The following is a 111,577-nucleotide window of genomic DNA, read 5'->3' on the forward strand; positions in this document are numbered from 1 at the left end:
CGAACCCCACGCCCAAGCGAAACCCGGAGAATAGATGTGCCCCCCAAACCAGAGCCAACCGAAGAGCCGCCAGTGGATGCGCCGACGTGGACGCCGGACATACGCGAGCCTGAGCCGGATCTTCTTCCCGACGAAGTGCCAGTTCCTAATCCGGACGAGAACCGTGATCCGCCAAAGCGAGGCGTGGTGACAGACTGAACAACGAGTTTGGTCCGGCATCCTCCTGCAAAGGCGTTTATCTCGCCGCCGGGTTCAAGATCGCCAGTGAAATGCGACTGGATTTGGCTGCGCCGAATGCTTGACGGATTTGGTCTCGATGGTGTGGACCTGTCGACGCCTCGCCAAGCCTCATTTTCCAAGTATCTGTTCGAACGTGCATTGCTTCGGGCTTTTGTCAGGACGCCATCGCAGAAATTTGGTGCCATGACGGAAACGATCGCCGGTGACATGATCGAACCGCACCTCCGCCACCAGTTCGGGCCGCAATGGCTCCCATTGTCCGCTTCTTTCCGTGCTCCACCGACTGGGACCGCCCGGCGCTTTTCCCGTGAAGCCAGGAGCCGATCGCAAAGCTTCAAGTTGTCGCGTAAGCTTGGCCCTGTCCTCCCGGGCGATCGTCGAAGTGAACCCGACATGGTCGAGTTGCCCCTGGTCATTGTACAGGCCAAGCAACAGGGAGCCGACTTCACGCGAATTCGCCAGGTAGCGGAACCCTCCGACGACACAATCGGCCGTGCGCAGGCGCTTGACTTTGACCATGGCGCGCTCGCCGGGTCGATATTCGTCATCGAGAAGCTTGGCAACGACCCCGTCGGTCGAACCTTGTCCGGATTGGCCAAGCCATCTGCCTGCCGCCGCCAAATCACGCGTCGCCCGAGACAGTTCGAGATCCTTTCGCGCGGCCGACTTTACGAACAGTTCGAGTGCAGCGCGCCGAACCGAGAGCGGCTGCTGCATCAAGGCGCCCTCGGAGGTCGCCAACATGTCAAAGAGGATCAGCTTTGCCGGCGTCGCGACCGACAGTTTCCGGATCCTGCTTTCCGCCGGATGCAGCCGCATCTGCAAGGCGTCGAAAGAAAGAGAGCCTGCAATTTCGATGACGATCTCACCATCGACCACGAACTCTTTTGTTTTCAGTTCATGCAACATCGCGACGACTTCCGGGAAATACCGCCCTAACGGCTTGCCGGATTTTGCACGCAACTCCACGGCCGCGCCGGATTTAAAGGCCAGGCAGCGGAACCCGTCCCATTTGGGTTCGTATTGCCATCGGCCAGCATCGGCCGGCAACGTGTCGGCAGCCTTTGCTTCCATCGGCGCCGTGCTCAACGCCACGCCGAAAGACGATTTTACACTCGTCGGCAGATCGCGAGAGATGGCAGATTCGCCCGTCATGAAAGTTCCGTGGACAACGATGGAGATCGACTCAACGCAGCACTGGTGCCGGCTTTGGAAAAAATCATGCTCCAACAGGGTTAGGTCATGATGAGATTTCAACCAATCTCATCATGACCTGGGACGGTCTACTCGGCAGCCTGCATGTTGATCTTGCTTTCCGCCATTTCGGTGAGCTTGCGATCGGTCGCCTGCTCTTCTTTCAGGTTCTTGGCCAATACGTTGGCGCAGTCACTGCGGCCAAGCTGCTTGGCCCAGGCGATGAGCGTGCCATATCTGGTCATCTCATAGTGTTCGACCGCCTGCGCCGACGCTATCAGCGCCGCGTCTAGAACCTCCTTGTCGTCGACGTCGCCGCTCACATCGTCGGCTTCCTCCAGAATGCCGTCTATCGCCGGGCAGTTGACCTCCTTGGCCTTGACGCCATGCAATTCGAACACCTGTTCGACGCGCTCGATATGGCCTTTGGTCTGCTCGAGGTGTTTTTCGAATCCGGCCTTCAATTGCGGATCGGTTGCCTTGCCGATCATCTTCGGCAGCGCTTTCTCGATCTGCTTTTCGGCGTAATAGATGTCGCGCAGCGTGTGCACGAAGAGATCGTCGAGTGTCTTGATGTCCTTCGAAAAGAAGCCCATGGCCTTACCTTTCATTGTGCAGAAGTTCGGGTTCGGCGGCGGCTTGCCCGCCACCCGCGGAGGCCGGGAACTCGTCCCGGCTTGCTGGTCAACGCACCGGTGCTGGAGGAGTTCCTGATTCCGAGCCGGCCGTTACTCCTTTTGGAGACGCTGCGGTCCATCTCCGGAGGAGCTTTGACCCGATCACACGTTCCATGGTCCAGCGAGGACCCTCAGGCGCACGCCGGCGCGGAAAAACTGACGGCCAGGAGAGCCGAAACGTGCTGTGCGCCGCAAGCTCTCGCAGGCGATGGCTGCCTCGGCAGATGCAATGCCAGCGTCGGGCGCGCACTATTGTCGGGAGAACTCTTGGTCAAGCATGCGAAGGCCCTCTTCATATTTGGCCGCCGACGCTCCGACCTGCCTCGACTGCCAGATGTTGTCCTCCAGATCGGCGCGTTTTACGGGGAGCGCCACTGGGTTCGACGCAGCCCGCCGGACAAAGGCGAAATACTCCTCATCCGGCCTGCGCGACATGGCATCGACCGCCGCGGCAATTGTCGGTCCGAAGCCTGCTTCTTCGAGCTTGGCGCGGGTCCAGCCTTCGCCTTTCTCCAGAACGTCATGAAGGTAGGCAACAGTCTTCTGATCGATTGTCTCGACGGCGTCGACGATACGGCGGCAATGCTCGATGTAGGGCCGCCCGGTCTTATCACGCTGAGACGCGTGAACCTCCTCCGCAATCTTTGCCGCCTGGTAGAAAATGCTCATCGCGCCTGTCGTTACCGTGATTGTCTCTGCCTGATGAAACCTATTCGACGATATGTGGCGTGTGTCGCTTGTCCTCGGCAGGATCGACATCGATACGGGCCTTTTCCGGATCGAAAGCGCCGTGACCTGCAATAGCCAGAGCAGCCGCATCGGGCGTTTCGTAGGCCCACATGAAATCATCGGAAGAACTGCCGACGGCGTGGACACGCCAGTAGCTTGCGGTGCCTTTGAGCGGGCACCGGGTGGTGGTGTCGGTCTTTTCGAAAAGATCGAAATAGATGTCCTCGAACGGGATATAGAAAACGGGCTCGTGCCCGTCTTCACGCAGGACCTTCGCCCGCTCCGTAGCTGCGACGATGGCGTCGGAAAACCGCACCGTCACCGTGCCGGAAAACGGTTCTATGGCCAATCGGCCAAGGTTTTGCTGTGAAGTTGCGCCTGAAGTTTGCATCTGAATTTCTCCCTGGCGATTACCGCAAGATCGGTCATGCCTGGAGACGAAATGCGCGGCGGCGCTTCAGGTTCCGGCATGTCCGATGAAGCTGAATGGCAGCCGGCCTTAAAGCGCCTACCGCCTGCCGTATCCAGCAGTACTCGTCAGTAAGGCGCGGTAAAATGCACGTCCAACCCATTCGAAGATTTTGGAAGGACGACACGGTCGTCGCTTCCGTGGAGCGTCAGGGCTGGCACCGAAATGATCTTCGCCGCCACTTGCCGGCGGGCGAGTTCGTGGCTGGAGATGCTCCAGCTGTTTGGCCGTCGTCAGCTGCCGCCTCATGTACGGGCTCCGGGGCGGCCTCAGTTGCTGCCAAGTGGGCCGCAAGGTCCCTATAGACCTTGTCCCTGCCGCCATCGTGTTTAGCGATCAGGCCAAGTAGGTCATGACGGCTTAGCTTTGCAATCTTCATTAGGAATTCGAATTCGTGCTTCGGAATCGAGGCGGCTAAGCGATCGAGTTTGGCCCGCCGGGTCTCTTTGGACACATGTGCTCCTATGTATCCAGGCAGCACGCGAGGCACGTATTCGGAGGCCCGCCATTGTCTTGATGGCGGGCCTTCGGGCGGCCGAAGCCGCTAGGTCCATCGGCTACTTGTTGCAATTTTGCACGGTCGAGGTCGTTGCGCCACTTGCAGTGTTGTTATCGATGTCATTGCCTGCGGCGTCCTTGCAACGGTCGGTCATGCCGTTCGATTTTGTAGTCGAGTTTGTGGAATTCGGATCGGTTGGCACGGCCGCATTCCCGCTGCCAGTGCCATTGCCAGCGGCGCCGCCGCTGCCAACAGTTCCAGTACCAGTTCCATTACCCGTGCCAGCCGTGCCGCCAGCACCCGTTCCATTTGTCTGCGCCAGGGCGGAACCGGCCAAGGCAATAGTTAGCACCGACGCGGCTAGAATTTTCTTCAACATTGGAGTCTCCGTGTTTGAATCGCCGAATTGCGATCGCTTTCCCAACGACAGGTTTTTCTCATTGTTCCCGGCGTAATGGATTGTGATCCGCAGCAGCCTTCGTCGAGGTGGACACTCTTGACGGCGCACGAATTGTGATGAGACCTGACAAGGGCAGGATGGGCTTTGTTCAACACCAAAGCGATATGTTGGGCGCGGCTGCATGCATCCGACGCGGATCGCGATGCGGAATGTGGGCAAGACGGGTTACAACAGAAGCGGCGGCGATCAGAGCTGCGAGCGAACCGGCCGCCTTGATGTTAATCTGACGGTTGAATCTCAAGACCATTCCGACGCAGGAGCAGAACGCATGCCGGCTTGATCCGAAGGATTTACAATCGCTCTGGCTCACAACGGGGATGGACGAACGCAGGCGGCCGCTGCGCTCTATCGACACAACATCGAACAAACCGGAATCGATGACCGGGCAGTGATCGGCGCGGAGCTTACCGACCCCTCCGGAAAGATCTGGGGTGGAATTTGGGGCAGAACGGAACTGGGGCTCCTGTTTCTCGACATGTTCTTCTTGCCTGAAAAATTGCGTGGCCGATCCTATGGATCACAGCTTCTTATGGCGATCGAGGAGGAAGCCGTTAGGCGTGGATGCAAGAGAGCCGTCGTCGAGACGAGCAGTTTCCAGGCGCCTCAATTTTACCGGCATCATGGGTTTGAGGAATTCGGCAAGGTCGAATTCGTTTTTCCAGGACACGCCCGCATCTTCCTTCGCAAGAACCTGCAGTGATCTTTGCGGAGGCGCCATCTGCACGAACGGCTGTTCGCCGGCCAAACGCCGGCGCCTTAGCCCTCCCAGCCGTAGCCATCTACTCCCGAAGGTCCTTTTGCCCTTTCCATCCAGGAAGCTCGGTCATCGGGCATAGCAGCCGCGGTCGCGCCGGATCGGAGATATCGAGTTTATCCCAGGGAATGCGGTACAGGCCGTCGCGGCGGCGCAGCCGAAGCAGGTCGAGCATCGCGATGCCGATGGTCGAGGCCGACAGACGCTCGAACGCGGCGTAGATGCCAACGTGGAATTCAGTAACGACGAGCTCGTCGCCACGCTGTTCGGCGAGAATCTCTTCGATGTGACCGATGCTCTTTCCGCGCTGCGAGAGCACGCGTCGCCCGGCAAGATGTTCGAGGTTGACTGTCCTCATCATCACGCTCCTGGGATGCGCCCGATGACATGATCGCGCAACCAGTCCTGCCAGGCGAAAATCGACGTCTCGCCCACCTCGATGTCACATTCGATGTCGAGCCCGTTGTCCTGCACCTTTTTCCACGCAATCCTGTGTGGCACGGCGTGGCGTTTGCCACCCACCCTCGTCGCCAGTTGCGCCATCCATTCCCCGGGCCGCGCGCCAAGGCGGCGCGCCAAAGTGATGGAGCCGAGTTCTATCGCGACAATCCTTGGTGGTTTGCCCCGCCGCAACTCGGCCACCACTCCGTCGACCTTGCCGATCTTGACCCGCCGGCGGTCGAACACCTGCTTGTCCAGGAGATCACGCATCAATTCCATCATGTGCCTCCGAATATCTGCAGCGGAATCGTCACCACGGCGAGCACGAAGGCAAGCGCGATAATGAAGACAACGGCGGCATTCGAAATGATGCCGTTGCGATGTTCGCCGACATAGCGTTCGTCATTCAGCAGGAAGAGAAATGGAACTACCGTCAGCGGAAGGCTTGCCGCTGTTACCGCCATGGAAAAGATGGTCAGCCTCAGTGGGTCGAGGCCAAGCATGATCGGAATGGCGGCCAAAAACAATGATGCCGTATAGACGGCACTGAAGCCCGGATCATCGCGCGGCTTGCGATCCTCGCCCCACGTCCAGCCAAAGCCCTGTGCCACCAGATATGCCTGTTGCAACCCGACTTCGAGTGCGGCGCCGAAACAGGCAATGGCTAGCGAGGCAACGAATAGAACGAACCCCCAGAAGCCGAATATAGGGATCAGCATCAACGGCAGTTGGTGATAGTCGTCCACCTGGTCGATGCCGTGCGTCGCGAGAACGAGAGCAGCGACGATCAACACGCCGATCGAAATGGTCCCACCGAAGGTCATGCCCAGCCCGGCGATGGCACGATTGGCCCCAAGGTGGCTTTCATCCCACTTGTCCTCGATAGCTCCCGAGGAATAAAACATGAAAAGATAAGGCGATATCGAGGCGCCGAGAATGCTGGCCGCCATGAACCAGTAATTGATGGCATCGTGAGCCGGCAGCGAAGGCACGGCGCTGCCAGCGACCGCTGTCCAGTCGGGCTTTAACATCACCGCACCAACCACGAAGCACAGCGTCACGAGGCCGAGGACCGAAACGCCTTTCTCGATAAAGCCAAACGTGCCTTTCCACAGCAGCAACCATGCCAGCAACGCCACCGGCAGTGCCCACCACTGGAAGCCTATGCCGGTGGCAAGTTCGAGTGCGATGGCCACACCGCCGATCTCAGCGGACAGCACCATGAAATTGACGAGAAGGACGACGAGCAACGGCCATAGGAAGACGTTGAACCCAAATCTTTCACGAATGCCCTCTGAGATCGTGTGATGGCTAATCGCGGCGAACCGACCGGCCATTTCAACCAAAAAGATGATGCATATGGTGCCGAGAACTATGGCCCAGATTAGCTGGAATCCGAAGGCGGCACCCGCCTGCGCCGCCGTAGCCATCGACCCGACTTCGAGGAAACCTCCGACACTGGTGACGACGCCAAGCGATATTTCCAGAAGCTTCTTCACGGCTTTGGTCCGAAAGCGCTGGTGTAAGCGGCGGCGAGCGAGCGCATGGCCGCCCGAAGATCCTGTTGTGCGCTTTTCACCTCAGTGCGATTGTTCACCCGCAATCCCGCCTCGGCATGCGCCACCGCCACCGACAAACTGTTGACTGCTGCCGTCAGTCCTGCTCGCTCGGCTAGTTCAGCGGTCTCGGCCGATCGAATTTGCGCCTCGACATCGGCCAGCGTTTTTCCGACCGAGTGCAGTGCGGCCGTGGCATAGGCGGACGGTGCCGCTCCCTCCACCCAGGCATCCAGTACCATCGATACGGTCTGTGCCGCGGAGGCCGCTGTTCGTGATTGCTGCGCCACCTGATTGGAAGACGAGCATCCGGCCAACCCGGCTAGCATCAGAAGCAAGCACAGCCAGCCAACCGGAAAATGACGGTCGTTATGAGGTACAGCGCGCGTTGGATGCGCCACGCGGATTTCCTCCCCTGCCCGAACCAACTGCGTCCGGCATCAATGATCTAGAGCGCTCGGAGAGCTCGTCAAACGAAACCGACGACGAGCCTGTGAGGTCGGCTAGTCCAACGTAACAAAACGCTCCATCCCGGACAGCCGTTAAAAGAGGGGGGCCCGCGCTTCTCTTTGGCGCGGAGAAGCGCGGGCAGATCGGGCTGAGGGGATGACCCGATCGCGCAGCATCAACATGGGAGGGCAACAACGCTGCACGGTTCGAACTTCCAACTGGGCCACTTGTTCCAACTTCAACTGATCCGTTCTGAGTACTCAATCCATGCGTTCGGGGGGCCTTTTTTTGAAGGTAGGCCATCGCGAGTTCTCATGGCGTAGAACGGTTTTTGTCGCAACGGCTCTCTATGAATGCGCGCAAGGACCGCGACGACGACCGTCGCCTGACCGTCATGACAGCGCACGATCAATCCAGCCCAAACGCCGCGGAACAATTGTGCCCGCTCGTGGTTCCGATGGCACGAAGATGGAGGATATGATGACGGACGCCAAACTCGCTGTGGTGACCGGCGCCTCGAGTGGCATCGGAAGGGAACTCGCAAAGCTGTGCGCTAAAGACGGTTACGACCTGATCATCGCCGCCGACGAGCCGGCTATCCGGCAGGCGGCAGAGGCACTTGAGACCCACAATGTAACGGTCGAAGCCATTGAGGCCGATCTGGCGACCGTCGAGGGCGCCGATCGGTTGATCTCCCAGATCGGCGATCGCGATATCGACCTGTTGTTTCTCAATGCGGGACGCGGGCTCGGCAACGGCTTCGTCGACCAGGACTGGCGAAAAGTCCGCCGGATCATCGACACCAATGTCACCGGAACGGTCTATCTGGCGCATGAACTCGGCGCCAAGATGGCCCGGCGAGGTCGCGGACGCATCCTGTTCACCGGGTCGATCGCCGGCTTCATGCCCGGAACATTCCAGGCCGTCTACAACGGCACGAAGGCGTTCATCGATTCCTTCTCGATCGCGCTCCGCCATGAGCTGAAAGATAGCGGCGTGACGGTCACCGTGCTGATGCCCGGCCCCACGCAGACGCGATTCTTCGAGCGCGCTGAAATGATGGATACCAAGGTCGGCTCCGATGAAAAGGACAATCCGGCCGATGTCGCCAAGACGGGTTACGAGGCGATGATGGCCGGTGATGAACAGGTCGTCAGCGGTTGGAAAAACAAGCTGCAGGTCGCCGCCGCGCATGTCACGCCGGCAGGCACCTTGGCCGAACAGCACCGTAGGATGGCCGAGCCGGGGTCGGCGTCCAGCGACTGAGCCAATATTCGCGTCATCAAAAGGGCTGGCATTCCCAAGGCCGCATGTGCTGCGCGAGGCAATCTATCGCTGCCGCAGGGGCGGCACCATCTCGGTTCCCGGCGTCTATGTTGGTCTGGTCGATCACATCCCGTTTGGCGGCAATGAATAAGGGACCAGCTTTCCGGATGGGCCAGACCCATACGCAACGCTACCTGGAACCTTTATTGGCCATGGTCCAGAACGGCGCAATCGATCGCTCCTTGTGATTACCCACCGGACCGATCTGAAAGCAGGGCCGGATCTCTACAAGACGTTCCGCGACAATCAGGAGGTTGTGTCAAAGTGGTGATGCGGCCTCACGGCCGAGACGGGCAAGGCGACCCACACCTCACTGCAATCACAAGGGAACATTCGCGTCGACGGCCGGTTAGGTGCCACTTCCGTAATGGTCACCTGCCGTCAAAGCGAGCCCATGATGAACCATGACCAGCATGACAATGTACCAGACGCAGCGCGTAGACTTGTCGTCGGAAGCATGGCGGGAGGAATTCTCGCCGCTTATGCTTCCACGGCGTCAGCCGATACGGGAACAGTGCCTGCTAAAGCAGGCCCTGCGAGCCCGATGCTCAAACAGAATCCGGTGACGCAATATCACCAGCCGTCTTTCAAGCCACAGGAACAGAAGTGGCCGGGTTTGGCCAGCAAGATGGTGCCGCGCCCGGACCACGGCGAAACGACCTACAAAGGATCAGGCAGGCTTGCCGGCCGCAAAGCGCTGATAACCGGCGGCGATTCCGGTATTGGTCGTGCGGCGGCGATTGCATTCGCGCGCGAGCGTGCGGACGTTGCTTTCGGCTACCTCCCCGAAGAACAGGAAGACGCCGACGAACTGGTGGACCTAATAAAAGCGGCAGGTCAAAAGGCTTGCCGGCGATATCCGCAATGAGGCCTTTTGCAGAAAGCTGGCCGATGAAGCAGCAACGCCCCTCGGCGGTCTCGACATCCTGGTCAGCAACGCTGCCCGCCTCACTAGAGTCCACGGTCCTCAAAAAGGGCCGCCAAGCCCACCGCTCCTTAGGCGTGGTGGGCTTTCAGACTGTCTACAGGAGGAACCAATGGCTGGCGATGAAATAGAAAGAAGGCGACTGCAGATGTTGATCGAACAATATCTGGAGACCCGTAAGCGACGGCACGATTTCGTGTCGATCGCGAATGCCGAACTCGCGATCAAGGCAGTCATGCCGCATTGCCCGGTGTCGAGCGCAGCGTTGGCAGAGATGATTGCCGCTGGCGCCGTCACTTACGGCCTTGGCGTCCTATTCGACGCGAGGCAAACCGAGGGCGAACTGCCCGTTGTTTGATAGGCTCATCGCCTGACCAATCGTCGCGCGGTCGCCAAGTTTCGCCCAGCGCTGGAATACGCCAGACCGGGAGCATGTCAATCGTGCCGGCCGGATCGCAGGCACCTGCCGGCGACGCCGTCTCGGGCCTGGACCCGAATGTCGTCGCATCTCTGGTGAAAAACCAGTGTCTTTGTGCAGTTATCGGGCTTCTCGTTGGGTTGGCACCGTTCCGCTGTCCTGGTGTCTTGCCAAAGCTGTCGGTTGAACACCGAGCATATTTCGCACGGCCTCGACCAGCGCGGCAGCCCACACGGGTTTTGACAGCATCTTGTGATGACGCAAATCTTGCGGGATGTCGGATGCCGTGTACCCACTGACGAAAACAAACGGAATTCCGCGTTGCGCTAGAAGAGGGACAAGGGCAGCGCTGGTCTCGCCGCCGAGACCAATGTCCAGGACCGCAGCAGATATGACTTCACTCTCGATCAGCTTTTTCGCGCGAGCAACGGACGGCACTGGCCCGGCGATGGCGAAGCCGGCCTCTTCCAGGATTGCGCGGTGCTCCTCCGCGACCAGCCATTCATCTTCGACGACAAGGATACGAGATGCAGTCACGTTTCGCTCTCCCGATGATCAAACGGAAACTCAATCCGCAAGCTCAAACCATCGGAACCGAAAGATGTTTCAAAATTTCCGCCAAGCCGATACTCAATTTCGCCTTTTACCAGCGAAAGACCAAATCCCGTCTTCTCAGGTGGAGTGACAGCGGGACCGCCGCTTTCTAACCATTCGAGCTGAAAACCGTGATCCGACGCCGACCAAGTCACGGACACCACGCCGTTTGGCACGGACAAGGCGCCATATTTTCCAGCATTCGTGGCAAGTTCATGGATCACCATGCCAAGCGACAGGCCCTGCTGAGGCTTGAGCCGAATGTCCTCGCCTGTGGTGTTGATGCGTTCCAGCCCGAACGGCTCGACTTCCTGCCGCACGATTTCCTCTACCGAGACCTCTTTCCAGCTTTCGCGCGAGAGCACTCCGTAGGCCCGCGCCATGGCGCGCAGGCGACCGATGAGCGCTTCGGCGAAAGCCTCCGAAGAGGGAGCATTTTTCAGGGTCTGACTGGCAATGCTGACCGTAACGGCCAGCATGTTCTTGACCCGATGATTGAGTTCCGAGATCAATACCCGCTGGTGGGCTTCGGCTTCAGCCATGGTCGTCACATCGACAAAGGTCACCACCACACCTTGGATTTTCCGCACGCTGTCGCGGTAGGGGATCAGCCGCACGAGATAGTGGATGCCGTCGCTATCGCGCGGTAGCTGGTGCTCGATCATCTCGCCGGCCCTGAAAACCTGCGCGATATGGTCGCGCAGGTGCGGATAATCGAGCCGGCTGGCAAGATCGGTAAGCGGTCTTCCGATGTCGGTCGGCAGCAAATTGAAGAACGAAGACGCCGCCGGCGTGAAGCTGCGGATAACCAGCTTGGTATCGAGAAAAACAGTCGCGATCTGTGTGCTCTCGAACAGGTTCTTCAGATCGCTGTTGGCCCGATCGAGATCCTCGATCTTGGAAACCAGTTCGGCATTGATGGTGTTCAATTCCTCATTGAGGGACTGCATTTCTTCCTTGGAGGCCTCAAGCTCCTCATTGGAGGACTGGGCTTCTTCGTTGACCGAGACGAGTTCCTCATTGGAAGATTTCAACTCCTCCAATGCGGTCTCATATTCTTCGATCGTCGATTGCAGGCGCTCGCGCGTATCGCGGAGTTCGCGCTCGAAATCAGCAATCCCGGATGGCTGACGAACCTTTAGAGCCTCCAGCCGCGGCTGCGGCTGGCCCACCGGTTCGAACAGGACGAGAAACAGCGGCTCGCCGCTGCCGCGATCAACCAAGGGCTCGATCGTCAATGTGACGAACTGGACCCGATCTTCATCTTCTTCAATGGCTATCGCTTCGCGCACAACCGTGCGCCGGCCTTCGGCCGCTTCCCGCAAAGCGCCGCGCAGTTCCAGACGCAGGCCGCTGCGTGCCATTGTGAGCAATTGTCTGCTCGGCACCCCTTGCGGCGGCTCGAGATATTTGCCGGTTCTGACCGAGTAATAGACGACATCTCCATCACCATTGATGACGACATGGGCCGGAGCGTAGCGTTCGAGAACATGGGCTTCAACGGTTTGCCTTAGGGAATAAGATAAGCCGCGGCGGGCATGAGTGTCATTGGCGCTGGAAAAGTTGCTTGCAGGCGCAGCATTCAACAAGATCGGCAGCCGCGGCGGCGCCGTATGTTCTCGTGCCTTGAATATCCGTTGTTTCTTGTCGACCGGTGCAAACAGATCGGCATGCTGGCTTATGCTCTCGGAGGTGCCAAGGAACAGATAGCCGCCGGGCTTCAGCGAATAATGGAAGGTCGGAATAACCTGCTTTTGCACATCGGGGCCGAAATAGATCAGCAGGTTCCGGCACGACACCATGTCCATGCGCGAGAAGGGTGGATCGCGGATGACGCTGTGCGCCGAGAAGATGCAGAGATCACGTACGCTCTTGCTCAAGATGAAACTTGTGCCGTCATTGCTGAAGAAGCGTTCGCGACGTTCAGGCGAAACGCCCGCAAGCAATGACTCCGGATAGCGCGCCGAACGTGCGATGCCCAACGCCGCGTCATCGATGTCCGTGGCGAAAATCTGGATGCGCGGCACAGCCGAAAGTGTATCCATATGCTCGCGCATCAGCATTCCGATCGAGAAGACTTCCTCGCCGGTTGCGCAGCCGGGCACCCAGACGCGGATCGTATCGTTGGCGTCCTTGCCTTCGAAAAGTTTGGGGATGACGGTTTCTTCCAGGGTCTTGAAAGCGTCCGTATCGCGGAAGAAATTTGTCACGTTGATCAGCAGGTCGCGAAACAGCGACCGCACTTCCTCCGCATTTGAACGAAGCAACTCTATATAGGCATCGATCGCGGTGTTCTGTGTTATTTGCATGCGTCGCCTGACGCGGCGCAAGAACGTCTTGGCCTTGTAGCCCGAGAAATCATGTCCCGAATGGCTGCGCAGGATCGCGTAGATTTCTTCCTGGCCCTTGCGGAGTTTCAAAGCACTGGCCTTGCCATCGTCAGCTTCAAGCTCGTCGAGCAGTTCAAAGCTGTGGGCAAATTCCATGAGTTTCGCACCCATCTCATCGGCCGGGATGGCGATATCGATCAGACCGGAACTGATCGCGCTGCGCGGCATGTCGGGATTGCTCGGACCCGACTCGTCGGAGAGTTGCGCCAGCGTCAGGCCGCCATGCTCCTTGATTGCCTTGATGCCCAACGTACCGTCGGAATCGCCGCCCGACAGGACGACGCCGACGGCGTATTCGCCCTGATCCTCGGCCAGCGCGCTGAAAAAGATATCGATGGGCTTGCGCTCCCTGGACACCGAATTCGGTTGGCGCAGCTTTAGGCTGGAATTTTCGATGGTGAGGATCGCGTTGTGCGGCATCACATAGACGGTGTCAGGATGGATATCCATTGCATCTTCAGCGACACGAACCGGAATTCCGGTGTAAAGCGCAATCACTTCGTGCAGCAGACTTTCCCGTTCCGGGCTGAGATGCGTGACGATCACGAACGCCATCCCGCTCGAAGACGGCATCCCGCGAAAAAATCCCTCCATGGCGGCAATGCCGCCCGCAGAGGCGCCAATACCGACTATGGGGAACCTCGGCAGCTTTTGCATCAATTGTCCTGCTTCAGTGAAATGCAACGCGGCAGCGCTGATTTCGATCCAATGTGTAAACCGTTCCTGGTCGAATTCCCATCCCGCACCGCCGATAGCCACGGAACCGATGGACGCGACCGCCGTTTAAAGCCCGGAGGGCTGCTATGTTATTAGGCATGCGAATTCTGCTCGTCGAGGACGAATTCTTGCTGGCAAGCGAACTTGCCTCTTATTTCAGCGATTGTGGGGCGACCGTTTTGGGGCCGGTGTCGTCAGTCAGCCGGGCTCGACGATATATCGATTCAGCGGACGGGGCGGTGCTGGACATCGATCTTAACGGTGAGACTGTTTTTCCCCTCGCCGATGAGCTGACGGACAGAGGCATCCCGTTCGTATTCTTCTCCGGAAACGATCAGATCACCCTACCGGAGCGGTTCCGGTACACCCAAAACCTCTCCAAGCCGGCCGGGTTCAGGACGGTTGCCGGGATCCTCGCCGCGCAATCAACAGCGCTTGGTGAAGACAATGTTTTCCGCGCTCTTCCAAAACTGAGGCTGTCCGCGCGGCTGCTGCTGGGCGACCCACAGGCGGCCGATCGCCTCGTGGAACGCACATTGAAGGCGGCGCTGGAGGAGCGGTTGTCGACGCGGCGTGACCTTCCCTTGAGCGAATGGCTCAATACACTCATGGAGGAGGTGCTCCGCAACGACAGGTCTGGCATCATGAATTAAGATTGTCCGATAGTTTGCCGCAGGCCGCCCTGTCGACCGCCCCCGCTACGGTACCCCTCCCCAAGAGCGCTTCGCTTCGTCTTGCAAATACGGCCGCATTCCTGCTAGAAATCCTCGTGGCCAAACCTCCGCAAACCAAACCTGACTCATTCCGCGATCCTGTTGAAGGCGACGCACTCGCAGCGCTGCTCGACGAAATCGCGGAAGAGGAAACACCTGAACGGCTGTTGAAGCTCGCCCTTGAGCTGCAGCAGCAACTGCTGTTGTCAAAGCAGCTGAAAAATCCCAACTGAACGGCCTGCAGCTAGGCATCTTGATTTGCCTCGAGTTCCACGATGGCGTCATCGCCTCGTTCGCCAGACCGATGCTGCTGCGGTAATCTTTCTGCGCTCGATGTGGGCGAAACCCCAGTCTCAATAGCTCAGCGGTTCCTGCGCCCAGAAGGCCCTGATCCCATCATGACGCCGATGAGACGACCAGGAAGATCAGGGCCAACTTGGGTCGCAGCCCAAGGTCGATCACTGCTGCCCTGGCATCTCGGTATTTTCTTGCGGGTTCTTTTTAACGCCGGGCGCGGGTGATGTCTCAGCGGGGGCATTACCGCCTTGGTTCTGTTCCGGGGTGCGCTTTACTGGCGATGTCTGCCACGATCCGCCTGAAAGGGGTATGAACACAAAGAAGGCTAGCAGGGCGACGAAGATCACAGCCGCAATGACGACGCCCCACCCGAGTACATTTCGGGTGCCACGCTGTTCTTCCTTCCGGGACACATGCTCCGTCATCACTGGACTCCTTTGTGTCATTCGACGAGGTACAAATTTATCGTGCAGATCGACCGCACGGTCTGCTCTTCCCCGACGCGTGCCGCCGGCACAGCCGAAGAAGCTGAAGCTAATCTTCTCCAGCTTTTCGGCTGCCTGGTTTGGCGGCCCGCTTTGGGGCTTTCGGCACTGCCGGTTTCCGCTCGGGTGCAGGCGGATTGATCGCCTCGTGCGCCAAACGGGCTTTGCGCAATCGCGCCGTTTTCTCTTCCCGCGCCTTGCGCTCGGCTTCCATTACGCCTTGTGCGTAGAGGGTGGCTCGTGCGTCTCTGTCGTTTGCGGATCCACTGGCCGCCATAGTCAGCCCTCCGCCTTGTAATTTCTTGCTTCCTTCTTGGCGCCGTCTTTGCCGTGCTCGGCTGCAAGCTCTTTGGCCTGCCCGGGTGACACGTCGGTGGCTTCGGCCAACTTGATTGCCTCTTGTTCAGAGAGATCTCTGTCCTTTCGCGTGGGGTTCTTTGTCATCGCAGATCTCCTATCAGAGCCCAAACGACCGGACCGGCGGTGTGTTCCCTGGAGCCTTCGATAGTCCACCGATTGAGGCGGGCTATCGCGCTTCCGTCAATGAGCGAAAAGTTTTGATGCGGACGACAAGATACATGATCAGCTTCAAGGCCTTTCGAACTGCTCCGGCCAGCCGGGTTATGGCCGGGCTATGGCCGCGTGGGACGCGTGACACACGGACGGATTCAGGCATCGATGCCAGGCGCTAGTTCTCGCCCGCGAGCGTGGCGAGAAATGACCGCCGCCATTCTGCTGCGTCATTGCGCGTGATGCGCTTGAGCAGTGCACTATGCCTTGCAATTCTTTCCTCAAGCGGCATCGCGAGCGCTTTTGCGATCGCGTCAGCAACCTCGTCGACCGCATACGGGTTCACGATCAAGGATTCGGCAAGTTCTTCGGCCGCACCCGCAAAACGCGACAATACCAGCACTCCGGGATCGGCTTCGTCCTGCGCGGCTATGTATTCCTTGGCGACGAGGTTCATTCCGTCACGCAGGGGCGTGACCAATCCGACCTGGCTAGCGCGCAACAGGCCAGCAAGCCGAGAGCGTGATACGGCACGGTGGATGTAGCGGATCGGGGTCCAAGCCAAATCCGCGTATCTTCCGTTGACCGCGCCGGCGGTTGCCTCAAGCTGGGCCCGGATGTCGGCATAGGCGCTGACCTCCTCGCGCGTCGGCGACGCAATCTGCAAATATGTTGCCGCCCGCTCGTGTTCCGGATGCTTTTCCAAAAGACGCGCGAAAGCCTGCATGCGGCCGGGGAGACCCTTGGAGTAGTCCAGCCGATCGACGCCGATGATTTGCTTGAGGCCCAGAATCTGGCGGCGCATGGAATCAATCTGCACATCCTCCGCCGCCTCATTGGCCATGCGTGCGATTGAATCGACGTCGATGCCTATCGGAAAACACCTCGATAACACCGTGCGGCCGTTCATCTCAGCCGAACCATTGATATCAAAAGTAATGGAGTTGGCCGCCTGCACTGAGCGCCGGAAATTCCCCACGTCCGTTTCGGTCTGGAATCCCACGACGTCATACTGAAGCAGATCATCGATGAGTTCTTCATGGTCGGGCGTGGCTACAAACAGGTCAGGCGGCGGGAAGGGTATGTGAAGAAAGAAACCGATCCGATTCCGGACTCCCAGCCGCCGCAACTGGGCGGCCAAGGGGATAAGGTGGTAGTCGTGAACCCACACCAAGTCGTCGTTGCCCGACAGCAGTCCTGCGAGCGCCTTCGCGAACCGCGCATTGATCTGCCGGTAGGCGTGTAGAAACTCTGCCCGGTGGTTCACCAGGTCGAGTCGGTAATGAAAAAGCGGCCACAGCGTGCTGTTGGCATAGCCATTGTAATAGAGCGAATACTCCTCATACGGCAGGGTAAGCGCAGCCGTCTCGATCTTTCCCACGCGTTCCAAGCGGATTAGCGGTTCGTCGCTCGCGGCGTAGTCCTGATACTCGGCGCTTGCTCCTAGCCACAGGCCTCCACGCTCGGCCAACGCATCCCCGATGCCTACAGCAAGTCCGCCGGCTTGCGACAGATCGCGAATGTTCCCCAGCCTGTTCGAGACGACAACCAGACGACGCGGGATGGCGCGATCGCCAGTTAGCTCAGCCTCCCCACCTAAGGCGTCGCGCTCAAGGGGATCACCAACCGTTTGCGAGGCCTCGTTGAAAATTTCATCCGGTCGCTGCAACAAGAGCAAATCCTGAGCGTGAAGATCGCTTGGGGAACGGTCCGCGCGTGCGATTGTTCCCGACGTAAGTGTCCAGCCGGACTCGCTGGATCACATTCTCGGCCCGCTCGGCGCCTTTTTCAGCGGCTCTCGCAGGATCGTCGTCGGACGCACCGGTGATGAGACCCCGATCCAGCACGCCGAGCAGCCGCTTTGGCGACGGCCGGACTTACCGCTTTGGTATTCATGCTGCCGGATCCCCTGCCCTGTCATATCAACTCCCCACCTTGGCAAAAGCCCCAACTGACCAAACCGTCAGTCCACCTCGATTACCTTGCGCGTCGGCTTTCGTTGGCGGGGCGGCTGCTTTGCGGCTACGGGCGCGGGCGGGGTCTGCGCTATCGATGCCTCCAACAACTGTCGCTGTTCTCTAAGCCGCGCCGTCTTGGCTTCCCTGGCATGCCGCTCCGCTTCCAACAGCAACTTGGCTTCTCGATCCGCCCTCTCGATCTTTTCCCTGTCGACGCGTCGTGTTTTCAAGGTCGCCTCCTTTGGTCAGACGGCGAACAAAGTGCGGACCTGAAAAAATGTTCCCAACAAATTAAGGCCTGATCTGCCTCAAATGATATTGACCAGCAGCCCGCCGGTTGCGCGCATCTGCGGCTCTGTGACGTCCAAAGGAACTGCTTGCCGTCCGCGGCGTTACGCCACCACGCTGGCCGGAAGATTACCATGGACGACAAACCCCGAACGACGATCAGAAAACCGGCCCGGATTGATCGAGGGCATTGCTTTTGCGGAGCCATCACAGCTGAATTCAGTGGCGATCCCTTTTGGATTTGTTTCGACCACGACGATGACTGCCGACGAGCGATCGGCAGCCCACTGACGATCTGGATTGGCTATCGTCCAGATCAGGTCGATTGGCTCGGCTCCAAACCAAAAACATTTTCGAAAACCAGGGGCGTCGTGCGCTCCTTCTGTTCGCAATGTGGCACCTCGATTGGGTACACCGATGAAGGCTTGCCAAATGAGTTCTACATCTCGATCGGATTCATGGACGCGCCCGAGAAGTTCCATCCCCAAGCCCAGGCCTATTGGGAAATGCGATTGCCGTTTATCAGGATGGATGACCGTTTGCCTCGCGTCGAGGGCTACACCCGAGCGCGCGACCCCGCCCTGGGCAATCCCAGAGACCGGTGAGGCAGGAGGCTGGATCTCGGGCCTCGTACCTGCAAGCCAGCGCCAGGGCTGGCGGAACGGCGGCCGAACCATTGGAATGAGAGAGATCTCCAAACGGACAAATGCCCGAAACCAATTTCACCGGCGTGGGTTGAAGATGGACATGCGGGACTTGTTTTCACAGTCTGACGACAAAGAAGCGGATGTTTGAAGGATTCAAGCTAGAGACCGTGGATCTGCCCGAGTCCTCACTGCGAGTCAGGTATGGAGGTTCAGGCCCGCCGCTTCTTTTGCTGCATGGCCATCCTCGGACGCACGTTACCTGGCACCGGGTAGCCCCACTTCTCGCCGCCGACCACACAGTTGTCTGCCCCGATCTGAGGGGCTTTGGCCAGTCCTCGGTACCGGCGGACGCCGTGGACCATGCTGGATCCTCCAAGCGTGCCAAGGCCAGGGACTGCATTGCTCTCATGGGACATCTCGGCTTTCGCCGGTTTGCCATCGCAGGCCATGACCGCGGCAGCTACACAGCGTTCCGAACAGCCATGGATCACCCGTCGGCGATCAGCCATCTGATCGTCATGGACAGCGTCCCTATCCTGGAAGCCCTCGAACGCTGCGACGCCCGCTTTGCGAAGCTCTGGTGGCATTGGTTCTTTTCGCACAGCCGGACAAGCCCGAACGCGCAATCATGGCCGATCCTGACGCATGGTATGGCGGCTCAGCCGAGTCCATGGGGGCTGAGGCCTATATCGACTACAAGGACGCAATCCACGATCCGAATGTTGTTCACGGCATGCTTGAAGACTATCGGGCAGGTCTGGCCATCGACCAATTGCACGATGCCGACGACAGGAAAGCTGGTCGCCGGGTCGCGTGCCCGACCTTGGCGCTCTGGTCCGCCCGCGATGATCTTGGGGCACTCTACGGCAACGTGCTCGATGTTTGGCGACCCTGGACCACCGAACTAAAGGGCCAACCGATCGATTGCGGACATCATATGGTCGAAGAAGCAGCCGACGCGGTAGCCGCAGCCGTCATGGCGTTCTTGCGCGAACCGAAGTCGTCATGCGGCGAGCTTTGCTGAACCAATCCGTTTGATGGCACTGCTGATCGACCGTTCGCCATCGTCGTAGTCGGCCCAGGCGACGGTCTTTTCCAGGTGGCCCGGGACCGTGCGAACGGTGTATTTTGTCGGATCGAGATCCGCCTTCACCTGACCCCATGTCAGCGGCATGGATACAGTCGCGCCTTCCCTGGCGCGAGGGGAGAGAGGGGCGACGGCTGTCGCCATGCGATCATTCCTGAGATAGTCGAGAAAAATCCGGGATGTCCGCAGCTTCTTGGCCATGTTGACGAGGTAGAGATCGGGGCTGTCTGCCGCCATCTGCATGCAGACGGCCTTTGCGAAGGCCTTGGCCTCGGCCCATGTCGTCTTGCTGCGTTGGGCCGTCAATGGCGTCACGACATGCAAGCCTTTGCCGCCCGTCGTTTTGCAGAAGCTCACCAAGCCCAGATCTTCGAGACGATCGCGCATTTCCTTGGCTGCCGCGACCACCTTCGCAAAAGGGACTTCCGGACCGGGGTCAAGGTCGAAGACAAGTCGGCCAGGTATTTCGGGATGACCCGGCTGGCAATTCCAGGGGTGAAGCTCAAGGCCGCCTATCTGGGCGATCGCGGCCAGACCCTCGACGCGGTCGATTTGCAGATACGGTTTGTGATCGCCGAAGACTTTTACCAGTTCCAGCAGATTGGATGTGCCTGGCATTGCGTGGCGCTGGAAAAACTGCTCGCCGGCGTAGCCATCCGGCGCGCGCACGAGTGAACAGGGACGACCTTTGATATGTCTGATCATCCAGGGGCCAACGGTCTCGAAATATTCTGCAAGATCGAGCTTGTCGACGGGCTGACCGTCGCCGGCATTCGGCCAAAGCGGCTTGTCCGGCTTGGAAATGATGACGCCCATGACAACCGGGCTTCTTCCTGTCTTGCCAGTCACCTTGGCAGGGTCGGCAATCGGCGTCTCTTGAGGATCAGCTGGACGCTCGGCCTCGACGTCTTTTGCGGGCTTGTCTTCACGCAGGCCTTTGAAGGCGGCCTGCCGGATATTGCCACCCCCGGTCCAGCCGGCGAACTCGATTTCCGCGACCAATTCCGGCTTCGTCCAGAAGACGGTTGAATTCCTTTTCGGTGCGCCATCGCCGGTAAACGGCGACGTCGCGGCTTTCATCTCCTGCAGCCTGGGCATCAGCTGCTTGACCTTTGCCTCGCTGAATCCGGTCCCCACACGGCCGATATAGGCGAAATGTTCACCGCGATTGACGCCGACGAGCAATGACCGGAATTTGCCGTTGGTCGTCGACCAGCCGCCGATGACCACCTCATGCCCGGCGCGGCATTTCGATTTTGCCCAGGTGTCGGTCCTCCCCGAAACATAGGTCGCATCGGCCTTTTTGGAGACAATCCCCTCAAGCGACAGGCGACAGGCAGAACGCAGCACCGCGTCGCCGCCATTGCTGAAGTGCTCGACATAGCGGATGAGATTTTGCGCGCCGCGATCGACTTCGCCGAGCATCTCGCTCAGACGTTCCTTCCGTTGTGAGAGAGGCATCTTTCGCAGATCGACGCCATTTGCGAAGAGCAGGTCAAAAGCAAAGTAGATCAGGTCCTTCGTCCGGCGCTCCGACAGCGCCGCCTGCAGTGCGGCAAAATCGGGCGCGCCGTTCTCGTCAAGCGCTACGATTTCGCCGTCGATGATGACGTTGGGGAGGCTGGCGGCCTCCTTTGCGATGGCGCCAAATTTCTCCGTCCAGTCAAGACCCTTGCGGGTCTTAAGGGCGATGTCCTTGTCTTCCACGCGCAACTGGACGCGATAACCGTCAAACTTGATTTCGTGAACCCAGTTCGTCCCGGCCGGCGGCCGGGAAAGCGTTGCGCAAAGCTGTGGTGGGATGAAGTCGGGCATCTTCGCCGCTGAGGCACCAGCGGCTCGCTTCGGCCGCGGAGCAGGCTTTGCCGACCTGGCGGCGCGCTTGTCGGCATGGCCGCGCTTGCTGTCCCAAACGGCATCCGCATCGGCCAACGATGAACCTTTCATCATGAACGGCTTCGGACCTGCCCCCTTCCCCGCTGCAATCCTCTCCATGCTCCGACCCGAGGCGACGGATCGATCCTGAGCCAGCACCGCATCGCCATTGCCCTCTGTCGCGTATTTGTCGCGGTGTTTGATCAGCAGCCAGTTGGTCCGCTTCCCGCCATTGCGGTCATGCTTCATGCGCACTAGGACGAAACTTCCATGCAGGCGCTTGCCCTGCAGCGTGAATTTCAGGTCGCCTTTTTCCAACGCCTTTTCGGGAGACATGGCGCCTTCCGGTTCCCAATATCCGCGATCCCACAACTGCACCGTGCCGCCACCATATTGTCCTTTGGGAATCGTGCCTTCGAAGTCGCCGTACTCCAGCGGGTGATCCTCAACCTCCACGGCAAGTCGTTTGTCGTGAGGATCCAGTGATGGACCTTTGGTCACAGCCCATGATTTGAAGACCCCGCCAAGCTCGAGGCGAAGATCATAGTGCAGCCGCGTGGCCGCGTGTTTTTGGATGACGAACCGGAGTCGGTTCGAACCCGCAATCGAGCTTTCGCCGCTGGGCTCTTTCGTCTTCGCGAAATCCCTTTTGGCCCGGTAGGTTGAAAGCTCGCCCGTTTTCATGGAAGTGCCCCGACTAATGACGCAACGCCGGGACTCAACGCAGTGGGTGAGATTTGGTTCGGTTCATAGCCGAGACGACGCCGATGCTGCTTTCCGCTTCAGAGTGGCATCGGCGTCAAATGAGGCCTTCACGGAGACTACAGGTGTCGTCACCGCTGACGTTAAGGTTCCTTGGTTTGCCCAACCATTTTTGCAAGCTCTGAAAATGGTGGGATGTCCAGTTCGCCTTGCGCGTTGTTTGCGATCTGCAGAAGCCGGATCGGGAAGCAGATCGCGTCACGGTTGGCCGGTGACATGTCTTCGTAGATCCGCTCGTCACCTGTCATGGACGCCTCTGCCTTTCGCAGGGCGGTATCGATCTCGTCAATTGACAGCAGACCTTTGTGAACGAGCAGGTTGTTGATTGACGCGACCGCCATCATCAACCCTTCAAGCTGAAGATTGGCAACGTTCATGGCTTGACCGTGTTTCCGCCGCCCGGCCTCGCCGGGGCGTTCTGGCCATCGGATTGGTGCGTCTTGTCATCCACCTCATTGACTGGCCGCGTCAGACCGACCCCACTCTTGGGTTTCTTGTTGCCGGCCGCATCCTGAGAGAACGCATCCGAAGGATCAGGACCTGTTCTAGCCGGGTACTTCGTTGCGCCGGTCTCGCGACGGTTTTCATTATCAGGCATTTTTGATCACTCCAATCGGATGACCGATAACCACTACGAGCCCGGCGAGTTCCGGCGCCGCATGGAACATTTCTGGCCGTTCGTGCAGAGACAAGCGGGCGTGTCTCGGCATCGCGCCTCGCGCACTGGCGGCAGGTCTCGCTTTCGTTGCCGACAGCACTAGGTTGCTCGTTGAGGCAAAAGGAATTCCCCATGCGGGTGGCACGCGAAGCCTGGGTTCTTGGCAAGGAGAGCATCCTCGGATTCATCAACGACAATGCCCTCAGCCACGGTGCGGCGATGGCGTTCTATGCCGTTACGTCCCTGGCCCCGATCTTGTTGATCGTTGTTGCGATTGCTGGACTTGTCTTTGGGCATGAAGCAGCTCAACTCGCTCTGTCGGCCGAAATCGCAGGCGTGATGGGATCGCAAACCGGCGACCTTCTGCGCAGCACCATCGAAAGCGCTTCTCACAGAACCGCCGGCACTGTTGCCACCTTGGTGGGCATCGTCACCCTCTTCGTGACAGCCTCCGGGGTGTTTGGCGAAATGCAGCTTTCGCTCAACACAATCTGGAAGATTGACCCACCACCCATGTCTGTGTCGCGATTGGTGCGGGCGCGGGCGGCCAGCCTGGGTCTGGTTGCAGCGTTGGGATTTCTACTGCTTGTGTCGTTGGCGGCGAGTGCCGCCATTTCCGCGCTTGGCGCTGTCATCAACGCCCATCTGCCGTTCGGCACGATCATTCTCGCGTCGATAAACGGCATTGTATCATTCGTGCTGATTTCCGCTCTGTTTGCCGCGATCTTCAAGATCCTGCCGGACCGGTCGCTCGCTTGGCGCGATGTCGCAATTGGCGCGGCAGTGACCGCTTTGCTCTTCACCATCGGCAAGTCGCTGATTGGCTGGTATATCGGAACCAGCGCGATTGCATCCTCCTATGGCGCGGCGGGTGCACTGCTGGTCGTGCTGCTTTGGGTTTACTATTCGTCTGAGATATTCCTGCTCGGCGCCGAGTTCACGCGGGCCTATTCCGTCCGTCTCGGCAGTCGGTCCGACCTTCAACCGATAGTGGAGGCAGAGAGCCCGTCGCGACAGACATCGAACCTTGGACCAACCATCCAACGCGAGGTGCAGGCCTGGATTGTGATCACGGGTTTGCTGACCTTCGTGGCGACACGGGTCTGGCCATCGCGGCGATCTTAGCTGCGTCCCACCAATTCTGTTTCTTTGGAACGCAACCCGGACACCGGAATTGCATAGGAACAGGAGGTTGCCCATGCCAAAATTCCGCTTTGAGACGACAGTATCCGGCCAGACTACCGCTCTCGAGGAAGAGCTAGCGAGTGCGGAGATGGCCAGTCCGAGAGCAATAGAGATGGCGCGCGTAGCGGTGGCGGCGGATCCTGGGTCAGGAACCAAGCAATCGGGATCGACTATCAAGGTCTACGATGAAGCCGGATACCTGGTCGCCACAGTCAATTTTTCCGACGTGTTGCCGAGTGATCCGGACGCCGGACAGCATGGGATTGGCGACGCGGTTGTCGAAGAACCGGGTGTGATGCGGTCTGGCTGACCCGTGGTAGATCAGGGTTTCACGTTTCGCTCACGCGATCCCCGGCAGGGCAATTCGCTGAGATCGCGAGGTCCTCGGCCATCATCAGATGCTAGAGCTGAGATTCGATCGGGAGGTGACGGACGAAGACCGCCAGGATACGGCGAAAAAATCCGGCTTCTGGTTCATGCGTATAGTCCTGAATCTTGCCTTCGCCGCATCCATGCCAATGCAGAACATTGTGCTTCAGTTCGAGCCGATAGCTTGTTTCCGGAGATATTTCCGATTGGAATCGATGCCGCAGCTCGGCGACCAATTTCGGATCCTCAAACAGCACGCCCATTTCCGAGTTCAAGGACACTGACCGTGGATCGAAATTGAAGGAACCGACGAAGCCGATATTGTCGTCGACGGTGAAAGCTTTCGTATGCAGACTGGCGCCCTTCGAGCCAAACACCGAGATTGCCGAGCGCCGGTTGAACGGCTGAAGCTCGAAAATTTTGACGCCATTCCTCAGCAGCCGCTTGCGATAGTTTGCGTAAGCGCCATGGACTGCGGCCACGTCGGTAGCGGCCAGGGAGTTGGTCAGAACCGAAACGTCAACACCGGCGCCGACAAGGTCCAGCAAGATCGCTGTGCCCCTTTTGCCGGGGATGAAATAGGGCGACACAATTTCCAGACACCCGCGCGTGGATTGGATGATCGGACGCAGCTCTTTCATAAGCCAGCTGCGACGTCTCCAACCACGAACCTTCTCCGGCGGATCGGAAATGACCCGCACGCCATCCACCCAATGAACGTCGTTGCTGGCCGCAATAAACTCTGTGATCGAGCCCCGGTTGCCGATGCCGTTCAGGAATTTGGGATCGGGGCCGGTATCGCTTCCTTCAAGCCATTTGGCGTGCTCATGCTCAGCCACTGATCCCAGGGTTTTGATTGGCTTGGCTTCATTGCAAGCCCAGAAGGCATCGAATATCGCCGCGGTTTGCCGTACCGCAGGCCCCAGGAGCAGCAGATCGAGGTCCCGGAAATTGGTTTCTGCCGCATCGAAATAGGCATCGCCAACATTCCGACCGCCGACAATGGCAAATTTGTCGTCGACGATCCAAGCCTTGTTGTGCATCCGTCGCGTCAATGCAAAGAGCCGCAACAGCACTTCCACACCACGCATGATCCGGCCGCGCCTGATACCGCTCGGATTGAACAACTTCAATTCGATGTTTGGATGGTTGTTCAGCGCCAGATATGCCGCATCATTTTTACGCGGATTGACGTCGTCAAGGAGCATGCGCACCCGAACACCGCGCTCAGCAGCTCGAAAAACCTCGCGAAGCAGCAAGCGGCCGGTGTGATCATCATGCCAAAGGTAGTACATCAGGTCGAGGCTGCGCTCAGCGCTCCTTGCGGCCAGCACGCGCAGAGCGAAAGCGTCATAATTGTCCGAGACAAGCAGCAAGCCGCTCTTGCCGGTTTTGATGTTGTCGTCTGCGGTTCGCGAAAGTGATACGTCCATAAAAATTGCCACCTTTGGACGGCGCTCGCTGCCATCCCGCTCAAATCATAGCTAGAACCATTCTGAGGTATTCTGGTTGCATACGCAGCGTCCAATCACCCAATTCCTGGATGCAAGCAGGGCCAGCAATCAAGCGGCTGCAGAGCGGTCAGGAGGCTTGAGAGGCGTTGCCCCGACTGCTCTGCTGCCGCTGCGGTACTTGCGTCTCCTGCAGTCCCAGGCCCTCAGACCGCACGACCGTTGGCGGGAGCCCGATGGCGTGCGCCCCGCCGCGGCTCTTCGACGAGAATGACGTGGTCGTTGTTCTCAGTGAAGCGCAGGACCCTTTAAATTTAGATATCTCCATTATCCCGGAACCGGGTTCGGGTTTCCGAGTTAAGAAAATGCTCGCGACGGGCAATTTTCAACAGAGGAGACGGCACAATGCCCACTGCCAAGAAAGCCAATGGCAACAACAAGGACCTGGAGGACCTTTTCCTCGATGGCCTCAAAGACATCTACTATGCCGAGAAGAAAATTCTGAAAGCCTTGCCGAAGATGGCCAAAGGCGCATCCGAACAGCAAGTTGCGGCGGCATTCGAGAAGCACCTCGCTGAAACCGAGGGGCAGGTCGAACGTCTGGAGGAGGTCTTCGAGATTCTCGGCGCGGCCGCGCGCGGCAAAACCTGCCCGGCGATCGACGGCATCCTGGAGGAAGGATCTGAAATCCTTCAGGAGTACAAGGGTTCGACTTCGCTCGATGCAGGGCTCGTCGGTGCCGCGCAAGCCGTGGAGCACTATGAGATTGCCAGGTATGGAACCCTGATTGCCTGGGCTACGACGCTCGGCAAGGATGACGTGGTTGCGCTCCTCAATGCGACACTTGAGGAGGAGAAGGCCACCGACGAGGCGCTGACTGCCCTCGGTGAAGCCGGCGTCAACGAACGAGCGGCAGAACGGAAAGCGGCTTGATTGATCGCCTACCCAACCGCCTCGGCGACCCATGTGCCGAGGCGGTCGCGGGAGATGAAGGACATGGTCACGCATATCTGCAAAGGACTGGAATGTTTCCTGCTTGAGTGTTCGGCCGCGCTGGTCAGGCGCCGCGCCCTTGGTGGTTCGCGCAGCGATCCTCGGCAGTTGCGAGAACAGCGCAGAGATGAGTTCAGGGCCCGCAAAGGCGCCGAATGAGCGCCAAGATGGAGAGTCGGATGGGCTTCTTTGGAAAATATTTCTCAGGACTGTTGAGCAAGAAATCGACTGACGGCAAGGGGAGCGGCGATATGCGTAAAGCTACCGGCGCGGGTCCGGCGATTGCCGCGCATTCCAAAGATGCAAAGACATCCGCTGCTTCCGGTCAAAGCACCAATGCTTCGAGCAAAAATGCAGATGGACGATGACAAAAGGCAAGATTTGGCTACCGACCCTATGTCGCATCGAAGCGGCGCAAAGACGTTAAATCGTCGAGATGACCCGCATCGCAACCTTCAACGTCAATGGCGTCAACGGCCGACTGCCAGTGCTTCTCAAGTGGCTTGGCGAAACCGGCTATGACATCGTCTGCCTTCAAGAACTGAAGACCTCTGACGAAAAATATCCCGTCGATGCGATTAGAAACGCCGGCTATGGCGCAATCTGGCACGGACAGAAGTCCTACAATGGCGTGGCAATCCTCGCTCGCGGGATTGAGCCGCTGGAACGTCGTCGAGGTCTGCCGGGCGATCCCGACGATTCGCACAGCCGCTACATCGAGGCAGATGTGAATGGGCTTGTTGTCGGCTGCCTGTATTTGCCCAATGGCAATCCAGCGCCGGGGCCGAAGTTCGACTACAAACTTCGCTGGTTCCAACGTTTGATCACCTATGGCCAGGTGCTGCTCGGCGATAGCTCACCGACCATCCTGTGCGGCGACTATAACGTCGTTCCAGGCTCGATCGACGCGGCGGTGCCGGGGCGCTGGGTTGGCGATGCCGTTTACTTCCCCGAGAGCCGGAGCGCGTACGCCGAAATGCTTGCTCAGGGCTGGATCGATGCCGTCCGTCGCATTCATCCAGAAAAGGGAATTTACACCTATTGGAACTTCTCCTACCGCGGCGGGTACGATCGGAGTTCCGGGCTCCGGATGGACCATCTCTTGCTGAGTTCATCCCTATTGGATCGCCTGAAGAATGCCGGAGTAGATGCCGAAACGCGTGCATGGGACAAGCCGAGCGATCATGCGCCAGCCTGGATAGAACTTGATTGAACTTCCTCGGCAAGGAGCCTGAAGACCTGGTGGCGCTCCTTCGTGATTAGATTTGGCCGCATGTCTATCGCCAACAATGAGGACTGCCGGCGCCAAGCGATTCAAAGGACGCAATGATGACAAACACTCAAAAGGAAGCTGAACTGATTGCGCGCCTTGCACGCCAGCATGGCGTCACTGATGGCGCTGTCATGGCTGTCCTTGAGGCGTTGCGGCGTGGTGGTGGAACCATGGCCCAGTTCAGCCACGTCGACTTCGGAGGAATGTCACAATGGTCCTCCGGCATGACGATGGTCGGCGACATGTTCGATGACAGCCTCAAGGCGAAGCTCAACACTATCGCGGCGGAGCTCTCGGCCTACCTGCGCGATCATCCCGCCAAGCCACAACGCGACGACACGAGCTATCGTTCTGCAGCTATGGCCCACGCCGGCTCATGGTGGCCTGAGGAGTTTGGGAGCCCATCTGCCGCTGGTTCTCAAAACAATATGCGCTACGCAGCGTTTCCTGAGCAAAGCCGCCTGGTCATCGACGATCATGGAAAGATGGAGATTTATGACACAGGCGACCATCGCATATCCGGTGTTTCGCAGAGCCAGAGCACGGACTCCACCCTGACCTTTGTCAGCCAGCACGGCGTGGTCCGCGTATCTGATCTCAAGCGCGTATCTGCGACGTAGGTCAGGGCCGCTTCAATGCAGACAGTCACGCTCATCGGCTATCTCGCGACCGTCTGCTCGATGAGCAGTTTCACCCCGCAAGCCTGGAAAATCATCAGGACACGAGAGACAAGCGGCATCTCCGCACCGATGTATGCCATCACTGTGTTGGGCTTCGCCTTGTGGCTGGCCTTCGGCATCATGAAGGCAGAGTGGCCGATCATAATCACGAATGGCGTCTGTCTCCTGCTGTCAGCCTTCATTCTCACAATGACAGTCCTGCCGCAGGCTGAGAAAGACGCAGTTGCCAAGGCTTTCGACCCCGACGACTAAAGCGCGTCGCGTTTGAACGGACTCAGAAAACGCGCGCTTTGGGTCTTTGTTTTATGCATCTCGTCGTCTCAAAACCGGAGCCACTTTTGAGCGACATGCATTAGAGCTTCCAACTTTTCAGAAGCGGACCTTGGCTACCATATGCAGGATCCTTGCGCGGACGCCCCACCTTGGGGATGGTTGCGAGCGCATCGCTATGCTGATCCTTGCTCCTACATTCGTCATAAGTCCCAAACGGAGGATACGCGCCGACAACCAAAAAATCATCGGATGCCGAGAGGCATTGGTGCCCGGTGCCTGCCGGGAGGACCGCGACGTCGCCAGCCTTCAGCGACAGCGTTCGTCCTTTCTTGCCCCCAAACCGGACTTCAGCATTTCCGCGGGCAATGCCCAGAACCTCGTGTATTTGCGAATGATAGTGAACGTAATCATAGATGCCGTTTCGCCAGCTATCGTCCCATCCGTTTGCATCGAAAAGCACCTCCATGACGGCTGCTGGATCAAGTCCTTCGGGCAATTCGACGGCGCCTCGATAAACGACGAGCGGCCATGCTGGATTATTGGGTACAAGTCCATCATCCTTGAACCAGAACTCATTCGACTTTCGCTGCCTCACAAATCCGGCGACAGCTTGCTTGCGCGGTCTTGCGAAACCGGTGACGTTCTCGATCACTTTCTTGCTGGTTTCCAAAATGCTCATCGACGCTGCCTCTAAAGCAGAGGTTAGTTTAGCCGCTCGCTCAGAGCTCGACCTTTGCGTTGTCGCCCACATTCGGCTTGGCGCCGGTAACGGCCGCAAACACCATCGTTGCGGTAGCCATCATTAGCCCCGGGCTGTCCCACAATTCGCCTTCCTCGGGTTTCACCGTTATCAGACGAATCTCGGGATCATCGGCATTATCCCACCAGGCTGAGTCAGTTTTCTCCCAGAGCTCGGCGATCTTTTCCCTGTCATTTGTCACTGTGGCCGGGCCTGACATCGTGACGTATTTGTAGTGGCTGTTGTCACTCCAGGCCAATGTGACCTTTGGATAGGTCGACAGCTGCTTGCTCTTGGCGCTGTCGTCATTGACGAGGAAGTATATGGCGTTTTCCTCACGGACCACACGCGCAGATAGCGGACGGGCTCGATTGTACTCGCCGTCCCAGGTCACGAACATGCAGACGTCGATGTTTTCGGCGAGTTCCCAGATGCGGTCTGTTGCCTCGGCGGGCGTGAGGTCCGTCTGCTGCTCTCGGCGGTTAGCCATAAGATGTCCTCCTGCGGGTGAATATCCTTGCTGACAACTCACGTCCCGCCACGACGTTCCAACTCACTGGTTCCTTCGACCTGCTAAGCGGCGGTGGAACTTTCGAAATTGCCGGAAGTTTGGATGGCAAACGCGAGGCCATGATGGCGGACAAGACGCTTCGAACATCAAAACGGACACCCGAGCAGGACGCAAAGGGTCAGTCGGAAAAGGACCACAAGGGCGGCGGAAGCGATGGCGTCGCCAGCGCCGATCCGCGGGTGATCTCCGGCAAAAAAGACGGCGACGCGACATTCCCTGTCAAGGGACCGAAGAAATAGCTATGAGCTCATTGGCAGGGCATCTGGCGGTGTCATCAATGCACCGAGACAATTGACGAACGGGCTGAATCATTTCGCTAAAGCCACAGAGTCAAGGCCAGCCTTCCCGACTTGCCCCCCCCAGGTGCAATCGCGGCAATCCGTCGATCCGTCTGTGTCGCGATGACACTTTGCTACCGTCACTGACGCGGATCACCTTCAACCCTCAGGAGTTGCATGACGCGCATCGGCCTCAAGGCGCTAATGGCAGCCTGGAAATCACGCGACCTTTGAAAAGAGAGCGACGTCGCATCTGGCTAAACCATAGCGCCATCGGTGATCGGTTGTGGCAACCCGGCTCTGGTAGAACAGTGAAAGCTGACTGCCATCGATCATCACCGTCGAGTGGCCGTTCTCGCCCGGTTGACCTGGCTCCAACACCGGGCCGATCGAAACGTAAGGCCCGCTGACCTCGTCGGCGATGGCAAAAAACACCCGTTGCCGGTTTCCCCGAAGGCCATTCGGAAGAAAGCAAGTGGCGTTGAGAAGCACCCGGCCGTCCGGCAGCTCAATCAGTTGCGCGCCCTCAATGCCCCATTCGTAGTCGGGATCATCTCTGGTGTTATGGTGGGGAACATCGTTGTGGTCGAGGATTTTGCCGATCCGCTTCCACGGACCGAACCACGAGTCGGACTGGCTACGTGCCAGATAGATGTCGGGCTGAGGCACCCTCGTGAATTTTGGCATAGCCGAATAAACCAGGTAGCGCCCACCTCCAATGACTGCTGGATGCGGATCGTAAATGCCGTCCTCTTCCGTGTCCGGGATGGCCAGAATGGCCGGACTGAGGACTACCCAATGGAACCCGTCGTTGGAAACCGCATGCTCGCAACGGCCACCCGACTTCATGAATTCTGTCTGGATGAACATGTGGAAGACGCCGCACTCGTGGGTCACACCGGGAGCCGCAACACCAGTACCGTTGATTGGAAGTTCGATCGGCTCATGCTCGGCCCACGGCCCATAAAGATCGGGCGCCGTGGCATGCAAGATTCTCCACGTCTCGGTGGTGACCGTGCCGCTTGACCCGAAGACGTGCCAGACACGGCCATCGAAGACAGGACACGGGTCCTTGAGATCATCCACGCTTTGCGGATGAAACAGTGGAAAAACGTTGGTTTCAAAGTTGATGTTCATGTCAGCCCCGGAATTCGCCTCGGCAGTCGGAGACGCGCAGAGATACAGGCGAATCATTGATGTTAGGCACATTCTATAGCCAACGAGTTCAACGCAAATACGGCAATGCCGCTGTCCACCAGCATTCCGCGTTCAACACGCTCTCAGTGGCGGCCGGGTTCCGACAGCCGCCCTTACCTCCGCAACCAGATCCCGCCTCGTGCGTGGACCAAGCGGGCGACCGGGCCTTCTTCATTTCAGTTGGAACAACTCACCTGATCGAAAGTTAGGAGCTGGAACTAAGTAGTTCTCTCCATTCGCGATTAACAAATGTTAATCGTAACATAAATAGTGTCACAGAGGGAGTATGTCAATGGAAGCGGCCTTTGGCGGGGTAACCGGCAGTCAATATGTTCGTCGCGAAAATATACTGGTTTGCTTCTCCCACTTACGATGGAATTTTGTTCACCAGCGTCCGCAGCATCTCCTCACTCTCGCATCCGCTCAGCAGAGAGTGGTCTACTTTGAAGAACCCGTTTTCGAAGAATTGCCGCAGCCGCTGATGCGGACGAGCGTGGGATCGGAAAACATTCTGATTGTCACACCAGTGCTGCCGCTTGGCACGTCGGCCGCGAAAGCAGATGCCGTCCAGCGGAGATTTGTGCAGCAGACCATCGCTTCTATGCCGCATAGCCGGCTGATCGCCTGGTACTACACCCCAATGGCTCTTCGCTTTACGGAATTCCTCGACCCAGACATATGCGTCTATGACTGCATGGACGAACTCTCTGCGTTCAGGAATGCGCCCCCCGAGCTGGGCCAGATGGAAAAGGCGCTTCTGCGTCGCGCGGATCTGGTTTTCACCGGTGGTCTAAGCTTGTTCGAGACCAAGCGTCACCTCCATCCCGCCATCTTTCCATTTCCGAGCAGCATCGATGTGAGGCACTTTCACACCGCAAGACGGCCAGGAAGGGACCCAGCCGACCAGGCGGGCATTCCTTCCCCGAGGGTTGGATATTTCGGCGTCATCGACGAGCGGCTGGACGTCGATCTCGTGGCGCTAGCGGCAAAGACAATGCCGGACGTGCATTTCGTCATGCTCGGTCCGGTTGTCAAGATCGACCCTGCAAGCCTGCCGCAAGCCGAAAACCTTCATTGGCTTGGCCCGAAAGCCTACTGCGATCTGCCCGACTATCTGCGCCATTGGGACGCCGGATGGATGCCGTTTGCCCTCAACGAGGCGACGCGTTTCATCAGCCCGACCAAGACGCCGGAATTTCTCGCGGCGGGTCTGCCGGTGATCTCGACGGCAATCGTCGACGTGGTGCGCAGTTACGGTGCTGCCGGGCTGGTGGAAATCGCCGACTGTGACGATCTGGAAATCAAGCTGCGCTCCGTTCTTTCGCGACCGCGTCAGATGCTCCTGCAGCAAGTCGATGCCTACCTTGCGGACATGTCCTGGGAACGGACATGGAATGCCATGGCAGCTCACATTGAGCGCGCCTATCAACGCAAGAAGGTCGTGCCCCTTCGCAGGAGTGCATAGCCATGTTCGATTGGCTGATCGTCGGCGCGGGTTTCGCCGGCAGTGTGCTTGCCGAAAGGATAGCGTCGCAGCGTCAGGAAAGCGTTTTGCTGATCGATCGCCGCAGCCATGTGGGAGGCAACGCCTACGACTGCTACAATGAAGCCGGCATCCTCATTCATCGCTACGGCCCGCACATCTTCCACACCAACAGCCAAACGATCGTGGACCACCTTTCCCAGTTCACGCAATGGCGGCCGTACGAGCACAGGGTGTTGGCGGCCGTGGACGGGCAACTGGTTCCCATCCCGATCAATCTCGACACCATCAACCGGCTTTACGGGCTAGACCTGACCTCGGCACAGCTGGAGGATTTCTTCGCGTCGCGACGCGAAACGGTGGAGGACGTCCGAACGGCTGAGGACGTCGTCGTCAGCACCGTGGGGCGCGAGCTCTATGAAAAATTCTTCCGCGGCTACACAAGAAAGCAATGGGGCGTCGATCCCAGTCAGCTGAGCAAATCCGTGACGGCACGAGTGCCGACCAGGACCAACCGTGACGACCGCTATTTCAGCGACAGCTTCCAGAAAATGCCGGCCGGCGGGTACACGCGGATGTTCGAACGCATGCTCGATCATCCGAACATCAAGATCATGCTGCAGACCGACTTCCGTGAAATTCGTGAGAAGATACCGTTCAGGCGCATGGTTTATACCGGCCCGATCGATGAATATTTCGGCTGGCAGCTCGGGCACCTTCCGTACCGTTCGCTTCGTTTCGAGCACGTTACACTGGATTGCGAGCAATTTCAGCCGGTTGCCGTGGTCAATTATCCCCAGACAGAAGATTACACGCGCATTACCGAGTACAAACATCTGACCGGCCAGCAGAGTTCGCGGACCAGCCTGACCTACGAATACCCCACGGACATCGGGGACCCGTACTATCCCGTGCCCCGGCCCGAAAACGAAGTGCTCTACAAGCGCTATGAAGCGCTCGCGGCAAGCTGCCCAGACGTCTGGTTTGTCGGTCGGCTTGCAACTTACCGCTATTACAACATGGACCAGGTAGTCGGACAGGCTCTGGCCACTTTCTCGCGCATCCAAAAAAGCCTCCCGGCCTGGGCGCGCACGGACGAGCCGTTGTTGGCCGAGCCGAGAAGATAGTTTCTTTCAAGACGGAAGATCGGGCGGGTATCAGAAGGAGAAACTCGATGGATACAAACTTCAACTCGGAAAGCCGTGAGATATTTATCGTCGGCTTGCGCAACGCGCACGCCATGGAAAATCAAGCGCTGTCGATCATGAAGCCTCAGGTCGAGCGTATAGAGAACTATCCGGAGGTGGCCGATCGCTTGCGCCGGCACATTCAGGAAACCGAAGGCCAGATCACGAGACTCGAGTCCGTCCTGGAGGGCCTTGGCGAGGAGCACTCCACCCTCAAGGACACCGCCTTGTCGATGGTTGGCAGCGTGGCCGCCATTGGACATTCGATGGCCGGCGACGAGATCATCAAGAACAGCCTGGCGAATTTCGCATTCGAGAACTACGAGATTGCTGCCTACAATTCGCTGCTGGTACTGGCCGACGCCGGGGGCTTCCAGGATGCTGAAAGGGCCCTCAAGCAGAACCTGAACGAAGAGGAAGCCATGGCCAACTGGCTCAAGGAAAATCTGAGCGACGTTACCATGCGGTATGCCAGGTTGCGCGAGGCCGGGGCGACTGCAAAAAGCTGATGCACCGCACCGGCGCGGGCGGCGTTTCGAAACAGACGCTCGCCCGCCCCTCCCTCGTTTGAGGCCTCTTCAAGGCGTCGTGTCCGCCACGAGAAGAGCTTGCTGACGGGCCAGTTCATCTGCTGTGGGTTTGCGCAGGTGTCGCCTGCCATCAGCCTGGATGACGGAAAATAAACCGACCTCGGCATGTCGCGAATTGTCCCAGCCCGGGTAGGCCGTTATCGGGTACAGGCAAATACCCTCGATCGGCGCTCCGAGACTGATTGCGGAACGCACCTCGTCGCAGACATAGTGGAGCCAAGCCGGCCCGCCGGATCCCTCGGAACCGGTCTCCGCGATGAACATCGGCTTACGGTAGCGGTGAGCAACTTCTAGCAACATTTCCGACAGGGCGCGGTACTCGTGGTGTCCCATCGGAATCGTCGGCCCGTTTACGTACCATTGATTGTGCGGGTAAAAATTCAAGCCCACGACGTCGACAACATCTTCGCTCCCGCCCAACTCAGGTTCGACGCGACCCAGCAACATGTCGTAAGCTTCGAACTGCCCCTGTCGGGCGTTTTCGGCCCGGCGCCGTTCGCTGCGGGTCCGGTCACGAGGGGCGATATGGATAAGCGGCTCGGCCCAGACAAATCTGCAGGCGGGATCGATCTCCCGCATTGCACGAACACCCGCGATGGCGGCCTTCACGAGGTGCCGCTTGAACCATCCACGTTTGTTCGGCCCCACGCGCGGGAAATAGCCGACCTCGACAGCCCATGCGAAAAAGGAGATTTCGTTGATGGGACACAACAGAGGCGATGTTCCGGTGATGGAACGGTGTACCTTGACGGCTTCTGCCGCGAACGAGGCATAGGCGTCGATGAAATGCAGCGAGCCCTGATCGACATGGTCCGGAGATCCGTAGTGAAAGATGTCCCAGATTACCTGAACACCTGCCGATCGGGCTGCCTCGACCATTGGCGCCCAACTTGACCAGTCATAGGTTCCGGGAGCGGTTTCGATCAAATGCCAACGCAGGCCGTCGCGGATCGTGCGAAGGCCGAGTTCGGCGCAACCGCGGTAGTCGCCCAGGGCATGCAAATTATGCGAGGTCGCACGAATAAGATCGAGGCGAACGCCGTCCTTGCGACGGTGCGAGGAGCATTCAAAGCCTGCCATGAAAAAACTGGCGAAGCGCGAAGCTTCCGGAACCGAGGCCTCCGTCTGGCGTCCCACTTCGCTCATTTTTCGAAGTCTCCTTTGGGCAATCGGCTTCGAACTCGGCCGCCTTGTCCGGACCGGGAACCGCGTTGGCGAAATACCGAATTCAGTCGGGCGCACCCCATGTTCGTTGCTCAGTCCAGCTCGTCCTTGCCTGGCCGGGTAGTGCCGAACCCATTGGTAGAGCCTTTGTTCCGGTGGTGAACTGTCCGGGAGCCGCGTGGCAAATGAGGAACAAGGAGGCCCGTCCCAAGTTCGGGGCGATGTACAGCCGCCGTCATCCACTCGAGCGGCTGCTCAGCAACAACAGAGGCATGGGATCACATGACCGTTCAGATTCGACTTTCCGAGATCGACCACGCCAGGCGCGAGGATCGTGGCGACGGCGCTTGGAGCATAGCACCGGACCTGGGTTACTTGCGGCTAGCAATCGTCAATGTCGTGTTCTTCGGCGCACCGGGCAGCGGAGATCGGAACTGGGTGCTGATCGATACCGGGTTGCCGACCTCTCGCAGCAGCATTCTAGCGGTCGCGGAAAAGCGGTTCGGCGTCAACGCACGGCCGGCTGCAATCATCCTGACCCATGGCCATTTCGACCATGTGGGAACGGTTCTAGAACTCGCAAATGGCTGGGACGTGCCTGTCTTCGCCCATCCACTCGAGCACCCCTATTTGGACGGAACCACATCCTATCCGCCACCGGATCCCTGGGTTGGGGGTGGACTGATGGCGCTGCTTTCACCGCTTTTTCCACGCGGGCCAATCGATCTTGGCAGCCGTTTGGAACCCTTGCCCGCCGATGGATCGATCCCCGGAATGCCCGGATGGCAATGGCTGCACACACCCGGACATGCCCCTGGGCATATCTCGCTCTGGCGCGAGCAAGACCGCTCGCTCATCGTAGGAGACGCTTTCATCACCACCGGTCAGGAGTCGGTCTATGAAGTCGCCATTCAGGATCTCGAGATGCACGGTCCGCCGCGCTATTTCACGCCAGACTGGGATGCAGCGGAAAGGTCCGTGAAGCATCTGGCTGCCTTGGGCCCCCAGATGGTCATCAGTGGACACGGTGCGGCTGCTGCGGGAGTGGGCATGCGGCAGGCTCTCGATAACCTGGCTGAGCGATTCAGGGTATTCGCCGTCCCGCCGAAATTGAAATTCGTGCGCGAGCCAGCGTCGCCGATAGCTAGGCCAATCGAGCCGCCATCGTTCTGAAATTATGGTGGATTGGCCAACGCGGGACCATCGGACAGAGTAACTCGGTCCAGCGGAACAAACCCGGCCGGCGACAGTTGGGGCACTCGCTCAGGTGGCGACACCCTGCGAAGTGCCGCGAGGTTCCGCGCCATGGGGAGGCTCAGATGGAAACCCGACGAACGCATGCCTCTAGCCCGCGTTCCCGCAAAGAGAGATTGCAGAGCCGGTGTTCTTGCCATCCAGCCCTAAGTTGACACGCCAACTGCTCTGGATCGTCGGAGGCGCATTCTTGCCCGGTTGCGCGGGGGGAGTGCTCGATCCCCAAGGACCAATTGGTGTCGGTAATCGCACGATCCTTTTGAACTCGCTGGCGGTGATGCTGGTGATCGTTGTTCCCACGCTTGTTGCACTTCTGGCATTCGCCTGGAAGTTCCGCGCCTCGAACAGCAACGCCCGCTATAACCCGGAGTTCACCTATTCGGGACGCGTGGAGTTGATCGTCTGGTCGATCCCGACGCTCACCATCCTGTTCATTGGCGGTCTGATCTACTACGGATCGTATCAGCTCGATCCGCGCAAACCGATCCCTTCTAGCCAGCCGCCGCTCGACATTCAGGTGGTGGCGCTCGACTGGAAATGGCTGTTCCTCTATCCCGAGCAGGGCGTGGGCGCTATCAATCAACTGGTTATCCCCGCCGGTGTTCCAGTGCGTTTCAAGTTGACCTCGGCCAGCGTGATGAACACGTTCTTCGTGCCCCAGCTTGGCAGCATGGTCTACGTCATGAACGGCATGCAGACCGAATTGCATCTGCAGGCCGACCGCGAGGGCAGCTTTTTCGGCCAGTCGGCGCACTTCAGCGGCGACGGCTTCTCGGATATGAATTTCAGTGTGAGCGCGGTTTCAGCCGATGCCTTCACCCGCTGGGCGTCATCGCTGCGTGGCGGGGGCGGCGTGCTCAACGCCAACGCCTATCGCGAACTCGCCCGGCAAAGCACAAATGTGGCGCCGGCTTCCTTCGGTCATGTCCAGCCTGGGCTGTTCGAAGCGGTCGTTCAGCAGACGCTCCCACCGGGTCCGGGGCCTGCTGAGAGCGCAGCCAGCGGCGAGCCACAGGTGAGCCCAAGGGCATTACCCGCGGCGGCGGCAACGATGACCCATCATCCACAAGGCGCAGAATGACGATGCTGGGCAAGCTCGACTGGTCGGCCGTTCCTTTCGATCAACCCATCCCCCTCGGCGCAGCCCTTGGCGTCTTTCTGGCAGCAGCCGCCGTGCTTGGCTGGATAACGGTGAAGGGGTACTGGCCATATCTGTGGAGCGAGTGGATAAGCTCGGTCGACCACAAGCGCATCGGCGTGATGTACATTGTGCTGGCGATGCTCATGCTTCTTCGTGGTTTTATCGATGCTATCATGATGCGCACACAACAGGTGCTGGCGATTCACGGGCCGGGCTACCTCCCGCCGGAGCATTACGACCAGATCTTTTCCGCGCACGGCACGATCATGATCTTCTTCGCCGCGATGCCGTTCATGATTGGCCTGATGAATTTCGTCGTGCCGCTGCAGCTTGGCGTACGCGATGTCGCTTTTCCGACGCTCAATTGCGTCAGTTTCTGGCTGACGGCTTCCGGAGCCCTGCTGGTCAACATCTCGCTTGTGATCGGCGAGTTCGCGCGCACCGGCTGGCTGCCCTATGCCCCTTTGTCGGAAACCACCTACTCGCCGGGCGTCGGTGTCGATTATTATCTGTGGGCGATCCAGATCTCCGGCGTCGGCACGCTGCTCACCGGTGTCAACCTGGTGACGACTATCCTCAAGATGCGGGCGCCGGGAATGGGCTATCTGCGAATGCCGATGTTCTGCTGGACCTCGCTCGCGTCCAACCTGCTCATTGTCGCAGCCTTCCCGATCCTTACCGCCACGCTCGCAATGCTGACGCTGGACCGGTATCTCGGCTTCCACTTCTTCACCAACGAAGCCGGTGGAAATCAGATGATGTTCGTCAACCTGATCTGGGCGTGGGGCCATCCCGAAGTATACATCCTGGTGCTTCCCGCCTTCGGAATCTTTTCCGAGATTTTCTCGACTTTTTCATCGAAGCCGCTGTTCGGATACCGTTCGATGGTCGCGGCCACGATGTTCATCTGCATCGTCTCGTTCATGGTCTGGCTGCATCACTTCTTCACCATGGGTGCCGGAGCGGACGTTAATGCCGCCTTCGGCATCGCCACGTCGGTCATTGCCGTGGGAACCGGTGTGAAAATCTACAACTGGCTCTTCACCATGTATGGCGGGCGCGTTCGTTTCGACACGCCGATGCTTTGGGCACTGGCTTTCGTGACCACCTTCACCGTCGGCGGCATGACTGGCGTCCTGCTTGCCGTCCCGCCGGCCGACTTCGTGCTACACAATTCCCTTTTCCTCGTCGCGCATTTCCATAACGTCATCATCTCCGGCGTGTTGTTTGGAGCATTCGCCGGCTTCACCTACTGGTTCCCCAAGGCGTTCGGCTTCCGTTTGCACGAAGGCTGGGGAAAGGCGGCATTTTGGGTCACCTTGGCCGGCTACATGCTGGTCTTCGTACCGCTCTATATTGTCGGTCTGCTCGGCATGACGCGGCGCCTGCAACATATCGATATGGACCTTTGGGCACCGTGGCTGGTGGTGGCCGCTTTCGGCGTGGTGGTGATGATCGCCGGCGCGGCGCTGCAGATCACACAGCTTTTCGTTTCGGTCCGGCATCGCGACAAGTTTCGCGACGAAACCGGCGACCCGTGGGACGGGCGTTCGCTGGAGTGGTCGACATCTTCTCCTCCTCCTGTCTTCAATTATGCACGGCTGCCTCACGTGGAAGACGAAGAGCCCTACTGGAGCATCAAGCAACGAGGGATCGAACAGAGCTCGGACGAGGAAAAGGCATATGAGCCGATCGAGATGCCTCGCAACAGCCCGACTGGCTTCGTCACCGCCTTCTTCAGCACACTGATCGGCTTCGCGCTGATCTGGCATATATGGTGGCTGGCGATCGTCGGTTTCATCGGCGCATACGCAACCTTCGTCGTATTCGCCTGGCGCGATCATGGAGACTACGAGATCCCTGTCGACGAGGTCGCCCGCATCGACCATGACCACAAGGCAGCCCAGTTTGCCCGGCTGCGCGGGTGGGAGCGCCCGGCATGAGCGATCACGCATTCTCCGGCGACATCAGCGCCGGCACCCAGGCACGGGACCCGTATCGGCTTAATCACACCGGTCGGCATGCGGTGCGCTCTGCGACGGGCCACGGAGAAGGCGGCCCGGCCTCAAAGTTCGTCACGGTGACCTACGGCTTCTGGATCTTTCTCCTGTCCGACATCATCATGTTCTCGGCATTTTTCGCCGCCTACGCCGTGCTCGCCAAGGCAACCGCCGGCGGACCGACAGGCAAGGATCTGTTCGAACCGACACGGGTTGCGGTCCAGACGGGCCTTCTGCTCACTTCGAGCTTCACCGGCGGCGTGGCAACACTCGCCACCCGTCGCAGATCAATGGCTGCCACGCAGTTCTGGCTTCTCGTCACGGGGTTGCTCGGGGCAGCGTTCCTGTTCCTGGAACTACAGGAGTTCGCGGCAATGATCGGCGAGCAGGCAGGCCCCTCGCGCAGCGCATTTCTTTCTGCCTTCTTTGCGCTCGTTGGCTGCCACGGTGCCCACGTCGGTCTCGGCCTGCTCTGGCTGGGAACGATGATGGCGCAGCTGTGGGTCAAGGGCTTTCGGCCCGACATCTTGCGGCGGCTCCACTGCTTCGGGCTCTTCTGGCACGCCCTCGACATCATCTGGGTTGCCATCTTCACCCTGGTCTATCTGCTGGGAGCATCGTCATGACCGAGTTCGAGAGCAAGACCGGCGAGTTGCAGGACCGCCGCGATTCAGCGCCGGGCGAGGAACACATAAGCGAGCACGAAACGGCTGGGGGCCTCTCGGGCTATGTGCTCGGCTTCGGGCTGGCCATCCTGCTCACGATCGCATCATTCCTGGCGGCGCGAACCGATCTGATTTACCAGCCCGCGGTCATCTCGGCCCTGGTGGTGCTCGCTGTTGCGCAGATGGGCGTGCATCTTGTCTTCTTTCTGCACCTGACCACCGGGCCGGACAACACCAACAACATCCTGGCCCTGGCCTTCGGCGTGCTGATCGTCGCGCTGGTGGTTCTGGGCTCTATCTGGATCATGGCCCACCTGAATGAAAACATGGCTGCCATGACACCCCATCAAACCGGAACCATGCCTTGAACGCTGCCCTGCGAACGCACGGCCGCCCACAGTGCACCATTCGCACCGATGGCCCCAGGAGACAAAAGGCTCGTCAAATCTCGTGCTTTGGCTGGGCTGCGCGTAGGGCATCAAGCGCTAAGCGAACCGCATCGATGCCTGAGACGCTGGGCTGGATCGGCCTGAAAATCAGGCGGCCCTTCCGGTAGTCCAGGCCCAACGCCTTGCTGTTCCGCCATTGGGACGCCGACGGCTTGTACCGAGGGGTGATCGCGATAGCCTCGGGACCCACATCGACTTTGCCGACGCCCAATTCCGACGCTGCTATTCGCAACCTGGTAAATTCCAGCAAAAGGGCTGCTTCGCCAGGCATGTCTCCAAAGCGGTCCTCGAGCTCTTCGCTGAATGTATCGAGGTCCGGCTCCGAACGGATGCGGGAGAGCCGCGCATAGAGGCCAACGCGCACCGTAGGCTCGTCGACATAGCTCTCGGGAAAAGCCCCCTTTCCCGAGCCATTGATCTCGGCAAGTTGCTTGCTGAAGTCGGCCCCTCCGCCAGCCGCCGAGACCGCCCGCTCCAGCAAGTGCTCGTACAAGCCCACTCCGATCAGCTTCATATGCCCGGCCTGGTCTTCGCCGAAAAGATCTCCGGCGCCACGCAGGTCGAGGTCTCTTTGACTGATTGCCAGGCCGGAGCCGAGCCGATCGAGCGCAAGCATCGTCGAAAGCCGGGCCCTGGTACCGTCGGCCAGTTCAACGCCAGGCTGGGTCAGAAGAAACGCAACGGCCTGCACCGCCCCCCTTCCGACCCGGCCCCGCAACTGGTGCAACTGCGCCAGACCGAACCGGTCGGGGCGCCAAACGATGATGGTGTTGGCCCGCGGCACATCGAGGCCGCTCTCGATGATGTCGGTGCTCAACAAAATGTCGCCATCACCGTCGGCGAATCCGACCATGACTTCGTCCAGCTGTCTCCCCTTCATTTCACCATGCGCCGTCTTGACCCCGAGTTCCGGCACCAGTCTGTTCAGCTGGTCACAGGCCGGGGCAATATCCTCGATACGCGGGACCACGAAGAAGCTCTGTCCACCCCGGTGAAATTCACGCAGGAGGGCCGCGCGCACCGATGCTGGATCGAACGCTGCCAAGATCGTGCGAACGGGACGTCTTTTGGCGGGCGGAGAGTTTAGAACGCTGACGTCCTGGATGCCTGACAACGCCGATTGCAGCGTCCGGGGTATCGGTGTGGCGCTCATGCTCAGCGTATGGAGGCGAGGCGTCATGGTCCGCAGGGCCCGCTTCAACTTGACCCCGAACCGGTGCTCCTCGTCGATCACCAGCAGTCCAAGATTGGCGAAGGTGACGCTCTTGGACGCCAGGGCCTGAGTACCCACAACGACCGTAACCTGGCCGCTCCGCAGACCCTCTTTTGCCGCTCTCGCCTCCGCAGCCCCGACCATCCTAGAAAGGTGGGCGACCTGCAGGCCGGTTCCTGCGAAGCGGCGGCTGAACGTCTCATAGTGCTGTCGTGCCAACACTGTTGTCGGTGCTATGATAGCAACCTGTTTCCCGCAGAGAGCGGCGGCGGCGCAAGCACGCAGGGCGACCTCTGTCTTGCCGAAGCCGACATCGCCGCAGACGAGCCGGTTCATTGTTCTTCCCGACGAAAGATCATCGAGCACAGCGCGGATGGCGGCCGCTTGGTCGGGCGTCTCCGTATAGGGAAATCTCGCCGCAAAACGGGCCAAGTCCGTGCGGGAGGGCTTTATGATCTCGGCAGGCTGGCTGGACCTGATTTTGGCAAGACTCAAGAGGCGTTTGGCCAGCCTGTCGATCTCGCGCAACGCAGCTTCGCGTCGCTTCGGCCAGCCCTCGCCTTTGAGGCGATCAAGCGACACTGCCTCCGGTTCCGAGCCGTAGCGCCATATTCGTCCAAAGTCGTCGACCGGAACCAGCAAGGAAGCCCCGCCATGATATTCCAGTCTGACGACATCCTGTTGCTGGCCAGCCAACTCGACCTGTTCGACCGCGGCGAGCACGCCCAGGCCATGGTCTTCATGGACGACGACATCGCCAATGCGCAACTCGGGTTCGAGTATGCCCGTGGTCGCGCTCCCGCTCGCCTTTAACGCGGGCCCAAACAGGTCGGATGCGGCCACCACGGCGATATTGGATTGCGCGTCGACAAACCCTTCGTCGAGGACGAATTCAGCCTTGAGAACAGAGCCCCTCGCGGCCGAAAGGATTTGCGGCAAGTCGGCCGCTTCCTCTGCCCGCCGGCCTAGTCTCCTATCGAGCAGGCGATCTGCTCGCTGCAGTTCAGAGGCATCGCCGGTGAACACTACTCTGACTCCGGCACTCGTCTGCCCTCTGATGAATTCCGCGAAATCATACCCGGGTCGGGCCTGGCGGAAGAATTTGGGAACTCCCACGGCAGAAACGGCTAGTCTCACGCAGCAGCGGTTAAGCAGAGCAGCGTCCCACTCTTCACGGGATAGGTAAAATCGTCCCGGCAAAGGTTTTTTCGTTCCGGCTGCCTCCTGCCTGGCACGACGTGCATCCTCGACCAGATCCAGAATTCTGCCGAGCGGCTGCCCGTCGGTCCCTTCAAGGAAGGAGATCGAAGCGCTGGATGCCGCATCGAAGACGGATGGCATAGCGCCATACGATGCGACCAGGCGCTCCTCCATCGACGTCGCGCGCATCGCTGTCAACTCAGGATGCTCACCAGCTTTAAAGATCAGCTCGGATGCCGGTCCGACCGTAATCGAGTCTCGAACCTGATCGCTGAGCTGACTGAGCGGGTCGTAGGTCTTGAGCTGGCGGATGCAGGCATCGGGACCAACGATGATGCGAACGGGGCCGTCCGCGCCAGCAGGAAAAATATCGATGGGATCGCCCCGAAAGGCTATCTCACCCGGTTCGTCGACCCTCTCGTCGACGACATAGCCAATTGCTTCGGACCTGGTTCTGAAATCGTCACGGTCGAGCTTTTGTCCCACCTCCAGAATTGTGAAACCGGCAGCGATGACCGGAGCAGGCGGCACCCGCTGCAGAATGGCTTCGAGCGACATTACAGCGATGCGCGGGCGATCCGGCTTCGTTGCGATCTCACGCAACGCGCGAAGCCTTCGCCCCATATTGGCGCGTGTGGGCCATACCCTGTCGTAGGGCAGACAATCCCAGGACGGCAGCAAGATGATATCCGCGTCAGGCAGGAACTGACGCAAGGCGCCGGCGATCTCCTCGGCACTGCGTTCCGAGGGAGCTATATGGATGATGTGCTTGTCCCGACTGGTCTCCAGGCCACGGGCCAGCGCTACCGCGATTGCTGAGGATGGCGGTCCGCCGTGCCCTATCGCAAACCCGCTCTCATCCGTGTGATCGATTTGTTCGACATCCGTCCGCGAAATATGCCTGTTCACTGAAATCTCACCTTGCCACTGAGACAACGTCAGCGGAGCCACCCCGTTCCTGGCGGCGCATCAAAGAGTTCCAGGACGGGCTGCGGGTGCAGCCCTTGAAATGGGCGGAGCGACAGGGTCAAAGCTGCGCCGTGATCGGCGAACTCCTGGGGCTGGCTGCCCAGCGGGAAAATTTCTAACCGAGCCTATGTCATAGGTTAATGCATTGCTGCCTTGCTCACCTATGGCTGTCCTAAAAACTGGTGCTTCGATCATTCCGGGATCTTCAACCACGCTCGACGCTGGCAAAACGCTCCAGGCATGGGACCATGCCGCACGGCGGCGCCTTCTGCCGCCGCGCATATGTCCCCATGCCAGTCGGAACTTTTGGCGCGGATAATAGTTCGATCACCAACATCAGCCAGGTAGTCAATTTGTTCCCCACCTCATCCTCGGATGTACTCATTCGCAAGCTTCAGACCATCTCGGATCTTCGAGAGGCCGACATCGGCGTTCTGAAAGGCATTCCGATCCAGGAGAAGGAATATTTGGCCAACCACGATCTGGTGCGTGAGGGCGACCGTCCTGTTTACTCGTTTATCGTTCTTGATGGCTTGGTCGGTTCCACCAAACATACGGGCGAAGGAAAGCGACAAATCACATCATTCTTCGTCGCCGGCGACATTCCTGATCTGCATGGGCTGCATCTGTCGGTCATGGATTGTAACTTCTCGACCCTTACGCCGGCGCGAATAGGTTTCATGCGGCATGACACTCTGCGCGCCGTTTGCGACCAGCACCCTCGCATCGCCACCGCTTTTTGGCGGTCGACGTTGATAGATGCCGCGATTTACAGGGAGTGGGTCATCAATGTGGGAAGACGCGAGGCATACACCCGCATGGCTCACATCCTGTGCGAACTGATTTTTCGCTTGCGCTCCATGGGGCGCATTGAGGATCACGTGGCGGATATCCCCATTACACAGGCGGCCCTTGGCGATGCACTGGGTTTGTCCACGGTCCACGTCAACCGGATGCTCCAGGAACTACGACGCAGAGGCCTCATTGCCACCTCGGGATCAAAAGTTCACGCACTGGACTGGGCTGGCCTCACTCACGCAGGAGATTTCGACACGACCTACCTGCACCAAAGGAACCCCGCAGATTAGCAGTGACGGAAGCTCTCCGATGGCACGATTTTTCTTCGACAGCGGCGATGGCGATCTCATCTTCGAGGACGAAATAGGTGTCGAATGCGCTGGCCTCGAGGAGGTCCGCCGCGCGGGATTCGAGGGCCTTGTCGACCTCACGAGAGAGTCACTGAAGAGCGTCGACGGGCAGCAATTGTTTATCGAAGTGCGCGATGAAAATGGCGCCAAGATTTTGCGGCTGAGCCTCTCGCTTCGGGTAAAATCGAACGTATAAATTTGCACTCTACGCGCAGCGTTAGGCGAGCGGACTGGGACTGCAAACATCCACTGGCATGTCGTGTCTCAAAACCAGGGCCACTTTTGAGCGACATGCATTAACCCATAGATTGTGCCTCGATTTGTGTACAGGACGGGGAACCATCAAAGAGCCGCCGAGTTCGTCCAACGGACAAGCTCGGAATCTAACATGGAAGAAATCGGCAAGGCACAACAAAAGGTCATAGCCCGCCTCATACGGGAGTGGATTTCATCGGACGCCAATCGTCGCCAGCTTCGCCAGTTGCTGGATCTGCCGACAGACGCGGACATGCCTAGCGAGCATCGGTCATTGCTTGACGAACTCGACCGAAAGCTCAACCAATGAGCGCCCCTGCTTTCGGGAGGGCTCCCGAGTGGATGCGAGCCGGTGGCGAGGGGAAAGGAGCTGAGGTCGACATCTGGTTGAGGCCGCCGACATTTGACCCAGGCAGACGCGAACGCTTTACGCCGGACGGCGCCGATTGGCCGATTGAATGTTCCGTGGTTTTCGTGGAGCCGCGGTCCGATTCCTAGAGGTGAGTTTCTGCACCTTGCTGCGCGTTTAAAAGTTGAGAAACGGCAGTTATGATCTGCGGCAGAAAAAAGGGCTTGGTGATCATTATGCTGTTGGGCACACCTTCCGCTCCCCAGTGTACCGCGCTGTCGCCACTGATATAGACAACCGGGATGGTCGAGTTGGACCTTCGCAAGTGCCGAGCGACCTCCCACCCCGACTGTCCTGGTCCCAGACGGATGTCCGTGAGCACGGCCTTGAACTTGGTCGGATCGGGGTCGAAAGCCGCCAGCGCCTCGGCGGCACTCCGAGTGCCGACGACCTGGAAGCCGGCCTCCTCCAAAGCTGACTCGAGGTCGAGCAGGATCATTGTCTCATCTTCGACGATCAGAACAGCACCTTCGCTCATCCGGAATCTCCCCAAGCCGCCACCGCTAATACGAGTTCGGCGTCAACTTGGTTCCATCTGACGCGCAGCAGCCTGTTGGTTATCGAAGCTCTACGCTGCCTCGATTGCGCGGCGGACTTGTGACGTCGGGAAGCCACCCTGGAAAAGGCCGACACCGGCTTAGCTGCTTCGACAGCCTTGGACAATGAGGCTGAATTACAGGTTGTAGCCGACGCTTAACCGTTGCCGACGAGGTCGCTTTGATCAAGCGTTCTCCTGATCTCCAGAAGCTTGCTGGATCTGCGTCATCACCTTTTGGGGATCGACATTCTCGGCGAGTTCCGGCAGCTCTTTGTCGGCCGGGGTCGAGATATTCAGACGCGCCGTCAAGGCAGCCACCATCTCGATCAGCCGCGTGGTTTCATGTTCGTTCAGAAGGCTGATCTGCAAATCCAGTTCGGCTCGCCGCTCGCTGTGTGCGGCCATTCTGTTCTGATTGATCAGCACGAAAGTAGACAGGAAGATTGCCTCAACCGAGGCGACCATGGCCAGGATCACGAAAGTCGGGTCCCAAGCTGGGACGGCTGGTATCGCGCCAAGGTTCGCGAGGACCCAGACGACAAGAATTGCAAGGTGCAGATAGACGAAAGTCATGCTTCCCGCGAAGCGCGAAACAGCGCCGGCGACCCACGCTTGAACGCCTTGGTGCTCCTCTTGCTGCCGCCTGTGCTCCACCAGGGCCTGTATGTTCTGGTGGAGCACCGACTGCATGTCGGCTGGACGTTGGTCGCTCATTTGAAAGCCCCGTTTGGAGATCATTCCGTGCAAGCGGCGTCGCTTATCGCCGGTGGCTCCCGCGAGGCCGGATCTGCCTTGAACTCGACGGCACGAGACTTGGGTCGCTGCCGACGGCCCCCTTGGGACAAGGCGTGCCCTCCTGCAATAGTGTGCACCATGCCGACCACTGCCTGCGGGGCGCTCTGATGAACCATGTGGCCGGCGCCCGGAACCACCTCAAGGAGAGACCCACCGACTTCCACGTGCAAGCGTCGTGCATCGCGTTGCGCGTCGAACAACCGGTCCCCGGATCCCGCCATGATGCCGGTGGGCACGGCAATGTCCCTATAGTTGGCTTTTCCCAAGAGGGACGCGGCCAGCATCGATGCTGTCTCCAGAGAAACCGCCCGCAGTTGGGAAGGGCGGCTGGCGACATCTTTGGCCAGTGCGGCGAAGTCGCCGGCGACGACGGCGGGTTTAAAGATCTTCTCCATTGCCCAATGCCAAGCAAGCCTTACAAGCGGGGGCAGCAAGGTGTGACGAAACGCGGTGCCGATCACAGGCAAAGCAGGGAGTGCGGCCAGTGCAAGATCCAGCCGCGGTGGCGGATAGTAGTAACCCGAGACCAGCACGATGCCGGCGACCGATTGAGAATGCCTGCGCGCCAATTCGAGGGCGATCCAAGCTCCCCAGGAATGTCCAAGCACGAGGTATTTCTCTATACCCAGCCCGCAGGCGGCGGCATGTATAAGGTCGGCTTGGTCGCGAGCGGACCAACGCCGGCCGCGCGGCCGTGAGCTTCGCCCAAAACCGGGACGATCAAATGCGATCACCCGGTAGGTCTTTGCCGCCTCATCGAAGATGCCGCTCGACTTGAAATCCTCCGCCATGGATCCATTGCCATGCAGGAGAAGCAGCGGCATGCCGGTTCCGGCTTCGATAAAATGCAGGCGCACACCATCGATCTCCATCACACGTCCGCATGCCCGGCCGGCAATCGCACGTTTGGCGCGGATGGCGTTGTATGCCGCCAGCGCCGCCAACGAGGCCGCGAGCAACCCGGTCGCGAGTTTCGGTCCATCTCTGTCGAACGCCATGCCCGTGCCTGTTGGAAACCATCTGCCGACCCCAACTCTCGGGGCGAAAGCTTGTTCCGCCAGACAAGACAACGCTGTACAACCGGCTCAAGCGGCTAAAGTAGGCCTTCTCCATGGAGTTGGGACCGTTAAGCCTGGGCAGCGCTGCTGCCTCCCATTTTCCAATCACCCTGCCAACGTGCGCGCACGGCAATGATCAGCATGGCCGCTTCCGTCATCCCGGTCTGGAAAAGTCTGACCAGCTCTCTCGCGATGGATTCTGCCGCGGTAGTGTCCGACGAAATCTCAAATTCCTCACACAGCGCGTCGAAAACCGACCGAAGCGTTTTCAGGTCGTCTGGATAGAGAGCGTCCGTATTCGTAAGAATGGGTCGGTCAAGCATCAAAACGTCTCCAAACGAGTGAAGTGCGGTTCGGGCACCCAGCCAGCGGGAGCTCGTCAAGTGCCCGCTGGTTTCCCCTTTATCCGCCACAGCGCGCCAAGCTGTCATTAACTTATGACCGGTGCGGCGTGTTCGGCTGACCGGCCCGCCAAAGAAACTGCCGTCCTGCGGGGAACTCTTGGCCGCAGACTGCATTTAAGTCCGGGCAAAACGGGGGCGAAATGGGGGCCACTTCAAGCAATCTGCGATCTGAACTGCAGCGCTTCGAGCTTTTGGCAGCGTTGGGCGACCGTATCCGCGAGATTACGGATCCCGCAGAACTGGCCTACGCAGCCGCGGAACTGCTGGGGAACCATTTTGGCATCAGCCGAGCCGGATACGGCACGATCGATCTAGAGAAAGAAACGATCACCATCGACAGGGACTGGAACGCGCCGGGCATCAAAAGCCTGGCTGGGACGCTGAATTTCAGGAACTACGGCTCGTATATCGAGGATTTGAAGCGAGGCGAAACCGTTGTCTTTGAAAACGCCGAGACAGATCCGCGAACCAGCGGCCATGCGGAGGCACTCAAAGCCATCAGCGCCCAATCCGTCATCAACATGCCCGTCACCGAGCATGGCGGGCTGGTGGCGCTGTTATACCTGAACCACTCCGCGCCCAGACGCTGGGCGACGGAGGAAGTAGCCCTCATTTCGGCAGTCGCTGACCGGACGCGTACGGCGATAGAACGCCTTCGCGCCGAACTGGCCCTGCGTGAGAACGCCGAACGCCTTGCTTTTCTCGACCGCCTCGGCAGGGAGATAGCCCTCGCGGCCGACGCCGATGCTGTCATGCAGATCACCACTCGGCTCCTCGGCGAACATCTTGGCGTCTCGATTTGCGCCTATGCCGACATGGAGCAGGACCAAGACCATTTCACCATCCGCGGCGATTGGAGCGCACCTGGCTCGCCCAGCATCAGGGGATATTACAGTCTTGCCGATTTCGGTCGCCTGGCTGTCACCAACCTCAGCGCCAACAAGCCGCTTATCATCAACAACAACCTTGAGGAAATTGCTCCCGAGGAAGCGAAGACCTTTCAGGATATCGGGATAACGGCAACCATCTGTATGCCTTTGGTCAAACAAGGCCGACTGACTGCCCTGATGGCCATCCACGACAAGCAGCGCCGCGTCTGGTCGCAACTCGAACTGTCCTTGCTGACCGAGGTGACGGAGCGGTCCTGGGCTCACATCGAGCGCGTTCGCTCGGAACAGGCGGCACGGGCCAGCGAGGAGAGGCTGAGGCTTGCCACCGACGCGGCCGCTATTGGCACCTGGGATTACGATCCCATCAGCGGAGTGCTGCGTTGGGACGACCGGTGCAAAGCCCTTTTTGGTTTGCCGCCGGACGCGGAGGTGACATATGAAAGCGCCTTCCTGGCGGGCCTCCACCCGGAAGATCGCGCACGGGCCGACGAGGCCGTACGCCAGTCGCTCGCGCCGGGCACCCCCTCCCGCTACGACATCGAATACCGGACGATCGGCCTTCGGGATGGCAAGGAGCGCTGGATTGCCGCAACTGGGGAAGCACTTTTCCAGTCCGGCCGTGCGATCCGCTTCATCGGCACCGTGGTTGATGTCACCGCGCGAAAGCGGGTGGAGCATCAGCTTCAGTTGATGAACACTACTGCGGCAGCCGTGGCGGCCGAGCTTGACGTGGAGCGAATTGTCCAGACGGTAACCGATGCCGGCGTCGTGCTGTCGGGCGCACAATTTGGAGCTTTCTTCTACAATGTGATCGACGACAAGGGCGACAGCTATGTGCTCTACGCCCTTTCGGGGGCACCTCGTTCTGCTTTCGAAAACTTTCCCATGCCGCGCAACACCGCGGTGTTCGAGCCCACTTTCCGCGGCACAAGCGTGGTGCGTTCCGACGATATCCTCACCGATCCGCGTTACGGAAAGAACTGGCCCCGCAAGGGAATGCCGGAGGGCCATCTGCCGGTGCGTTCCTATCTCGCCGTGCCGGTCGTCTCGCGTTCGGGCGAGGTCCTGGGCGGCCTCTTCCTTGGTCATTCAGAGACCGGCGTGTTCGCCGAACAGCAAGAAGCGGCCTTGCTGGGGCTTGCCGGCCATGCCGCGACGGCCATCGACAACTCCCGGCTGTTCAAGGCGCTGCAGGCACTCAACGGCACGCTCGAACAACGTGTCAAAGATGAAGTTGCGGAACGCGCCAGAGCAGAAGAGCACCTGCGCCAAGCCCAGAAGATGGAAGCTGTCGGACAGCTCACCGGTGGCATCGCGCACGACTTCAACAATATGCTGGCCGTCATCATCGGCGGCCTGAACCTTGTGCAGCGCAAGCTCAGAAACGGCGATACCAACGTCCACCAATTCGTAACCGGCGCGATCGATGGAGCACAACGTGCCGCAGAACTTACCAGGCGACTGCTCGCCTTTTCCCGCCAGCAACCACTGGCGCCGAAGCGGCTGAATCCAAATCGCCTCGTCTCCGGTATGAGCGAATTGCTGAACCGGACGCTTGGCGAGACCATCCAGATCGAGACCGTGCTCGCTGCGGGCCTATGGCATGTCGAGGCCGACGCAGGGCAATTGGAAAGCGCGCTGCTCAACCTTTGCGTCAACGCAAGGGATGCCATGCCTGCTGGCGGCAAGCTGACGATCGAGACATCAAACGCCCACGTCGACGATCGCTATGCCAGGGAGAACGCGATCCCCTCCGGCCAGTATGTGATGATAGCGGTCACCGATACAGGAACGGGCATGACTGCTGATGTTGTCGCAAGAGCCTTCGATCCGTTCTTCACCACCAAGGGGGTCGGCAAAGGCACCGGGCTGGGACTCAGCCAAGTCTATGGGTTTGTTCGCCAGTCCGGCGGCAGTGTGAAGATCTATTCCGAGCAGGGCATCGGAACCACCTTGAAAATATATTTGCCGCGCTCGCACCATGGCGTGCTCGACAGCCAAATCGACGTCGTGGCAGGCGAGCACCCCGGCTGTGCAGACGAGATCATCATGGTTGTCGAGGATGAAGATCGCGTCCGGCTGATGGCCGCGGAAGCGCTGCGGGAACTGGGCTACTCCGTGCTGGAAATGCAAGGTCCACGCGAAGCGCTGGTGGCCGTCGAAAGCGGGCAAGTGCCGTCGCTTCTGTTCACCGACGTGGTGATGCCGGAGATGTCGGGCCGGGAGCTGGTGGATCAGGTCAAGACAATGCACCCGTCGCTAAAAGTGCTCTACACCACCGGCTACACACGAAATGCGATTGTCCACAACGGCACGCTCGATTTCGGAACCGAACTTTTGACCAAGCCCTACACGATCGACGAATTGGCAGAGAAAGTCCGGAAGGTGCTGGATCGAAAGTGAACGGGCAACAGCCCGCGACGCTCGCCCCGTGACCGAACACGCCGTTTGCCGCGTGGGTGTGCAGCGAAAAGGGCCGGACACCGACATCATATTGACATGGCCCGGCTTCACTTTTCCGAGCCAGTATCCCTCCAGATTTTGTCGACCTCTTGCCCATCCGCCGCCTTGCTCATTGCCGTGATGGCGCAGCACGATCGAAATCTCGTTGCCGCCGGTCGCCAGTCGGAAAATCCCGGCGACAAATAAATGCCGCCTCTGGCTCCCTGCGATGCTCAACACTGAAGCTGCCGTAAAAATGCTCGCTGGCCGATGGCCGGATGGAACAATCAACTTGCCGGGATGTTCGGATGATCTAACCGGAGAGATGTCCATGTTCATGCACAACAAGCGACTGCAATACACCGTTCGCGTCTCGGAGCCGAATCCTCGCCTGGCCTGCATGATCATGGAACAGTTCGGCGGCGCCGATGGCGAGCTTGCAGCGGCCATGCGCTATTTCACGCAAGGGCTTGGCGAGGACGATCTTGGCCGTCGTGACATGTTGCTCGATATTGCGACCGAAGAACTCAGCCATCTCGAAGTGGTGGGATCAATCGTCACCATGCTCAACAAGGGGCTCAAGGCACAGCTGGCCGAGGGCCAAATGAAGGAAGCGGACCTTTACCTGATGATCGGCGCCAGCGGCACAACAGCCAAGGAATCAATTCTGTTCGGCGGCGCTCCCGCGCTGTGCGACTCAGCCGGCGTTCCCTGGACCGCGGCCTATGTCGATTCGCGCGGTGAACCTACGGTGGATTTGCGATCGAATATCGCGGCCGAAGCTCGCGCCAAGATCGTTTACGAACGCCTTATCAACATCACCGACGACCCGGGAATCAAGGACGCGCTCGGCTTCCTGATGACGCGCGAGATCGCGCACCAGAAGTCGTTTGAGAAAGCACTTTACGCGATAGAAAACAATTTCCCTTCCGGCAAGCTCCCAGGCGTAGAGAAGTACGCCAGCATGTATGTCAACACCTCTCAAGGCGACGGCGATGTCGCTGGCCCATGGAATTCCGGCGAAGAGTGGGATCGGATCGATGACCTTGAAGAGGTGATGCCCGTCGACGGCGGAGACGGCCTGGCAACTGTCAAGCTGGGGGCCAAAGACATGAAGGTGGTGGCCAGGATGGCCGACCGTACGCTTTCCGATCCGGCTTCCGATCCGACGACAGGCGCTGATCTAGGAGCGGGCCCAGGAGCTGGCCGTACCAAGAACGCCGATTTCGGCGGCGCGGCAAGCATTCAGGAGGCCCCGGCCGTGGCAGAGGCTGCTGTCAAACGCGCACGTAGGCGTTAGTACAGAGCCGACGCGGGCATCTATGTTCCGCGATGCGGCCGGAAGCTAACACCGACGAAGGCAGGGCGCCCGACCAGCAACGGACTGGCCGGAGCGCTCGCATCGACATCTGTGCTGAATGTGGGTGAAGCAACCATGGCCACCGCCGCACCACGATCAGATTCGGAGCGTGCGGGCCAGCCGGACAAGGTCCGTCCCGACGGTTGCGAGAACCGGTGCATCGTGACAATCGGAGCATCGGCCGGCGGCGTTGACGCGCTGAAGAGACTTGTCCGCGATCTTTCGCCGGACATCCCGGCGGCTCTCCTCGTCGTACAGCACGTTGGTCCCACGAGTTACCTCGGCGACATTCTCGGTCGCGCTGCCAACATGCCCGTTGCAAATGCCTCCAACGGCATGAAGGTTAAAAACGGGCACATCTTCGTTGCACCGCCCGGAGCTCACCTTCTGTTACATGACGATCATATGCTGCTGCGGCGCGGGCCGCGCGAGAACCTGGCGCGCCCCGCCATCGACCCCCTGTTTCGATCGGCGGCCTGCAGCTTTGGCGGCAGCGTGATCGGCGTCGTGCTCACAGGCAGCCTCTCCGACGGCACCGCCGGCCTGCACGCAATCAAGATGTGCGGAGGCGTCAGCGTAGTCCAGGACCCCGGCGACGCCGCAGTACCCGATATGCCGCTGAGCGCCTTGCAGAATGTGGAAATCGACCATTGCGTCCCTCTGTCCGAAATGGCTGGCCTGTTGCACAGGCTTGCTTCCGAAATCGCAGGGCCGACACCAGAAATCCCGTCCGGCATCCGCCTTGAGGCAGCGATTGCAGCTCAGGAGCACAGCACAATGGAATTGACCGAAGGCCAGCTTGGCGCCCCCTCGACATTTGTCTGCCCCGAATGTCATGGCCCCCTATGGGAGATCGAAGACGGGCCGATTACCCGTTACCGCTGCCACACCGGACATGCGTTCGGAGCGGACGTTTTAATGCAGGCCCAGGCTGACGATGCGGAACAGGCTCTTTGGAGCCTTTTAAGAGCGCACCAGCAGCGGGCTGAGTTGGCGAAACGTACGGCAAAACGCGAAGCCGCGCGGGAAAGACACAGCCTGGCCAGCCAAATGGCTGCGCGGGCCGCGGAGTACGAAGCCGACGCGAAACTTATTGAAGAGATCATCCATCGTCGAACGCCGTGACAAGGCAACAGCGTTTGTCAGGGCGGGTGCGTCTGCGCCATCCCGATCGCATTTTCCTGGATCAGCCGCGTTGCCTCACCGCTTGGCCTGTGGCCACGGGTATCCAGGTCCCATGCTTTGATTGAACACCTGCACCCAAATCCAACTGCACGAATTTTATGCAAAGCAGGAACATAGAAGCATTACGCGAGTTAGGCACTGACCCATTGGACGTATCCTCGCATTCTGCGGTCTGCCTGGGTGGTCCTTTTTTTGTAAACGAATGCCAGGACAATGTATCGCTCGCAGCTTTTCGTACCTCTTTTTGGCCTGCTGTTGCTGATGGGTGGCCTGTTCCACGGGCATGATGCCATGGCGCAGGAGCCCTGTCCGGCCGATCACGACAAGCTGCTTGCAGCCCTCAAAGCCAACGTGAAGGCAAGCGGCGGACCAGCCAATGGCGGCTTTGAAACCAACGAATGGGCAGCCATCGTTGCCCGTGACGGCACTGTCTGCGCGATTGCGTTCAGCGGCCCCACCCCCGACTCGCAATGGCCGGGAAGTCGGCTCATAGCAGCGGAGAAAGCCAACACGGCCAACGGTCTCAGCCTGGCTCAGATGGCCCTCTCTACGGCCAATCTCTATGCGGGGGTGCAGCCGGGCGGGCCGCTATTTGGCCTGCAGGAGACCAATCCCGTCAACCAGGCCGCGGCCTATACGGGCGATCCCAAAACGTTCGGAAGCGCCGGCGACCCGCTCGTCGGCAAGCCGATCGGAGGCGTCGTGGTGTTTGGCGGCGGGCTTGCCCTCTACGACGGCAAGAGCATTGTCGGCGGCCTCGGCGTTTCAGGCGATTCCTCATGCGCCGATCACAATGTCGCCTGGCGTATCCGCGCGGCGCTCGGCTTCGACAAGGTCCCGGCAGGCGTCAATCCAAATCGCAAGGATGCCATTGTCTACGATCTGGACCCCGGCGGCAAAAGCGCTTCGGGCTGGGGCCATCCGCTTTGTGCCGGAACGGAGGCCGACATCGCCGCCGAACTCGGCGCCGGCGTGGGAGGCTCGATCAATAAATGAAAGCTATGCCGCAGTTGGCATTAACGCGCGTTGACGTAGAACGACGTACCCGCAAATTGGCAGCCGGGAATTCCTTTGGCGCTATCCTTCTGGTGACGCTGCTCGCCTGCCTGCTGCTTCTGGGCGCTGCGTCCGAGCCTCCTAAAACACCAGCGATCGTACCGCCAGGCGCAGCTTCGCCACCCGATGACGGCCAATGGACGATGCCGGCCAAGAACTACGCGTCGACGCGCTTCAGCGAACTCTCCGAGATCAATGAAGGCAACGTCAAGAACCTGCAGGTCGCGTTCACGTTCTCGACAGGCGTGAACAAGGGCCAGGAAGCAGCGCCGCTGGTCGTCGGCAACACCATGTATATCGTGACGCCCTTTCCCAACTTCGTCTATGCGCTCGATCTCTCCAAGCCCGGCGCCCCGATGAAGTGGAAGTACGAACCCAATCCGGAGCCGGCAGCACAGGGGGTGGCCTGCTGCGACGTCGTCAACCGAGGAGTGGCATTCGCCGACGGGCGCATTTTTTTCAATACGCTGGACGGCCACACGATTGCCCTTGATGCGAACACGGGCAAGCCGATCTGGAACACTCATGTCGGCAACATCAACATCGGCGAGACCATCACCATGGCGCCGCTTGTGGTGAAGGGCAAAGTGCTGGTCGGCAATTCCGGCGGCGAGATGGGCGTTCGCGGCTGGGTAAAGGCGCTCGACGCCGGCGACGGTCATGTCGTCTGGATCGCCTATAGCACCGGGCCGGACAAGGACGTGCTGATCGGATCGGACTTCAAGCCGCACTACGACATGGACAAAGGCAAGGATCTTGGCGTCACGACGTGGCCGCCGGAAGCCTGGAAGATCGGCGGCGGCAACATGTGGGGCTGGATTTCCTATGATCCCGATCTGAACCTGATTTTCCACGGCACCGGCAATCCCGGACCATGGAATCCGGATTTGCGGCCGGGCGACAACAAGTGGACGTCTGGCATTTTCGCGCGCGATCCCGACACCGGCGCGGCGAAATGGTTCTATCAGTGGAGCCCGCATGACCTCCACGATTATGACGGCATCAACGAGCAGATCCTGCTCGACATGACCTGGCAGGGCAAGCCGCGCAAGGTGCTGATCCGGCCGGAGCGCAACGGCTATCTCTACATCCTCGACCGGACAACCGGCGAGGTGCTGTCGGCAAAACCGTTTGGTCCGGTCAACTCCAGCAAAGGTGTGGATCTGAAAACCGGTCGGCTGATCGTAAACCCGGACAAGAAGACCGGCACCGGCAAGGTCGTTCGCGATATCTGTCCGACGGCGTCGGGCCTCAAGGACTGGCAGCCTTCCGCGTTCTCGCCGAAGACCGGCCTGCTCTACATCCCGCACAACAATCTGTGCATGGATGAAGAAGGCGTCGAGGTGAACTACATCGCCGGCACGCCCTATGTGGGCATGAACGTCCGCATGATACCAGGGCCCGGCGGTAATCGCGGCGCCTTCACCGCCTGGGACATCGCCGCGGAGAAACCCGCCTGGAGCCTCAAGGAGAATTTCCCGGTGTGGAGCGGCGCGGTGGTGACCGCCGGCGACGTTGTCTTCTATGGCACGATGGAAGGCTGGTTCAAGGCGGTTAGCGCCAAGACCGGAGACCTGCTTTGGCAGTTCAAGACCTCGTCCGGGATCATCGGCCAGCCCATCACCTATCGCGGTCCCGACGGGCACCAATATGTCGCCATCCTCTCAGGTGTCGGCGGCTGGGCCGGCGCCATTGTATCGGGCGATCTTGACCCGCGTGACGCCACCGCCGCGCTCGGTTTCGTCAATGCCATGAAGGATCTGAAGAACGCGACAACCTCGGGAGGCACGCTTTATGTGTTCCGGCTGCCTTGATGGATTGTACTTGACCGTAGGTCCGGCGCGAAAGGGGTGTCAACGGCTGGCGATCGGCATGGCCGCGATCGCCTTCGTGTTCTTGACGGCCACAGCCGACGCACGTGAGCTGAGGGTCTGCGCCGATCCGAACAACCTGCCGTTCTCCAACGCGGCAGGTCAGGGCTTCGAGAACAGGATCGCCGAAATCGTTGCGTCCGATCTCGGCGCCAAGCTGACCTATACCTGGTGGGCGCAGCGTCGCGGCTTCATCCGCAACACGCTGAAGGCGGGCCTGTGCGATCTCGTGCCGGGCACGCCGAGCAACCTCGAAATGCTGCGCACCACCACGCCCTACTACCGATCGTCCTATGTCTTCGTCACCCGCAGGGACGGCCCCGACGTAGCATCGTTCAATGATCCGCGGCTGCGCGACATGCGGATCGGTGTTCAGCTCATCGGCGACGATGGCGCCAATTCGCCTCCGGTCCAGGCGCTTGGCCGCCGCGGTATCGTCGGGCACCTCGTTGGCTATCCGGTCTATGGCGATTATTCCGCCCCCAACCCGCCGGCGCGCATCGTCGAAGCGGTGGCGAGTGGCGAGATCGACCTTGCCGTGGTCTGGGGCCCCCTCGCCGGCTACTTCGCCGCCAGGCAGAAGGTGCCGCTCCGCATCACGCCGGTTGCGCCCCGCATCGACGGACCGCAACTGCCGATGATCTACGACATCTCGATGGGCGTCCGCCGCGAAGACGATGCGCTGCGCGGCGATGTCAATGGCGCCCTGTCCAGGCACAAGGGCGAGATAGACGCCTTGCTGTCACAATATGGCGTGCCCCGCCTCGATCCCCCGGGGAGCCCGGTGCGATGAGAGCCGCGGCGGCCATGCTCCTGTTTCCAATCCTTGCGCTCGCTGCTTGCCAGCGCGAGGAACGTGACACGCGCCCGCAATCGGCGCTCGGATCGGGCGAGCAGCCGACGCCTGTGACCACGCTGGAGCCCGGCGGACAGCGGCCCCCCGCCAGCGACAACAAGGCGGCGAGCTTCGAGGCCAACGCCTTCCACATGAGCGAAGGGAAACGGCTTTTCGGCTGGTTCAACTGTTCGGGATGCCACGCCAATGGCGGCGGCGGCATGGGGCCGGCCCTGATGGACCAGAAGTGGCTCTATGGCAGCTCGATCGAAAGCATCCATGCCACGATCCGCGACGGTCGGCCAAACGGCATGCCGAGCTTCCGCGACAAGATTCCCGACGACCAGATCTGGGAGCTTGCGGCTTTCGTGCGCTCGCTGAGCGGCAACGCGCCGTCTTCCGCCGCGCCGCAACGCAATGACGACATGATGGCGCATCCGTCGGAAAACCGCATGCCGGACGCGGCCACGCTGGGGAAGTCACCGTGAAACGTCTCGTCTCGATGGCGTTCGCCACCGCCGGCGCTCTGTTGCTCCAGGGATGCGCGGGCTGGCAATCCGCCCTCGACCCGAAAGGTCCCGCGGCGAGCGAACTGGCATGGCTGATCTGGTTCTTCACCGCGCTCTGCGCCGTGGTGTGGGTGCTGGTGATGATCGCCCTCGTCGTGCCCTTGATGATGCGGTCGCGCGCGCAGGCGGAGCCGCTCGCGATCGAGGCCGGCGCCGACGACCGGAAGCTGCGCGCGGTGATGACCGCCGTCGGGTTGACCGCCATTGTCCTGATCGGACTGACCTTGCTGAGCTTCTTCGCCAACAGGACGCTCGCCGCGATCGGCTCGGATGCCGCGCTGACCATTCGGGTCACCGGCCATCAATGGTGGTGGGAGGTGCGCTATGAGGATGCCACGCCAAGCCGCATCCTGACCACGGCGAACGAGATCCATATCCCCGCCGGGGAACCGGTGAAGCTTCTTCTGACCTCGACCGACGTCATCCATTCCTTCTGGATTCCGAGCCTTTCGGGCAAGCTCGACCTCATTCCCGGCCACATGAACGTGCTCGACCTCAAGGCCGACAAGCCTGGTGTTTACCGAGGTCAATGCGCCGAGTTCTGCGGGGCGCAGCACGCAAACATGGGTACCTTCATCATCGCCGAGCCGCGTGCGAAGTTCGACGCCTGGTGGAACGACCAGCTGCAGCCGGCAGCTACTCCGACGGGGGACGAGGCCAAGGCTGGCCAGGATCTGTTTCTGAAGCGCCCTTGCGTGATGTGTCACAGAATAGGCGGCACGCCTGCCGGAGGAACGGTCGCCCCCGACCTCACCCATATAGCCAGCCGGCAGACGCTTGCCGCCGGGACATTGACGATGAGCCGCGGCAACCTCGCCGCCTGGATAGCCGACCCACAGGGCATCAAGCCCGGATCCCACATGCCGGTGGTGGAGCTCAGCGGCGACGAACTCAACGCCATGGTCGCCTATCTCGAGGCGCTTAAATGAGCAGCGCGGATCTCACAAGCGAACGCGACCTGCCGCGCGAAACGCCCGCCACAGGCGACGTCGCACCCGAGCATGACGGACCGCGCGACACCGGCATGGACGATGCCAGCCTGGATCGCTGGCTGGCGCGGACATGGCGCACGCCCCCCGGCATCATCGGCGCGCTGTCGAGCGTCGACCACAAGGTCGTCGCACGGCGCTATCTGATCACCGCCTTCGTGTTTCTGTGCCTGGGCGGGCTCAACGCTGTCGCCATGCGCATCCAGCTCTCAGGGCCGCAGCGCGGTCTGATCGGCCCGGACCTCTACAACCAGCTGTTCACGATGCATGGTGTGACCATGATGTTCCTGTTCGCCGTGCCCATCGTGCAGGCGACAGGCATCTATCTCGTCCCGCTGATGGTCGGCAGCCGCAACATCGCCTTTCCCCGCCTGAATGCGTTCAGCTACTGGATCTATGTTTCGGGCGGCATATTCGCCTGGGTGTCTTTCGCGCTCAACATGGCGCCCGACGTCGGCTGGTTTGCTTATGTGCCGCTGTCAGGCCCCGAATTCGCGCCGGGCAAGCGGGCCGACGTCTGGGCCCAGATGATCACTTATACAGAAGTATCCTCCCTGGCCGTCGCGGTGGCAACCATCGTCACCGTGTTCAAGCAGCGAGCCCCCGGCATGTCGCTGGACAGGATTCCGCTCTACGTCTGGGCAATGCTGGTTACCTCCTTCGTCGTCGTCTTCGCCATGCCCGCGGTGATGATCACCTCGACCTTCCTGATCCTCGACCGGCTGGTCGGCACACATATCTTCAACCCGGCCGAGGGCGGCGACGCACTGCTCTTCCAGCATCTGTTCTGGTTCTTTGGCCATCCCGAGGTCTACATCATCTTCCTGCCGGCGACGGGCATGGTCTCGGCGATCATCCCGGTCTTCGCCCGGCGTCCCGTGTTCGGGCATCTCGGGCTGGTCCTGTCGCTGATCGCCGTCGGCTTCCTTTCGTTCGGCCTCTGGGTCCATCACATGTTCGCGACGGGACTACCCAAGCTCGGCGCCAGCTTCTTCACCGCGTCGAGCATGCTGATCGCCATCCCCAATGGCGTTCAGATCTTCTGCTGGCTGGCGACCTTGTGGGACGGCAGGCCGGTGATCCGCACGCCGCTGCTGTTCGTGTTCGGCTTCTTTTTCATCTTCGTCATCGGCGGCCTCACCGGCGTCATGCTCGCTTCGGTGCCGCTGGACCTCCAGGTGCACGACACCTATTTCGTCGTCGCCCATTTCCATTACGTGCTGATCGGCGGTTCGGTCTTCCCGCTGCTGGGCGCGGCCTATTTCTGGTTCCCCAAGATCAGCGGCCGCATGATGAGCGAGCGTCTCGGGCGCTGGCATTTCTGGCTGGCTTTCATCGGCTTCAACGCGGCTTTTTTTCCAATGCATCTCGTCGGGCTCTGGGGCATGCCACGAAGGGTCTACACCTATCCGGCCGAGCTTGGCTGGGGCAACATCAACCTGTTCATCAGCGCCGGCGCGGTGCTCTTTTTCCTCAGCTTCGTACTGTTCACTTTCAATCTTGTACACGGCGCGTTGAAGGGCGCACTGGCCGGAAACAATCCCTGGGATGCCGGTACGCTCGAATGGGCGACGTCTTCGCCGCCGCCAAGCTATAATTTCGCGCGGATACCGATTGTCACGCATGTCGAGCCGCTCTGGGCCGAACGGGAGGCGATGCCTGTGGCGACCGGACTCCGCGTCGATGTCCGTGAGCTGTTGATCTCAACCGTGGCGGAAGCCCACCCCGACATTCGCGAGAAATCGGCGACACCGTCGATCTGGCCGCTGCTGGCGGCAATCGCCGTCGGCGGTACGTTTGTCTATTCGATCTTCACGCCCTGGGCGATCGTCTGGGGCGCCGCGCCGATCGCCATCACCTTGATCGGCTGGTTCTGGCCCAAGGACGACCCGGAGGATGAGGGATGAGTGAGCGTCCCAGCTTGGATCTTTCGGACCTCCCGACCTTTGGACATGGTCCGCGCAGCCCGACCTGGTGGGGAACGCTCGGCTTCATGGCGCTGGAAGGCATGGGCTTTGCGTTGGCCGCGGGCGCTTATCTCTATCTCGCCACCTTGTGGCCCAATTGGCGTCTAAGCGCCCCGCACCCCGACCATTGGCCCGGAACGATCGTCACCATCCTGTTTATCATCAGCGTGGTGCCGAATCACATCCTCCACGGCCATGCCAAGCAATGCGCGATCGTGCCGGTGCGGATCGGGCTGGTGGTGATGTCGCTGCTCGGTCTGGCCCCGCTTGTCGTGCGCTGGTTCGAATTCCCGGCGCTGAACATCTACTGGGACACGAACGCCTATGGTTCGATGCTCTGGGTGCTGCTCGGGCTGCATACCACACACCTGATCACCGATGTCGGCGACACCATCGTTTTGACGGTGCTGATGTTCACACGCCATGGCTATAGCGGCCGGCGCTTCGGCGATGTCGGCGACAATGTCTTCTATTGGGATTTCGTGGTGCTGACCTGGATCCCGATCTATCTGCTCATCTACTGGATGCCGAGGCTAGGCTGATGCGTGCGTTGAAAATGGGAACGTCCTGGGGTGGTCTTCTGTCGGGGCCCATGGCTTGGGCAATCTCGACGCAGCTGAACTACGCACTCGTACCATGGCAGTGCAACCGCCAGGTGCCGGTGGTGCTTCCCGTGGCACTGGTGCTCGCCGTGCTTTCGCTGCTCGGCGGTGCCTTGTCATGGCGGGCGAAGCGGCAGGGCGGCGCCGCCTTCAAGCCTGAGCGCACGCGCAGCACCGAGCAGTTCGTCGCCGATCTCGGCATGCTTACGGCATTGCTGTTTGCCCTCGTCATCATCATGCAAGGCAGCGCGGCTCTCATTCTCGACGAGTGCCTGCGATGAGCTTCGACGCGTTCTTCTCGACCTCGATCTGCTACGGCGCCGGCGCGCCCGAGGCCGGATGGACGCTCGCATTTCCCATCACGTTTCCGCTGGCCGCGATTGCCTTCCTTTATGCCATCGGAGCGACTCGGTTGTGGCGCCGCAGCAGCCGAGGCCGTCCCGAGCGGATGCGGCAGGCGTTGTTGTTCGCCGCCGGTTGGGGCGTGCTGACGGCAGCACTGGTCAGCCCCATCCATGCGCTCGGCGAGCGGGTGTTTGCCGCCCATATGATCGAGCATGAACTGCTGATGGCGGTGGCGGCGCCTCTCCTTGTCGCCGCGTGCCCAGGCGCAGTCCTGCTCTGGTCCTTGCCGGCCTCACTTCGCCGCGGAACGGGCAAGCTCACGCGCGCAAAGACGCTGCAATCGGTTTGGGCCCTGGTGATCCGCCCCCTCAACGCGACGATCATTCACGGCGTCGCCATCTGGATCTGGCACATTCCGGCGTTGTTCCAGGCAGCGCTCCAGCAGGGCTTTCTCCATTATGCCCAGCATGCGAGCTTCCTCGGCACAGCCTTGCTGTTCTGGTGGGCGCTCCTACCGCGCCCCGGTCGACAGCAGACCTATGGCAACTCCGTCATGCATCTTTTCTTCACCTCGCTTCATACCGGCCTGCTCGGTGTCCTGCTGCTGATGTCGCCCAAACTCTGGTATCCGGAGAATGGCGCCGGCGCGGCATTGTGGGGAATGACCGCGATCGAGGACCAGCAGCTCGCCGGATTGGTAATGTGGGTTCCGGCAGGCTTGATCTATGGCGGCGCCGCCTTGCTGCTCGCCGGCCTCTGGATAAGCAGCAGCGCAACCAGGGAGGCAACACATGCGCTCCGACCTGGGTAGGCTGATCGGGGGCGCCCTTGCCGCAATCCTGCTGCTGGCTGCGGCTGTCGCAGCGGCGACTTTGTGGTCCGACAGGCGCGAGCGCGTCCGGCACGAGTCGGATGCGGCGACCGGCGGCGTAGGCGCCCGCGCCATTCCAATCATGACGGCGAATGGCTGCTCCGGCTGCCATACGATACCCGGCGTGCCGGGTGCGCAAGGCCAGGTCGGACCCCGCCTGGACGGTGGCCTTGCCGACAGGGTCTTTATCGGTGGCCTGCTGGCAAACAATCCGGAGAACATGATCCGCTGGATACGCTCGGCGAGGGAAGTCAATCCGCACACGGCCATGCCGTCGACGAGGATCACCGAGCAACAGGCGCGGGACATCGCCGCTTATCTCTATGCTTTGAGGTAAATCAGCCCTCGCCGCCGCGCCGGGACCACAAGCCGCGGCCGGGATCGTAGCCGATGACCGCCGCGAGGAAGAAGGCGATGAGGCAGCCAAGGACCACAATCGCCGCGACAGGATCGAACCGCAGATAGAGCGCGAAGCGTATCAGCTCGACCGCCGAGCTGAACGGGTTCCAGGCGGCGATTGTTGCCAGCACCGGTCCCGCCTCGGCAAGCCGCCACAGCGGATAGAGCGCCGTCGAGGCAAAGAACACCGGAAAGATGACGAAATTCATGACACCGGCAAAGTTCTCCATCTGTGTCGAAACCGAGGAGACAAGCAGGCCGAACGCGCCAAGCATCAGGCCCGCCAGCACGAGCGCCGGAAATACCGCGACGTAGCCGAGAACGGGCGGCCGCACATCCCAGAAACGCGCGATCAACAGAAACAAATAGACCAGCGGCACGCCGACGATCACGCTGGCCAGCAGGCGCGCCGCAAGCAGGTACCAGCGCGGCAATGGTGCGGTCAGCAACAAGCGCATGCTGCCCATCTCGCGATCGTAGACCATGGCCAGCGAACTCGCCATGGCATGGAAGAGCAGCATCATGGCCGCTAGCCCGGGCACCACATACACGTCATAGAGAACATAGGTCTGGTAGGGTGGCGTGATCGACAGACCGAGAACGGAGCGGAAGCCAGCGGCAAAGATTGCCAGCCAGACCAGCGGCCGTACCATCGCCGAGAGCAGCCGGCCGCGTTGCCGCAACGTGCGCAGCATCTCCCTGCGCAGGATGCCGTTGAGCGCGCGCACCGCGTGAGACGTTTTCATTCGGACTCCGTCAGCGACGCGAAGGCCTCGCCCGTGCTCGCCACACCGAGATCGGCAGCCAGCCGATCGGCGCGGCCGGCCCACCGGATTGTGCCTCGATGCAGCACCACCACATCGTCATCCGCCGTTAGTTCCTCCAGAAAATGTGTTGCCCACAGGACGGCAATGCCGCGCTGGCGGCAAAGCTCCCGCATGTGCCGCTCGAGCGCGCGGCGGCCCGGCACGTCGAGCCCGGTGGTCGGCTCGTCCAGCAGCAAAAGGCGTGGGCTATGCATCAGAGCGCGTGCTATCTCGACACGGCGACGCTGCCCCCCGGAAAGCGCTCGGGCAGGATCGTCGATCCTGTCCAGCACGTCCAGCCGGCCGAGTTCGTGGATGGAGCGCTCCTTGCTCAAGGCCTGGCTAAGCCCATGCAAGGCCGCGTGGTAACGCAGGTTCTCGCCGGCCGTCAGATCGAGATCGAGGGTCGGCAACTGGAAGACGACGCCCATCTGCGCCAACGCGGCGGACGGGTTGACATCCATCGCCTGGTCGAAGACATGCACCGAGCCGGAGCGGGCGTGATAAAGACCGGTGATCAGCGAGAACAACGTCGTCTTGCCGGCGCCATTGCGGCCTAGCAAGATGCACATCCTGCCTTGGGCCACAGAGAAAGAGACGCCGTCGAGAACCCGCCGGTTCCCGAAACTATGACCCAGATTCTCGACCGACAAGGCGTTCATGGCCCGATCACGACGCCCCACGGCCCCCGCCCCACCGGCAGCGATTTCACCACCTCCTGGTTTTCCAGATCGATAAACGAGATATCGCCGGAATTCCCGTTTGCGGTGACCAGGCGCTTCTGGTCGCCGGAGAGCGCAACGTGCCAGGGTCGTTGACCAACAAGGTAGAGCCGACGGACCGCCAGCGTTTTCACATCGACTTCCGCAATCCTGTTGGCGGGGCCGAGCGCCACATAGACGGTCGTGCCATCGCGGGACGTCCCCATGCCGACCGCCTGCACGCCCTCGCGTCGTATACCCGGCACCTCGAACTCGACTTTGCCGGTCTGCGCGCGCGTTGCCGTGTCGAAGACGGTGACAGTGCCCCGGATCTCCGAGGACACCCAGAATTGCTTACCGTCCGGCGAGAATAAAGCCGCGCGCGGCCGGGTATCGACCAGCAGATTGTCGACGAGTTCAAGCGTGCCTGCGTCGATCAGATGCACCATGCTGGTGGTCTCCGAAGTGCAGGCGACATAGCGGCCGTCGGCGCTGGCCGCCATTCCTTCCGGTTCGACGCCGACATCCACGGTGCCGATGACCTTGGCCGCGGCGATGTCCACCACCGACACCAGATTGTCATTCTCGTTGGCGACGAACAGCCGCTTGCCATCGGGATGGACTGCGAAGAATTCCGGATCGGCTCCCGAAGGCAATTCGCCGACGACCCGCCGCTTCGCGACGTCGACCACGTCGATGCGGTTGTCGTCGCCTTCCGCGACGAAAAGCATCTTGTTGTCGGTCGACAGCGCCAGCCCGCGCGGGCGGCGGCCGACATCGATCGTCGCCAGCAAAGTCATCGTCACGCCGTCGACGACCGCGACCGTATTATCCTGCTCATTGGAAACGTAGATGGTCTCGGCGGCGGCGGGAGCAGCAAGAGCGAACGCGGCCAACAACAGCGTCATCAGAACTTGCATGTGCTCTCCTCCAGGTCGATGCCCAGCGTGTCGAGCGGCGTGCGCTGATGCAGGAAGCCCGGTTGCGGTGAGCTGGAAATCAAGAGGCGAGGCCCGGCAATCAAAATGGGCTGGCGCATCTGTCCGTCCCAGGGACGGAAACTAAGCCCCTGCCCCTTGAAGCCAGCGAGAAGAAACGCGTCGCCGCGTATATATCTGCCGATTGCCGCGGGATCGAGACTGTGCAGGCGCGTCGCCGCTTCGCCGATACTGCGCACAGCGAGCCAGGCCGCGTAGTCGCTGGGCAACATCCAGCGCCCTGCCTGCCTGTGGAAACGGTCCTGCAGTTGCGTGGCGCCCCATTCCTCGCTGACAGCGCTCCAGCCTGTGGCGACCAGCCCTTGCGTGCCGGCGACGATTCTCGGCAGCGCGGTGCGGCCCTCCAGATAGGCGCCGAATTCATCCGCCTCGTCGGCGACCACGAGCACATCATAGTCGCTGACCTGCGTGACCGCGGGTATTTCGGTCTGCAGCGTGACATGCCCTGTATCGGCACGTCCGTTGGCGGGCCTGAATGTCCACGGCTGGTCGATCGTGATCTCGGCTCCGAAGCGAGCCGCCGCCCGTCGAAAGGCCGCCGCCATCGCCTGATCCTGCGAATGCGGCCCCACAAGCAGGAACCAACGCTGCCAGCGCTTCCAGGCGAGATATTGCGCCAGCCCGTCGGCGAGCATGGCGCGGCTCGGGATCGTGTGCAGCACGTTCCGACGGCAGTCCTGTTGGCGAAGCACGTCGTCCGGCGCCCGGCTGTTGAGCAACGTCATCTGCTCGGCACCGGGCGCGGCACTGGCCTGTAGAAGCTGACTGGCGTCGAGATCGGCGACGACAAAGGCGATGCCGGCATCGGCGAATTGTCTTACCGCGTCGTCCGGCGTTTCGGTTGGTTTCAATATTCTTTCCTCCAGCCGAAATTTCTGCCCAAGAAACCGGCCGGTGCTTTCGTCGTCGGCAATGCCGAGCCGTGCGCCTTGCAGGCCGTCATCGGTGACGGTTTCATCAAGGGGTCCAAGGGGCAGAGCCGGTTTGCGCTCCTGGCCGATATACCCGATCACCATCGTCTGTTGCTCGGTGGCGCCAGGGCCGGTGATCAGCAAAAGAAAGAGAAGGCCCAGCAACAGTCTCATTGTGTCGCCCCCAGCCCAAACCGCGACGATCCCGCTTCATCGCCACGAGAGATTGCGACATCGCGCACGATGCGCGCAGGCGATCCCTCCAGAACAATAACCCGATCCCCCAGCGACGAGGCATAGGCGAGATCATGCGTAACCAGCAGCGTGGTAGTCCGCCGACTGGCGAAACAATCCTGCAGCAGGCGGCGCATGGCTTGCGCGGTCGCCTCGTCGAGTGAAGCGAATGGCTCGTCGAGGAGCAGGAGCGCAGGCTCCACGGCGAGCGCCCGGGCAAGCGCTACGCGCCGCGCCATACCGCCCGAGAGTCGCTGCGGATAGCTATTCTCATTGCCTTTCAGGCCGACAGCGGCAAGCCACCGGGCCGCATCGGGCGCGCGATCCGGGATGGCCAGCGCTACATTGCGCAAGGCGGTGAGCCAGGGCAGCAGCCTCGGTGTCTGGAACAGCATGCCTATCGGAAGCGGTCGTCCGCTCACGCTGCCGCGAAATTCGCGGTCGACGCCCGAAACGATCGACAGCAGCGTCGACTTGCCGACACCGGAAGGGCCGGTCAGGACGCAGACCTGTCCGTCGGCTATATCAAGCGACAGCGCGCGAAAGATCGTCCGGCGCTGGCCGTCGTCACCGGGGAAAGTCTTGTCCTCGATCCTGATCCTCAGCATCAGCGTCGCCAGGCGAACAGACGACGTTCCAACGGCACAAGCAGTCCATACTCTATGGCAAGCATCACAACGCCGAAGCTGATCGCATAGGCAAGGATGTGGGTGACGTCGAAGTTCTGAAAATAGACCTGTAGCTTGAACCCGACGCCGTTGGAGCGGCCGAGCAGTTCGGCGAGCAACACGATCTTCCACGTCAATGCCAGCCCGCTGCGCAGGGTGACGAGAAAGAACGGCGCCAATTGCGGCAGCACGACATGCCGCAGCTTTGCAGCACGCCCGAAGCGATAGAGCTCAGCCATTTCGGCAAAGTCCTTGTCCAGCCGGCTGGCGCCTTCACGAATAGTCACCACGACATTGGGGATCTTGTTGAGCGCGACCGCAAGGACAAGCGCAGTCTCGGCAAGACCAAGCCAGATATAAATTAGAATGACCGTGATCAGCGCCGGCATGTTGAGGAGTAACACGATCCAAGGCCTCATCCATATGTCGGCTCTGTGCGAGCGGCCTGCCGCGTAGCCAAGGGCCGCGCCGATGACGATTGCCGACCCGAGGCTTGCCACGACGCGCGCAAGCGAGATGCCCAAATGGTATGGCAGCTCGCCCCGAACCACTTCGTGCAGGAGAACCGAAACAACCTGGACCGGACCAGGAAACAGGCGATCGGCGGCGATCGATGATGCAATCTGCCAGACGAGCACCATGGTCAGCAATGCCGCAGTGGATTGCGAACGCTGCATTATGATGGGGAACGCTGGGACATCGGTCATTGGCGCGAGCTCAAGCCGGTATGGCCCGGAAGACACCAGGATCGAGGCTCGTCGCCTTGCCGACCAGATCCTCGCCGCCCAATTCGGCCAGGATTCCAAACAACCGGGCCGCGCCATCACGTTCGTCTTTGCCGAACCGACGAGGGATTCCGGCTCGATAGGCGGCGCGTAACGCCGCCTGTAGGTGAGGATCGTCCGTGCCCAATTGGGGCGCGAGCACCCGCCATTCGTCGTCCGAAGACTCGAGCAGCGACTTCGCTGCCGCGGTCGCGCTCGTGAATCGCGCGAGGGCTATCGGGTTGGCCCGCGCCCAGCTTTCATGGAAGACGTAGCCGAGCATCGGCAAGTCCACGGATACGCCAAGCCCCTGCAGGATTTGCGCGACACTGAGCAGAGGCCTTGCCCCCTCTGACTCGAGACGAGCGGCGAAATTCCAGAACGTCAGCAGTGCATCCAGTCGCCCCGCCAGAAATTCCTGCTCCAACAAAGGCGGCGCGCCGAACACTGGCTCCACCTCTTCAGCAAGATCGCGCTTCACCTGACGGAGGCCGAGCGCGCGCAACAGGATCCAGCTTTTGTCCAGCGGACCACCTGCGATCCCCAGCCTTTTGCCCTTGAGGTCCGCAAGAGTTCGAATGGACGAGCCTTGCGGCAGTTCCAGCGCGCCGACGGCACGAGAATAGGGATAGAACACCAGATCAGCGCCTTCGCTGCGCTGGCGCATGACCCACACCCAGTCCGAAACGATGACGTCGACGCTGCCCGCCAGCAATGCGGTCTTACCGACTTCGGTCCCGGCAAGCCGCTGAGCCTCGATTGATACGCCGTGCACAGCGTCCAACGCATGTCGCCGCATGACGTCAACTTCCCAGGCGGCGGTGCCAAATCCCAGCACGCCAAATCGCACGAGCGGCGATGGCTGTGGCGCGGCTTCAGCGGAAGCACCCAATAGCCAGCAACAAATACCCGCAAGAGCGGCCCGCCGCGAGATGTGACCCTGATCATGCCGGGTCAGCCATTCGCCTGGAAGGGTAGCAGTCAGCACGGGCGCACCGGGTGTGAAGGAACTTTCCTAACGCGGTGGCGGCAGGAATGTTCCTCGATGGTGCATGGAACTAACGGGAAAGCACCTAAGGTCCGTTTTTCGGCTCGTACGGCAGTCCGGGGGCTTGTTCAGGCGAACAGCAGAAGGTGTCAGGGGCTACGGTCCGCTCTTGGCATCATCGACCTCCAACGCGTCCATTACAGGTGCCGGATCGCTCTTTTCGGAGCTCGGGCTCTGCACCCCGGACCCGGCGTTCTCGATCGCTTGCACGATAGCATCTTCGATGTTTCCGAGTTCGTCCTCCCTTACTTCACGCCCATAACCAGCCACCTCGGCATCCTGCTCGAATTGCTGAGCGAGCACCGCGACGCTGACTTCCTCTCGACCAGGAAGTGTGCCGACATTCTCCTGTAGCCAGTTTTGAAAAAACTCTCTGGTCGCGCTCATCTCAGACCACCCTTTCGCCAAACTAAGCGCGACGGTGAGCCGAAGTTCCATGATGCGTTCACTTTCCCAGTGGTGCTGTACTCACAGCGTTGGGAGCCACGAGGTTTTTGCAGGCTTGATGAGGCAGTGGCCTTTCTCTTCACGACTCGATTGGAGTTCACTCTTATTGTGCAGTGTGCATCCTGATTGCGTCCATTTCGACCCTGTGGAACAAGCTCGTTGAGTTGAAGTTAGGCCCGATGCCAAGCTTTTCGGGCGAACCAAGCTTTTCGGGCGCACTAGTTTTTGACGTTGCCATCGTCGGCGGCGGCCCCGCGGGGCTCGCTGCAGCCATGTATTTAGCCAGGTTTCTGCGTTCGGTGATCTCGCTCGACGCGGGGCATGCGCGTGCCAAGCTCATCCCAAAATCCCGCAACTGTCCCGGCTTCCCCGACGGCATCAGCGGGGAAGAACTGCTCGGCCGCCTACGAGCCCAGGCACAGCTATACGGCGCGAGCCTTGTCCATGGTTGCGTAGGCCACGCCGAAAAACGCGAGGGGTTTTTTGTTCTGACGACCACCTGCGGGATTGTCCAAGCAAGGCGCGTGATTCTGGCAACGGGCATTGTGGACAAGGCACCTCCCATTGAAAGACTGGAGGAGGCGATCGCAACCGGCATTGTCAGACTGTGCCCGGTTTGCGATGCATATGAGGCCCGGGGTAGCCGCATCGGCGTTGTTGGTCCGGAGCATCTCGCCGTCAGGGAGGCTCTGTTCCTGAAGGGATATGGCAGTCAGGTCGCCTTGCTCGCCAATAACCAGGATGATGTTTCCGAAGCTGCCCGCGGCGCCGCCTTGGCAGGCGGAGTTGAAATCTGGGACGCGGTCGATGACCTGATCCCTCGACGAACCGGGTTCGATGTCGTCATGGCCGAGGGCGCCCCGATGCGCAACATCGATGTGGTGTACCCTTCGATGGGCAGCGACGTACGCTCCGAACTCGCGGTTGCTCTGGGGGCTAACTGTGACGCAGAAGGCTATGTCCTGGTCAACCGACACCTTGAGACTTCAACGCCAGGACTCTATGCCATTGGCGACGTGGCCGAGGGGCTCAATCAAATTGCTGTTGCGTTCGGAGACGCCGCCAAGGCTGCAACTCACATTCATAACGACCTCCGCGATTGCGCCGAGCCGGCGACGAACTTCCGGCGAAGTTGACCTGCAGATGCGAACGCACCGTACCGGCTCACCTTTGGCTGCGTTGATGCCCGGAACCTGTTCCACCCGGCGTGAGACTACCGGCTTCGGCTTTGCTAGAGTTCTCCCAGGCGCAGCCGCTGGGTTGATGGACGGGCACGCGCTGGCGAACGGCTGGAGGAAGGAATGAAAATTCTCGTCACCGGCGCGTCAGGTCTGATTGGAGCCGCGCTTTGCGCGCGCCTGGCCGGCGAGAGTCATGAAGTGGTCCGCGTGCTTCACCACGCAGACACTGGCGTCCACCCGGAGATCCAAACCGTTTCCCGGGATATGGCGCGGGCCTTGCGACCTCAGGATTGGATCCCCTATCTCGCCGGTGTGGACGCCGTCGTAAACTGTGCCGGCGTCCTCCAGGATAGTGCCCGGGAAAACACCCGGCATGTCCATTCTACCGGCGCCTCGGCTCTCTTCACCGCGTGTGAGCAAGCAGGTGTGAACAAGGTGATTCACTTTTCTGCCATCGGGGTCGATCGCCAGCAGCCGTCCGCCTTTTCCGCCAGCAAGCTCGCCGGCGATGAAGCACTGATGGCACGTAGCCTTAGCTGGGTCATCCTGCGCCCCTCCGTAGTGCTGGGAAGGCCGGCCTTCGGCGCAAGTGCACTGTTTCGCGGCCTCGCGGCGTTGCCGCTCTTGCCGTTGATGCCCGACACGGGCCATCTCCAAGTCGTCCAACTCGATGACGTCATCTCCACCGTCCTGTTCTTCCTCAAACCCGGCAGCCCATCGCACCTCACGCTGGACCTGGCTGGGCCCGAGGCACTTTCGATGAGCGAGGTCGTGGGTCGCTATCGCCGCTGGTTCGGATGGAGCAGTGCTCGGGAGTTCATCTTGCCGAATTGGGCCGCAGCTATCTTGTACAGGTTCGGGGATGCCGCGGCTCAGCTGGGCTGGCGCCCGCCCATGCGCAGCAATGCAGCAAAAGAGATTGCCCGTGGCGCTGTCGGCGATCCCCAGCCGTGGATGACGGCGACCGGCATTCAACCATCAGGTCTTACATCTGCACTGCGTCTAAATCCTGCGACCGTGCAGGAGCGATGGTTCGCCGGTCTTTACTTCGTCAAGCCGGCGCTCTTTGTCGTCTTGCCGCTCTTCTGGATCATGACCGGCATCATTTCCCTCACCGCCGGCTGGCGCAGCGGAGTTGACTTGCTGATTGGCACTGCTGCCGGCCCCTTGGCCGAACCGGCGGTAGTCGCCGGCGCGCTGGCTGACATCGCCGTCGGGGCGCTTGTCGCCTGGCGCCCAACCAGCCGGCTTGGTCTTTTCGGCGCAATCGCGGTATCGCTTTTCTATGCGACCGCTGGGAGCATTCTGCGGCCGGATCTTTGGCTTGAGCCACTCGGGCCGCTGATCAAAATCCTCCCGATCCTCGTTCTGCATTTTGCAGCGCTGGCCATTCTGGAGGAACGCTGATGATGTACTTCGTGCTTAAATACCTGCACGTGATCGGCGCTGCTGTGCTGCTCGGAACTGGTGCCGGCATTGCTTTTTTCATGCTTTTGGCACACCGGACCGGGAATGCCGCGACGATCGCAGCCATCGCCCGAATTGTCGTGCTGGCTGATTTCCTGTTCACGGCTACGGCCGTTGTCGCACAACCTCTGACCGGACTGGGCCTCGCTAGGGTTGCGGGGTATTCGCTGTCCGAAGGATGGATCGTTCTCTCGATCCTGCTCTACATCTTAACGGGCCTGTTCTGGCTGCCTGTCGTGTGGATGCAGATCGAGATGCGAAATCTAGCCACACAGGCCGCACTCTCCAACCAACCTCCTCCCGAGCGCTACCATCAGCTGTTCAGACGCTGGTTTGTCTTCGGCTTCCCAGCTTTCGGCGCCGTGCTCGCCATTTTCTGGCTGATGATTGCGCGCCCGGCAATCGAGTGGTCATCGTTGTAGCTGCGATCGGCAAGCACTGCGCCGTGAATTCATCCGTCGCGCCTAGCTGGCTCGTGCCGGCGCGATGCACTGCGGTCGGGAACCACGGTCACTGCCGCGAGTTCTTTCGCATGGCCAATCATCCCGTCACCGGCGTGCTTACCTCAATCGGCACATTAACCTCCCGCCCCGCGGCATTCCTGATCCTGTTGGTCTACGCAATCCTTTGGATGATCTTCGAGCGACAGACCCTGGACTGGCATGGAGCGGCTACCTTGTTTACGTGGGCCATGACGCTGTTCATCCAGCGTGCCGAGCACCGCGACACTCAGGCCATTCACGCCAAACTGGATGAGATCCTGCGATCAGACCACAATGCCTCGAACATCACGCGGATCGACGATGAAGAGCCCGAGGAAATCGAAAAACACCGCCACCGCAGGCAGCAGGACGACTGATGAGCGGCGTTTTGGTTTCACGGCAGGACGAGTAGCGGGTTTCCGGCTTTTGACGCCTATCCAGCCCCGCCGCCTCCTGCGCTCAGGGCCAAGGCCTTCGATCCTTGCTGCGGCTGTGGTTCAGCGACGGAAGGATCGGAGCCCCTATTGTTCCACCGCATCCAGAAAAATTTGCCCGAGAACCAGGTCAGGCAAATCGGCCGGCTCGAAGTGCGTCATTCGCCCTTCTGGTTGCGCTCGACGAACTTGTTGAAACGGCTGGTTTGTCCGTCACCAGTCTTGGACTGGTAAAGAAAGGCCAGATCGTTCTCGTCGAATATGCGGAAGAACTCATCCCATTCGACCGGCTCGAATGCTTCCTCGGGTTTGCCGAAGTCGATCCGCAGGATGCCGCCCGCGCCTTTGGTGCGAACCACTGCCGGCCGTCCATCCCGCTCCTCCGCCCATTTGCGGATTTCGTCGTGATTGGTGGTCGTTTGCGACTGGGACATTGAAATCTCCTTTGATCATCGGCGTTGCCAACATCGGGCATCGTCGGGGCTGCCGGCGTCCTAACAGCACAAGGGCGGCAATGTTCCGGCACGGCGCGGCGAGCGCGATGTGGCTGCTTCCGAACGAAGCCGGCCAAAGGAACTTTGTTGAAGCCAAGGGAACAAACCTTTTGCCGAAAAGTTCGGGTCGCCAAGATTACCTGTCTGAGGAGTGGTCGTGAAACGGATATTGGTTACAGGGGGCTGCGGCTTCATCGGCCGGCATGTCGCCCAGGAACTCATCGAGCAGGATTATTCGGTTCGCATTTTGGATGTGCTGCTGGAGCAGGTGCACGCAGGCGAAACAGTCGCCCTTCCCGCCGGGGCCGAGCTGATCAAGGGCGACATTCGGGACCGGGAGGCGGTCGCCAAGGCGCTGGAAGGCGTTGACGCGGTCATTCATCTAGCCGCGGAAGTCGGCGTCGGACAGTCGATGTACGAGATCGCGCGCTATGTCGGCACCAACGATCTCGGCACCGCGACGCTGCTTGAGGCGCTGATCAAACACCCGGTCGAGCGCATTGTCGTCGCCTCATCGATGAGTGTCTATGGCGAGGGCCTCTATGCTACATCGGACGGCCGGCGCATCGACAATGCCCGGCGCAAGGCGAGCGACATCAAAAACGGACAGTGGAATCCGCTGTCGCCGGAAGGCGAACCCCTCTCCCCCCTGCCGACGGACGAGGAAAAGCCGGTCGATCTCGCCTCTATCTATGCACTGACGAAATACGCCCAGGAACGCGCCGTGCTGATCTTCGGCGAAGCCTATGGCATCGATGCGGTCGCGCTGCGCCTGTTCAACGTCTTCGGCGCCGGCCAGGCGTTATCGAACCCCTATACCGGCGTGTTGGCCAATTTTGCTTCGCGTCTCGCCAACGGCCAACGTCCAATGATCTTCGAGGATGGCGAACAGAAACGCGATTTCGTCCATGTGGATGACGTCGCCCGCGCCTTTCGTCTTGCGCTGCAGCAACGCCAGGCAAGGGGTCACGTCATCAACATCGGCAGCGGCCGAGCCTATGCTATCAGCGACGTCGCGCGGGTACTTGCCGAGGCCATGGGAACGCCGGACCGCTCGCCAGAGTTGCTCGGCAAGGCGCGCTCCGGGGATATCCGCAACTGCTTCGCCGATATTTCCAAGGCCCGTGAGCTGCTCGGTTTCGAGCCGAGGCAACAACTGGAGAATTCGCTCGCCGATTTCGTTTCCTGGGTGCGCAACTCGTCCGCCATCGACCGCGGCGCCGACATGAAACGCGAGCTTGAAGAACGTGGGCTGGTGTCATGAATACGCGCAATCGACGCGACGCGCCCGTCGCCATTGTCGGCGGCAGCGGCTTCATAGGATCGAACCTGGCCGACAGCCTGTTGTCGGATGGCGAGCCGGTGCTGGTGATCGACAATCTCAGCCGCCCCGGCGTCGAACAGAACCTTGAATGGCTGGCGCAGAAACACGGAAGCCGCCTCATGGTCGAAACGATTGACGTGCGCGACGCCAACGCGCTTGCGCCCGTTCTGAAGAGTTCCAAGGCGATCTTCCACCTGGCCGCGCAAACCGCCGTCACAACGAGCCTGGTCCAACCGGACGAGGATTTCGACATCAACCTTCGAGGAACGTTCAATGTCCTCGAGGCGGCGCGGCTGAGCAGTGAGTTTGTTCCGGTGGTCTTCGCCAGCACCAACAAGGTCTATGGCAGCCTGCCCGACGTCGCGGTGCGCGAGGACGGCGATCGTTACCTGCCTTGCGACGGCATCATCCAAGCGAATGGCATCGACGAGACCCACGGCCTGGATTTCTGCACGCCCTATGGCTGCTCCAAAGGCGCGGCGGACCAATATGTGCTCGACTATGCCAAATCCTACGGCATGCCCACGGCGGTGCTGCGGATGAGCTGCATCTACGGGCCGCGCCAGTTCGGAACCGAGGATCAAGGCTGGGTCGCGCACTTCCTGCTGAGTGCGCTGACGGGACGTCCAATCACCATTTACGGCGACGGCAGACAAGTGCGCGATATACTGCATGTCTCCGATGCGGTCGCCGCCTACAGGGCCACGCTCGATCGTATCGAGACGACCAAAGGCCAGGCATTCAATCTTGGCGGCGGCCCCGATAATGCGATCAGCCTGCGCATGCTGTTGAGCGAGATCCGTAGCTTGACCGGCCATGAGCTTTCGATCCGCCATGATGACGAACGCACCGGCGATCAGCCCTTCTTCGTCGCCGACACCCGCAAGATCAAAGCGATGCTTGGCTGGAAAGCTCGTGTTTCATGGCGCGAAGGCATTCGCGATCTCGCAGACTGGCTGCAACAACACCGGCTCCAGCCTCGCCCCGAAGTCGTGAGGTACGTCGCATGAAAATCGCCCTGGTAAACCCGTTCTGGACCTATGACGACAGCATCTATTTCGGCTGCCGCCAACCACATCTCCCGCTGGAACTCGGCTATTCGAAATCCCTCCTCGAAACAGCCGGCCATGAGGTGTTGATGCTGGATGGGCAATTGCAGAAGCTCGACAACTCGGACCTCTCCGAGCGTGTGGCTGATTTCGCGCCTGCAATGACGGTCGTCAGTACCGCCCCGACTTATCTGTTCTGGCGCTGCGCACCACCCGAGTTGCGCGTGCCGGCCGATTTCCTCAACCGTCTCGCCGGGCGCGGTGGACGCACAGTCGCGGTCGGGCCGCATGGCTCGGCTACGCCCGCGCCAACCTTGCGCAAGCTTGGCGTCGACATTGTTGTGCGCGGCGAATGCGAGGAAATCGTCGCGGAACTTGCCCGGCGCGACGACTGGAGCGCGGTCCCCTCGACCGCTTACCTGCGCGACGCCAAGGTGGTTTTGAACGGCGGCGTCCACGCCAGCTCGTTTGTCGATCATCCGCCACTCCAATGGCCATCAGACTGGATCGCAGCCCATTCGCATCACCATCACAGGTTCGATGACAAGCAGGTTGGGTTCGGCGCGGAGGTCGAAGCATCGCGCGGCTGCCCCTACAATTGCAGCTTCTGCGCCAAGATCGATTTCCGCGATGCCTATCGCCGCCGAAACCACGAGGCTGTCATAGCGGAAATCGATGGGCTGATTGCCCAGGGGGTCGGCTACATTTATTTCATCGATGAAATCTTCCTGCCGCAAAAAGCGCTGCTGGAAGCGTTGATCCATCGCGACGTGAAGTTCGGTGTGCAGACCCGCATCGACCTTTGGAAGCCCGAGCTGCTGGAACTGCTCGGTGCGGCTGGCTGTGTCTCCATCGAGGCCGGCCTCGAAAGCCTGACCGTGGAAGGTCGTGCGATGCTGGCGAAACGCTGCCGGCTGGGTACCGAGGAACTTGCCGCGCTGCTCGTCAATGCCAGGCGTCACGTTCCGTTCGTACAGGCCAATCTGATCGGCGTCGTCGAGGATGACCCTGCCCTTGTGGACTACTGGCGAACGCACCTGATCGACAACGGCGTGTGGGCCAATGAACCCGTACCGCTTTATCCATATCCGAGTTCGCCAAGCTATCGCGAGCTTTGGGGCGAACCCGACGACCTCGCCTGGGAGCGCGCCCATGATCACTATCTCGCATCATTCCAGAAGTTCAGCGACATCCAGGAAAGGCGCCCGCGTCCGCTGGCGGAACTGGAGGCGACATGTTGCGGACACTGACGCCGCGCTCGCGGCGCATCCTGATGACGGTCGACGCCGTGGGCGGCGTGTGGCGCTATGCGCTCGACCTGGCCAGGGAACTTGTCAACGGCGGCGATAGCGTGGTGCTTGCCGGCCTCGGTCCGCCACCGTCCAGCCAGCAGGCCGACGAGGCGGAGGCTTTCGCGAAGCTGATCTGGCTGAACACGCCGCCGGATTGGATGACCCGCAACGGCGGTGATCTCGACGCGCTGCCGCGGGAGTTGCATGCGCCCATGCGCGACCACGCCATCGACCTTGTCCATTTCAACGCGCCTTCGCAGGCGGCGGGATTCGACGCGCCATGCCCGGTCGTGGTGGTCTCCCATTCCTGCGTGACGACCTGGTTCCATGCGGTCAGAGGACAGGCGGCGGATGGGGCATGGGCCTGGCAGAAGGAGCGCAACAGACGCGGCATGGATCGGGCCGACGCGGTCATCGCGCCGAGCCGCAGCCATGCCGACATGCTAGAGACCTGCTACGGCCCGATCGCGCGCTTGAGTGTGGTCACAAATGGTGCCCGTCCTCTGCCGAAGGCCGAAAAGCATCAACCGCTCGTCTTCGCCGCTGCCCGCTGGTGGGACGAGGGCAAAAATGCGGCGGTGGTCGATCAGGCGGCGTCCCTGACGCGATGGCCTCTGTTTGCCGCCGGTTCGACGAACGGCCCAAACGGCGAGCATGTCAGCTTCAGCCATGCTGTTCCTCTGGGAGCAGTGCCGTCCGATGAGGTGCGTTCGTTGATGGCTCGCGCGGGTATTTTCGTATCGCCATCGCTCTACGAGCCATTCGGCCTGGCCGCGCTGGAAGCCGCCATGTCGGCTACGCCCCTGGTGCTTTCCGATATCGCCACCTATCGCGAACTATGGGACGGGGCCGCGATATTCTTTGACGCGCGCGATCCGCACGATCTCGCTGCCTGCCTCAACCGTCTCTCCAGCGATGCCGAGCTCCGGCGAGAGCTTGGCCAGGCAGCCATCCGACGCAGCCGCAGGTTTAGGCTGACAAAGCAGACAGCGGCTATGCGCGGCGTCTACGACAAAGCGGCCTTAGCGATGGCGGAGCGCTGATCATGCGCTTTGTGTTTTACACCCACTCGGTCGTTTCCGACTGGAACCATGGCAATGCCCATTTCCTGCGCGGCGTCATGCGAGAGCTGGTCCAGCGCCGGCATCAGACTATTGCGCTGGAGCCGGCGAATGGCTGGAGCCGGTCGAATCTGCTGGCTGAGAAGGGGTCGTTCGCCATCGAACGCTTCCGCAAGGATTTTCCCGAACTGATGCCGGTGACCTACGACGCCGGATTTGATCACGAAGCCTGGATTGCCGAGGCCGACGTTGTGATCGTTCATGAGTGGACGGATCCGGAGCTTGTCGCACGTATTGGCCGTGCCCGGGCCGCCGGCGGCAACTTCATCCTTCTTTTTCACGACACCCACCACCGGGCCGTGTCTGCGACCGAGGCACTCTCGGCGCTCCGGCTGGAGCACTATGACGGCGTTCTCGCCTTTGGCGAAACCTTGCGCGAGAGCTATCTGCGCGCCGGCTGGGGCAAGCGCGTCTTCACTTGGCATGAAGCGGCGGACGATCGCCTGTTCAAGCCGCACCCGGAGATCCACCCCACCTCCGATCTGGTCTGGATCGGCAACTGGGGCGATGATGAGCGGACCGCCGAACTCAAGGAGTTTCTGATCGAGCCGGTGCACGATCTCGGCCTTGATGCCGCTGTTCACGGCGTACGCTACCCCAAGACCGCACTTGCGGATCTGGCCACCGCAGGACTGCGCTATGAGGGGTGGATCGCCAATGCCGACGTGCCGAAGGCCTTCGCCGCGCATCGTGTCACCGTTCACGTTCCACGGCGCCCCTATCGCGAGAGGTTGCCCGGAATCCCGACGATCCGCATGTTCGAGGCACTCGCCTGCGGCATTCCGCTGATTTCAGCGCCATGGTCCGATGTCGAGCAGCTTTTCAGGCCCGGTGTCGACTTCCTGTTTGCCGAGAATGGCTCGCAAATGCGGCAACAGCTTCGGACGGTGTTGTCCGACGAGGACTTTGCGGCCTCCCTGGTGACCTCGGGTCTCGAGACCATCCGCTCGCGGCACACCTGCCGCCACCGCGTCGACGAGTTGCTCGGCGTGCTCACGCAATGCGCGAACCGACACACCGCCGTCCCGACAGCCGCAAAGGAAGCCGTCGCATGAAGATCGCATTCTATGGATCGAGCCTTTTGTCGTCCTACTGGAACGGTGCCGCGACGTACTATCGCGGTTTGCTCAAGGCACTTTCGCAATTGGGTTACGAGATCACGTTCTACGAACCCGATGTCTACGACCGGCAGAAGAACCGCGACATCGAAGCTCCCGACTGGTGCACTGTCGTCGTTTATGAGGCGACCCAGCATGCGCTGATGCAGGTCGCGGCACGTGCCGCCGGCGCCGACATCGTCGTCAAGGCGAGTGGCGTCGGTTTCGAAGACGAGGCGCTGCTTCGCGCCGTTCTCGACCACGCCCGCAGCGACGCGCTTGTCGTATTCTGGGACGTGGATGCGCCAGCCACGCTTGCCCAGTTGCGCGACGAGCCGGACCACCCGCTCCATCGTGCACTGCAGGAGATCGACCTCGTGCTGACCTATGGTGGCGGCGATCCCGTTGTCTGGGCCTATCGTGCCATGGGCGCCAAGGAGTGCGTGCCCATCTACAATGCGCTCGATCCCGAAACGCACCATCCGGTCGCCAGCAAAGCGCGTTTTGCCTGCGACCTGGCGTTCCTCGGAAACCGGCTGCCGGACCGTGAAGCGCGTGTCGAATCGTTTTTCCTCGATCCCGCCAGCCAGCTGCCGAAACAGCGTTTCCTGCTCGGAGGCTCGGGTTGGGGCGACAAGCCGCTCCCCACCAATGTAGGCTGGCTCGGCCATGTCGGCACCCGCGATCACAACGCCTTCAATGTCACCCCAAAAGCCGTGTTGAACATCAGCCGCGACAGCATGGCCGCCAACGGTTTTTCACCGGCCACGCGAGTGTTCGAGGCGGCCGGCGCGGGCGCCTGTCTCATCACGGATGCATGGCTGGGCGTGGAACTGTTCCTGAAACCAGGCGAGGAGATCCTGGTCGCGCGTGACGGCGGCGATGTCGCCGAAATAATGCGCTCGCTGACCCCCGGGCGGGCCAAGGCAATCGGCCAAGCCGCACTTCACCGCGTGCTGGCGGACCATACCTACGCGCTTCGGGCGGATGTGGCGGATGCCGTCTTCAAACGTCATTTCGAGCACGGGGCCGTGGAGGCAGCGGAATGACCAAGAAACTGGACATCGTCTTTCTCGGCCTGTCGCTGTCCTCATCCTGGGGAAACGGCCACGCCACGACTTTCCGGGGTCTTTTGAAAGGCTTGCACGGACTCGGTCACCGGGTGACTTTTCTGGAGCGCAACGTGCCCTGGTACGCCAATCACCGCGATCTGCGCGATCCGGAGTTCTGCGCCTTGCGCTACTACGAAACCACTGCGGAGCTGCAACGCGACTACGCACAGTGCCTGGAGCAGGCCGACATCATCGTCATCGGATCCTTTGTTCCAGAAGGACGCCAGGTCATCGACATCGTCGCCTCGCTTTGCAAGGGGCAGCTCTGCTTTTACGACATCGACACCCCGGTGACCCTGGCCAAGCTTTCAGCCGACGATTGCGATTATCTGAGTTCGCGGCAAATTCCGTATTTCGATGTCTATTTCTCCTTCACTGGCGGACCAACGCTCAACCATCTGGCGCAAGACTTCGGCGCGCGTCATGCCGAACCTCTCTATTGTTCGGTCGATCCAGAACGGCATCACCCGACAGGAGATCCGATCCGCTGGGATCTCGGCTATCTCGGCACCTACAGCATGGACCGGCAGACAACGCTGAACGCTCTGCTGCTCGAGCCCGCACGGCATATGCCGAACCTCCGTTTCGTCGTGGCCGGCTCCCAATATCCATCCGACATCATCTGGCCGGACAATGTCGAACGCATCGAACATTTGCCGCCAGCCGATCACGCCGCGTTCTATAGCCGTCAGCGCTACACGCTGAATGTCACACGCAGTTCCATGATCACCGCAGGATGGTCGCCCAGCGTGCGCCTGTTCGAAGCGGCGGCTTGCGGCACGCCCATCGTCAGCGACCACTGGCCAGGGCTCGACAGCTTCTTTCCCGCATCGGCGATCCACACCGCCGCGGAGACGGACGAAGTCATCGATATCCTCGTTGGCGAGTCCGAGCGCGCACGCCTGGCCATGGCCGGCCGGGCTCGCAAACTCGTCCTCGCTTCCCACACCGGTGGGGCCAGGGCTCGCGAATTCGTGGCGGCGCTGACCCAACCAACGGCGACGGCCCTCGATCTCGACATTGGAAGTGCAGCATGAACGGCAGACAGGAGAAAACAGCGATGCGACAGACAAGAAAGGCGCACAGGGCAAAGACGGTGCTTGTTGCCGGCGGCGCGGGTTTCCTCGGTTCGCATCTTTGCGAAGTATTGCTCCGCAACGGCTGGCGCGTGATCTGCGTCGACAATTTTCTGACCGGGCGCATGGAAAACATCATCTCGATCATGGACCGGCCGGGTTTCCGGTTGATCGAGCAGGACATCTGCCGGCCATTGGATCTCGGCGAGCCCGTGGATCACATCTTCAACCTGGCCTGCGCCGCCTCACCGCCGCGTTATCAGGCCGACCCGATACACACCACGCGTACCTGCGTGATCGGAACCCTCAACCTGCTCGAACTCGCTGTCCGCAATGACGCGCGACTGCTGCAGGCCTCGACGAGCGAAGTGTATGGCGATCCGGAACAACACCCGCAAAGGGAGGATTATGTCGGCCATGTGAACTGCACCGGCCCACGCGCCTGCTACGACGAGGGCAAGCGCACCGCCGAAACGCTTTGCTTCGACTATCTAAGGGCCGGCAAGGCCGACGTCCGCGTCGCGCGCATCTTCAACACCTACGGTCCGAGAATGGATCCGGCCGACGGTCGCATCGTCTCGAATTTGATCATGCAGGCGCTCGAGAAGCGTCCGCTGACGATATTCGGCGACGGCCAGCAGACGCGATCCTTCTGCTATGTCTCCGACTTGATTGATGGATTGATGCGCCTGATGAACATCGACCCCAATCCGGGCAAGCCGGTCAATCTGGGCAATCCCGGAGAATTCACCATCGTGCGACTGGCGGCATTGGTGAAGGCGATGACCGGCACCAAGTCGGATCTGAAATTTCTGCCCCTGCCGCAAGACGATCCTCGGCGCAGGCAGCCTGATATTTCGCGTGCGAAAACGCTGCTCGGCTGGTCGCCGAGAGTGCCGCTCAACGAAGGGCTCAAGCTGACGATCGATTATTTCGCGGCGCTCGAAGGCACCGGCATCGGCGATCAGATGACAGGCCTTGCCAAAAGGAGACCCGCAGGCGGGCTGCAGAACCTTCCTGCATGACGCGGGCCGCGGCCGGACCTGCCCGGAGATCGTTCGGAACATCCATCCAACCTTGTAGTTTGGCGGGAGGGACCCGATACGGAGGATCATCCTCATGCAACCCAAGCGACCCGCGAAGGATGTCGACAAGATTGCCGAACGCGAGGCGGCTGCCTATCTGCGGCGCTCCTCGATCACCTATCTCGAGTGCTGCGTCAGCCTGATGATGACGCATCTGCAGCGCGAGGAAGTGGCCGCTATTCTCGAGCAGGAAGCAGACATGCTACGAAGGCTGGATTGATCGAAACGCTACACCTGAGATTCGTCCAGGAATCGTATCAGCCCCGCCCTGTATCGGTCTCCGGTCGCGGCCAGCCTTGCTTTTTCCTGGCCATTTTCGGATTGCGCAGCCGTGCTCCAGAGCCCGATTTGGAACGCCAAATAGCAGGGTTCGAAAAAATCGATGTGGCCATTGTCAATATCGAGCCCCATCCCCTCGACCAATGTCGTCACATCGCTGTCGGACAGTCCATATTCGACACGGGCGCCGGCAATGTCCCACTCTATCGGCTGGCAGCCAATCAAATCGTGTGCCCGGCAATGGTCGACGGCATCTGTCTTGACCACCGAGCCGTCGGCACAAACGAGAAACTCCCACGCGTGAAGCTTTCCGTCGATTTCCACCGGCTGCAGAACATGCGCAGGGGTTTTTTTCGAGAGCCAGCCGCGCAACGTCGCCGCTCGGTTCTCGCCCAGAGCTTCAGATGTATTGGAAACAGCCATTTCCGTGAGTGCGAGCAATGATGCACCCGGTTCGCAGGTTCGGAGATTGAGCGCCCGCCAGGTTAGATAGCGCGCCAACTCCGCGACCAGCCTTCCTCTTGGCAGCGGCGCCTGGTCCATCGTGGTGCCGTCAATCCACCGTTCGACCAGAAAGCCGTGGCAAAGCCCGACCACTTGCGATCCGAACCCGGCTTTCCCCAACATTTCCGCGGCTCGTCTCTTACGCCGTCCGGTTTCGCCGAGGCCGGCGAATTTGACGAGCCAGCGACCACACCCCGCGGACGCCAGGAATTTACGCCGCTCGATGCCGCGCGGGCTCGGCGGCCAATGCTTTTCGTCGACGTAGTGGACGCTCCTCCATTCGCCACCAGACAGTTCGGTCAGGCGTAATTCGGGGCTGCCGACCGCCTCGGCCACCCATTCGCTAAGCGTGGGAATGTTCGAGCTTTCGGGGAAGGTGCATTCGAGCGCCGTCGCCACATGTTTCGGACAGCGCGACCATGTCTCCCTGGCCTCCCGTGACGCTTCGATGCCCGGGTCGCCAGGATGGCTGGGAAACAGGTGAATGCGGTCCATACCAATACCCAGTTCCCGCAGCCACGCGACGACGGCGTGCATCGAACTGCCGGACAGACCGGGACCTTCGTCTACAACGGCGAAGCGTGCCGATGGATTGTTCTTCCAGGAAGCGATCGAGCGCGGATCGGCATTGATGTGCCTGCGGAAAGGATGGCCGACCGGACGAACGCTGAACGGCGCCGGCGCGCCAATCGCGGCAGCCACTATGGCGGCAAGCCCCAGGCCGATGCTGCGGATGCCGATCACGCATGTGTTCGCATCGAGACCTGACTCCTGCGCCGCTCCGAAATAGCTTTCGGGATAAAGCGCGTAATGCGCGTAACCCTCGGCAGAACCGGTCAGAACCTCAGCCTCGCAATCCAACCCGTCCAGCAGTTGGAGAAGTCCCGGCTCGATGCCACCGCCCACGGCGAAACCGCTTCGCCACGACTTCGCCACCTCTGCCGCAAGACCAACCAGCAATCTGGCGCCTTGCTGTTGCCGCGGCGAAAAGATGTCGATGCCCCTGTTCTCGAAATCGACATCGGCAAGCGCGCGAACCAGTTCCGATACGCTGATGAATAGGCCGACCAACGCGGCATGGCGTCGGACGCCATGAGCCATGCGGTCCAGACTTTGAGCAATTTCGCTCGCAGCATCGCGAAGCCGTTCTGCGCTCTGCCTCCGCTTCTGGTCGCCGTAAACAATCATCGATCGGTTTTCCAATGCTTCGCCTTGCGGCAACGCAGCGAGCGCTGCTTCGATCCATGCTGTCTTGCGCAATTTTTCGGCATGCCAAGGAACATTCCGGCACGCTGGTGGTTCGGCTGCAGGAACTTACCTTTGAACAGCATAGGGCGGCAGTTTCGTGGGATCGAAAAAGGTTCGTGTCGGTATCGTCGGGGTCGGCAATTGCGCATCCTCCCTGGTGCAGGGCCTCTCCTATTATCGTCACGCAAAAAGCAACGAACCAATCCCAGGGCTGATGCATGCCGACCTCGGCGGTTACCATGTCGACGACATCGAGATTGTCTGCGCATTCGACGTCGCCAGGAGCAAGGTTGGCCTCGACGTCGCTGAAGCAATCTACGCCGCCCCGAACAACACGTTCCGCTTTGCCGATGCGGCGGCAAACGGCGTTCGCGTCGAGCGCGGACCGACACTTGACGGCATCGGAAAATACTTGCGCGACGAAATCGAGGAGGCGCCGGAGCCGGTTGCCGACGTCAGCGAAATCCTGCGCAACAGCGGCGCCGACGTGCTGGTCTCTTACCTGCCGGTGGGCTCCGAGGAGGCGACGCGCTTCTACGCCGAATGCGCGCTTGAGGCCGGCTGCGCCTTCGTCAACTGCATACCCGTTTTCATCGCCTCACGTCCGGAATGGCGCCGGCGCTTCGAGCAGCGAGGGCTGCCGCTGGTCGGCGATGATATCAAGAGCCAGGTCGGGGCGACCATCGTTCACCGCCTGCTGGCCAATCTCTTCCGCGAGCGCGGCGTGCGCATCGATCGCACTTATCAGCTGAATTTCGGCGGCAACACCGACTTCCTCAACATGCTGGAACGCGAGCGGCTGGAATCAAAGAAAATTTCCAAGACCCAGTCCGTGGCCAGCCAGTTCGATGTTCCCCTGGAGCCGGGCAATATTCATGTCGGACCCAGCGACCACGTACCGTGGCTGACTGATCGCAAATGGGCCTATATCCGAGTGGAAGGGACGACCTTCGGCGGCGTGCCGCTCAACGCCGAGCTCAAGCTGGAAGTCTGGGATTCTCCAAATTCAGCCGGCGTGGTGATCGATGCGATACGCTGCGCCAAGCTTGCGCTCGATCGCGGCATAGCGGGAGCACTGACCGGTCCCTGCAGCTATTTCATGAAGTCGCCTCCCGAACAGTTCACCGACGCCGAAGCGCGGCAGCGCACGCTCGCCTTCATCGCCGGCAAGGACGAGCCTTTGCTGGATGCCGCGGAATGACGACAACGTTCTTTTTGATCCGTCATGCAGCGCACGACAATGTCGGCTCCTATCTTGCAGGACGGATGGATGGCGTTTGCCTTGGCGAGGCTGGGAAGGCGCAGGCCGCGCATCTTGGTGGCCGCATGGCCCGGGAGCCGATTGAAGCCATCTTGTGCAGCCCGCGTGAGCGTACGCAAGAGACGGCCGTGCCGATCGCGCTTGCCTGCGGCGTCGGTGAAATCGCGATCTGCGCCGAACTCGACGAGATCGATTTCGGCGATTGGTCGGGAAAGACCTTCGACGAGTTGAATGGCGATGCCGGTTGGCGGGCGTGGAACGACCAGCGGCAGGAGGCCAGGACACCGAGCGGCGAGACCATGCTGGATGTCCAGGAGCGGATCGTCGCACTGATGAACGCAGTGCGCGAGCGGCATCCGAATCAGTGTGTCGCCCTGGTCAGCCACGCCGACGTGATCAAAGCCGCCGTCTGCAAGGTGCTTGGCTTGCCGGTCGGCGACTGCTTCCGCTTCGACATCGATCCAGCCTCGATCACGACGATCGTGTCGGGTGACTGGGGCTCCAAGCTCCTGCGAATGAACGAAGCTGCCTGACGAGGACTTTCCGGATGCAGATGGTCATTTTCGGTCTCACCGTTACATCATCATGGGGCAACGGCCATGCCACGCTCTGGCGGGGACTGATCCGCGCCCTGGGTCGGCTGGGATGGTCCATCACCTTCTTCGAACGCGATACCCCCTACTATGCCGGGACGCGTGATCTCGATCGGCTCGATGGCGGCAACGTCGTCATTTATCCGGACTGGGAAGACATCCGTCGCGTTGCGGAGCGGGCAATGAAGCAAGCGGATGTCGTCGTCGTCACTTCCTACTGTGCCGACGCCGTGGAGGCCTCGCGGCTGGCGCAGCAGACAGGTCGCGGATTGCGTGTCTTCTACGATCTCGACACTCCGGTCACGCTTGCCCGCATCGAGCAAGGCGAGCGTCCGCCCTATTTCGGACCTGAGGGTCTTGCCGATTTCGACCTCGTTTTGAGTTACACCGGCGGCTCGGCGATCGAGGCGCTTAAGTCGGTTTTAGGCGCGCGTCACGTGGTACCTCTCTATGGGCATGTCGATCCCGACCAACACCGGCCGGCAGAGAAGCGGGCCGAATTCGCCGGTGATCTGTCCTATCTCGGAACTTACGCGGCGGATCGCCAGGCCGGCGTCGAAAAGCTGCTGGTCCGCCCGGCCGCGCGCCTGCCTGACCACCGCTTCATCATTGGCGGCGCGCAATATCCGCAGGAATTCCCATGGAGCGACAACATCTTCTTTGTCAGGCATCTTCCGCCAGCCGACCATCCGGCTTTCTTCTCATCATCTCGCCTGACACTGAACGTCACCCGGGAGGCGATGGCGCAAAAGGGCTGGTGCCCGTCGGGACGGCTCTTCGAAGCGGCCGCGTGTGGGGCTGCCATCGTCACCGATGCATGGCCGGGCCTAGCCGAATTTTTCGAACCCGGCCGCGAAATATTGTTGGCGCATGACACCGATGATGTGGTCGCCGCATTGCAATTGCCGGAGTGCGAGCTCGACGGCATTCGAAGGCGTGCCCGCGACCGGGTCTTGGGCGAACACACTTCCGCACGGCGCGCGGCGGAACTGGATCGCATCCTGAACGATGCCTTTCAAAGATCTCCCGGCGAACCGATGAGGGAAGCGGTCTGATGTTGGGCATCGTACCCGCTGCCGGGCGCGGCAGCCGCATTCAGCCGCTCGGCTTCTCGAAAGAGCTGCTGCCGGTCGGTAGCCGGATCGATGGACAGACCGAGCGTCCCTGCGCCGTGAGCGAGTATCTGGTACGGCGCATGGTGCAGGCCGGCGTCGACAAGATTTGCTTCATCATCGGATCGGGTAAATCCGACATCCTTGAATACTACGCCGCCGGCTACGGTGACGCGGCGGCTCTCTTCGTGGTGCAGCCGAACCCCGTCGGTCTGTGCGATGCGATCTTCCGGGCGGCGCCCCTCGTCGCGCCCGACGAGGTCGTCCTGGTCGGCCTTCCCGATACGATCTGGTTTCCCGAGGACGGTTTCCGCCATTTGCCCGACGATCAGCTCTCATTTCTGCTTTTCCCGGTGGATCAGCCGGAATTCTTCGACGCCGTCGTCACCGACGTCCACGAGCGCGTGATCGAAATCCAGGTCAAGCGGCAGGATGCCGCCACGAACTGGGTTTGGGGTGCGTTCAAGATGCCGGGCCATATCCTGCATCAGCTTGCGGGACTCTGGCGTGAGCGGGAGCGCAGTGACGAATATATCGGCACTTTGGTCAACGCCTATATTGCGGCCGGCGGTACAGCTTTTGGTGTCAGGGCTGGGTCGGACTATGTCGATGTCGGCACTTTCAACGGCTATCGCACAGCGCTGCGGTTGCTTGAAAACGACGCCCCATCCGCGCACCGCCGGCCCACCATGATCATGCCCGGCGCGCAGTCGCATGTACCCGTCGTTCCTGGCGAAGGAGCCTGAGCCATGCTGCATTCCCATGCCGAAATCCGCCGCCGCATCGATGCGCTCGGCCCGTGGTTCCACAACATGGAACTTGCCGGCGTCGAAACCGCTCCCAACCATTTTCTGGGCAACTACCCGCTGATCAAATGGCGCAAATTTGCCAATGCCATTCCCGCTGATCTGACGGGCAAGGCGGTACTCGATATCGGCTGCAATGCAGGATTCTACTCCATCGAGATGAAACGGCGAGGTGCTGACCGTGTCCTCGGCATCGATTTCGATGACGCCTACCTGGCGCAAGCTCGCTTTGCCGCCGAGGTTGCCGATTGCGAGATCGAATTCCAGAAGCTTTCGGTCTACGACGTCGGCTCTCTGCGCGAGACATTCGATGTCGTGCTGTTCATGGGGGTGCTTTACCATTTGCGCCACCCCTTGCTCGCGCTCGACCTGATCCGCGAACATGTCGCCCGTGACCTGATGATCTTCCAGTCCATGCAGCGCGGCAGCGCGGATCTGCCCGAGTTGGAAGAAAACTATCATTTCTGGACGCATGACCTGTTCGACCAGCCGCAGTTTCCCAAGCTGCATTTTATCGAGCACCGCTATGCCGACGATCCCACCAACTGGTGGATTCCAAACCGCGCCTGCACCGAAGCGATGCTGCGCAGCGCCGGTTTCGAGATCGTTCTGCACCCCGAGCAGGAGGTCTATTTCTGCCGCGCAGCCGGGGACCCGGCCGGCGGCGGCGCCATCTACCCCTCGAAAGGACAGCTCCATGATTGAAGCCGCCATGATCTGGAACGAGCCCAACAACAAATCGCATTGGGACCCAGAGCTCGATCCCGATTGGAGCCGCTTTGCCAGGATGGCGATCTTGTCGGCTGACGCAATCGCGTCGGAGAACCCGTCTTTGACGAAAGTACTCGGTGGCATCTCGCCGATAGATCCGGGCTTTATCACCCGCATGAAGGAATTCGGCGTGCTGGACCATGTCGATGCCGTCGCCGTGCACGGCTTTCCGCTCGACTGGAACCTGTGGCAGATCCACGAATGGCCACAGAAGATCGGCGAGATCGCGACCGTCACCAACCTTCCCATCTGGGTCAGCGAAGTCGGCGTATCAACCTTCGGCGCGGAAGAAATCCAGGTTTGGGGGCTCAAGCGCACCGCTGAGTTGCTGATTGGCAACGCACCACGCATCCAGTGGTACAGCCTCTACGATCTTCCGCGCGAATGGGAAGCAACGACGCGGCATCGCGAGGCGGAGGGCTCTTCTTACTATCGACATTTCCACATGGGGCTGCTGCGCCAGGACGGTAGGCCAAAACCTGCGCTGGAGGAGTTCCTGCGCTACACGCCCGCAATGGGGCTGGTGCAGTGGTTTCATTTCGAGGACCCCCGGCTGGACGATGCCGTCGCCTGGATGAAGCGGCTGGGCGTCACCAATATGCGCACGGGGCTTTCCTGGGCAGACAGCTTCCGGCCGAACGCGCTGGACTGGTTTGACCGGCAGATGGAGGCACTCGCCGATTTCGACGTGACGGTCACCTTTTGCTTTACACCGCAGCATCGCGGAATGATGCCCCACCACACCAGCCCACCTCTGGTGCCGGAGGAGTTCGCGGAATTCTGCGCAACCATGATCCGCCGCTATGCGCCCGGCATGACGTCCGCTTCGCTCCCGACGCGGCGGGCCTCGGCAGCGTGAAAGTGTCATGCTGCCAATGCATCAGACGCCTGACACATTGGACGAATTAGCGGCATCATCGACAGGTGGTGCGGCATACGGGACCGAGGCGCAACCAGCCGCGGCGCTCACTGTCCTCAATGTCGCCTACCCTCTCGCACCCGTCGGACCCGATGCTGTCGGCGGTGCCGAACAGGTTCTGTCGATGCTCGATCGGGAGCTGGTTCGCGCCGGCCACCGCTCTATCGTCATTGGCTGCCGCGGCTCCAGCGCGAGCGGTACCCTTGTGGAAATACCGGCTGAAAACGGCGTGCTCGACGAGGCGGCGAAGAGCCGCGCGCAGCAGGCTCATCGCAAAGCGATCGCCGCTGCCCGCGCCCGATGGCCGATCGATGTGGTTCATCTGCACGGCATCGATTTTCATGCCTATTTGCCCGACGATGGTCCGACCCTGGTGAGCCTCCACCTGCCCTTGGACTGGTATCCGGCCGAGGCTCTGCGACCGACGCGCGACGACCTGTGGCTCCATGCGGTCTCGCCCACCCAGCAGCAAACGGCGCCACCAGGGGCCAGACTGGTGGCGCCGATTCCCAACGGCGTTGACATCGAAGCACTGAGCGTGGTGCAGCCGAAGCGAGACTTTGCCCTGGTTCTCAGCCGGGTCTGCCCGGAAAAGGGCATTCACCTGGCCCTGGACGCGGCCAAACAGGCGGGCGTGCCCCTGGTCATCGGCGGCAAGGTCTATCCCTACGAAACACATACGCGCTACTTTCGCGACGAGGTCCAATCCCGTCTTGATGCTCGCCGCCGCTTCCTGGGCCCGCTCGGTTTTAACGCCAAGAGGCGCTTTCTCAACGCAGCCCGCTGTCTGGTCATTCCAAGCCTCGCCGCCGAGACAAGCTCGCTTGTCGCCATGGAGGCCCTCGCCTGCGGTACCCCGGTGGTCGCATTCCCGAATGGTGCGCTTGCGGACGTCATCGAGCACGGCAGGACGGGCTTTCTCGTCAACACAGTCGACGAGATGGCCCAAGCCATTCTTGCGGCGCCCAGCCTGGACGCCGAGGCGTGCCGGGTGGAGGCGCGACGGCGGTTTTCGCTGGAACGGATGATCTCGTCGTATATGGCTGCCTATCAGGCGCTGGCACAACTTGGCACAGATTGCCGGCGCTTCGCTGCGGCACCGTGAGAAAAGCAGTGTTGCGCAGCGAAATCATCGATGACCCCGTAAAATTCGATGCCTTGACGCCGCACTGGTGGAAACTGTGGGAGCAGAGTTCCTCTGCGACGCCGTTCCAATCCCCCGCCTGGCTGGTGCCATGGTGGCGCGCATTCGCACCCGGTGAACTGGCGACAGTTGCGGTCTGGCGTGGCGGCGATCTGGTCGGGCTGGCGCCACTCTATCTCGAGCATGGAACGGCCGGTTCGAAGCTGCTTCCGGTCGGTATTTCGCTCAGTGATTATCTGGACATCCTGGCTGTCCGGGATATCGAGGCGGCGGTTGTCGCCACCATTGCCGAAACGATCTGCTCGGTCGGGTGGTCACAATGGATCTTGTCTGATCTGCCGCAAAACAGTGCCGGTCTTACGATCGCGCATCCCGGTTTAACGGTCGAGAGGCCGGTAATTCATGCAGCCTGTCCCGTGCTTGCTGTTGCCGGCGACGACACGTTGGCCGGCTGCGTTCCCGCTCGGCGCAGGCGCCAGTTGCGCCGGGCGCGCCAAGCGGCGTCCAGACGCGGCCGGCTCGCGTTGGCGTCAGCGCGGGGCGATCAGAACTTCCTGAACCAATTGATCCGCCTGCACCAGGCACGCTGGGTTGGACATGGAGGTGGTGTATTGGCCGACCCCGCCGTGCAGCACTTCCATGGGCTTTCACTTCCCTTGCTCGATGCTCACGGCCTGGTCCGATGCTGGTTGCTCGCGATCGATGGCACGACTGTCGCCGCCTATTACGGATTTCACCACCGCGGCCGCGCCTATGCCTATCTCGGCGGCCTCGATCCTGCATATGCCGAGGAGAGCCCAGGGGCGATCCTGATCGGCCACGCGATCGCGGAGTCGATCCGCGAGGATGCGCGCGAGTTCGACTTCCTGCGCGGCCAGGAGGCCTACAAATATGGCTGGGGCGCCGTCGACAGGTGGACGATGCGGAGGATCTGGACGCGGAGTTGATGTCATGAGTGTGCACGCGCAGCGCCGGACATCGGTCAGACGGGCGGTCGAAGATTGCATGGCCGATGGTGCCTGCGCCGAAGCTGTTCTCGTCAGGCTGGCGCTTCACCTGCCGCCCACAATTGAAGCGGCGGAATTGGCGGAGTTCGTGCTGAAAGTCCGTCCGGCGGATACCGGCGATGCTGAAAGACTGCGAAAGGTCGCTGGACTGCTGCGCCACAGACCGGGCGTCCTTGCCACTTTGCGAGCGACAGGCGGCGCCGTTCGGCATGAACGCGGTAACGGCGAGACGGATATTGCCGTCGTCACGCGGCTGGCCTCGAGTTTTGATGCCGCGGCAGCAATTTCGACAGCCGCAAGTGTCCAGTTAGGATCCCTTGGCGATGACGAGCGGCTGACAGCCATGACCGACGAAATCGTTGAATGGCTCGAGGCGCGAGAATTCACCGGAATTGAACGAGACATTCTCGACATCGGTTGCGGCATCGGACGTTTCGAGCGCGCGCTGTCCAATTCCTTCAAGCGGATGGTCGGCATCGACATATCATCGCGGATGATCTCTATCGCCTCCGAGCAATGCGCAGCGCTCGGCAATGTCGAACTGCGCCAAACCTCCGGTCTCGATCTGGCCGACTTCGACGACGACAGTTTCGATTGCGTGTTGGCGGTCGACAGCTTTCCCTACCTGGTCCTGGCCGGCATGGCTGAGCGGCTTTTCGATGAAATTGCGCGCGTTCTCAAACGGCCGGGCCGGCTCGCATTGCTGAACTATTCTTATCGCGGATCGCTTTCTTTGGACCGGGCCGACATCGGCCGTCTTGCGCAAGCTCACCAATTGCGGGTCGTCATCGACGGCGAGAAGCCGTTTCGGTCATGGGATGGCGACGCCTTCCTGCTTGCTGGGTGAGACGGAACATTACAGCGCGATGCCGGTTCGGGCGTCGGCACCGATCGGTGTCCTGGATTCGAAGGAGGAGATCATGGCATCCGGCGGCAAAAAGCATTTCGGCCAAGGCAGCCAAGGCAAAGGTGCCGGCGCCGGCGCAATGACCACCTTGGACAAGGACAAGATCGAGGAAAACGCGGTTTTGTCCAACCGCGACAGGAAGCAGCATGGCCGAGAGCGCGGGCTGGACGGCAATCGAACCAAGTCCGATCAATTTCAGGATCACGCCGCAAACCGGTTGCTGAAGGACTGACGCCACCGCGCCGCGTCTTGCCGCGGCACGGAGGAAAAACTGTGCAAGGGCCGCCGGTGAGCCTCTCAGCGGCCGACAACGCCTTGTAGTGCCGAGCGCTCATCATCAGACTTGGATCTAGGGATGCTATCAAGAGAACGTGATGTCTCATTCGAGCGACGATACCACGGATCTGCTTGTCGAGATGGCAGTGGATCAGGAGATTGCTTCCCTGCTGGCCGCCATAGAGCAGGAAAAGATACCAGACCGCCTATCCAAGCTGGCGATCGAATTGCAAAATGCTCTCGTCGAGAAGCATCGGCGAGACGTGAAGAGCTGATTATCTGCGGCTGTCGACCTCTATATCGAGCTGACCATCCGACAGCTGATTTCGCCTTTCTATCAATGTCTGCAACGAGCTCTCCCCGAGTAGCTCAAGGATGTTGGCGCGGGCACGGTTCAGCCGGCTCTTGACCGTCCCTACCGCGCAGCCGCAGATTTCGGCGGTTTCCTCGTAGCCCACTCCTAAAACGCCGATCAGCATCAGCACCTCGCGCTGATGTTCGGGCAGCTTTTGGATGGCGCCGTGAACTTCCTTGCTCTGAACGGTCCATTCCTGGGTAGCTTCCGAAATCGGTCTCGAAGACGCGCAGTCGAGAAGGCCTGGCGCTTCCCGTGCAGCGATCTTGATCCGCGTGTAGTAGGTGTTGCGCATGATGGTGAAGAGCCACGACTTCATGCGTGTACCGGGTTCGAACTTGTCGATGTTGGCGAGCCCTTTGGTCAACGTTTCCTGCACCAGATCGTCGGCATCGTCTGGAACGCGGCAGAAGGTGCGCGCGAAAGCCCGCAGGGCAGGTATCAGATCAACGATGGAAACGTCATTGGTTTGTTGGTCGGCCAAGAGATAGCCTCCGGATGACAATGGTCCAGCTCCCAGAAGAAAGAGTGAATGAACGAAGCCAGAGCTAAATGCATGGAAGTTTGGTTCGTTCCCGCCGTTGGAAACAACTCTTCGAAAATTCCACCGGGCGCGAACACGCCGACTACGGTCTTCCCCCAAACACGCCCACTTCAAAGGAACGAAACACCATGCCGAGCTTCATTCCCGGGAAGCCTCGCCGGTGCGTTTGGCTGTGCAGGGCATGGACCGAGTCGTGCGGCTGGTAACGCGCAAACCACTGCCTGACAAACCTATTGGCGAACCACGTGGCGAACTCGGCTACCATCGATACATAGCGATAATGGTTGGCCCGGAGGACATGTTAAAGTCGTTGATTTTATCGATTTGTCGGCGCGGGTGAAATCCAGCAATCGGTCGAAGTTGCCGGGCAGTCGGCCAACGACCATGCTCGTCCAGCACTTGCTCTATTCTGCCCTCCGATCGGGCTAAGCCGATGAAATACCGGGTTGATTCACCCTTGACGGCGTCGCCGAACGGCGTGCTGTGGCGTACAATCTGCAGCTGCTCTCCGAAGCTGGCTGTTGCGGTGCTGTGCAACTCGCTTTGGCGAAAATCACGGATGACGATCAGCGCTTGAGTGAGCGCCCGAACCGGTCCTCGATCCGCGACTGCAGGAACTCGAGCCCCATCGAGAGCAGCCAATAGATCATCGAGGCGGTGATGAGCATCTCGATGTGGCGGAACTCGGTCTGGCCCTGCGTGCGTGCGAGATACATGATCTCCCAGACCCCGACCACCGAGACCAGCGAAGAATCCTTCAGCATCGCAATGAACTGGTTGCCGGTTGGCGGCACGATGACCCGCATCGCCTGCGGCAGGATCACCAGGAACATCGTCTGGTTAGCGCTAAGGCCGAGTGCCGTAGCACCCTCGGTCTGGCCGCGCGAGATGCTTTCGATGCCGGCGCGGAAGATCTCGGTCATGTACGCGCCGTAGCAGAGCGACAGCGCCATGATGCCGGCCGGCACGGCGCCGATCACGTAGCCAATCTGCGGCAGGCCGAGATAGATGATGTAGATCTGCATCAACAACGGCAAGCCACGAAACAGAGAGGTATAGAAGGTCGCCAAGCCATAGACCACGCCGTTGCGGGAAAGTTTGGCGATGGCGCCAACGAAGGCGATGAGGGTGGCGATGGCGATCGAAATGGCCGAAATGTAGAGGGTCGTCACCACACCCTTCGAGACGAGGAAGCCGATCTTCTTGGCGATGAACGCGAAGGACAGGTCGAAGGAATAGAAAAACAACATTAGCAACACGAACAGCTCTATCCAAACTGCCACAATCTGCTGTTTGCGACTGAGATACCGCAGCGCGTTCCAGTTCGCCACCAAGATCAATGCGATCAGCACCGCCGAGACCGCCCGCCCGACGTCCGGGTTGGCGGCGAGCCACTCGACCGACCCCGGAACGAGCTTGCCGAGCCAACTGGCTTTGATGCCGAGCCCATACAGGCCGGCGGCGATGGCGGCGAGCACGAAGAATACGCCAACGCGGCGCGCCGCGTCCGGGTGGTTGAGCAATAGTCGGCCGATCACGTCTTCGATCTCCCTGCGGTCAGCGGGCCCGCTCGCGCCACCAATCCTGCGCCTGCAGCTTCCAGTAGGTGAGTTGCGCAACCGCAAGTCCAGCCGGGCCGCCCGCCCAGGCAAGGCCGAAGGGTGTGAACAGCCGGTAGCGGTCCGATTGTCCCAGTATGGCTTCGGCGATCAACTTGCCGGCGATCGCCGTGGTGTTGATGCCATGGCCACCAAAAGCCGTGAGGTACCAGACGCCCGGCTGCAACGGGCCTATCTGGGGCATCATGTGCCGGGCATAAGACATGAGCCCGGACCAGGCGAGTTCGGTCTTGAGGTGTTCGAGCTGCGGATAAGTGGTGACCATCTCACGGCGCAATTGCCTCGCCAACACGCCCGATGAGGCTGCCCGGGTGGTGATGCGCCCTCCCCAGAGCAGCCGCCTGCCGTCTTCGACAACACGGTAATAATCGCCTGCGCGACGGTTATCGCCGACGGCGTCGGTCGTCGTAATCGACTTGGCGATGAGGTCAGGCGCCTCCTCGCTCACCATAACGTAAGTGGCGATAGGCAGGAATGCCCGCTGCAGCCGACCGACCAGTGGCCCCGTATATCCGCCGGTGGCAACTACGGCCTGGCGGGCGCGCACTTCGCCGCTGTCGGTACGCAAGATCTTTTCGGCGCCGTCAAGGTTGGCTTCAACGGCAGCCGTTCTCTCGTATATCCTGCCGCCCAGCCGCTCGATCTCGCCAGCAACGGCGCGCAGATAGTTAAGCGGATGCATGTGGAAGGCGCTGGGATCGCGCAGGCCTTGGTGGTAGCGATCCGAATGCAGCACCGCTCGCACCTGGTCGCGATCGAGATAGTCGAGCCGGTAGTCGAAATCCCGCGCCAGTTGCTCGGCATATGCCTTGAGCGCGGCGCCACCATCGTGGCGAAGCACGCTCAATATACCGGAGCGCGGCTCTGCCGCCTTGATGTCGAGATCGCGGATCGTCTGCCGCACGAAGTCGACGCCTTCGATGGACAGGCGGTGCAGTTTTTGTGCCGCGTCGACGCCGGCCATCGCGGCGATGTTGTCGGTGCCGGTGGCGAAACCGGGATTAACGAAGCCGCCATTGCGACCGGAAGCGCCGAATCCTATCCGCTGCGCCTCAAGCACGACGACCTGCTGGCCGGCGCGAGCCAGCTGCAACGCCGTCGTCAGGCCGGCCAGTCCGCCGCCGACAACGACTGTCTCGCACTCGGAAACGCCGCTCAGCGGCGGTCTGATGGTGTTGTCGGCAAGCGTGCGTCGGTAATATGTGTCAGGACATGTCATGATCAATATGATGAGGTGGCGGCACTAGAGCATTTTGCAGGCAGCCGGAGCCGCCCGGTGTCGTGGAAATGCGGCTGAAACAAAACAGATGGAGCGGGATGTTCAATTGAATGCACCCCGCTCAAGCTTTATCCACGATGCCTCTCAGTCAGAGCTGTAATCCTTGCCGTACCACTTGGTGGTCAGTTTCGCGAGGGTACCGTCCTTCTTCATCTCGTCGAGAATGCCGCCGATCTTGGCATTCCACTCGGCATCACCTTTTTCCGCGATCACCACCAGTGGCTCACGGAAGGCATAGCCGCCTTCCAGGACACGCAACGGGTAGCCGTTCTTTATCGCGTTCTGAGCCGTCTGTTCTGGTGCGATGACCGCGTTGAGGCGCACGCCGTCGCCGAGCCTCAAATCGTCGAACGGCAGCATTGAGTCAGCGAAAGTCCTGATCTCACCGGGCTCCAGCTTGTATTCGATGGGCGGCAGGCCGGGAGCATCGATCTCGAGTTGTCTACGGATGAAATCCTCCGACGTGGTGGCGGTCTCGACGCCGATGATCTTGCCGTTCAGGTCGGCGACCGATTTGGCCGGGCTGTCCTTGTGAACCACGTAAACGTAGGGGCTATAATAATAGATGCCTTCGAAATCGATCACCTTGGCGCGCGCTTTGGTCGGCGTCACCGAGCCGACACCCAGATCGTAACGTCCCTGCCAATGGCCGCCCGTCATCGTCGCCCAGTCCGGCGTATCGAAACTGACCTCGACACCGAGGCGCCTTGCGATCTCTTTCGAGACATCTATGTCGAAGCCGACCAACTGATTGCTGTCGTCGAGGAAACTCTGCGGCGGCCAACCGCTGTTTGTGGCGACCACCATTGCCTTCTTCGAGGTAACCCGGTTGATGGTTTCACCCGCCGAGGCCGCAGACGCGAACGCGAGCGTGGTAGTGGCCAAGGCCAGCCACGCGATCAATTTCCTCACTTGAACCTCCCTCTTCATCGTCATTCAGACATATGCTTCCCAGAGCGCGCTCCCGTAGAGAAACAGCAATTGAGAGCGCGGCATGAGATCGATCTCATATCAGCACACATATCGACGAGGGGATCAAGTCCTTTTTCAAGTAGCCAGTTGTCCTCCGGGGGCGCAAAGCATCGGCACCCGCACGGTGCGGCGGAACCCGCGTTTGATGTGATGCGCGTGACTTTCAAGACAGAGGAAACGAAGATCTACTTCAACCTATCACATCATTGCCAGATGGGCGGCACAGGATGGCTTGCTGTCTACGAGTTTCCGATGTTCCGGTTAAGCATGGGTGCGCGGCACACCGGCAGCAGCACCAGCAGGATGATGGCGGAGTCGACCCAGAGGACCCTGTTCACGCCCATCGTGTCGACGATCTGACTGGTCGCTAGGGTACCCACGGAGATGGCAAGATTGAAAGTGAAGCAGTAGATGGCCGTCGCGGTCTCCGCGCTTTCTGGTGCTGCACTCAGCACCCACGTCTGCAGCGTGATGGGCGCCGCGCCATACGCGAAGCCCCACACCAGCAGCAGGATGGTTCCTGTGAGCGGCGTGACCCCGAGCAACGGGAAGAGAGCCAGCGTGGCGCCGAGCCCAATGACGATGCAGGCCAATGTGCGACCGACGGATTTGGCGGCCCAGACGCCTGCGACGGCGTTGCCAATCATTCCGAGAATGCCATACCCCAACAGTAACCAACCTATGCTCCCTGCAGTGACGCCCGAGACCTCCAGCAACACCGGGCTCACGAAAGTGTAGGCACCGTAGTGGGCAGCCACCAGCAGTGCGGTCGCAACCACGCCCGACAGGAGGGCGGGATTGCGCAATTGCGCACGCAGGGCTTTCACCTCCACAGGCTGCGCCGCCTCCAGCTTCGGAAGCACAAGCAGGGCGGCGAGCAGTATGGCAAAGCTCAGGCCGGCGAGAGACCAGAACGCGCCGCGCCAGCCGACTAGATCACCGATGATCGTGCCGGCCGGCACGCCCAGCACCGCAGCGGCACTTACACCGCCGAAGACAATAGTCATGGCGCGCGGCACGGACGGTCCAGGAACAAGTCGTACTGCGATGCTCCCGGCTATCGCCCAAAAGCCACCGATGGTGATCCCGACGAGCAGCCTGGACGCGAGCAGCACGGGAAAGTTCGTTGCGAGCGCTGAAATCACGCTCGCCGCAGCCATTACAGCGAGCAGGCCCGCCATCAGAATACGCCGGTCGAGCCTCCCCACTGCCAACGGCAAACCGATAGAAGCGAACGCCGCAATTACGCCGGGTATCGTCACCGTGAGACCGCCACTCCCAATAGAGACATTCAACTCGGAAGAAATTGCCGGAATCAGCCCCACAGGGAGTTGCTCCGCAGTGATCATCGAAAAAATACCCAGCGATACAGTGAGCACGGAGAGCCACATGCGAAAAGTGGCTCCCTGTTTCTCCCGAAGGGCTGCTTTGGTCAGAGACATGATCACCTCCAGCCCGCGAGAAGGCACTCGACGCCAACGTTTCGGGCAAACGTTAGAGAGACGGATCGGGCAATTGATCCCGGCCTGGTTTCAGATAATCTGTCCACTGCGGATTGATAATCGAGGGAGATATGGATGGTGAATTCACGAAACGTGAATGAAAGAGGTGATTGCAGTTGGACCGGCTGACCAGCATGACCGTGTTTGCCAACGTCGTCGGTGAAGGCAGCTTCGCTGGAGCGGCCAAGCGGATGCGACTATCGCCAGCGGCCGTGAGCAAACATGTCCAGATGCTGGAAGAGTGGCTTGGCGCACGCCTTCTCAACCGGACGACCCGGCGCATAAGCCTGACAGAGCTCGGCGCCTCCGTCTACGAGCGCAGTCTGCGCATAATCGAGGATGTCGAGGAAGTTCGTACGAGCGCGGCCGAGAGCAAGACACGTCCCACCGGCTCACTGCGTGTCAGCGCGCCGATCTCCTTCGGCGCGATGCACCTTGGGAGAGTCGTTGCAGAATATCTCGCGGTCTACCCGGAGGTGTCGGTTGAGTTGGTGTTGGACGACCGTGTGGTTGACATCGTGGAAGAGGGCCTGGATGTCGCGGTACGCATCGCTCCACTCACGGTTTCCAATCTGGTTGCTCGCCGAATCGCGCCTTCACGCGAGGTGGTCTGCGCTTCGCGCGATTATCTGGACAGACGCGGGCGTCCCACAAAGCCGTCGGATCTCCACGACCATGATTGTCTGGACTACGCGTTGCGCGCCAGCCGCGGAAAATGGCGGTTCGACGGACCAAAGGGGGAAGTGGCGGTAAAAATCACTGCACGGATGACGGCAACGAACGGGCAGCTCCTGCGCGATGCGGCGCTGGGTGGAGCAGGCATAGTACTTTGCCCCACTTTCCTTGTTGGAGAAGCCATTCGTTCGGGCCAACTGGAGACAGTGATGCCCCAGTTCAAGCCGGTAAGCCGGTCGATCTACGCGATGTACCCGTCAAGAAGGCATCTTTCCGCCAAAGTTCAAAGCTTCGTGACGCTTCTCGCCGCCCACTTTGGTGAGAACCCACCTTGGGACAACTTTGGACCATGACGACTGGAATGTTGAGCCCAGAGGCCGCGCGCACTTGCACGGCCTTACTGTGCATGGGACCAGCACCCAGGGCCAAGGGGCGGTGCATATCGAGCCGTCCAGCACCTTTTCGAGACTGAAGCATCCGCTATTTGCCGACGGTCATTCGCTGAGGCTCAATCCACCGCCCATGCTAAGCGCCGCCACAGCGCAAGTTGTAGCATCTGCGGTGTCTCTGGTTCTCTGCGGCCACCGGCGGAACGGGTTGTAAGCAGGCGCGTTCCTCCAGCGTCAAGCTTGGAGAACATACCATGGATGACGAGCTGCGCCTGAAGTTACAAGAGCTGAGCCAAAGCATGCAAACGCGAGCGGCCGAACTTTCGACGCTCGGCGGCAGCGCAGACATAAGTACGGTGATGTCGGGGATCGCCGTCGCTCTGGAGGCGCTACTGGTGATTGCCGAAGAGATGAAAACGCCACGTTCCGGCCCTTCGGTCCTGCCCGACGCTACATGAACATCTCCGATCGTTTGGGAGAGGCTCCAGAGCGAGAGCGCCTACCGCTCACCAGCAAATCGCTCGCCGAGGAACTGGCTTTAATCCACATTCTGGGTTGGAGAGTGGAGAGCGCAATCTACTCGGTGGAGTACTCCAGGTGGGGTGAGCGTCGGCAGAAATGGATTTTGCACTCGACGATGCCTTTTGGGTAATCGGGGACGGCCTTAGGACGGAGGACCACGATGGCTTGGATGGCCGCAATTTGCCCGATTACAGATGAGCAGGCGCTCGTTAATTCGGAGACAGTTGGTGACATCCGGGAGTTTCGCTGTCCGAGTTGCGGCGACTTCAAAATCACGAACTCGGCCACCGCGATGTTCAAAGGCCTATCGGCAGAACAGAAGTTGGAGCGCTTCGAATACGCTAGAGCAATCGCGGGCGACAACGCGATCACAGTGACGACGGAACATGGATCTATCGATACCGAAGATCAATAGAATACCCGCCCGATAAGCCGGTTCCCAGCGCATCTCCTCACTTGCTGCCCTGAGACCATTTGACTGCCGGTCCAGGTAGTGGGCAGTTTGAAGGTAGAAGCTCACGTCAACATGGCCAGACCATTTTTACACTGCCGATCTGCGCGGCCAGCAACGCCTCTCGTGAGGGGCAAGGCATGGGCATCAAACGTCTCGGACCGGTCGGCAGCGTAAGGCTGGTTGCCTATGATCCCCTACCGGCGAATGGAACCAGATCTGCCACAGCGCGTCATAGAAGCAGATCAGGTGCGATTTAACGTAAGGAGTGAAATCGATGATCAGGCTCCTTCTCCTCCTCGCCATTGCACTCGCCTTCGCATGCGGCGGGACGGAGGCGGCCAAGCTGGACCTAGCCGCGGTAAATCAGGCGCAATTCTCCGCCGGCGATCCGAAAGGGCTCGATCCTGCCGTGCTGAAGGCGCAAATTTTTTTGGATCGTGCGCGCTTCTCACCGGGGCTCATCGACGGCCGCCTTGGAGAGAACTTCGCCAAGGCGGTCAAGGCCTTCCAGGCGTCGAACGGACTGGCGCCAGATGGCAAGCTCACCCAGGCGACTTGGGACAAGCTGATGGCAACCTCCACCAGCCCAGCTCTGATCACCTATGAACTGACCCGCAAAGATGTACGCGGCCCCTTCACCAAACGCATTCCGGGGCGCATGGAGAGGATGGCTCGCCTGAGAAGGCTTGGCTATCACGACTCGATCGAGAAGCTGGCGGAGCGCTTCCATGTGAGCGAACCATTGCTCAGGAGGCTAAACCCAGGCACCGGATTCAGGAAAGCTGGAACCACGCTGCTGGTACCAAATGTTGGCCGGGGTGAACCTCCCGCCACCATTGCCGGCGTCGAAGTCGACAAAGGCGCTCATCAGGTGCGCGTGCTCGACCCCTCCAATAAAGCGCTTGCCGTCTACCCTGCCTCGATCGGGAGCGACGAGAAGCCGGCACCAAGTGGGCAGGCAGAGATCCAAAGGGTGGTGCACAACCCGACCTATCACTACGATCCCGATTTTGCATTCAAGGGAGTCAAAACCAAGCGGCCCTTCACCATTGCTGCCGGCCCTAACAATCCCGTGGGATCAATCTGGATCGACCTCTCCATCGAAAGCTACGGCATTCACGGCACGCCCGAACCCGGCAAGATCGGGAAGACCTTCTCTCACGGCTGCATCAGGCTAACGAACTGGGATGCCGAGGACCTCGCCTCAATGGTGCACAAACATATGAAGGTGACTTTCAAGGACGAGTGACGCAAGCCGTCGCATCCCTCGATGTCGCCGAAACAAGATGTCCGTCGGTGCCCGTGACAATCGCATCCTGCGACCCGTTGGCCGATCAGCGCGTGCTTCGGGTTCGGGGTGCAACATCAAGCGGCGCCATTTGCACGGATGGCGGCGAACCAACCACCATGGCGGGGGCGCCAGATTGCTCACCACGTTGGCTCTCTACTTCGCGGCTCATACCTTGTTGAGCAGCTTGCATCTCCGGAACGGTGAAAACCGGGACCTCGCCCTTGAAACCCTGGAGCTCAAAGGCGCCCGCCTGGACGACCGGCATCGATGCTCCTGCCGCAAAGCCGGGTCCAAGCACCAGGGGGATGCCCAGCTTCTTGGTCGTCGATTCGAGCCGTGCCGCGCGGTTCACGGGGGAGCCGATCGCGGTGTAATCGAAGCGCCGTTCGGAGCCGAAATTGCCTACCGAGCAGATGCCGGTCTCGATGGCGACGCCGATTTCGATGGAGCGATGGCCATCCGCGGTGAAGGCGGCGTCTTCGCGCCTCACCCGCTCGATAAGGGCAAGGCCCGCGTCGAGCGCACGCTCACGATGATCGGGTTGATCTAGCGGTGCGTTCCAGAAGGCCAGCACCGCATCGCCCATGAACTTGTCGATGGTGCCGTCGCGCTTGAGGATCTCATCGGTCGCAATGCCGAGGAAATGGTTGACCACCTTGGCGATCTCTTGGGTGTCGAGCTGTTCGCTCATGGTCGTGAAGCCACGTATGTCGCTGATCAAAATTGTGATCTCGCGCTTCTCGCCGGACAGGATTGCCTCGGTGTCCGAGCTTGCGAGGCGCTGCACCACGGAGGGCGACAGATATTGGGAGAACTGTCGCGTCAGGGTGGACCGGCGCTGCTCGCTGCGCCTGTAGAGGACATAGCCTTCGAAGCCCGCAACCATGATGGTTGCAAGCGCCGGCTGCAGCGGGTCATAGAGTGCACCCTGCAGGCTGTACTCGAGAGCGCCGAACACGAACGGCGTGACGGCCAGCAGCGCCAGGGAGATGGCGCCAAGCACGACACGCCCGGCGAGCACTCCAGAAAGCCCGATGAAAACGACGGCACTGAGGAGAAACCAGAGCCGCTCGAGCATACGCGCGTGCGCTGGCTCTGCCAGGAAGCGCCCGGCAAGCATCTGGCCGATCGCATCGGCGTGGATCTCCGCTCCTGGTCGCGCTGGACTCGTCGGCGTGGGCAGGTACTGCGTCAGGCCCACAGCCGACAGGTCGACAATGGCGATGGCGTCCCGCAGCCGCGGATCGCCATGGCCCGAAAGGATAGTGCTGGCAGACAGGCGAGGCGTGTCCGTGGCGGTTTCCCAGAGGCGGATGCTCCCCTCCGGCTCGAGCGGCACAATGGCGCCTGCCATCCTGAGTGCGTCGAACCCGGCTGCATTCATCCGGGCTGTGTAACCGTCCTGTCCAGCGTAAAGGCGCAGGAGCTCGAGTGCGAAAGACGGCCACAGCTGCGCGCGTTGAGGGGTGTTGCGAAGCCAGAGCAGCGGCACATGGCGCAGTACGCCGTCGGGATCGGGCAAGGTGCGAATCACGCCGAGGCCTGCGGCGGCGTTCGAGAATTCGGCAAGCGACCCGGTAAGACCGGTGAAGCCGGGAAGTGTATCGGGTACTTGCCCGACGATCGACCAGCCGGCTTTGGGTTCTGCTTCTGAAACCGTCGCTTCATTGCCCAGGCTGACGGCAAGCGCCGTTCGATTTTTGGACAGCGCCGCTGCCAGGCGCTTGTCTCCGGCCATGCCCTCAGGCGAGGTGTCAGCCTCGGGGAGTACCAGCGCAAGCCCGACCACCGCCGCACCGGACTGCGTGATGCCATTGACCAGATCGGCCAAGAGGCCACGGTTCCAGGGCCATCGCCCATGTGCCTTGAGGCTGGCGTCGTCTATCGAGACGATCACGACAGGATTGCTCGTCGCCTGACGTGGGGCGAGAAACTGATAGAAGTCGTACGTCCGCTCACGCAGGCGCGACAACGGCCCGTCAAAAGCCAAATGGCAAGCGAGCAGCAGGAGCACGACCACAAGGCCGGATATTTTGCGTCTGCCGGCTTGCCGCCAATCAGCCCAGCGCCTACCGACCGAGTGGCTCATCTCGTGCAGCCAGGCCTAATCGCAGTTGTAGTAGTAGCAGCAACCCTCACCCTCACACTCGCCCCGCCGCCCCCCGCTGCCCGCAGGTGGCGTTGGGCTGTCAGGGAATTCCATGACCACTCCTGGCAGTGCGCCGTCCCTGGACCCGCAGACTTTGAGCGAGGAGCCTAGAGCCGACGCACAAATTGCGCTTACGTCCAACCCAGGACCCGGTGCGCCCGGCAGGCCGGTTCCCGCTATCCGGTCGATACTGTCCAAGATCGGGAAGGCGTCGATGCCGCCGTAGCCGGCCAGAAGCTTGCCATCGTCCGACGTGCAGGCGTAGCCCGGGTTCGTGATGACCAGCCGTTTGCCATTGATCGTGCAGGTCATGCGGCCGGCGCGCAATATGCCGACGGTCTGGCCGGCTGCCACCAGCACTTCGATGATGCCGCCTCTCGCTCCGAGCACCATGTGCGGCGTCGCAACCTGCATGACGCCCCCTTTCGAAACCTGGCCGCCATAAAAACGGGCCAGGCCGCTGTTCATCCCGATGTCGATCTTTCCCGACCCGGAGCCCGGATTGTAGACGAACTCATCGATCGTCAGGCTGGTGTTTGGACCAATTTTGGCGCTCGATTCATCCCGGAACACCAGCATTCCGAGACCGGTGGGATTGCTGCGCAACTGGTCGCCGAGTTCGACGCCGGCGCCAACGTTCATCGTCCCGCCGTTATTGCGGACGATGATGGTCTGGTAGGCCGTCATCGACCCGACCGTCTCAGCAGCGGATGGTGCCGCGAAGGCGAGGCAGGCGATAAAAATGACGATCTGATGATACCTCATCGCGGCCTCTTTCAATTGAGCGTCAACGTATAGCTCATGAGCATTTCGAACGATTTTCGGTCGCGGTTGGCGAGGGCGAAGTTGGTTTTGCGGTAGGCGAGATCGACGCTGATCTTCTGCGCTTCCGTCAGCTGAAAATCGCTTTCCGAGGCAATGCGCCAGAAGTCGCTCTTGATATTTGTGCCGATGCCGACGGACAGATCGGGAGTGTCGCTGTGGCCGGCCGATAAGGCGATCTGGTGCGACCATGCGAAAAAATCCGGTACGTTCATCAACAGGCCGCCATAGCGGACCTCGCCCGTATAGCTGCGGCTGATTTCGCCCGATCCGGAAGCGAAGTCATTCGAGCCGACAAAGCGCAAGCCGAGCGCCTGGCCATTGCGGAAGCGGTAGCTGCCGCCTGCCTCATAGAAGACCCTGCTATCCGCGAAAATGCCTTGCGAGGCGCTTAGATCGATGTAGCCGCCACCGGCGAAGAGCGTCGTCTCGACCGTCGGGCGAACGACGAAACGTCCACTGAGGCCGATACCGGTTTCGTAAATGTCGCTGTCGAAACGATCCGTAACGGTGAACGCGGAAAGCAGCAGGCGCAGCGAATCGATCCCGCTGTTGGGCAGTCCCTTGTCCCAGGTTATCGCTGCGTTGCCGTGGATAAAAGTCTTCTCGCCACCCGGAACCGACAGGTCTTCCGTGAAAAGACGCTCAGTCGCGGTCAACGACCCCGAAAGAACGAGCGCGTCGGCACTTGGCGTGCCGAGGTCCCACCGCACAAAACCTTCCGCCTGCCCGTAAGGCGAGACGAAGCTGTCGTCGTCCTGCGCCCCGCCTGGCTCAAAATCGGTGAATGCGCTGAATACGCCGCCGGTCAGGGCGAGTTCCCAGGTGACGCCACGCAACGCGCGCTCGATGCGGGCGAGCAGGCGAACAGCTTCCTGTTGCTCACTTGCGGTCAGACCCCCGACTTCGATGCCGTACTGCACCTGCCGCCGGGCCAATTCATAGGACCCGACATGGTAATACAACCGGCTGGCCGCAAGCCGGGCGCGCGCATCGCGGGGGTACTGGATCAGATACTGCTCGATCGAGGAGATCGCCTGATCGTATTGCCCAGCGTTGACCGCAACCGTGACGAATTGGGCGAGCGTTCCATTGTCGGCCGGACTGGCGATGCGGGCCGCAAACGCATCGTCATAGGCCCCAAAAAGACCTTGTGCGCCGGCCGGCAACACGCCGGCACAAAGCAGCGCTGCGGCGAAGCCGAAGATCGTTCGAAACGAAGATTGCATGCCGAGAACCCACCCCAAACCCGACTAGTGCGAGGGATTTAGCACGACTGCAAGAAAAAGGCGACTGAACGGTCGCCGGACTTATGCGAGTCCTCAGCAGCTGTTGCAGCTGCGCAACAAGATATCGGGTTTATTCCTATTTCGGCTGCGCTGATTGTCAAAAACTCTTCTCAACATTGCTGCACGTGATTGAAGTATTTGGCCCAAGGCTTAACAAAATCAAATCTCATCAGTAGTGGATCGCACAGCCGACAAGATTAATATTGGGTGGGCGATCCTGCGTATCTGGTCACCAGGCTTCAAGGTCACCCACGGCTTCTCCAAAGGCCTTCCGTCGCGTTTCGCAAGGGACGGAGAGCTGCCGGAGGTGCTTCTCACGAGGCGTGTGCGATTCGGCCCGGGTCTTGCAATTTCTTTGAACGCGAGGTCAGCTCATTGCCTCAACGCCCAGGGACGCGTCACCGCACGCAGCTTGCTACAGCACGAGCATGGTGGCCAGCCCCAGCATCAGGCCCATGCCTACAATATCGGTCACGGTGGTGAGGAAGATCGCCGAGGCGACCGCCGGATCGGCGCCTACCCGGCGCAGGCCCAACGGGATCAGCACGCCGGAGATGCCGGACATGAGGCACGATCCGGACATGGCAAGCAGGATCACAAGTGCCAGCATCGGCGCCTGCGCCGCCGACGCCGGTTGCCTCGAGGCATAGAACCACATCGCCGCAGCCGCAACAACGCCGACGAGCACGCCGTTGGCGGCCGCGAGCGCGCCCTCTCTCATCACCAAGTGCAGCTTCGGTCGTTTGTCCACATCCCCCAGGGCAAGGCCACGCAGCGTCATAGCCAGTGCCTGGCAGCCGGTGTTTCCGCTCTGCCCGGCCAAGACCGGGAGAAACGCCGCCAGAGCAACGATCTTCTCGATCGTGCCTGTGAACGAACTGACCACGAATGCGGCCATGAAGGCCGTCAGGAGATTCAACTGCAGCCACGGATGACGCTTCAGGAAGGCTGAAAACAGCGGCGTAAAAGAGCGCTCCTCCTTCTGGAGGCCTACCATCTGGCCAGACTGGGCGGAAATCTCGATGATTTGCTGCTCGAACAATCGCCAGCCGCGAACCTGCCCGAGCAGCCGGTTCTCCGCATCCACCACCGGATAGACAGGATAGTGACGCCGTACCGCCGCCTTGCATGCGTTACTCAAAGAGAGACCGACATCAAGAGCGAACGGCCTGGGCAGCATGATGTGATCGACAATCGCGTCGGGTTCGCTCAGCATCAGATCGCGCAGGACCGCTAGGCCAACCAGTCTATTGCCCTCGTCCGTGACGTAGAGATAAGTGAGCTCGGTCGGCACCTGGGCGCCTCTGACAGCTTCCACCGCGGCAGCAACCGTCGTCCCGACAGGAACGCTGGCGGGGATCGGGTCCATCACGTCGACGAGCGACTCGGGGATCGCGAAACCCATCTCACCGTCATGAGAGCTGATGGGCCGCATATGCAGTGGCAAATGCTCGGCCACCTTACGGGCGTGCCCGTCCGGCAACAGCTTTAGTGTGTCGCGGATGAACTCGGGAGACTCTCTAGCGAGCAATTCAGCTGCGTCATCAGGTGCTCGAGCACGCAGCGTGCGCACCAACTTCTGAACGCCGGTCTCTTCGTTCATTTGCTATGGCCCCCCAATTGGAAAGTGAAAAAGTTGTGAAGTATCGGATCGCACCGGGGCGGA

The 111,577-nt window shown here is 60.6% G+C and carries 115 protein-coding genes and 2 pseudogenes; 70 read left to right on the forward strand and 47 right to left on the reverse strand.

Features of this window, described 5'->3' with window-relative positions:
* Window positions 1-348 precede the first annotated feature (348 nt).
* The 5 genes from NKJ64_RS12425 to NKJ64_RS12445 form a co-directional block, all read right to left on the reverse strand.
* Window positions 349-1,395: an ATP-dependent DNA ligase gene (locus NKJ64_RS12425; protein WP_023815880.1), complete on the reverse strand. Its 1,047-nt coding sequence runs from the start codon at window positions 1,393-1,395 to the stop codon at window positions 349-351.
* A 128-nt stretch (window positions 1,396-1,523) separates the two neighbouring features.
* The gene (locus NKJ64_RS12430) at window positions 1,524-2,030 is read right to left on the reverse strand and encodes a YciE/YciF ferroxidase family protein (protein ID WP_023668075.1); all 507 of its coding nucleotides are present in this window, start codon (window positions 2,028-2,030) and stop codon (window positions 1,524-1,526) included.
* A 330-nt stretch (window positions 2,031-2,360) separates the two neighbouring features.
* Complete coding sequence (locus tag NKJ64_RS12435) at window positions 2,361-2,780, reverse strand: HD domain-containing protein (protein WP_023733187.1); 420 nt, start codon at window positions 2,778-2,780, stop codon at window positions 2,361-2,363.
* Window positions 2,781-2,820: 40 nt separating this feature from the next.
* Entirely contained in the window at window positions 2,821-3,231 is a 411-nt protein-coding gene (locus NKJ64_RS12440) for a DUF427 domain-containing protein (protein ID WP_023704637.1), read from the reverse strand.
* Between the two features lie 635 nt (window positions 3,232-3,866).
* Entirely contained in the window at window positions 3,867-4,187 is a 321-nt protein-coding gene (locus NKJ64_RS12445) for a hypothetical protein (protein ID WP_031195797.1), read from the reverse strand.
* 469 nt (window positions 4,188-4,656) lie between these two features.
* Here NKJ64_RS12445 and NKJ64_RS12450 point away from each other — a divergent pair, with 469 nt between their 5' ends.
* The gene (locus tag NKJ64_RS12450; RefSeq protein ID WP_352462657.1) at window positions 4,657-4,968 is read left to right on the forward strand and encodes a GNAT family N-acetyltransferase; all 312 of its coding nucleotides are present in this window, start codon (window positions 4,657-4,659) and stop codon (window positions 4,966-4,968) included.
* A gap of 79 nt (window positions 4,969-5,047) precedes the next feature.
* Here NKJ64_RS12450 and NKJ64_RS12455 read toward each other — a convergent pair whose 3' ends face one another.
* Genes NKJ64_RS12455 through NKJ64_RS12470 form a run of 4 tightly spaced genes read right to left on the reverse strand, consistent with a single transcriptional unit; the run spans window position 5,048 to window position 7,420 of the window.
* Window positions 5,048-5,380: a hypothetical protein gene (locus tag NKJ64_RS12455; RefSeq protein WP_023736049.1), complete on the reverse strand. Its 333-nt coding sequence runs from the start codon at window positions 5,378-5,380 to the stop codon at window positions 5,048-5,050.
* A 2-nt stretch (window positions 5,381-5,382) separates the two neighbouring features.
* A complete protein-coding gene (locus NKJ64_RS12460) occupies window positions 5,383-5,745 on the reverse strand; it encodes a hypothetical protein (protein WP_245260609.1) in 363 nt (120 codons plus the stop codon).
* The gene (locus NKJ64_RS12465) at window positions 5,742-6,962 is read right to left on the reverse strand and encodes an NRAMP family divalent metal transporter (protein WP_023829153.1); all 1,221 of its coding nucleotides are present in this window, start codon (window positions 6,960-6,962) and stop codon (window positions 5,742-5,744) included. Before NKJ64_RS12465 ends, NKJ64_RS12460 begins: the two co-directional genes overlap by 4 nt.
* Window positions 6,959-7,420 (reverse strand): hypothetical protein, encoded by a 462-nt coding sequence (locus tag NKJ64_RS12470; RefSeq protein ID WP_245264003.1) that lies wholly within the window; start codon window positions 7,418-7,420, stop codon window positions 6,959-6,961. Before NKJ64_RS12470 ends, NKJ64_RS12465 begins: the two co-directional genes overlap by 4 nt.
* 517 nt (window positions 7,421-7,937) lie before the next feature.
* On the opposite strand from NKJ64_RS12470, the gene NKJ64_RS12475 reads away from it, so the two are divergent.
* The 4 genes and pseudogenes from NKJ64_RS12475 (at window position 7,938) to NKJ64_RS12490 (ending at window position 10,078) form a co-directional block, all read left to right on the forward strand.
* Window positions 7,938-8,735 (forward strand): SDR family NAD(P)-dependent oxidoreductase, encoded by a 798-nt coding sequence (locus NKJ64_RS12475; RefSeq protein ID WP_023696321.1) that lies wholly within the window; start codon window positions 7,938-7,940, stop codon window positions 8,733-8,735.
* A 37-nt stretch (window positions 8,736-8,772) separates the two neighbouring features.
* Window positions 8,773-9,074, forward strand: a pseudogene (locus NKJ64_RS12480) (glutathione-dependent formaldehyde dehydrogenase); the annotation flags it as partial.
* Window positions 9,075-9,339: 265 nt separating this feature from the next.
* Window positions 9,340-9,742 (forward strand): annotated as a pseudogene (locus tag NKJ64_RS12485) (SDR family NAD(P)-dependent oxidoreductase); the annotation flags it as partial.
* A 90-nt stretch (window positions 9,743-9,832) separates the two neighbouring features.
* On the forward strand, window positions 9,833-10,078 hold the full coding sequence (locus NKJ64_RS12490) for a hypothetical protein (RefSeq protein ID WP_023687844.1): 246 nt from the start codon (window positions 9,833-9,835) through the stop codon (window positions 10,076-10,078).
* A gap of 180 nt (window positions 10,079-10,258) precedes the next feature.
* Here the strand turns inward: NKJ64_RS12490 and NKJ64_RS12495 are convergent, their stop codons facing one another.
* A complete protein-coding gene (locus NKJ64_RS12495; protein WP_023700039.1) occupies window positions 10,259-10,675 on the reverse strand; it encodes a response regulator in 417 nt (138 codons plus the stop codon).
* Window positions 10,672-13,779: a CheR family methyltransferase gene (locus NKJ64_RS12500; RefSeq protein WP_023687842.1), complete on the reverse strand. Its 3,108-nt coding sequence runs from the start codon at window positions 13,777-13,779 to the stop codon at window positions 10,672-10,674. Before NKJ64_RS12500 ends, NKJ64_RS12495 begins: the two co-directional genes overlap by 4 nt.
* Window positions 13,780-13,937: 158 nt before the next feature.
* On the opposite strand from NKJ64_RS12500, the gene NKJ64_RS12505 reads away from it, so the two are divergent.
* Together NKJ64_RS12505 and NKJ64_RS12510 are read left to right on the forward strand one after the other, a co-directional pair.
* The gene (locus NKJ64_RS12505) at window positions 13,938-14,492 is read left to right on the forward strand and encodes a response regulator (protein WP_352462659.1); all 555 of its coding nucleotides are present in this window, start codon (window positions 13,938-13,940) and stop codon (window positions 14,490-14,492) included.
* Between the two features lie 2 nt (window positions 14,493-14,494).
* On the forward strand, window positions 14,495-14,785 hold the full coding sequence (locus tag NKJ64_RS12510) for a hypothetical protein (RefSeq protein ID WP_031197822.1): 291 nt from the start codon (window positions 14,495-14,497) through the stop codon (window positions 14,783-14,785).
* 225 nt (window positions 14,786-15,010) lie between these two features.
* Here the strand turns inward: NKJ64_RS12510 and NKJ64_RS12515 are convergent, their stop codons facing one another.
* The 4 genes from NKJ64_RS12515 to NKJ64_RS12530 form a co-directional block, all read right to left on the reverse strand.
* The gene (locus tag NKJ64_RS12515; protein WP_023681159.1) at window positions 15,011-15,274 is read right to left on the reverse strand and encodes a hypothetical protein; all 264 of its coding nucleotides are present in this window, start codon (window positions 15,272-15,274) and stop codon (window positions 15,011-15,013) included.
* Between the two features lie 339 nt (window positions 15,275-15,613).
* Window positions 15,614-15,778 (reverse strand): hypothetical protein, encoded by a 165-nt coding sequence (locus tag NKJ64_RS12520; RefSeq protein ID WP_023681158.1) that lies wholly within the window; start codon window positions 15,776-15,778, stop codon window positions 15,614-15,616.
* A gap of 244 nt (window positions 15,779-16,022) precedes the next feature.
* Window positions 16,023-17,516, reverse strand: a complete 1,494-nt coding sequence (locus NKJ64_RS12525; RefSeq protein ID WP_352462661.1) for an alpha,alpha-trehalose-phosphate synthase (UDP-forming) — start codon at window positions 17,514-17,516, stop codon at window positions 16,023-16,025.
* 291 nt (window positions 17,517-17,807) lie between these two features.
* The gene (locus NKJ64_RS12530; protein ID WP_023681156.1) at window positions 17,808-18,032 is read right to left on the reverse strand and encodes a hypothetical protein; all 225 of its coding nucleotides are present in this window, start codon (window positions 18,030-18,032) and stop codon (window positions 17,808-17,810) included.
* A 192-nt stretch (window positions 18,033-18,224) separates the two neighbouring features.
* Between NKJ64_RS12530 and NKJ64_RS12535 the strand changes: the two genes are divergently transcribed.
* Entirely contained in the window at window positions 18,225-18,695 is a 471-nt protein-coding gene (locus NKJ64_RS12535) for a GFA family protein (protein WP_352462663.1), read from the forward strand.
* 182 nt (window positions 18,696-18,877) lie between these two features.
* Window positions 18,878-19,645, forward strand: a complete 768-nt coding sequence (locus NKJ64_RS12540) for an alpha/beta fold hydrolase (protein ID WP_352462665.1) — start codon at window positions 18,878-18,880, stop codon at window positions 19,643-19,645.
* Window positions 19,646-19,740: 95 nt separating this feature from the next.
* On the opposite strand, the gene ligD is transcribed toward NKJ64_RS12540, so the two are convergent.
* The 3 genes from ligD to NKJ64_RS12555 form a co-directional block, all read right to left on the reverse strand.
* A complete protein-coding gene (ligD, locus tag NKJ64_RS12545) occupies window positions 19,741-22,383 on the reverse strand; it encodes a DNA ligase D (RefSeq protein WP_352462666.1) in 2,643 nt (880 codons plus the stop codon).
* Between the two features lie 161 nt (window positions 22,384-22,544).
* Window positions 22,545-22,838, reverse strand: coding sequence for a hypothetical protein (locus NKJ64_RS12550; RefSeq protein ID WP_352462667.1), 294 nt, complete (start codon window positions 22,836-22,838; stop codon window positions 22,545-22,547).
* On the reverse strand, window positions 22,835-23,059 hold the full coding sequence (locus NKJ64_RS12555; RefSeq protein WP_155921617.1) for a hypothetical protein: 225 nt from the start codon (window positions 23,057-23,059) through the stop codon (window positions 22,835-22,837). The genes NKJ64_RS12550 and NKJ64_RS12555 overlap by 4 nt, the downstream gene beginning before the upstream one ends.
* A 192-nt stretch (window positions 23,060-23,251) precedes the next feature.
* Between NKJ64_RS12555 and NKJ64_RS12560 the strand changes: the two genes are divergently transcribed.
* Both NKJ64_RS12560 and NKJ64_RS12565 read left to right on the forward strand, forming a co-directional pair.
* Window positions 23,252-24,244, forward strand: a complete 993-nt coding sequence (locus tag NKJ64_RS12560; protein WP_023700031.1) for a YihY/virulence factor BrkB family protein — start codon at window positions 23,252-23,254, stop codon at window positions 24,242-24,244.
* Between the two features lie 73 nt (window positions 24,245-24,317).
* The gene (locus NKJ64_RS12565; protein WP_023668045.1) at window positions 24,318-24,614 is read left to right on the forward strand and encodes a hypothetical protein; all 297 of its coding nucleotides are present in this window, start codon (window positions 24,318-24,320) and stop codon (window positions 24,612-24,614) included.
* 91 nt (window positions 24,615-24,705) lie between these two features.
* Here the strand turns inward: NKJ64_RS12565 and NKJ64_RS12570 are convergent, their stop codons facing one another.
* Window positions 24,706-26,106 (reverse strand): phospholipase D family protein, encoded by a 1,401-nt coding sequence (locus tag NKJ64_RS12570; protein ID WP_352462668.1) that lies wholly within the window; start codon window positions 26,104-26,106, stop codon window positions 24,706-24,708.
* 423 nt (window positions 26,107-26,529) lie between these two features.
* Between NKJ64_RS12570 and NKJ64_RS12575 the strand changes: the two genes are divergently transcribed.
* From NKJ64_RS12575 to NKJ64_RS12600, 6 genes are all read left to right on the forward strand, one after another.
* On the forward strand, window positions 26,530-27,057 hold the full coding sequence (locus NKJ64_RS12575; protein ID WP_023704627.1) for a YciE/YciF ferroxidase family protein: 528 nt from the start codon (window positions 26,530-26,532) through the stop codon (window positions 27,055-27,057).
* Between the two features lie 63 nt (window positions 27,058-27,120).
* The gene (locus NKJ64_RS12580; RefSeq protein ID WP_352462669.1) at window positions 27,121-27,276 is read left to right on the forward strand and encodes a hypothetical protein; all 156 of its coding nucleotides are present in this window, start codon (window positions 27,121-27,123) and stop codon (window positions 27,274-27,276) included.
* Window positions 27,273-27,485, forward strand: coding sequence for a hypothetical protein (locus NKJ64_RS12585; protein ID WP_245259911.1), 213 nt, complete (start codon window positions 27,273-27,275; stop codon window positions 27,483-27,485). The genes NKJ64_RS12580 and NKJ64_RS12585 overlap by 4 nt, the downstream gene beginning before the upstream one ends.
* A gap of 68 nt (window positions 27,486-27,553) precedes the next feature.
* Window positions 27,554-28,330, forward strand: coding sequence for an exodeoxyribonuclease III (gene xth / locus NKJ64_RS12590; RefSeq protein ID WP_023700027.1), 777 nt, complete (start codon window positions 27,554-27,556; stop codon window positions 28,328-28,330).
* A 116-nt stretch (window positions 28,331-28,446) separates the two neighbouring features.
* Complete coding sequence (locus NKJ64_RS12595) at window positions 28,447-29,010, forward strand: hypothetical protein (protein ID WP_027048655.1); 564 nt, start codon at window positions 28,447-28,449, stop codon at window positions 29,008-29,010.
* Between the two features lie 15 nt (window positions 29,011-29,025).
* Window positions 29,026-29,322 carry a SemiSWEET family sugar transporter gene (locus tag NKJ64_RS12600; RefSeq protein ID WP_023687830.1) on the forward strand — a complete coding sequence of 99 codons (297 nt, stop codon included), beginning with the start codon at window positions 29,026-29,028 and terminating at the stop codon, window positions 29,320-29,322.
* 100 nt (window positions 29,323-29,422) lie between these two features.
* Here NKJ64_RS12600 and NKJ64_RS12605 read toward each other — a convergent pair whose 3' ends face one another.
* Both NKJ64_RS12605 and NKJ64_RS12610 read right to left on the reverse strand, forming a co-directional pair.
* Complete coding sequence (locus tag NKJ64_RS12605; protein WP_352462671.1) at window positions 29,423-30,022, reverse strand: cupin; 600 nt, start codon at window positions 30,020-30,022, stop codon at window positions 29,423-29,425.
* A gap of 40 nt (window positions 30,023-30,062) precedes the next feature.
* Complete coding sequence (locus NKJ64_RS12610) at window positions 30,063-30,572, reverse strand: pyridoxamine 5'-phosphate oxidase family protein (protein ID WP_023739555.1); 510 nt, start codon at window positions 30,570-30,572, stop codon at window positions 30,063-30,065.
* A 17-nt stretch (window positions 30,573-30,589) separates the two neighbouring features.
* On the opposite strand from NKJ64_RS12610, the gene NKJ64_RS12615 reads away from it, so the two are divergent.
* Window positions 30,590-30,892 carry a hypothetical protein gene (locus NKJ64_RS12615; protein WP_155929678.1) on the forward strand — a complete coding sequence of 101 codons (303 nt, stop codon included), beginning with the start codon at window positions 30,590-30,592 and terminating at the stop codon, window positions 30,890-30,892.
* 258 nt (window positions 30,893-31,150) lie between these two features.
* On the opposite strand, the gene NKJ64_RS12620 is transcribed toward NKJ64_RS12615, so the two are convergent.
* Complete coding sequence (locus NKJ64_RS12620; protein WP_023700021.1) at window positions 31,151-32,068, reverse strand: glycoside hydrolase family protein; 918 nt, start codon at window positions 32,066-32,068, stop codon at window positions 31,151-31,153.
* A gap of 352 nt (window positions 32,069-32,420) precedes the next feature.
* Here NKJ64_RS12620 and NKJ64_RS12625 point away from each other — a divergent pair, with 352 nt between their 5' ends.
* The 3 genes from NKJ64_RS12625 to NKJ64_RS12635 are packed head-to-tail and all read left to right on the forward strand — an operon-like array spanning window position 32,421 to window position 35,307.
* Window positions 32,421-33,593, forward strand: coding sequence for a glycosyltransferase family protein (locus tag NKJ64_RS12625; protein ID WP_352462673.1), 1,173 nt, complete (start codon window positions 32,421-32,423; stop codon window positions 33,591-33,593).
* Window positions 33,594-33,595: 2 nt separating this feature from the next.
* Complete coding sequence (glf, locus tag NKJ64_RS12630) at window positions 33,596-34,738, forward strand: UDP-galactopyranose mutase (protein ID WP_023668033.1); 1,143 nt, start codon at window positions 33,596-33,598, stop codon at window positions 34,736-34,738.
* 47 nt (window positions 34,739-34,785) lie between these two features.
* Complete coding sequence (locus NKJ64_RS12635; protein ID WP_023687824.1) at window positions 34,786-35,307, forward strand: ferritin-like domain-containing protein; 522 nt, start codon at window positions 34,786-34,788, stop codon at window positions 35,305-35,307.
* A gap of 69 nt (window positions 35,308-35,376) precedes the next feature.
* Here NKJ64_RS12635 and NKJ64_RS12640 read toward each other — a convergent pair whose 3' ends face one another.
* Entirely contained in the window at window positions 35,377-36,534 is a 1,158-nt protein-coding gene (locus NKJ64_RS12640) for a glycoside hydrolase family 1 protein (RefSeq protein WP_352462675.1), read from the reverse strand.
* Window positions 36,535-36,834: 300 nt separating this feature from the next.
* Here NKJ64_RS12640 and NKJ64_RS12645 point away from each other — a divergent pair, with 300 nt between their 5' ends.
* From NKJ64_RS12645 to cyoD, 5 genes are all read left to right on the forward strand, one after another.
* Window positions 36,835-37,725 (forward strand): MBL fold metallo-hydrolase, encoded by an 891-nt coding sequence (locus NKJ64_RS12645; protein ID WP_023741832.1) that lies wholly within the window; start codon window positions 36,835-36,837, stop codon window positions 37,723-37,725.
* A gap of 196 nt (window positions 37,726-37,921) precedes the next feature.
* A complete protein-coding gene (gene cyoA / locus NKJ64_RS12650) occupies window positions 37,922-38,887 on the forward strand; it encodes a ubiquinol oxidase subunit II (protein WP_081730986.1) in 966 nt (321 codons plus the stop codon).
* Between the two features lie 2 nt (window positions 38,888-38,889).
* A complete protein-coding gene (cyoB, locus tag NKJ64_RS12655; protein WP_352462732.1) occupies window positions 38,890-40,890 on the forward strand; it encodes a cytochrome o ubiquinol oxidase subunit I in 2,001 nt (666 codons plus the stop codon).
* The gene (locus NKJ64_RS12660; protein ID WP_023681134.1) at window positions 40,887-41,573 is read left to right on the forward strand and encodes a cytochrome (ubi)quinol oxidase subunit III; all 687 of its coding nucleotides are present in this window, start codon (window positions 40,887-40,889) and stop codon (window positions 41,571-41,573) included. The genes cyoB and NKJ64_RS12660 overlap by 4 nt, the downstream gene beginning before the upstream one ends.
* Window positions 41,570-41,980 carry a cytochrome o ubiquinol oxidase subunit IV gene (gene cyoD / locus NKJ64_RS12665; protein WP_023687822.1) on the forward strand — a complete coding sequence of 137 codons (411 nt, stop codon included), beginning with the start codon at window positions 41,570-41,572 and terminating at the stop codon, window positions 41,978-41,980. The genes NKJ64_RS12660 and cyoD overlap by 4 nt, the downstream gene beginning before the upstream one ends.
* A 73-nt stretch (window positions 41,981-42,053) precedes the next feature.
* On the opposite strand, the gene NKJ64_RS12670 is transcribed toward cyoD, so the two are convergent.
* The gene (locus NKJ64_RS12670) at window positions 42,054-45,383 is read right to left on the reverse strand and encodes a DEAD/DEAH box helicase (protein ID WP_352462677.1); all 3,330 of its coding nucleotides are present in this window, start codon (window positions 45,381-45,383) and stop codon (window positions 42,054-42,056) included.
* Between the two features lie 308 nt (window positions 45,384-45,691).
* Between NKJ64_RS12670 and NKJ64_RS12675 the strand changes: the two genes are divergently transcribed.
* The 3 genes from NKJ64_RS12675 to NKJ64_RS12685 all read left to right on the forward strand — a co-directional run bounded on the left by NKJ64_RS12675 (window position 45,692) and on the right by NKJ64_RS12685 (window position 47,156).
* Entirely contained in the window at window positions 45,692-46,531 is an 840-nt protein-coding gene (locus tag NKJ64_RS12675; protein ID WP_352462679.1) for a Crp/Fnr family transcriptional regulator, read from the forward strand.
* A 19-nt stretch (window positions 46,532-46,550) separates the two neighbouring features.
* Complete coding sequence (locus NKJ64_RS12680; RefSeq protein WP_023668023.1) at window positions 46,551-46,787, forward strand: DUF6894 family protein; 237 nt, start codon at window positions 46,551-46,553, stop codon at window positions 46,785-46,787.
* Window positions 46,788-46,979: 192 nt separating this feature from the next.
* Window positions 46,980-47,156, forward strand: coding sequence for a hypothetical protein (locus tag NKJ64_RS12685; protein WP_023687819.1), 177 nt, complete (start codon window positions 46,980-46,982; stop codon window positions 47,154-47,156).
* Between the two features lie 184 nt (window positions 47,157-47,340).
* Here NKJ64_RS12685 and NKJ64_RS12690 read toward each other — a convergent pair whose 3' ends face one another.
* The 4 genes from NKJ64_RS12690 to NKJ64_RS12705 form a co-directional block, all read right to left on the reverse strand.
* The gene (locus NKJ64_RS12690) at window positions 47,341-47,733 is read right to left on the reverse strand and encodes a response regulator (protein ID WP_023668021.1); all 393 of its coding nucleotides are present in this window, start codon (window positions 47,731-47,733) and stop codon (window positions 47,341-47,343) included.
* A 243-nt stretch (window positions 47,734-47,976) separates the two neighbouring features.
* Window positions 47,977-48,507 (reverse strand): DUF1003 domain-containing protein, encoded by a 531-nt coding sequence (locus NKJ64_RS12695; RefSeq protein WP_023681128.1) that lies wholly within the window; start codon window positions 48,505-48,507, stop codon window positions 47,977-47,979.
* Between the two features lie 20 nt (window positions 48,508-48,527).
* Window positions 48,528-49,586, reverse strand: a complete 1,059-nt coding sequence (locus NKJ64_RS12700; protein ID WP_352462682.1) for an alpha/beta fold hydrolase — start codon at window positions 49,584-49,586, stop codon at window positions 48,528-48,530.
* Between the two features lie 128 nt (window positions 49,587-49,714).
* Entirely contained in the window at window positions 49,715-49,969 is a 255-nt protein-coding gene (locus NKJ64_RS12705; protein WP_023681126.1) for a hypothetical protein, read from the reverse strand.
* 221 nt (window positions 49,970-50,190) lie between these two features.
* On the opposite strand from NKJ64_RS12705, the gene NKJ64_RS12710 reads away from it, so the two are divergent.
* The 13 genes from NKJ64_RS12710 to NKJ64_RS12770 all read left to right on the forward strand — a co-directional run bounded on the left by NKJ64_RS12710 (window position 50,191) and on the right by NKJ64_RS12770 (window position 65,369).
* Window positions 50,191-53,343, forward strand: coding sequence for a GAF domain-containing protein (locus NKJ64_RS12710; RefSeq protein WP_352462684.1), 3,153 nt, complete (start codon window positions 50,191-50,193; stop codon window positions 53,341-53,343).
* 370 nt (window positions 53,344-53,713) lie between these two features.
* Complete coding sequence (locus NKJ64_RS12715; protein WP_023681124.1) at window positions 53,714-54,682, forward strand: manganese catalase family protein; 969 nt, start codon at window positions 53,714-53,716, stop codon at window positions 54,680-54,682.
* 135 nt (window positions 54,683-54,817) lie between these two features.
* Window positions 54,818-55,867: a chemotaxis protein CheB gene (locus NKJ64_RS12720; RefSeq protein WP_023681123.1), complete on the forward strand. Its 1,050-nt coding sequence runs from the start codon at window positions 54,818-54,820 to the stop codon at window positions 55,865-55,867.
* A 273-nt stretch (window positions 55,868-56,140) separates the two neighbouring features.
* Window positions 56,141-56,923, forward strand: coding sequence for a heme-binding protein (locus NKJ64_RS12725; RefSeq protein WP_023826387.1), 783 nt, complete (start codon window positions 56,141-56,143; stop codon window positions 56,921-56,923).
* The gene (locus tag NKJ64_RS12730; protein ID WP_031196943.1) at window positions 56,920-58,797 is read left to right on the forward strand and encodes a methanol/ethanol family PQQ-dependent dehydrogenase; all 1,878 of its coding nucleotides are present in this window, start codon (window positions 56,920-56,922) and stop codon (window positions 58,795-58,797) included. The genes NKJ64_RS12725 and NKJ64_RS12730 overlap by 4 nt, the downstream gene beginning before the upstream one ends.
* The gene (locus tag NKJ64_RS12735) at window positions 58,778-59,647 is read left to right on the forward strand and encodes a substrate-binding domain-containing protein (RefSeq protein WP_502902864.1); all 870 of its coding nucleotides are present in this window, start codon (window positions 58,778-58,780) and stop codon (window positions 59,645-59,647) included. The genes NKJ64_RS12730 and NKJ64_RS12735 overlap by 20 nt, the downstream gene beginning before the upstream one ends.
* Window positions 59,644-60,177, forward strand: coding sequence for a c-type cytochrome (locus tag NKJ64_RS12740; RefSeq protein WP_023824786.1), 534 nt, complete (start codon window positions 59,644-59,646; stop codon window positions 60,175-60,177). Before NKJ64_RS12735 ends, NKJ64_RS12740 begins: the two co-directional genes overlap by 4 nt.
* Window positions 60,174-61,187 carry a cytochrome c oxidase subunit II gene (gene coxB, locus NKJ64_RS12745; protein WP_352462689.1) on the forward strand — a complete coding sequence of 338 codons (1,014 nt, stop codon included), beginning with the start codon at window positions 60,174-60,176 and terminating at the stop codon, window positions 61,185-61,187. Before NKJ64_RS12740 ends, coxB begins: the two co-directional genes overlap by 4 nt.
* Entirely contained in the window at window positions 61,184-63,154 is a 1,971-nt protein-coding gene (gene ctaD / locus NKJ64_RS12750; RefSeq protein WP_023725519.1) for a cytochrome c oxidase subunit I, read from the forward strand. Before coxB ends, ctaD begins: the two co-directional genes overlap by 4 nt.
* Complete coding sequence (locus NKJ64_RS12755) at window positions 63,151-63,756, forward strand: cytochrome c oxidase subunit 3 (protein ID WP_023712215.1); 606 nt, start codon at window positions 63,151-63,153, stop codon at window positions 63,754-63,756. The genes ctaD and NKJ64_RS12755 overlap by 4 nt, the downstream gene beginning before the upstream one ends.
* Entirely contained in the window at window positions 63,756-64,097 is a 342-nt protein-coding gene (locus tag NKJ64_RS12760; RefSeq protein WP_352462692.1) for a hypothetical protein, read from the forward strand. The genes NKJ64_RS12755 and NKJ64_RS12760 overlap by 1 nt, the downstream gene beginning before the upstream one ends.
* Complete coding sequence (locus tag NKJ64_RS12765; RefSeq protein WP_023681114.1) at window positions 64,094-64,972, forward strand: cytochrome c oxidase assembly protein; 879 nt, start codon at window positions 64,094-64,096, stop codon at window positions 64,970-64,972. The genes NKJ64_RS12760 and NKJ64_RS12765 overlap by 4 nt, the downstream gene beginning before the upstream one ends.
* Complete coding sequence (locus tag NKJ64_RS12770; protein WP_023681113.1) at window positions 64,953-65,369, forward strand: c-type cytochrome; 417 nt, start codon at window positions 64,953-64,955, stop codon at window positions 65,367-65,369. Before NKJ64_RS12765 ends, NKJ64_RS12770 begins: the two co-directional genes overlap by 20 nt.
* A 1-nt stretch (window position 65,370) precedes the next feature.
* Here NKJ64_RS12770 and NKJ64_RS12775 read toward each other — a convergent pair whose 3' ends face one another.
* From NKJ64_RS12775 to NKJ64_RS12810, 8 genes are all read right to left on the reverse strand, one after another.
* On the reverse strand, window positions 65,371-66,177 hold the full coding sequence (locus NKJ64_RS12775) for a lanthanide ABC transporter permease protein PedC (protein ID WP_023681112.1): 807 nt from the start codon (window positions 66,175-66,177) through the stop codon (window positions 65,371-65,373).
* Window positions 66,174-66,899: a lanthanide ABC transporter ATP-binding protein PedB/LutE gene (locus tag NKJ64_RS12780; RefSeq protein ID WP_352462694.1), complete on the reverse strand. Its 726-nt coding sequence runs from the start codon at window positions 66,897-66,899 to the stop codon at window positions 66,174-66,176. Before NKJ64_RS12780 ends, NKJ64_RS12775 begins: the two co-directional genes overlap by 4 nt.
* Window positions 66,896-67,858, reverse strand: a complete 963-nt coding sequence (locus tag NKJ64_RS12785) for a PQQ-dependent catabolism-associated beta-propeller protein (RefSeq protein WP_352462696.1) — start codon at window positions 67,856-67,858, stop codon at window positions 66,896-66,898. Before NKJ64_RS12785 ends, NKJ64_RS12780 begins: the two co-directional genes overlap by 4 nt.
* A complete protein-coding gene (locus NKJ64_RS12790) occupies window positions 67,846-69,021 on the reverse strand; it encodes a lanthanide ABC transporter ABC transporter substrate-binding protein PedA1 (protein ID WP_352462698.1) in 1,176 nt (391 codons plus the stop codon). Before NKJ64_RS12790 ends, NKJ64_RS12785 begins: the two co-directional genes overlap by 13 nt.
* Window positions 69,018-69,689, reverse strand: coding sequence for an ABC transporter ATP-binding protein (locus NKJ64_RS12795; protein WP_352462700.1), 672 nt, complete (start codon window positions 69,687-69,689; stop codon window positions 69,018-69,020). The genes NKJ64_RS12790 and NKJ64_RS12795 overlap by 4 nt, the downstream gene beginning before the upstream one ends.
* Window positions 69,689-70,573 (reverse strand): ABC transporter permease, encoded by an 885-nt coding sequence (locus tag NKJ64_RS12800; protein ID WP_352462702.1) that lies wholly within the window; start codon window positions 70,571-70,573, stop codon window positions 69,689-69,691. Before NKJ64_RS12800 ends, NKJ64_RS12795 begins: the two co-directional genes overlap by 1 nt.
* Entirely contained in the window at window positions 70,467-71,288 is an 822-nt protein-coding gene (locus NKJ64_RS12805; RefSeq protein ID WP_352462733.1) for an ABC transporter substrate-binding protein, read from the reverse strand. Before NKJ64_RS12805 ends, NKJ64_RS12800 begins: the two co-directional genes overlap by 107 nt.
* 369 nt (window positions 71,289-71,657) lie before the next feature.
* On the reverse strand, window positions 71,658-71,999 hold the full coding sequence (locus tag NKJ64_RS12810) for a DUF768 domain-containing protein (protein WP_023696361.1): 342 nt from the start codon (window positions 71,997-71,999) through the stop codon (window positions 71,658-71,660).
* Between the two features lie 188 nt (window positions 72,000-72,187).
* Between NKJ64_RS12810 and NKJ64_RS12815 the strand changes: the two genes are divergently transcribed.
* The 4 genes from NKJ64_RS12815 (at window position 72,188) to NKJ64_RS12830 (ending at window position 75,515) form a co-directional block, all read left to right on the forward strand.
* Window positions 72,188-73,144, forward strand: coding sequence for an NAD(P)/FAD-dependent oxidoreductase (locus tag NKJ64_RS12815; protein WP_031196940.1), 957 nt, complete (start codon window positions 72,188-72,190; stop codon window positions 73,142-73,144).
* Between the two features lie 165 nt (window positions 73,145-73,309).
* Window positions 73,310-74,596, forward strand: a complete 1,287-nt coding sequence (locus tag NKJ64_RS12820) for an SDR family oxidoreductase (protein WP_023725526.1) — start codon at window positions 73,310-73,312, stop codon at window positions 74,594-74,596.
* Complete coding sequence (locus NKJ64_RS12825) at window positions 74,596-75,078, forward strand: DUF2269 family protein (RefSeq protein ID WP_023687798.1); 483 nt, start codon at window positions 74,596-74,598, stop codon at window positions 75,076-75,078. Before NKJ64_RS12820 ends, NKJ64_RS12825 begins: the two co-directional genes overlap by 1 nt.
* 110 nt (window positions 75,079-75,188) lie before the next feature.
* Window positions 75,189-75,515, forward strand: a complete 327-nt coding sequence (locus NKJ64_RS12830; RefSeq protein ID WP_023681103.1) for a low affinity iron permease family protein — start codon at window positions 75,189-75,191, stop codon at window positions 75,513-75,515.
* Between the two features lie 215 nt (window positions 75,516-75,730).
* Here NKJ64_RS12830 and NKJ64_RS12835 read toward each other — a convergent pair whose 3' ends face one another.
* Window positions 75,731-76,006 (reverse strand): hypothetical protein, encoded by a 276-nt coding sequence (locus NKJ64_RS12835; protein ID WP_023667991.1) that lies wholly within the window; start codon window positions 76,004-76,006, stop codon window positions 75,731-75,733.
* A 217-nt stretch (window positions 76,007-76,223) separates the two neighbouring features.
* Here NKJ64_RS12835 and NKJ64_RS12840 point away from each other — a divergent pair, with 217 nt between their 5' ends.
* The 9 genes from NKJ64_RS12840 (at window position 76,224) to NKJ64_RS12880 (ending at window position 85,442) form a co-directional block, all read left to right on the forward strand.
* A complete protein-coding gene (locus NKJ64_RS12840) occupies window positions 76,224-77,330 on the forward strand; it encodes an NAD-dependent epimerase/dehydratase family protein (protein WP_023681102.1) in 1,107 nt (368 codons plus the stop codon).
* Window positions 77,327-78,400 carry a GDP-mannose 4,6-dehydratase gene (locus NKJ64_RS12845; RefSeq protein ID WP_023696367.1) on the forward strand — a complete coding sequence of 358 codons (1,074 nt, stop codon included), beginning with the start codon at window positions 77,327-77,329 and terminating at the stop codon, window positions 78,398-78,400. Before NKJ64_RS12840 ends, NKJ64_RS12845 begins: the two co-directional genes overlap by 4 nt.
* Window positions 78,397-79,689 (forward strand): TIGR04295 family B12-binding domain-containing radical SAM protein, encoded by a 1,293-nt coding sequence (locus tag NKJ64_RS12850; RefSeq protein WP_023725527.1) that lies wholly within the window; start codon window positions 78,397-78,399, stop codon window positions 79,687-79,689. Before NKJ64_RS12845 ends, NKJ64_RS12850 begins: the two co-directional genes overlap by 4 nt.
* Window positions 79,674-80,774 (forward strand): glycosyltransferase family 4 protein, encoded by a 1,101-nt coding sequence (locus tag NKJ64_RS12855; protein WP_352462705.1) that lies wholly within the window; start codon window positions 79,674-79,676, stop codon window positions 80,772-80,774. Before NKJ64_RS12850 ends, NKJ64_RS12855 begins: the two co-directional genes overlap by 16 nt.
* Before the next feature lie 2 nt (window positions 80,775-80,776).
* The gene (locus NKJ64_RS12860) at window positions 80,777-81,907 is read left to right on the forward strand and encodes a CgeB family protein (protein ID WP_023681098.1); all 1,131 of its coding nucleotides are present in this window, start codon (window positions 80,777-80,779) and stop codon (window positions 81,905-81,907) included.
* Complete coding sequence (locus NKJ64_RS12865; RefSeq protein ID WP_023667985.1) at window positions 81,904-82,998, forward strand: CgeB family protein; 1,095 nt, start codon at window positions 81,904-81,906, stop codon at window positions 82,996-82,998. Before NKJ64_RS12860 ends, NKJ64_RS12865 begins: the two co-directional genes overlap by 4 nt.
* A complete protein-coding gene (locus tag NKJ64_RS12870; protein WP_023681097.1) occupies window positions 82,995-84,098 on the forward strand; it encodes a CgeB family protein in 1,104 nt (367 codons plus the stop codon). Before NKJ64_RS12865 ends, NKJ64_RS12870 begins: the two co-directional genes overlap by 4 nt.
* Before the next feature lie 23 nt (window positions 84,099-84,121).
* A complete protein-coding gene (locus NKJ64_RS12875; protein ID WP_023681096.1) occupies window positions 84,122-85,162 on the forward strand; it encodes a UDP-glucuronic acid decarboxylase family protein in 1,041 nt (346 codons plus the stop codon).
* A gap of 94 nt (window positions 85,163-85,256) precedes the next feature.
* Window positions 85,257-85,442, forward strand: a complete 186-nt coding sequence (locus tag NKJ64_RS12880) for a hypothetical protein (protein ID WP_023667982.1) — start codon at window positions 85,257-85,259, stop codon at window positions 85,440-85,442.
* Window positions 85,443-85,450: 8 nt separating this feature from the next.
* Here NKJ64_RS12880 and NKJ64_RS12885 read toward each other — a convergent pair whose 3' ends face one another.
* Window positions 85,451-87,265 carry a hypothetical protein gene (locus NKJ64_RS12885; protein ID WP_352462707.1) on the reverse strand — a complete coding sequence of 605 codons (1,815 nt, stop codon included), beginning with the start codon at window positions 87,263-87,265 and terminating at the stop codon, window positions 85,451-85,453.
* 85 nt (window positions 87,266-87,350) lie between these two features.
* On the opposite strand from NKJ64_RS12885, the gene NKJ64_RS12890 reads away from it, so the two are divergent.
* From NKJ64_RS12890 to NKJ64_RS12940, 11 genes are all read left to right on the forward strand, one after another.
* Window positions 87,351-88,454, forward strand: a complete 1,104-nt coding sequence (locus NKJ64_RS12890; RefSeq protein WP_023681094.1) for an inositol-3-phosphate synthase — start codon at window positions 87,351-87,353, stop codon at window positions 88,452-88,454.
* Complete coding sequence (locus tag NKJ64_RS12895; RefSeq protein WP_023667978.1) at window positions 88,451-89,047, forward strand: histidine phosphatase family protein; 597 nt, start codon at window positions 88,451-88,453, stop codon at window positions 89,045-89,047. The genes NKJ64_RS12890 and NKJ64_RS12895 overlap by 4 nt, the downstream gene beginning before the upstream one ends.
* 14 nt (window positions 89,048-89,061) lie before the next feature.
* On the forward strand, window positions 89,062-90,162 hold the full coding sequence (locus NKJ64_RS12900; RefSeq protein ID WP_023687793.1) for a CgeB family protein: 1,101 nt from the start codon (window positions 89,062-89,064) through the stop codon (window positions 90,160-90,162).
* Window positions 90,162-90,965, forward strand: coding sequence for a sugar phosphate nucleotidyltransferase (locus tag NKJ64_RS12905; protein WP_023712232.1), 804 nt, complete (start codon window positions 90,162-90,164; stop codon window positions 90,963-90,965). The genes NKJ64_RS12900 and NKJ64_RS12905 overlap by 1 nt, the downstream gene beginning before the upstream one ends.
* 3 nt (window positions 90,966-90,968) lie before the next feature.
* Window positions 90,969-91,730, forward strand: a complete 762-nt coding sequence (locus NKJ64_RS12910; protein WP_023687791.1) for a TIGR04290 family methyltransferase — start codon at window positions 90,969-90,971, stop codon at window positions 91,728-91,730.
* Window positions 91,723-92,655, forward strand: a complete 933-nt coding sequence (locus NKJ64_RS12915; RefSeq protein ID WP_352462709.1) for a glycoside hydrolase 5 family protein — start codon at window positions 91,723-91,725, stop codon at window positions 92,653-92,655. Before NKJ64_RS12910 ends, NKJ64_RS12915 begins: the two co-directional genes overlap by 8 nt.
* 7 nt (window positions 92,656-92,662) lie before the next feature.
* Complete coding sequence (locus NKJ64_RS12920) at window positions 92,663-93,820, forward strand: glycosyltransferase (RefSeq protein WP_352462711.1); 1,158 nt, start codon at window positions 92,663-92,665, stop codon at window positions 93,818-93,820.
* An 8-nt stretch (window positions 93,821-93,828) separates the two neighbouring features.
* Window positions 93,829-94,806, forward strand: a complete 978-nt coding sequence (locus tag NKJ64_RS12925; protein WP_023667972.1) for a GNAT family N-acetyltransferase — start codon at window positions 93,829-93,831, stop codon at window positions 94,804-94,806.
* Window positions 94,807-94,810: 4 nt separating this feature from the next.
* Window positions 94,811-95,713, forward strand: coding sequence for a class I SAM-dependent methyltransferase (locus NKJ64_RS12930; RefSeq protein ID WP_352462713.1), 903 nt, complete (start codon window positions 94,811-94,813; stop codon window positions 95,711-95,713).
* 73 nt (window positions 95,714-95,786) lie between these two features.
* The gene (locus tag NKJ64_RS12935) at window positions 95,787-96,005 is read left to right on the forward strand and encodes a hypothetical protein (RefSeq protein WP_023741848.1); all 219 of its coding nucleotides are present in this window, start codon (window positions 95,787-95,789) and stop codon (window positions 96,003-96,005) included.
* A 142-nt stretch (window positions 96,006-96,147) separates the two neighbouring features.
* Window positions 96,148-96,324, forward strand: coding sequence for a hypothetical protein (locus NKJ64_RS12940; RefSeq protein ID WP_352462715.1), 177 nt, complete (start codon window positions 96,148-96,150; stop codon window positions 96,322-96,324).
* Here the strand turns inward: NKJ64_RS12940 and NKJ64_RS12945 are convergent, their stop codons facing one another.
* The 5 genes from NKJ64_RS12945 to NKJ64_RS12965 form a co-directional block, all read right to left on the reverse strand.
* Entirely contained in the window at window positions 96,325-96,888 is a 564-nt protein-coding gene (locus NKJ64_RS12945) for a sigma-70 family RNA polymerase sigma factor (RefSeq protein WP_023667968.1), read from the reverse strand.
* Window positions 96,889-97,514: 626 nt separating this feature from the next.
* The gene (locus NKJ64_RS12950; protein ID WP_023687785.1) at window positions 97,515-98,486 is read right to left on the reverse strand and encodes an amino acid ABC transporter permease; all 972 of its coding nucleotides are present in this window, start codon (window positions 98,484-98,486) and stop codon (window positions 97,515-97,517) included.
* A 19-nt stretch (window positions 98,487-98,505) separates the two neighbouring features.
* A complete protein-coding gene (locus NKJ64_RS12955; protein WP_023667966.1) occupies window positions 98,506-99,786 on the reverse strand; it encodes an NAD(P)/FAD-dependent oxidoreductase in 1,281 nt (426 codons plus the stop codon).
* Between the two features lie 144 nt (window positions 99,787-99,930).
* Window positions 99,931-100,758, reverse strand: coding sequence for a transporter substrate-binding domain-containing protein (locus tag NKJ64_RS12960; RefSeq protein WP_023691453.1), 828 nt, complete (start codon window positions 100,756-100,758; stop codon window positions 99,931-99,933).
* Between the two features lie 299 nt (window positions 100,759-101,057).
* Window positions 101,058-102,260, reverse strand: coding sequence for an MFS transporter (locus tag NKJ64_RS12965; protein WP_023714681.1), 1,203 nt, complete (start codon window positions 102,258-102,260; stop codon window positions 101,058-101,060).
* Between the two features lie 176 nt (window positions 102,261-102,436).
* Between NKJ64_RS12965 and NKJ64_RS12970 the strand changes: the two genes are divergently transcribed.
* The 4 genes from NKJ64_RS12970 (at window position 102,437) to NKJ64_RS12985 (ending at window position 105,609) form a co-directional block, all read left to right on the forward strand.
* On the forward strand, window positions 102,437-103,348 hold the full coding sequence (locus tag NKJ64_RS12970) for a LysR family transcriptional regulator (RefSeq protein ID WP_023691455.1): 912 nt from the start codon (window positions 102,437-102,439) through the stop codon (window positions 103,346-103,348).
* 290 nt (window positions 103,349-103,638) lie between these two features.
* Window positions 103,639-103,842 carry a hypothetical protein gene (locus tag NKJ64_RS12975; RefSeq protein ID WP_023667962.1) on the forward strand — a complete coding sequence of 68 codons (204 nt, stop codon included), beginning with the start codon at window positions 103,639-103,641 and terminating at the stop codon, window positions 103,840-103,842.
* Window positions 103,843-104,066: 224 nt separating this feature from the next.
* Window positions 104,067-104,321, forward strand: a complete 255-nt coding sequence (locus NKJ64_RS12980; protein WP_023699977.1) for a hypothetical protein — start codon at window positions 104,067-104,069, stop codon at window positions 104,319-104,321.
* A 313-nt stretch (window positions 104,322-104,634) separates the two neighbouring features.
* Window positions 104,635-105,609, forward strand: coding sequence for a L,D-transpeptidase family protein (locus NKJ64_RS12985; RefSeq protein WP_352462718.1), 975 nt, complete (start codon window positions 104,635-104,637; stop codon window positions 105,607-105,609).
* An 85-nt stretch (window positions 105,610-105,694) separates the two neighbouring features.
* Here the strand turns inward: NKJ64_RS12985 and NKJ64_RS12990 are convergent, their stop codons facing one another.
* From NKJ64_RS12990 to NKJ64_RS13005, 4 genes are all read right to left on the reverse strand, one after another.
* A complete protein-coding gene (locus NKJ64_RS12990; protein WP_352462720.1) occupies window positions 105,695-107,665 on the reverse strand; it encodes a CHASE2 domain-containing protein in 1,971 nt (656 codons plus the stop codon).
* A gap of 90 nt (window positions 107,666-107,755) precedes the next feature.
* Window positions 107,756-108,580: a FecR family protein gene (locus tag NKJ64_RS12995; RefSeq protein ID WP_023687780.1), complete on the reverse strand. Its 825-nt coding sequence runs from the start codon at window positions 108,578-108,580 to the stop codon at window positions 107,756-107,758.
* Window positions 108,577-109,794 carry a tetratricopeptide repeat protein gene (locus tag NKJ64_RS13000; RefSeq protein ID WP_197031261.1) on the reverse strand — a complete coding sequence of 406 codons (1,218 nt, stop codon included), beginning with the start codon at window positions 109,792-109,794 and terminating at the stop codon, window positions 108,577-108,579. The genes NKJ64_RS12995 and NKJ64_RS13000 overlap by 4 nt, the downstream gene beginning before the upstream one ends.
* 532 nt (window positions 109,795-110,326) lie before the next feature.
* A complete protein-coding gene (locus NKJ64_RS13005) occupies window positions 110,327-111,514 on the reverse strand; it encodes a magnesium transporter (RefSeq protein ID WP_023736095.1) in 1,188 nt (395 codons plus the stop codon).
* Window positions 111,515-111,577 lie beyond the last annotated feature (63 nt).

This window comes from Mesorhizobium sp. M0062 (genome assembly GCF_040323125.1).
Lineage (GTDB): Bacteria > Pseudomonadota > Alphaproteobacteria > Rhizobiales > Rhizobiaceae > Mesorhizobium.

Bases quoted from the DNA above. Each gene is read 5' to 3' on its own strand.
- NKJ64_RS12815 (WP_031196940.1), top strand. From the start codon at position 72,188: ATGCCAAGCTTTTCGGGCGAACCAAGCTTTTCGGGCGCACTAGTTTTT.
- NKJ64_RS12560 (WP_023700031.1), top strand. From the start codon at position 23,252: ATGCGGGTGGCACGCGAAGCCTGGGTTCTTGGCAAGGAGAGCATCCTC.
- ligD (WP_352462666.1), bottom strand. From the start codon at position 22,383: ATGAAAACGGGCGAGCTTTCAACCTACCGGGCCAAAAGGGATTTCGCG.
- NKJ64_RS12850 (WP_023725527.1), top strand. From the start codon at position 78,397: ATGAAAATCGCCCTGGTAAACCCGTTCTGGACCTATGACGACAGCATC.
- glf (WP_023668033.1), top strand. From the start codon at position 33,596: ATGTTCGATTGGCTGATCGTCGGCGCGGGTTTCGCCGGCAGTGTGCTT.
- NKJ64_RS12430 (WP_023668075.1), bottom strand. From the start codon at position 2,030: ATGGGCTTCTTTTCGAAGGACATCAAGACACTCGACGATCTCTTCGTG.
- NKJ64_RS12895 (WP_023667978.1), top strand. From the start codon at position 88,451: ATGACGACAACGTTCTTTTTGATCCGTCATGCAGCGCACGACAATGTC.
- NKJ64_RS12770 (WP_023681113.1), top strand. From the start codon at position 64,953: ATGCGCTCCGACCTGGGTAGGCTGATCGGGGGCGCCCTTGCCGCAATC.
- NKJ64_RS12555 (WP_155921617.1), bottom strand. From the start codon at position 23,059: ATGCCTGATAATGAAAACCGTCGCGAGACCGGCGCAACGAAGTACCCG.
- NKJ64_RS12910 (WP_023687791.1), top strand. From the start codon at position 90,969: ATGCTGCATTCCCATGCCGAAATCCGCCGCCGCATCGATGCGCTCGGC.
- NKJ64_RS12740 (WP_023824786.1), top strand. From the start codon at position 59,644: ATGAGAGCCGCGGCGGCCATGCTCCTGTTTCCAATCCTTGCGCTCGCT.
- NKJ64_RS12675 (WP_352462679.1), top strand. From the start codon at position 45,692: ATGCCGCACGGCGGCGCCTTCTGCCGCCGCGCATATGTCCCCATGCCA.
- NKJ64_RS12855 (WP_352462705.1), top strand. From the start codon at position 79,674: ATGTTGCGGACACTGACGCCGCGCTCGCGGCGCATCCTGATGACGGTC.
- NKJ64_RS12640 (WP_352462675.1), bottom strand. From the start codon at position 36,534: ATGAGCGAAGTGGGACGCCAGACGGAGGCCTCGGTTCCGGAAGCTTCG.
- NKJ64_RS12810 (WP_023696361.1), bottom strand. From the start codon at position 71,999: ATGGAACTTCGGCTCACCGTCGCGCTTAGTTTGGCGAAAGGGTGGTCT.
- NKJ64_RS12505 (WP_352462659.1), top strand. From the start codon at position 13,938: ATGCGAATTCTGCTCGTCGAGGACGAATTCTTGCTGGCAAGCGAACTT.
- NKJ64_RS12760 (WP_352462692.1), top strand. From the start codon at position 63,756: ATGCGTGCGTTGAAAATGGGAACGTCCTGGGGTGGTCTTCTGTCGGGG.
- NKJ64_RS12790 (WP_352462698.1), bottom strand. From the start codon at position 69,021: ATGAGACTGTTGCTGGGCCTTCTCTTTCTTTTGCTGATCACCGGCCCT.
- NKJ64_RS12635 (WP_023687824.1), top strand. From the start codon at position 34,786: ATGGATACAAACTTCAACTCGGAAAGCCGTGAGATATTTATCGTCGGC.
- NKJ64_RS12565 (WP_023668045.1), top strand. From the start codon at position 24,318: ATGCCAAAATTCCGCTTTGAGACGACAGTATCCGGCCAGACTACCGCT.
- NKJ64_RS12570 (WP_352462668.1), bottom strand. From the start codon at position 26,106: ATGGACGTATCACTTTCGCGAACCGCAGACGACAACATCAAAACCGGC.
- NKJ64_RS12800 (WP_352462702.1), bottom strand. From the start codon at position 70,573: ATGGCGCGGCCCGGTTGTTTGGAATCCTGGCCGAATTGGGCGGCGAGG.
- NKJ64_RS12455 (WP_023736049.1), bottom strand. From the start codon at position 5,380: ATGAGGACAGTCAACCTCGAACATCTTGCCGGGCGACGCGTGCTCTCG.
- NKJ64_RS13005 (WP_023736095.1), bottom strand. From the start codon at position 111,514: ATGAACGAAGAGACCGGCGTTCAGAAGTTGGTGCGCACGCTGCGTGCT.
- NKJ64_RS12725 (WP_023826387.1), top strand. From the start codon at position 56,141: ATGTATCGCTCGCAGCTTTTCGTACCTCTTTTTGGCCTGCTGTTGCTG.
- NKJ64_RS12600 (WP_023687830.1), top strand. From the start codon at position 29,026: ATGCAGACAGTCACGCTCATCGGCTATCTCGCGACCGTCTGCTCGATG.
- ctaD (WP_023725519.1), top strand. From the start codon at position 61,184: ATGAGCAGCGCGGATCTCACAAGCGAACGCGACCTGCCGCGCGAAACG.
- NKJ64_RS12915 (WP_352462709.1), top strand. From the start codon at position 91,723: ATGATTGAAGCCGCCATGATCTGGAACGAGCCCAACAACAAATCGCAT.
- NKJ64_RS12435 (WP_023733187.1), bottom strand. From the start codon at position 2,780: ATGAGCATTTTCTACCAGGCGGCAAAGATTGCGGAGGAGGTTCACGCG.
- NKJ64_RS12940 (WP_352462715.1), top strand. From the start codon at position 96,148: ATGTCTCATTCGAGCGACGATACCACGGATCTGCTTGTCGAGATGGCA.
- NKJ64_RS12985 (WP_352462718.1), top strand. From the start codon at position 104,635: ATGATCAGGCTCCTTCTCCTCCTCGCCATTGCACTCGCCTTCGCATGC.
- NKJ64_RS12845 (WP_023696367.1), top strand. From the start codon at position 77,327: ATGAATACGCGCAATCGACGCGACGCGCCCGTCGCCATTGTCGGCGGC.
- NKJ64_RS12605 (WP_352462671.1), bottom strand. From the start codon at position 30,022: ATGAGCATTTTGGAAACCAGCAAGAAAGTGATCGAGAACGTCACCGGT.
- NKJ64_RS12880 (WP_023667982.1), top strand. From the start codon at position 85,257: ATGCAACCCAAGCGACCCGCGAAGGATGTCGACAAGATTGCCGAACGC.
- NKJ64_RS12730 (WP_031196943.1), top strand. From the start codon at position 56,920: ATGAAAGCTATGCCGCAGTTGGCATTAACGCGCGTTGACGTAGAACGA.
- NKJ64_RS12965 (WP_023714681.1), bottom strand. From the start codon at position 102,260: ATGTCTCTGACCAAAGCAGCCCTTCGGGAGAAACAGGGAGCCACTTTT.
- NKJ64_RS12595 (WP_027048655.1), top strand. From the start codon at position 28,447: ATGACAAACACTCAAAAGGAAGCTGAACTGATTGCGCGCCTTGCACGC.
- NKJ64_RS12460 (WP_245260609.1), bottom strand. From the start codon at position 5,745: ATGATGGAATTGATGCGTGATCTCCTGGACAAGCAGGTGTTCGACCGC.
- NKJ64_RS12795 (WP_352462700.1), bottom strand. From the start codon at position 69,689: ATGCTGAGGATCAGGATCGAGGACAAGACTTTCCCCGGTGACGACGGC.
- NKJ64_RS12645 (WP_023741832.1), top strand. From the start codon at position 36,835: ATGACCGTTCAGATTCGACTTTCCGAGATCGACCACGCCAGGCGCGAG.
- NKJ64_RS12820 (WP_023725526.1), top strand. From the start codon at position 73,310: ATGAAAATTCTCGTCACCGGCGCGTCAGGTCTGATTGGAGCCGCGCTT.
- NKJ64_RS12900 (WP_023687793.1), top strand. From the start codon at position 89,062: ATGCAGATGGTCATTTTCGGTCTCACCGTTACATCATCATGGGGCAAC.
- NKJ64_RS12515 (WP_023681159.1), bottom strand. From the start codon at position 15,274: ATGACGGAGCATGTGTCCCGGAAGGAAGAACAGCGTGGCACCCGAAAT.
- cyoD (WP_023687822.1), top strand. From the start codon at position 41,570: ATGACCGAGTTCGAGAGCAAGACCGGCGAGTTGCAGGACCGCCGCGAT.
- NKJ64_RS12585 (WP_245259911.1), top strand. From the start codon at position 27,273: ATGAGCGCCAAGATGGAGAGTCGGATGGGCTTCTTTGGAAAATATTTC.
- NKJ64_RS12710 (WP_352462684.1), top strand. From the start codon at position 50,191: ATGGGGGCCACTTCAAGCAATCTGCGATCTGAACTGCAGCGCTTCGAG.
- NKJ64_RS12875 (WP_023681096.1), top strand. From the start codon at position 84,122: ATGCGACAGACAAGAAAGGCGCACAGGGCAAAGACGGTGCTTGTTGCC.
- NKJ64_RS12955 (WP_023667966.1), bottom strand. From the start codon at position 99,786: ATGACATGTCCTGACACATATTACCGACGCACGCTTGCCGACAACACC.
- NKJ64_RS12720 (WP_023681123.1), top strand. From the start codon at position 54,818: ATGGCCACCGCCGCACCACGATCAGATTCGGAGCGTGCGGGCCAGCCG.
- NKJ64_RS12540 (WP_352462665.1), top strand. From the start codon at position 18,878: ATGTTTGAAGGATTCAAGCTAGAGACCGTGGATCTGCCCGAGTCCTCA.
- NKJ64_RS12625 (WP_352462673.1), top strand. From the start codon at position 32,421: ATGGAAGCGGCCTTTGGCGGGGTAACCGGCAGTCAATATGTTCGTCGC.
- NKJ64_RS12680 (WP_023668023.1), top strand. From the start codon at position 46,551: ATGGCACGATTTTTCTTCGACAGCGGCGATGGCGATCTCATCTTCGAG.
- NKJ64_RS12475 (WP_023696321.1), top strand. From the start codon at position 7,938: ATGGAGGATATGATGACGGACGCCAAACTCGCTGTGGTGACCGGCGCC.
- NKJ64_RS12775 (WP_023681112.1), bottom strand. From the start codon at position 66,177: ATGAAAACGTCTCACGCGGTGCGCGCGCTCAACGGCATCCTGCGCAGG.
- NKJ64_RS12445 (WP_031195797.1), bottom strand. From the start codon at position 4,187: ATGTTGAAGAAAATTCTAGCCGCGTCGGTGCTAACTATTGCCTTGGCC.
- NKJ64_RS12440 (WP_023704637.1), bottom strand. From the start codon at position 3,231: ATGCAAACTTCAGGCGCAACTTCACAGCAAAACCTTGGCCGATTGGCC.
- NKJ64_RS12980 (WP_023699977.1), top strand. From the start codon at position 104,067: ATGGCTTGGATGGCCGCAATTTGCCCGATTACAGATGAGCAGGCGCTC.
- NKJ64_RS12575 (WP_023704627.1), top strand. From the start codon at position 26,530: ATGCCCACTGCCAAGAAAGCCAATGGCAACAACAAGGACCTGGAGGAC.
- NKJ64_RS12930 (WP_352462713.1), top strand. From the start codon at position 94,811: ATGAGTGTGCACGCGCAGCGCCGGACATCGGTCAGACGGGCGGTCGAA.
- NKJ64_RS12935 (WP_023741848.1), top strand. From the start codon at position 95,787: ATGGCATCCGGCGGCAAAAAGCATTTCGGCCAAGGCAGCCAAGGCAAA.
- NKJ64_RS12690 (WP_023668021.1), bottom strand. From the start codon at position 47,733: ATGAGCGAAGGTGCTGTTCTGATCGTCGAAGATGAGACAATGATCCTG.
- xth (WP_023700027.1), top strand. From the start codon at position 27,554: ATGACCCGCATCGCAACCTTCAACGTCAATGGCGTCAACGGCCGACTG.
- NKJ64_RS12535 (WP_352462663.1), top strand. From the start codon at position 18,225: ATGGACGACAAACCCCGAACGACGATCAGAAAACCGGCCCGGATTGAT.
- NKJ64_RS12830 (WP_023681103.1), top strand. From the start codon at position 75,189: ATGGCCAATCATCCCGTCACCGGCGTGCTTACCTCAATCGGCACATTA.
- NKJ64_RS12425 (WP_023815880.1), bottom strand. From the start codon at position 1,395: ATGACGGGCGAATCTGCCATCTCTCGCGATCTGCCGACGAGTGTAAAA.
- NKJ64_RS12520 (WP_023681158.1), bottom strand. From the start codon at position 15,778: ATGACAAAGAACCCCACGCGAAAGGACAGAGATCTCTCTGAACAAGAG.
- NKJ64_RS12780 (WP_352462694.1), bottom strand. From the start codon at position 66,899: ATGAACGCCTTGTCGGTCGAGAATCTGGGTCATAGTTTCGGGAACCGG.
- NKJ64_RS12705 (WP_023681126.1), bottom strand. From the start codon at position 49,969: ATGCTTGACCGACCCATTCTTACGAATACGGACGCTCTCTATCCAGAC.
- NKJ64_RS12580 (WP_352462669.1), top strand. From the start codon at position 27,121: ATGGTCACGCATATCTGCAAAGGACTGGAATGTTTCCTGCTTGAGTGT.
- NKJ64_RS12610 (WP_023739555.1), bottom strand. From the start codon at position 30,572: ATGGCTAACCGCCGAGAGCAGCAGACGGACCTCACGCCCGCCGAGGCA.
- NKJ64_RS12685 (WP_023687819.1), top strand. From the start codon at position 46,980: ATGGAAGAAATCGGCAAGGCACAACAAAAGGTCATAGCCCGCCTCATA.
- NKJ64_RS12700 (WP_352462682.1), bottom strand. From the start codon at position 49,586: ATGGCGTTCGACAGAGATGGACCGAAACTCGCGACCGGGTTGCTCGCG.
- NKJ64_RS12500 (WP_023687842.1), bottom strand. From the start codon at position 13,779: ATGCAAAAGCTGCCGAGGTTCCCCATAGTCGGTATTGGCGCCTCTGCG.
- NKJ64_RS12870 (WP_023681097.1), top strand. From the start codon at position 82,995: ATGACCAAGAAACTGGACATCGTCTTTCTCGGCCTGTCGCTGTCCTCA.
- NKJ64_RS12975 (WP_023667962.1), top strand. From the start codon at position 103,639: ATGGATGACGAGCTGCGCCTGAAGTTACAAGAGCTGAGCCAAAGCATG.
- NKJ64_RS12660 (WP_023681134.1), top strand. From the start codon at position 40,887: ATGAGCGATCACGCATTCTCCGGCGACATCAGCGCCGGCACCCAGGCA.
- NKJ64_RS12825 (WP_023687798.1), top strand. From the start codon at position 74,596: ATGATGTACTTCGTGCTTAAATACCTGCACGTGATCGGCGCTGCTGTG.
- NKJ64_RS12695 (WP_023681128.1), bottom strand. From the start codon at position 48,507: ATGAGCGACCAACGTCCAGCCGACATGCAGTCGGTGCTCCACCAGAAC.
- NKJ64_RS12860 (WP_023681098.1), top strand. From the start codon at position 80,777: ATGCGCTTTGTGTTTTACACCCACTCGGTCGTTTCCGACTGGAACCAT.
- NKJ64_RS12765 (WP_023681114.1), top strand. From the start codon at position 64,094: ATGAGCTTCGACGCGTTCTTCTCGACCTCGATCTGCTACGGCGCCGGC.
- NKJ64_RS12835 (WP_023667991.1), bottom strand. From the start codon at position 76,006: ATGTCCCAGTCGCAAACGACCACCAATCACGACGAAATCCGCAAATGG.
- NKJ64_RS12735 (WP_502902864.1), top strand. From the start codon at position 58,778: ATGTGTTCCGGCTGCCTTGATGGATTGTACTTGACCGTAGGTCCGGCG.
- NKJ64_RS12620 (WP_023700021.1), bottom strand. From the start codon at position 32,068: ATGAACATCAACTTTGAAACCAACGTTTTTCCACTGTTTCATCCGCAA.
- NKJ64_RS12865 (WP_023667985.1), top strand. From the start codon at position 81,904: ATGAAGATCGCATTCTATGGATCGAGCCTTTTGTCGTCCTACTGGAAC.
- NKJ64_RS12715 (WP_023681124.1), top strand. From the start codon at position 53,714: ATGTTCATGCACAACAAGCGACTGCAATACACCGTTCGCGTCTCGGAG.
- NKJ64_RS12905 (WP_023712232.1), top strand. From the start codon at position 90,162: ATGTTGGGCATCGTACCCGCTGCCGGGCGCGGCAGCCGCATTCAGCCG.
- NKJ64_RS12550 (WP_352462667.1), bottom strand. From the start codon at position 22,838: ATGAACGTTGCCAATCTTCAGCTTGAAGGGTTGATGATGGCGGTCGCG.
- NKJ64_RS12755 (WP_023712215.1), top strand. From the start codon at position 63,151: ATGAGTGAGCGTCCCAGCTTGGATCTTTCGGACCTCCCGACCTTTGGA.
- NKJ64_RS12490 (WP_023687844.1), top strand. From the start codon at position 9,833: ATGGCTGGCGATGAAATAGAAAGAAGGCGACTGCAGATGTTGATCGAA.
- cyoB (WP_352462732.1), top strand. From the start codon at position 38,890: ATGCTGGGCAAGCTCGACTGGTCGGCCGTTCCTTTCGATCAACCCATC.
- NKJ64_RS12920 (WP_352462711.1), top strand. From the start codon at position 92,663: ATGCTGCCAATGCATCAGACGCCTGACACATTGGACGAATTAGCGGCA.
- NKJ64_RS12785 (WP_352462696.1), bottom strand. From the start codon at position 67,858: ATGCAAGTTCTGATGACGCTGTTGTTGGCCGCGTTCGCTCTTGCTGCT.